At 71.4% G+C, this 112616-nt stretch carries 106 protein-coding genes; 69 read left to right on the top strand and 37 right to left on the bottom strand.

What is annotated here, in order from left to right:
• The first annotated feature begins 617 nt into the window (after positions 1 to 617).
• From ACZ4VF_RS08870 to ACZ4VF_RS08850, 5 genes are all read left to right on the top strand, one after another.
• Positions 618 to 1373 carry a nucleotidyltransferase domain-containing protein gene (locus tag ACZ4VF_RS08870; protein WP_467925578.1) on the top strand — a complete coding sequence of 252 codons (756 nt, stop codon included), beginning with the start codon at positions 618 to 620 and terminating at the stop codon, positions 1371 to 1373.
• A gap of 127 nt (positions 1374 to 1500) precedes the next feature.
• Positions 1501 to 3390, top strand: coding sequence for an FUSC family protein (locus ACZ4VF_RS08865; RefSeq protein ID WP_467924129.1), 1890 nt, complete (start codon positions 1501 to 1503; stop codon positions 3388 to 3390).
• 96 nt (positions 3391 to 3486) lie between these two features.
• Positions 3487 to 5013 (top strand): amidohydrolase, encoded by a 1527-nt coding sequence (locus tag ACZ4VF_RS08860; RefSeq protein WP_467924127.1) that lies wholly within the window; start codon positions 3487 to 3489, stop codon positions 5011 to 5013.
• A gap of 130 nt (positions 5014 to 5143) precedes the next feature.
• A complete protein-coding gene (locus tag ACZ4VF_RS08855; RefSeq protein WP_467924125.1) occupies positions 5144 to 5788 on the top strand; it encodes a DUF899 domain-containing protein in 645 nt (214 codons plus the stop codon).
• 174 nt (positions 5789 to 5962) lie between these two features.
• On the top strand, positions 5963 to 6139 hold the full coding sequence (locus ACZ4VF_RS08850) for a hypothetical protein (protein WP_467924123.1): 177 nt from the start codon (positions 5963 to 5965) through the stop codon (positions 6137 to 6139).
• Positions 6140 to 6205: 66 nt separating this feature from the next.
• On the opposite strand, the gene ACZ4VF_RS08845 is transcribed toward ACZ4VF_RS08850, so the two are convergent.
• From ACZ4VF_RS08845 to ACZ4VF_RS08835, 3 genes are all read right to left on the bottom strand, one after another.
• Positions 6206 to 8368, bottom strand: coding sequence for an ABC transporter ATP-binding protein (locus ACZ4VF_RS08845; protein WP_467924121.1), 2163 nt, complete (start codon positions 8366 to 8368; stop codon positions 6206 to 6208).
• Between the two features lie 280 nt (positions 8369 to 8648).
• Positions 8649 to 9080 (bottom strand): hypothetical protein, encoded by a 432-nt coding sequence (locus ACZ4VF_RS08840; protein ID WP_467925576.1) that lies wholly within the window; start codon positions 9078 to 9080, stop codon positions 8649 to 8651.
• Positions 9081 to 9121: 41 nt separating this feature from the next.
• Entirely contained in the window at positions 9122 to 10018 is an 897-nt protein-coding gene (locus tag ACZ4VF_RS08835) for an ATP-binding protein (RefSeq protein ID WP_467924119.1), read from the bottom strand.
• Between the two features lie 338 nt (positions 10019 to 10356).
• Here ACZ4VF_RS08835 and ACZ4VF_RS08830 point away from each other — a divergent pair, with 338 nt between their 5' ends.
• Positions 10357 to 11217, top strand: a complete 861-nt coding sequence (locus ACZ4VF_RS08830) for a helix-turn-helix domain-containing protein (protein WP_467924117.1) — start codon at positions 10357 to 10359, stop codon at positions 11215 to 11217.
• Positions 11218 to 11472, top strand: a complete 255-nt coding sequence (locus tag ACZ4VF_RS08825) for a DUF397 domain-containing protein (RefSeq protein WP_222996518.1) — start codon at positions 11218 to 11220, stop codon at positions 11470 to 11472.
• Between the two features lie 101 nt (positions 11473 to 11573).
• Here ACZ4VF_RS08825 and pdxR read toward each other — a convergent pair whose 3' ends face one another.
• A complete protein-coding gene (gene pdxR, locus ACZ4VF_RS08820) occupies positions 11574 to 13013 on the bottom strand; it encodes a MocR-like pyridoxine biosynthesis transcription factor PdxR (RefSeq protein ID WP_467924114.1) in 1440 nt (479 codons plus the stop codon).
• Between the two features lie 47 nt (positions 13014 to 13060).
• Between pdxR and ACZ4VF_RS08815 the strand changes: the two genes are divergently transcribed.
• On the top strand, positions 13061 to 13624 hold the full coding sequence (locus ACZ4VF_RS08815; RefSeq protein WP_467924112.1) for a carboxymuconolactone decarboxylase family protein: 564 nt from the start codon (positions 13061 to 13063) through the stop codon (positions 13622 to 13624).
• A gap of 66 nt (positions 13625 to 13690) precedes the next feature.
• Here the strand turns inward: ACZ4VF_RS08815 and ACZ4VF_RS08810 are convergent, their stop codons facing one another.
• Both ACZ4VF_RS08810 and ACZ4VF_RS08805 read right to left on the bottom strand, forming a co-directional pair.
• Positions 13691 to 15178, bottom strand: a complete 1488-nt coding sequence (locus ACZ4VF_RS08810) for a glutamate synthase subunit beta (protein WP_467924110.1) — start codon at positions 15176 to 15178, stop codon at positions 13691 to 13693.
• Positions 15179 to 15776: 598 nt separating this feature from the next.
• The gene (locus ACZ4VF_RS08805) at positions 15777 to 16472 is read right to left on the bottom strand and encodes a DUF2293 domain-containing protein (RefSeq protein WP_467924108.1); all 696 of its coding nucleotides are present in this window, start codon (positions 16470 to 16472) and stop codon (positions 15777 to 15779) included.
• A gap of 499 nt (positions 16473 to 16971) precedes the next feature.
• On the opposite strand from ACZ4VF_RS08805, the gene ACZ4VF_RS08800 reads away from it, so the two are divergent.
• A complete protein-coding gene (locus tag ACZ4VF_RS08800) occupies positions 16972 to 17604 on the top strand; it encodes a nucleoside/nucleotide kinase family protein (RefSeq protein ID WP_467924106.1) in 633 nt (210 codons plus the stop codon).
• An 81-nt stretch (positions 17605 to 17685) separates the two neighbouring features.
• Positions 17686 to 18099: a PPOX class F420-dependent oxidoreductase gene (locus tag ACZ4VF_RS08795; protein WP_467924104.1), complete on the top strand. Its 414-nt coding sequence runs from the start codon at positions 17686 to 17688 to the stop codon at positions 18097 to 18099.
• Between the two features lie 81 nt (positions 18100 to 18180).
• On the opposite strand, the gene corA is transcribed toward ACZ4VF_RS08795, so the two are convergent.
• Positions 18181 to 19308: a magnesium/cobalt transporter CorA gene (gene corA / locus ACZ4VF_RS08790; RefSeq protein ID WP_467924102.1), complete on the bottom strand. Its 1128-nt coding sequence runs from the start codon at positions 19306 to 19308 to the stop codon at positions 18181 to 18183.
• A 175-nt stretch (positions 19309 to 19483) separates the two neighbouring features.
• On the opposite strand from corA, the gene ACZ4VF_RS08785 reads away from it, so the two are divergent.
• Positions 19484 to 20278, top strand: a complete 795-nt coding sequence (locus ACZ4VF_RS08785) for a methyltransferase (RefSeq protein WP_467924100.1) — start codon at positions 19484 to 19486, stop codon at positions 20276 to 20278.
• A gap of 287 nt (positions 20279 to 20565) precedes the next feature.
• Here the strand turns inward: ACZ4VF_RS08785 and ACZ4VF_RS08780 are convergent, their stop codons facing one another.
• Both ACZ4VF_RS08780 and ACZ4VF_RS08775 read right to left on the bottom strand, forming a co-directional pair.
• Positions 20566 to 21501, bottom strand: coding sequence for a carbohydrate kinase family protein (locus ACZ4VF_RS08780; RefSeq protein ID WP_467924098.1), 936 nt, complete (start codon positions 21499 to 21501; stop codon positions 20566 to 20568).
• Entirely contained in the window at positions 21486 to 22394 is a 909-nt protein-coding gene (locus tag ACZ4VF_RS08775; RefSeq protein ID WP_467924096.1) for a pseudouridine-5'-phosphate glycosidase, read from the bottom strand. Before ACZ4VF_RS08775 ends, ACZ4VF_RS08780 begins: the two co-directional genes overlap by 16 nt.
• A gap of 99 nt (positions 22395 to 22493) precedes the next feature.
• Here ACZ4VF_RS08775 and ACZ4VF_RS08770 point away from each other — a divergent pair, with 99 nt between their 5' ends.
• The gene (locus ACZ4VF_RS08770; RefSeq protein WP_467924094.1) at positions 22494 to 22937 is read left to right on the top strand and encodes a VOC family protein; all 444 of its coding nucleotides are present in this window, start codon (positions 22494 to 22496) and stop codon (positions 22935 to 22937) included.
• 4 nt (positions 22938 to 22941) lie between these two features.
• Here the strand turns inward: ACZ4VF_RS08770 and ACZ4VF_RS08765 are convergent, their stop codons facing one another.
• Both ACZ4VF_RS08765 and ACZ4VF_RS08760 read right to left on the bottom strand, forming a co-directional pair.
• Positions 22942 to 23496 (bottom strand): methylated-DNA--[protein]-cysteine S-methyltransferase, encoded by a 555-nt coding sequence (locus ACZ4VF_RS08765; protein ID WP_467924092.1) that lies wholly within the window; start codon positions 23494 to 23496, stop codon positions 22942 to 22944.
• Positions 23497 to 23537: 41 nt separating this feature from the next.
• On the bottom strand, positions 23538 to 24410 hold the full coding sequence (locus tag ACZ4VF_RS08760; protein ID WP_467924090.1) for a glycerophosphodiester phosphodiesterase: 873 nt from the start codon (positions 24408 to 24410) through the stop codon (positions 23538 to 23540).
• A 278-nt stretch (positions 24411 to 24688) separates the two neighbouring features.
• On the opposite strand from ACZ4VF_RS08760, the gene ACZ4VF_RS08755 reads away from it, so the two are divergent.
• The 6 genes from ACZ4VF_RS08755 to ACZ4VF_RS08730 all read left to right on the top strand — a co-directional run bounded on the left by ACZ4VF_RS08755 (position 24689) and on the right by ACZ4VF_RS08730 (position 33052).
• Complete coding sequence (locus ACZ4VF_RS08755) at positions 24689 to 25567, top strand: MHYT domain-containing protein (protein WP_467924088.1); 879 nt, start codon at positions 24689 to 24691, stop codon at positions 25565 to 25567.
• A gap of 40 nt (positions 25568 to 25607) precedes the next feature.
• On the top strand, positions 25608 to 27746 hold the full coding sequence (gene uvrB, locus ACZ4VF_RS08750; protein ID WP_467924086.1) for an excinuclease ABC subunit UvrB: 2139 nt from the start codon (positions 25608 to 25610) through the stop codon (positions 27744 to 27746).
• 172 nt (positions 27747 to 27918) lie between these two features.
• The gene (locus ACZ4VF_RS08745) at positions 27919 to 28497 is read left to right on the top strand and encodes a TerD family protein (RefSeq protein ID WP_467924084.1); all 579 of its coding nucleotides are present in this window, start codon (positions 27919 to 27921) and stop codon (positions 28495 to 28497) included.
• Between the two features lie 117 nt (positions 28498 to 28614).
• Positions 28615 to 30564 (top strand): TerD family protein, encoded by a 1950-nt coding sequence (locus ACZ4VF_RS08740; protein WP_467924082.1) that lies wholly within the window; start codon positions 28615 to 28617, stop codon positions 30562 to 30564.
• Positions 30565 to 30787: 223 nt separating this feature from the next.
• Positions 30788 to 31789: a TerC family protein gene (locus tag ACZ4VF_RS08735; protein ID WP_467924080.1), complete on the top strand. Its 1002-nt coding sequence runs from the start codon at positions 30788 to 30790 to the stop codon at positions 31787 to 31789.
• A gap of 162 nt (positions 31790 to 31951) precedes the next feature.
• Positions 31952 to 33052, top strand: a complete 1101-nt coding sequence (locus ACZ4VF_RS08730; protein ID WP_467924078.1) for a calcium:cation antiporter — start codon at positions 31952 to 31954, stop codon at positions 33050 to 33052.
• Between the two features lie 28 nt (positions 33053 to 33080).
• Here ACZ4VF_RS08730 and ACZ4VF_RS08725 read toward each other — a convergent pair whose 3' ends face one another.
• On the bottom strand, positions 33081 to 34352 hold the full coding sequence (locus ACZ4VF_RS08725; RefSeq protein ID WP_467925574.1) for an MFS transporter: 1272 nt from the start codon (positions 34350 to 34352) through the stop codon (positions 33081 to 33083).
• A gap of 210 nt (positions 34353 to 34562) precedes the next feature.
• Between ACZ4VF_RS08725 and aroQ the strand changes: the two genes are divergently transcribed.
• Positions 34563 to 35036: a type II 3-dehydroquinate dehydratase gene (gene aroQ, locus ACZ4VF_RS08720; RefSeq protein ID WP_467924076.1), complete on the top strand. Its 474-nt coding sequence runs from the start codon at positions 34563 to 34565 to the stop codon at positions 35034 to 35036.
• 14 nt (positions 35037 to 35050) lie between these two features.
• Here aroQ and ACZ4VF_RS08715 read toward each other — a convergent pair whose 3' ends face one another.
• From ACZ4VF_RS08715 to ACZ4VF_RS08695, 5 genes are all read right to left on the bottom strand, one after another.
• Positions 35051 to 35779: an amino acid ABC transporter ATP-binding protein gene (locus ACZ4VF_RS08715; protein WP_467925572.1), complete on the bottom strand. Its 729-nt coding sequence runs from the start codon at positions 35777 to 35779 to the stop codon at positions 35051 to 35053.
• A 68-nt stretch (positions 35780 to 35847) separates the two neighbouring features.
• Positions 35848 to 36777 carry an amino acid ABC transporter permease gene (locus tag ACZ4VF_RS08710; protein WP_467924074.1) on the bottom strand — a complete coding sequence of 310 codons (930 nt, stop codon included), beginning with the start codon at positions 36775 to 36777 and terminating at the stop codon, positions 35848 to 35850.
• The gene (locus ACZ4VF_RS08705) at positions 36774 to 37652 is read right to left on the bottom strand and encodes an ABC transporter substrate-binding protein (RefSeq protein ID WP_467924072.1); all 879 of its coding nucleotides are present in this window, start codon (positions 37650 to 37652) and stop codon (positions 36774 to 36776) included. Before ACZ4VF_RS08705 ends, ACZ4VF_RS08710 begins: the two co-directional genes overlap by 4 nt.
• Before the next feature lie 403 nt (positions 37653 to 38055).
• The gene (locus ACZ4VF_RS08700) at positions 38056 to 38712 is read right to left on the bottom strand and encodes an MBL fold metallo-hydrolase (RefSeq protein WP_467924070.1); all 657 of its coding nucleotides are present in this window, start codon (positions 38710 to 38712) and stop codon (positions 38056 to 38058) included.
• A gap of 68 nt (positions 38713 to 38780) precedes the next feature.
• The gene (locus ACZ4VF_RS08695; RefSeq protein ID WP_467924068.1) at positions 38781 to 39476 is read right to left on the bottom strand and encodes a maleylpyruvate isomerase family mycothiol-dependent enzyme; all 696 of its coding nucleotides are present in this window, start codon (positions 39474 to 39476) and stop codon (positions 38781 to 38783) included.
• A gap of 224 nt (positions 39477 to 39700) precedes the next feature.
• On the opposite strand from ACZ4VF_RS08695, the gene uvrA reads away from it, so the two are divergent.
• Entirely contained in the window at positions 39701 to 42727 is a 3027-nt protein-coding gene (uvrA, locus tag ACZ4VF_RS08690; RefSeq protein ID WP_467924066.1) for an excinuclease ABC subunit UvrA, read from the top strand.
• 148 nt (positions 42728 to 42875) lie between these two features.
• Here uvrA and ACZ4VF_RS08685 read toward each other — a convergent pair whose 3' ends face one another.
• Both ACZ4VF_RS08685 and ACZ4VF_RS08680 read right to left on the bottom strand, forming a co-directional pair.
• Entirely contained in the window at positions 42876 to 43796 is a 921-nt protein-coding gene (locus ACZ4VF_RS08685; RefSeq protein WP_467924064.1) for a carbohydrate kinase family protein, read from the bottom strand.
• Positions 43793 to 44929, bottom strand: coding sequence for a LacI family DNA-binding transcriptional regulator (locus ACZ4VF_RS08680; protein WP_467924062.1), 1137 nt, complete (start codon positions 44927 to 44929; stop codon positions 43793 to 43795). The genes ACZ4VF_RS08685 and ACZ4VF_RS08680 overlap by 4 nt, the downstream gene beginning before the upstream one ends.
• Positions 44930 to 45283: 354 nt before the next feature.
• On the opposite strand from ACZ4VF_RS08680, the gene ACZ4VF_RS08675 reads away from it, so the two are divergent.
• Positions 45284 to 45712 (top strand): Rieske (2Fe-2S) protein, encoded by a 429-nt coding sequence (locus ACZ4VF_RS08675; RefSeq protein WP_467924060.1) that lies wholly within the window; start codon positions 45284 to 45286, stop codon positions 45710 to 45712.
• 93 nt (positions 45713 to 45805) lie between these two features.
• Here ACZ4VF_RS08675 and ACZ4VF_RS08670 read toward each other — a convergent pair whose 3' ends face one another.
• Entirely contained in the window at positions 45806 to 46756 is a 951-nt protein-coding gene (locus ACZ4VF_RS08670) for a hypothetical protein (RefSeq protein ID WP_467924058.1), read from the bottom strand.
• Between the two features lie 666 nt (positions 46757 to 47422).
• On the opposite strand from ACZ4VF_RS08670, the gene uvrC reads away from it, so the two are divergent.
• The 12 genes from uvrC to pgi all read left to right on the top strand — a co-directional run bounded on the left by uvrC (position 47423) and on the right by pgi (position 63792).
• On the top strand, positions 47423 to 49669 hold the full coding sequence (gene uvrC, locus ACZ4VF_RS08665) for an excinuclease ABC subunit UvrC (RefSeq protein ID WP_467924056.1): 2247 nt from the start codon (positions 47423 to 47425) through the stop codon (positions 49667 to 49669).
• Positions 49666 to 50736 carry an RNase adapter RapZ gene (gene rapZ / locus ACZ4VF_RS08660; protein WP_467924054.1) on the top strand — a complete coding sequence of 357 codons (1071 nt, stop codon included), beginning with the start codon at positions 49666 to 49668 and terminating at the stop codon, positions 50734 to 50736. Before uvrC ends, rapZ begins: the two co-directional genes overlap by 4 nt.
• The gene (locus ACZ4VF_RS08655) at positions 50733 to 51800 is read left to right on the top strand and encodes a gluconeogenesis factor YvcK family protein (protein ID WP_467924052.1); all 1068 of its coding nucleotides are present in this window, start codon (positions 50733 to 50735) and stop codon (positions 51798 to 51800) included. The genes rapZ and ACZ4VF_RS08655 overlap by 4 nt, the downstream gene beginning before the upstream one ends.
• Entirely contained in the window at positions 51791 to 52780 is a 990-nt protein-coding gene (gene whiA / locus ACZ4VF_RS08650) for a DNA-binding protein WhiA (RefSeq protein WP_467924050.1), read from the top strand. Before ACZ4VF_RS08655 ends, whiA begins: the two co-directional genes overlap by 10 nt.
• A gap of 640 nt (positions 52781 to 53420) precedes the next feature.
• Positions 53421 to 56375, top strand: a complete 2955-nt coding sequence (locus ACZ4VF_RS08645) for a M14 family metallopeptidase (protein ID WP_467924048.1) — start codon at positions 53421 to 53423, stop codon at positions 56373 to 56375.
• 298 nt (positions 56376 to 56673) lie between these two features.
• Positions 56674 to 57681 (top strand): type I glyceraldehyde-3-phosphate dehydrogenase, encoded by a 1008-nt coding sequence (gene gap, locus ACZ4VF_RS08640; protein ID WP_467924046.1) that lies wholly within the window; start codon positions 56674 to 56676, stop codon positions 57679 to 57681.
• Positions 57682 to 57818: 137 nt separating this feature from the next.
• Positions 57819 to 59030 carry a phosphoglycerate kinase gene (locus ACZ4VF_RS08635; RefSeq protein WP_467924044.1) on the top strand — a complete coding sequence of 404 codons (1212 nt, stop codon included), beginning with the start codon at positions 57819 to 57821 and terminating at the stop codon, positions 59028 to 59030.
• A gap of 5 nt (positions 59031 to 59035) precedes the next feature.
• Positions 59036 to 59812: a triose-phosphate isomerase gene (gene tpiA / locus ACZ4VF_RS08630; protein ID WP_467924042.1), complete on the top strand. Its 777-nt coding sequence runs from the start codon at positions 59036 to 59038 to the stop codon at positions 59810 to 59812.
• Between the two features lie 113 nt (positions 59813 to 59925).
• The gene (gene secG / locus ACZ4VF_RS08625; RefSeq protein ID WP_351217841.1) at positions 59926 to 60156 is read left to right on the top strand and encodes a preprotein translocase subunit SecG; all 231 of its coding nucleotides are present in this window, start codon (positions 59926 to 59928) and stop codon (positions 60154 to 60156) included.
• Between the two features lie 203 nt (positions 60157 to 60359).
• Positions 60360 to 60695 (top strand): RNA polymerase-binding protein RbpA, encoded by a 336-nt coding sequence (locus ACZ4VF_RS08620; protein WP_003957010.1) that lies wholly within the window; start codon positions 60360 to 60362, stop codon positions 60693 to 60695.
• Between the two features lie 198 nt (positions 60696 to 60893).
• Positions 60894 to 62087 carry an MFS transporter gene (locus tag ACZ4VF_RS08615; protein WP_467924040.1) on the top strand — a complete coding sequence of 398 codons (1194 nt, stop codon included), beginning with the start codon at positions 60894 to 60896 and terminating at the stop codon, positions 62085 to 62087.
• A 52-nt stretch (positions 62088 to 62139) separates the two neighbouring features.
• Positions 62140 to 63792, top strand: coding sequence for a glucose-6-phosphate isomerase (pgi, locus tag ACZ4VF_RS08610; RefSeq protein ID WP_467924038.1), 1653 nt, complete (start codon positions 62140 to 62142; stop codon positions 63790 to 63792).
• Positions 63793 to 63857: 65 nt separating this feature from the next.
• Here the strand turns inward: pgi and ACZ4VF_RS08605 are convergent, their stop codons facing one another.
• From ACZ4VF_RS08605 to ACZ4VF_RS08595, 3 genes are read right to left on the bottom strand one after another with little or no spacing between them, the layout of a single operon-like run.
• The gene (locus tag ACZ4VF_RS08605) at positions 63858 to 66140 is read right to left on the bottom strand and encodes an ABC transporter permease (protein ID WP_467925570.1); all 2283 of its coding nucleotides are present in this window, start codon (positions 66138 to 66140) and stop codon (positions 63858 to 63860) included.
• A gap of 20 nt (positions 66141 to 66160) precedes the next feature.
• Positions 66161 to 66910 (bottom strand): ABC transporter ATP-binding protein, encoded by a 750-nt coding sequence (locus ACZ4VF_RS08600; protein ID WP_467924036.1) that lies wholly within the window; start codon positions 66908 to 66910, stop codon positions 66161 to 66163.
• Positions 66907 to 67413: a PadR family transcriptional regulator gene (locus ACZ4VF_RS08595; RefSeq protein ID WP_467924034.1), complete on the bottom strand. Its 507-nt coding sequence runs from the start codon at positions 67411 to 67413 to the stop codon at positions 66907 to 66909. The genes ACZ4VF_RS08600 and ACZ4VF_RS08595 overlap by 4 nt, the downstream gene beginning before the upstream one ends.
• Positions 67414 to 67536: 123 nt before the next feature.
• Between ACZ4VF_RS08595 and ACZ4VF_RS08590 the strand changes: the two genes are divergently transcribed.
• The 5 genes from ACZ4VF_RS08590 to ACZ4VF_RS08570 all read left to right on the top strand — a co-directional run bounded on the left by ACZ4VF_RS08590 (position 67537) and on the right by ACZ4VF_RS08570 (position 74157).
• On the top strand, positions 67537 to 68808 hold the full coding sequence (locus ACZ4VF_RS08590) for an ABC transporter substrate-binding protein (protein WP_467924032.1): 1272 nt from the start codon (positions 67537 to 67539) through the stop codon (positions 68806 to 68808).
• Between the two features lie 146 nt (positions 68809 to 68954).
• Positions 68955 to 70565 carry a glycoside hydrolase family 13 protein gene (locus ACZ4VF_RS08585; protein ID WP_467924030.1) on the top strand — a complete coding sequence of 537 codons (1611 nt, stop codon included), beginning with the start codon at positions 68955 to 68957 and terminating at the stop codon, positions 70563 to 70565.
• A gap of 50 nt (positions 70566 to 70615) precedes the next feature.
• A complete protein-coding gene (locus ACZ4VF_RS08580; protein WP_467924027.1) occupies positions 70616 to 71941 on the top strand; it encodes an ABC transporter substrate-binding protein in 1326 nt (441 codons plus the stop codon).
• Between the two features lie 13 nt (positions 71942 to 71954).
• Positions 71955 to 73307, top strand: a complete 1353-nt coding sequence (locus ACZ4VF_RS08575; RefSeq protein WP_467924025.1) for an ABC transporter permease — start codon at positions 71955 to 71957, stop codon at positions 73305 to 73307.
• 10 nt (positions 73308 to 73317) lie between these two features.
• On the top strand, positions 73318 to 74157 hold the full coding sequence (locus tag ACZ4VF_RS08570) for a carbohydrate ABC transporter permease (protein ID WP_467924023.1): 840 nt from the start codon (positions 73318 to 73320) through the stop codon (positions 74155 to 74157).
• 47 nt (positions 74158 to 74204) lie between these two features.
• On the opposite strand, the gene pgl is transcribed toward ACZ4VF_RS08570, so the two are convergent.
• The 5 genes from pgl to tkt are packed head-to-tail and all read right to left on the bottom strand — an operon-like array spanning position 74205 to position 80842.
• Positions 74205 to 74987 (bottom strand): 6-phosphogluconolactonase, encoded by a 783-nt coding sequence (pgl, locus tag ACZ4VF_RS08565; protein WP_467924021.1) that lies wholly within the window; start codon positions 74985 to 74987, stop codon positions 74205 to 74207.
• Complete coding sequence (opcA, locus tag ACZ4VF_RS08560; RefSeq protein ID WP_467924019.1) at positions 74984 to 76066, bottom strand: glucose-6-phosphate dehydrogenase assembly protein OpcA; 1083 nt, start codon at positions 76064 to 76066, stop codon at positions 74984 to 74986. Before opcA ends, pgl begins: the two co-directional genes overlap by 4 nt.
• Positions 76063 to 77601: a glucose-6-phosphate dehydrogenase gene (gene zwf / locus ACZ4VF_RS08555; protein WP_467924017.1), complete on the bottom strand. Its 1539-nt coding sequence runs from the start codon at positions 77599 to 77601 to the stop codon at positions 76063 to 76065. The genes opcA and zwf overlap by 4 nt, the downstream gene beginning before the upstream one ends.
• Before the next feature lies 1 nt (position 77602).
• The gene (gene tal, locus ACZ4VF_RS08550) at positions 77603 to 78721 is read right to left on the bottom strand and encodes a transaldolase (protein ID WP_467924015.1); all 1119 of its coding nucleotides are present in this window, start codon (positions 78719 to 78721) and stop codon (positions 77603 to 77605) included.
• A gap of 33 nt (positions 78722 to 78754) precedes the next feature.
• Positions 78755 to 80842: a transketolase gene (gene tkt / locus ACZ4VF_RS08545; RefSeq protein ID WP_467924013.1), complete on the bottom strand. Its 2088-nt coding sequence runs from the start codon at positions 80840 to 80842 to the stop codon at positions 78755 to 78757.
• A 375-nt stretch (positions 80843 to 81217) separates the two neighbouring features.
• Between tkt and ACZ4VF_RS08540 the strand changes: the two genes are divergently transcribed.
• The 4 genes from ACZ4VF_RS08540 (at position 81218) to ACZ4VF_RS08525 (ending at position 84598) form a co-directional block, all read left to right on the top strand.
• Positions 81218 to 82189 carry a heme o synthase gene (locus ACZ4VF_RS08540; protein WP_467924011.1) on the top strand — a complete coding sequence of 324 codons (972 nt, stop codon included), beginning with the start codon at positions 81218 to 81220 and terminating at the stop codon, positions 82187 to 82189.
• Positions 82190 to 82247: 58 nt separating this feature from the next.
• The gene (locus tag ACZ4VF_RS08535) at positions 82248 to 82568 is read left to right on the top strand and encodes a hypothetical protein (RefSeq protein ID WP_467924009.1); all 321 of its coding nucleotides are present in this window, start codon (positions 82248 to 82250) and stop codon (positions 82566 to 82568) included.
• A 167-nt stretch (positions 82569 to 82735) separates the two neighbouring features.
• Entirely contained in the window at positions 82736 to 83842 is a 1107-nt protein-coding gene (locus ACZ4VF_RS08530; protein WP_467924007.1) for an amidohydrolase family protein, read from the top strand.
• Positions 83843 to 83860: 18 nt separating this feature from the next.
• On the top strand, positions 83861 to 84598 hold the full coding sequence (locus tag ACZ4VF_RS08525) for a nucleotidyltransferase (protein ID WP_467924005.1): 738 nt from the start codon (positions 83861 to 83863) through the stop codon (positions 84596 to 84598).
• 1 nt (position 84599) lies between these two features.
• On the opposite strand, the gene ACZ4VF_RS08520 is transcribed toward ACZ4VF_RS08525, so the two are convergent.
• The 4 genes from ACZ4VF_RS08520 to ACZ4VF_RS08505 all read right to left on the bottom strand — a co-directional run bounded on the left by ACZ4VF_RS08520 (position 84600) and on the right by ACZ4VF_RS08505 (position 88283).
• Positions 84600 to 85610 carry a COX15/CtaA family protein gene (locus ACZ4VF_RS08520; RefSeq protein ID WP_467924003.1) on the bottom strand — a complete coding sequence of 337 codons (1011 nt, stop codon included), beginning with the start codon at positions 85608 to 85610 and terminating at the stop codon, positions 84600 to 84602.
• Positions 85611 to 85691: 81 nt separating this feature from the next.
• On the bottom strand, positions 85692 to 86408 hold the full coding sequence (locus tag ACZ4VF_RS08515; RefSeq protein ID WP_467925568.1) for an ABC transporter permease: 717 nt from the start codon (positions 86406 to 86408) through the stop codon (positions 85692 to 85694).
• Positions 86409 to 86458: 50 nt separating this feature from the next.
• Positions 86459 to 87436, bottom strand: coding sequence for an ABC transporter ATP-binding protein (locus tag ACZ4VF_RS08510; RefSeq protein WP_467924001.1), 978 nt, complete (start codon positions 87434 to 87436; stop codon positions 86459 to 86461).
• Between the two features lie 31 nt (positions 87437 to 87467).
• Positions 87468 to 88283 carry an AAC(3) family N-acetyltransferase gene (locus ACZ4VF_RS08505; RefSeq protein ID WP_467923999.1) on the bottom strand — a complete coding sequence of 272 codons (816 nt, stop codon included), beginning with the start codon at positions 88281 to 88283 and terminating at the stop codon, positions 87468 to 87470.
• Positions 88284 to 88466: 183 nt separating this feature from the next.
• On the opposite strand from ACZ4VF_RS08505, the gene ACZ4VF_RS08500 reads away from it, so the two are divergent.
• From ACZ4VF_RS08500 to ACZ4VF_RS08465, 8 genes are read left to right on the top strand one after another with little or no spacing between them, the layout of a single operon-like run.
• The gene (locus ACZ4VF_RS08500; RefSeq protein ID WP_467923997.1) at positions 88467 to 89201 is read left to right on the top strand and encodes a helix-turn-helix transcriptional regulator; all 735 of its coding nucleotides are present in this window, start codon (positions 88467 to 88469) and stop codon (positions 89199 to 89201) included.
• On the top strand, positions 89198 to 90619 hold the full coding sequence (gene sufB, locus ACZ4VF_RS08495) for a Fe-S cluster assembly protein SufB (RefSeq protein WP_467923995.1): 1422 nt from the start codon (positions 89198 to 89200) through the stop codon (positions 90617 to 90619). Before ACZ4VF_RS08500 ends, sufB begins: the two co-directional genes overlap by 4 nt.
• Positions 90620 to 90674: 55 nt before the next feature.
• Entirely contained in the window at positions 90675 to 91895 is a 1221-nt protein-coding gene (gene sufD, locus ACZ4VF_RS08490; RefSeq protein ID WP_467923993.1) for a Fe-S cluster assembly protein SufD, read from the top strand.
• Complete coding sequence (locus tag ACZ4VF_RS08485) at positions 91892 to 92224, top strand: non-heme iron oxygenase ferredoxin subunit (protein WP_467923991.1); 333 nt, start codon at positions 91892 to 91894, stop codon at positions 92222 to 92224. The genes sufD and ACZ4VF_RS08485 overlap by 4 nt, the downstream gene beginning before the upstream one ends.
• Before the next feature lie 7 nt (positions 92225 to 92231).
• Positions 92232 to 92996, top strand: a complete 765-nt coding sequence (gene sufC / locus ACZ4VF_RS08480; protein ID WP_467923989.1) for a Fe-S cluster assembly ATPase SufC — start codon at positions 92232 to 92234, stop codon at positions 92994 to 92996.
• On the top strand, positions 92993 to 94249 hold the full coding sequence (locus tag ACZ4VF_RS08475) for a cysteine desulfurase (RefSeq protein WP_467923987.1): 1257 nt from the start codon (positions 92993 to 92995) through the stop codon (positions 94247 to 94249). Before sufC ends, ACZ4VF_RS08475 begins: the two co-directional genes overlap by 4 nt.
• Before the next feature lie 16 nt (positions 94250 to 94265).
• Entirely contained in the window at positions 94266 to 94733 is a 468-nt protein-coding gene (gene sufU, locus ACZ4VF_RS08470; protein ID WP_467923985.1) for a Fe-S cluster assembly sulfur transfer protein SufU, read from the top strand.
• On the top strand, positions 94730 to 95062 hold the full coding sequence (locus ACZ4VF_RS08465; RefSeq protein ID WP_069781552.1) for a metal-sulfur cluster assembly factor: 333 nt from the start codon (positions 94730 to 94732) through the stop codon (positions 95060 to 95062). Before sufU ends, ACZ4VF_RS08465 begins: the two co-directional genes overlap by 4 nt.
• A 68-nt stretch (positions 95063 to 95130) precedes the next feature.
• Here the strand turns inward: ACZ4VF_RS08465 and ACZ4VF_RS08460 are convergent, their stop codons facing one another.
• Complete coding sequence (locus ACZ4VF_RS08460) at positions 95131 to 95874, bottom strand: AbfB domain-containing protein (RefSeq protein WP_467923982.1); 744 nt, start codon at positions 95872 to 95874, stop codon at positions 95131 to 95133.
• 106 nt (positions 95875 to 95980) lie between these two features.
• Between ACZ4VF_RS08460 and ACZ4VF_RS08455 the strand changes: the two genes are divergently transcribed.
• From ACZ4VF_RS08455 to ACZ4VF_RS08435, 5 genes are all read left to right on the top strand, one after another.
• On the top strand, positions 95981 to 96304 hold the full coding sequence (locus ACZ4VF_RS08455) for a DMT family transporter (protein ID WP_467923980.1): 324 nt from the start codon (positions 95981 to 95983) through the stop codon (positions 96302 to 96304).
• The gene (locus tag ACZ4VF_RS08450) at positions 96304 to 96840 is read left to right on the top strand and encodes a TetR/AcrR family transcriptional regulator (protein ID WP_467923978.1); all 537 of its coding nucleotides are present in this window, start codon (positions 96304 to 96306) and stop codon (positions 96838 to 96840) included. Before ACZ4VF_RS08455 ends, ACZ4VF_RS08450 begins: the two co-directional genes overlap by 1 nt.
• Positions 96841 to 96903: 63 nt before the next feature.
• Entirely contained in the window at positions 96904 to 97890 is a 987-nt protein-coding gene (dapD, locus tag ACZ4VF_RS08445) for a 2,3,4,5-tetrahydropyridine-2,6-dicarboxylate N-succinyltransferase (protein WP_467923976.1), read from the top strand.
• A 350-nt stretch (positions 97891 to 98240) separates the two neighbouring features.
• A complete protein-coding gene (locus tag ACZ4VF_RS08440) occupies positions 98241 to 99428 on the top strand; it encodes an AAA family ATPase (protein WP_467923974.1) in 1188 nt (395 codons plus the stop codon).
• A 1003-nt stretch (positions 99429 to 100431) separates the two neighbouring features.
• Entirely contained in the window at positions 100432 to 101361 is a 930-nt protein-coding gene (locus ACZ4VF_RS08435) for an ankyrin repeat domain-containing protein (RefSeq protein ID WP_467923972.1), read from the top strand.
• Here ACZ4VF_RS08435 and ACZ4VF_RS08430 read toward each other — a convergent pair.
• Complete coding sequence (locus ACZ4VF_RS08430; protein ID WP_467923970.1) at positions 101349 to 101819, bottom strand: NUDIX hydrolase; 471 nt, start codon at positions 101817 to 101819, stop codon at positions 101349 to 101351. The two genes, ACZ4VF_RS08435 and ACZ4VF_RS08430, sit on opposite strands and share 13 nt — an antisense overlap.
• Before the next feature lie 28 nt (positions 101820 to 101847).
• Positions 101848 to 102579, bottom strand: coding sequence for an XRE family transcriptional regulator (locus ACZ4VF_RS08425; RefSeq protein ID WP_467923968.1), 732 nt, complete (start codon positions 102577 to 102579; stop codon positions 101848 to 101850).
• A 157-nt stretch (positions 102580 to 102736) separates the two neighbouring features.
• Here ACZ4VF_RS08425 and ACZ4VF_RS08420 point away from each other — a divergent pair, with 157 nt between their 5' ends.
• The 13 genes from ACZ4VF_RS08420 to ACZ4VF_RS08360 all read left to right on the top strand — a co-directional run bounded on the left by ACZ4VF_RS08420 (position 102737) and on the right by ACZ4VF_RS08360 (position 110032).
• On the top strand, positions 102737 to 103093 hold the full coding sequence (locus ACZ4VF_RS08420; protein WP_030346257.1) for an SCO3933 family regulatory protein: 357 nt from the start codon (positions 102737 to 102739) through the stop codon (positions 103091 to 103093).
• A 2-nt stretch (positions 103094 to 103095) separates the two neighbouring features.
• On the top strand, positions 103096 to 104451 hold the full coding sequence (locus ACZ4VF_RS08415; RefSeq protein WP_467923966.1) for an FtsK/SpoIIIE domain-containing protein: 1356 nt from the start codon (positions 103096 to 103098) through the stop codon (positions 104449 to 104451).
• Between the two features lie 82 nt (positions 104452 to 104533).
• The gene (locus tag ACZ4VF_RS08410) at positions 104534 to 104692 is read left to right on the top strand and encodes a hypothetical protein (RefSeq protein WP_467923964.1); all 159 of its coding nucleotides are present in this window, start codon (positions 104534 to 104536) and stop codon (positions 104690 to 104692) included.
• Positions 104692 to 105378, top strand: a complete 687-nt coding sequence (locus ACZ4VF_RS08405) for a DUF2637 domain-containing protein (RefSeq protein WP_467923962.1) — start codon at positions 104692 to 104694, stop codon at positions 105376 to 105378. Before ACZ4VF_RS08410 ends, ACZ4VF_RS08405 begins: the two co-directional genes overlap by 1 nt.
• A gap of 22 nt (positions 105379 to 105400) precedes the next feature.
• A complete protein-coding gene (locus ACZ4VF_RS08400) occupies positions 105401 to 105592 on the top strand; it encodes a mobile element transfer protein (RefSeq protein WP_353755690.1) in 192 nt (63 codons plus the stop codon).
• A 13-nt stretch (positions 105593 to 105605) separates the two neighbouring features.
• Positions 105606 to 105764, top strand: a complete 159-nt coding sequence (locus ACZ4VF_RS08395; RefSeq protein WP_107051289.1) for a hypothetical protein — start codon at positions 105606 to 105608, stop codon at positions 105762 to 105764.
• A 16-nt stretch (positions 105765 to 105780) separates the two neighbouring features.
• On the top strand, positions 105781 to 106095 hold the full coding sequence (locus ACZ4VF_RS08390) for a SpdD-like protein (protein ID WP_467923960.1): 315 nt from the start codon (positions 105781 to 105783) through the stop codon (positions 106093 to 106095).
• 94 nt (positions 106096 to 106189) lie between these two features.
• Complete coding sequence (locus ACZ4VF_RS08385) at positions 106190 to 106741, top strand: GGDEF domain-containing protein (RefSeq protein WP_467923958.1); 552 nt, start codon at positions 106190 to 106192, stop codon at positions 106739 to 106741.
• A gap of 85 nt (positions 106742 to 106826) precedes the next feature.
• Complete coding sequence (locus ACZ4VF_RS08380; protein ID WP_467923956.1) at positions 106827 to 107009, top strand: hypothetical protein; 183 nt, start codon at positions 106827 to 106829, stop codon at positions 107007 to 107009.
• On the top strand, positions 107009 to 107212 hold the full coding sequence (locus ACZ4VF_RS08375) for a hypothetical protein (protein WP_467923954.1): 204 nt from the start codon (positions 107009 to 107011) through the stop codon (positions 107210 to 107212). The genes ACZ4VF_RS08380 and ACZ4VF_RS08375 overlap by 1 nt, the downstream gene beginning before the upstream one ends.
• The gene (gene repSA / locus ACZ4VF_RS08370) at positions 107209 to 108585 is read left to right on the top strand and encodes a replication initiator protein RepSA (RefSeq protein ID WP_467923952.1); all 1377 of its coding nucleotides are present in this window, start codon (positions 107209 to 107211) and stop codon (positions 108583 to 108585) included. The genes ACZ4VF_RS08375 and repSA overlap by 4 nt, the downstream gene beginning before the upstream one ends.
• A 2-nt stretch (positions 108586 to 108587) precedes the next feature.
• Complete coding sequence (locus ACZ4VF_RS08365) at positions 108588 to 108791, top strand: helix-turn-helix transcriptional regulator (RefSeq protein WP_401046150.1); 204 nt, start codon at positions 108588 to 108590, stop codon at positions 108789 to 108791.
• Positions 108791 to 110032 (top strand): tyrosine-type recombinase/integrase, encoded by a 1242-nt coding sequence (locus tag ACZ4VF_RS08360; protein WP_467923949.1) that lies wholly within the window; start codon positions 108791 to 108793, stop codon positions 110030 to 110032. The genes ACZ4VF_RS08365 and ACZ4VF_RS08360 overlap by 1 nt, the downstream gene beginning before the upstream one ends.
• Before the next feature lie 136 nt (positions 110033 to 110168).
• On the opposite strand, the gene ACZ4VF_RS08355 is transcribed toward ACZ4VF_RS08360, so the two are convergent.
• Entirely contained in the window at positions 110169 to 110789 is a 621-nt protein-coding gene (locus ACZ4VF_RS08355) for a TetR/AcrR family transcriptional regulator (RefSeq protein ID WP_467923947.1), read from the bottom strand.
• A gap of 68 nt (positions 110790 to 110857) precedes the next feature.
• Positions 110858 to 111757 carry a 4-hydroxy-tetrahydrodipicolinate synthase gene (gene dapA, locus ACZ4VF_RS08350; protein ID WP_467923945.1) on the bottom strand — a complete coding sequence of 300 codons (900 nt, stop codon included), beginning with the start codon at positions 111755 to 111757 and terminating at the stop codon, positions 110858 to 110860.
• 131 nt (positions 111758 to 111888) lie between these two features.
• Here dapA and ACZ4VF_RS08345 point away from each other — a divergent pair, with 131 nt between their 5' ends.
• Positions 111889 to 112422, top strand: a complete 534-nt coding sequence (locus tag ACZ4VF_RS08345; RefSeq protein ID WP_467923943.1) for a DUF3618 domain-containing protein — start codon at positions 111889 to 111891, stop codon at positions 112420 to 112422.
• Positions 112423 to 112616: the final 194 nt, after the last annotated feature.

Below are 112616 nucleotides of genomic sequence, written 5' to 3'. Positions count from 1 at the left end.
CGCCGGCCGACGCCCCGCCCCTCGACGACCCCCTCGACGACGAGCTGGCCTGGCTGCCCGGACGCCGGTGACCGGGAGCCGGTGGCTGGAAGCCGGTGACCCGGGGCCGGTGGCTGGTGACCCGGGGGCCGGGGGCGGGGGCGGGTGGCCGGTGACCCGGGGGTCGGGGATCGGGGCCCGGTGCGCGGGTGGCGGGTGGCCGAGGTGACGCGACGCGGACTCACCGCCCGGCGCGAGCCGTTGGCGCGGATCGCGAGGTGCTCGCCGTTATTTCGGGCGCGGACTTCGGGCCGGTCCGCCACGCTGGGCGTATGCAGCATCCGTCCCCCGGTGATCGGCCCTCAGGCGGCCAGTCTCCTGGCAGCTCGTCTCCCGGCGCCCAGCCCTCCGGCGGCCAGTCTCCTGGCACCCAGCCCTCAGGCGGCCAGTCTCCTGGCAGCCCGTCTCCTGACACCCAGCCCTCCGGCGGCCAGCCTCCTGGCAGCCCGTCTCCCGGCACCCAGCCCTCCGGCGGCCAGTCTCCTGGCACCCAGCCCTCAGGCCGGCAGTCCCCTGGCAGCCCCTCTTTCGGCCTCCACTCTTCCGACGCCGACTTCCTCGACGCCACCGCCGACCGACTGGCCGCCCTGCCCACCGTCCGGGCCGTGGCCCTCGGCGGTTCCCGTGCCGAGGGCACCCACCGGTCGGACAGCGACTGGGACCTGGCCGTCTACTACCGCGGCCCCTTCGACCCCGACGACCTGCGCGCCGTCGGCTGGCCGGGCGAGGTCTCCGGCATAGGCGGCTGGGGCGGTGGTGTCTTCAACGGCGGAGCCTGGCTGACGATCGACGGGCGCCGGGTCGACGTGCACTACCGGGACCTGGACGTCGTCGAGCACGAGCTGGCCGAGGCGGAGGAGGGCCGTTTCCGGGTGGAGCCGCTGCTGTTCCACCTGGCCGGCATCCCCACCTACCTGATCGTGGCCGAACTGGCCCTGAACCAGGTGCTGCGCGGCGACCTCCCGCGCCCGGCCGCCTATCCGCCCGCGCTCCGCCGCACCGCCTTCGACCGCTGGTCCGGCACCGCCCACGCCACCCTCGCCTACGCCAAGGCCCACCACGCCCCGCGCGCCCGCCTCACCGAAACCGCCGGAGCCCTCGCCACAGCCGCCACCCAGTCCGCCCACGCCGTCCTCGCGGCCCGCGGCGCATGGGTGACGAACGAGAAGCGACTGCTGGAGCGGGCCGGGCTGCGCGGGATCGACGCGGTCGTGGGTGCCCTGAGTCCCGAGCCCGGCGCCCTCACCGCCGCCGTCGCCGAAGCGGAGGAGATCATCGACAGGGCGTTGCGTCCACGAGGTGGTGCGCCGGGGAACCGGGCATTGCGTTCATAAAGAAAGCGCCCCGAGCGACAGCTTTCACACCGGTGAAACGTGAGCGTCCCGTTTGCGCAGGGAACGCGTTCTACCGTGGGAGCACATCCACCGGCCACCGTCGTCCGAAGGCCCACCCCGCCCTCGTATGAACAGGAGCCCTGTGTCCCGGCCCGCCGTACCCCTCTGGCTCGCCCATGCCTTCCGTGCCCAGCGCGGACCCGTTCCCTGGAGCGCGGTCTGCCGGGGTGCGCTGGCCGCCGGGCCGTTGCTGCTGGCCGGGATGCTCGGTGGCCGCCCGGCCACCGGCATGCTCGCCGCCATCGGCGCAATGCTCGCTGGGATCAACGACCGGCCCGGCAGCCGACGGGCCTCCGTGAAGCGGCTCGGGGTGCCCGCGGCGGCGGGGACGCTGGGGCTGCTCCTGGGGACGTACGCAGGGCAGGGACTGGCCGCCGTACCGCTGACCCTGGCGCTCACCGCGCTGGGACTGGTCGCCGGTGGCGTCAGCGCCGTCGGACCCGTCGCCTCCGCCGCGGGCACCCAGCTGCTCGTCGCCGCGGCCGTCGGTGCCGGGATGCCGGCCGCCGAGAGCGGCTGGCAGCGGGCCCTGGCCTTCCTGGCCGGCGCCGGCTGGCTGCTGGTGCTGCGGCTGGTCCTGCCCACCCCGGGCTCGATCGCCGGTGATTTCCGCTTCGACGGGGAGCGGCAGGCGGTCGCCGACGTGTACGAGGCGATCGCCGCGCTCGTCTCCGCCGTCGGTGGTGAGCACGCCACCGCCCGGCGGGCCGCGCTCACCGCCGCGCTCGACCACGCCCAGGACGCCCTCGCCGGGCCCCGGCTGCGCCGCCACGCCGGCTCGGCCGCGGAACGACGGCTGCACGCCCGGTTCGCGGCGGCTCTGCCCCTCGCCGAGGCCGCCACCGCCCTGTACTGGGCCGGGGAGCCCGTGCCCGCGCGGGCGGCCGAGGGGCCCCGGCGGCTCGCCGCCGCCGTGCGCGGCGACACCGGCACCGGTCCGCTGCCCGCCCCGCACCTCCCGCACGCCCGGCTGCGCTCACGCGGCGGTACACCGATGGTGCCCGCCCTGCGTGCGCTGGACGACGCCCTGCTGCGCGCCGCCGGGGCCTTCGACGGCGGCGAGGGCGCCCACCAAGGGCTCCTCGGCCGGCGCCGGGACGTCCGGCACGCGCTGCGGGCCGCGCTCGGCCCGGGCGGCCGCGAGTACGGGCTGCGCGTCGCCCTCTGCTTCGGCGCCAGTGCCGCCATCGCCCAGGCCCTGCACCAGACCCGCTGGTACGGGCCGCACACCCACTGGTACTGGCTGCCCGCCACCACCGTCTTCCTCGTCAAGCCCGACCTCGGCCCGCTCGCCTCGCGCGTGCTGTGCCGCGCCGCCGGGACCGTGCTCGGCGCGCTGGTCTTCGCCGGCCTCACCGCGCTGCTGCCCCACCCGGCGGGCCTGATCGCACTGGTCGGGGTGTGCGGCGCGCTCGTACCGGTCGCCACCCGGCACTTCGCCGCGCTCACCGCCGTCGTCACCGTCCTCGTCCTCGCCCTGGTCATGGCCGGCGGCGAGCCGCAGGCCTCGGTCAGCCGGATCGGCGAGACCCTGCTGGCCTGCGCGCTCGTCCTGGTCGTGGGGCACCTGCCGATGCCGGGGGAGCGGGGCGGCGGGGTCCGGGCCCGGCTCACCGCGGCCGGCGGCGCCGCGCACGCCTACCTCCTGCACGTCCTCGGCGAGTCCGGCGACCGCGCCGAGCGGTGGGCACTGCGCCGCGAGGCCTACCGCGCCCTCGCCGAGGCCCGCACCGCCATCGCGGTCGCCTCCGCCGAACTGCCCGCCCTCGCCCGGCACACCGAGGGCACGGACGCCGTCGCCGAAGCGCTGGAACGCCTCGTGGACACCACCACGGCCTGCGCCGTGCACCTGGACGACACCGGCCGGCTCACCCCGCGTCACCTCGCCCGACTGCGCGAGGCGCTGGGGGAACTGGAGCAGCGGGGGATGCGGGTGCCGTTGCCGGCCGCCGCGTAGCCGTGCCGGCCGGTCCGCCCCGCCGTGCGACAGGGCCGTGACCGGATGGCCGGTCCGGTGCACAGCCACGGTACGAGGGGGCCGTACGGTGGGCTCATGAGTGCCGTCGGACCCCTCAGCGCCTCTCCCGCCGATCTGGTCATCACCGGTTGCACGGTCCTGGTGCACGAGGCACGGGGAGACCACGGACGCCGAGGAGACGGCGGAGATCGCGAGGAACGCGGCGACCCCGGCGACCACAGCGATCGCGGCGATCACGGAGATCACGGAGATCACGGAGATCACGGAGATCACGGAGACCGCGGGTACGGCGGAGGGAGGGCGGGGGAGGAGGAACGGATCGGTTTCCGCGAGGAGGCCGCGATCGTCGTCCGGGGCCGGGTGATCGACACGGTGACGACGGCCGCCGCCGCGCGGGACGTGCCGGCCCGGACGCGGATCGAGGCGCGCGGCCAGGTGGCGCTGCCCGGGCTGATCAACTGCCATACGCACGCGCCGATGACCGCGCTGCGCGGGCTGGCCGAGGACCTGCCGACCGAGGAGTGGTTCAACGACGTCGTCTGGCCCGTCGAGAGCAACCTCACCGAGCGGGACGTGGAGCTGGGGGCCCGGCTGGCCTGCGCCGAGATGATCCGGGGCGGGGTGACCTGCTTCGCCGACCACTACTTCCACATGGACACGGTCGCCGACGTCGTCGCCGAGTGCGGCCTGCGCGCCCACCTCGGCGAGACCTACTTCTCCAGCCAGGGGCCCCGAGCGCGGGAGGCGGCACTGGAGTTCGCGCTCCGGCGGCGCGGTGCCGCCGACGGCCGTATCACCACCGCCCTCGCCCCGCACGCCCCCTACACCGTCAGCGACGCCGACCTCACCGCCACCGCCGAGCTCGCCCGCGCGCACGGCCTCCCCGTCCACCTCCACGCCGCCGAGAACCGCGACCAGACCGACACCAGCCTCGCCCGGTACGGCCGTACCCCCATCGAGGTCCTCGACCGCACCGGACTCCTCGACACCGACCTGCTCATCGCCCACGGCACCGGCATCGTGGAACGGGACCTGCCGTTGCTGGCGCGCACGGGCGGCCGTACGGCCGTGGCCACCGCTCCCCGCGGCTACCTCAGGTTCGCCTGGCCGACCACCACCCCGGTGCGGGCCCTGCGCGCGGCCGGTGTCCCCGTGGGCCTCGCCACGGACGGCGCCGCCTCCAACAACTCCCTCGACGTGTGGGAGACGATGGCGCTGACCTCCCTGGTCCAGAAGTCCACCGAGGGAGACCCGCGCTGGCTGACGTCCCGCCAGGCCCTGCACCACGCCACCGTGCAGAGCGCCCGCGCGGTCGGCCTCGGGGACCGGATCGGCACCCTCGCGCCCGGCCGGCGCGCCGACATCGTCCTGGTCGATCTCACCGGCCCGCACACGCAGCCGGTCCACGACCTCGCCGCCACCCTCGTGCACAGCGCCCGCGCCGCCGACGTCCGCACCACCGTCGTCGACGGCCGTGTGCTGATGCGCGACCGCGAACTCCTCACTCTCGACGTGCCCGCGGTCGTACGGGAACTGACGGGCCGGCTGCCCACGCTGACCGCGCGCGCCCACGGTCGCCGGGTCCAGCGGTACGACACCTGAGCCCCCGCCGACCGGCCGGAAATCGTGCCTGCCGAGACCGGCCGAAAAAATCTCCCTGCCCTTCGATGAGTTCCGCGCCTGCCGGCGGTCACCACCCCGAACCGACCAGAACCACCGGGCAGGAGGGCACATGTCGCTTCCGGAGATCGTCTCGCGTGAGCAGTGGCGCGCCGCGCGCGAGGAGTTGCTGCGCAAGGAGGAGGCGGTCAGACGGGCGCGGGACATCCTGGGCGCCGAGCGCCGGCGGCTGCCCATGGTCGAGGTCGACCCGGAATACGTCTTCGAGGGCGGCGACGGCAAGGCCACCCTGCTCGACCTCTTCGAGGGGCGGACCCAGCTCGTCGTCCACCACTTCATGTTCGCCCCGGAGTGGGAGACCGGCTGCCCCTGCTGCGCCGCCTTCCTCGACCAGGTCGGCCACCTCGCCCACCTGCGCGCCCGGAACACGTCCTTCGCTGCCGTCTCCCGGGCGCCGTTCACCCGGATCCTGCCCTTCAAGGCGCGGATGGGCTGGGCGGTGCCCTGGTACTCCTCGGCGCACAGCGACTTCAACCGGGACTTCGAGGCCACTGTCGACACGGGCGGCGACCTGGTCGAACGCCCCGGTCTCAGCTGCTTCCTGCGCGACCACGACCGGGTCTTCCACACCTACTCGGTGTACGACGACGGGATGGACGGACTGGGCACCACCTCGGCCCTGCTCGACCTCACCGCCCTCGGTCCCCGCCCGACGGGCAGCGACCGGCTTCGGCTGCACGACGAGTACGACTCCTGACGTATTCGGTACCGGAGGTGATACGGAGGGTGCGGTTCGTGTCACAAGGTGAACGGATCCTCACGGTCCGCCCCGACCTCGTGTCGGCAATGTCTCAGTAGCGTCACTGAGCGAGGCGATTGCGGTCTCCAAGGCGTTAACTCCTACACGGACGACGCTCTCTGGAGGTGCGAGATGGTGAACGGGCGAACGGTGCTCGAACGCTTTCCCGCCGGTAGCCCGCGCGGCTCCTGGCCCGCGGAGGAGTTCGCGCACGCGCGGCGCCTGGAGGGCCTGCCCGCCGAGGTCGTCATGGACCTCGCGACGGACACCTTCCTGGTGATCGTCCGCGGCGGCGACTCCGCGGAATGATGCCGTCCGCGACGCTGAGGCCGGGCGCGGCGCCGGGGCCGGTCCGCTTCAGGCCGGTGTCGGGGTTCAGGCCGGTCTGGGGGCCGGTACCCGCGTCGTGAACTGCTGCGCCTGCAGCGTGTACAGGTCGGCGTAGACACCACCCCTGGCCAGCAGTTCCTCCGGCGTGCCGGACTCCACCAGCTTGCCGTGCTCCAGTACGTGCACCAGGTCGGCGTGCCGGACCGAGGCCAGCCGGTGGGTGATCAGGACGACCGTCTGACCGCCGCCCGCCAGTGCCCGGATCTTCTCGAACACCTCCAGCTCGGCCCGCGCGTCCAGTGCCGCCGTCGGCTCGTCCACGATCAGGATGCTGCCGCGCCGGTAGGCCGCCCGGGCGATGCCGAGCCGCTGCCACTGACCGCCGGACAGCTCGTGCCCGCCGCTGAAGTTCCTGGCCAGCAACGTGTCCAGGCCGCGCGGCAGCTCCGCGACGACCTCCTCCGCACCGGCCTCGGCGATCGACGCGGCCAGCCGCTCCTCGGTCATCGGTGCGGCGGAGCGGCCGACGGCCACGTTCACCCGGGCGGTGAACGGCCAGCGCTTGAAGTCCTGGGCCACCATCGCGATGCGCTCCGCGAGCAGCCGCCGGTCCGTGCGCGCGGCGTCGACCCCGTCCCACAGGATCCGGCCCCGGTCCGGCGTGTACAGCCCCGCGAGCAGCTTGACCAGCGTGGTCTTCCCCGAGCCGTTCTCACCGACGAGCGCGATGATCCGGCCGAGGGGGAGGGTGAGGCTGATGTTGTCGAGGGCGGGGCGGGGGGAGCTGCCGCCCTGGGGACGGTCGGCCGGCTGCTCGTACGCCGACTGCCCGTGCCTCGGCTGCGCGTGCGGCGGCTGCTCGTGGGTGGACCGTTCGTGCGTGGTCCGTTCTCTCGTGGGGGAGTGCTGGTCGGTCGGCTGTTCGCGGGCCGGCTGTTCGTGGGCCGACGGTTCGTGGTCGGGCTGCTCGCGGGGCGGTCGCCCATCGGCCGGGTGCTCGCCGTGCGGGTAACTGAAGGTGACGTTCTCGAAGCGGATCTCCTTCGGATGCTCCGGCAGCGGTTCCCCGCCCACAGGGATGGCCCGCTCGGCCGCCGCGGTGTACATCCGCTGCAGATCCCCCACGAACAGGGCTTCCTCGTGCAACTGGTTGATCTCCACCACCAGGGTGTCGAGGTTCGCCGCACCCGTACGGATCGCGATCACCGCCGTACCCGCCACCGACAGGGCCATCGCCCCGCCCAGCAGCAGCGCGCCCAGCGTCGCGTACGTCGCGAGGGTCGCCACGCCCGTCCAGGCCGCCGCGATCAGACCGGTCCGCGCGGCGAGCCGGGCCAGCCGGGCCTGCTCCGCCTCCGCGGTCTCCGACATGGACCGGTAATGGCGCAGGAGGAACGGCCCCACCCCGTGCACGCGGATCTCGGGCGCGGCGGCCGGCTCGGTGAGCAGGCCGCTGATCAGCTGGCCGGCCCGGGCGTGCTGCACCCAGGTGTGGAAGGACTCGTAGCGGCGCCGGGCGTTGGTCAGCGCGCTCCAGGCGCTGGGCAGGGTCATGGTGACCAGCAGGGGCAGCAGCGCCGGATGCAGCACGGTGAGCACGCTCGCCGCGGCCACCAGCGAGATCATCGCGTTGATCACCCGGGCGCCGTAGCTGATCATGTGCCGGGCGGACCGGGCGCCGTACTGGGCCGTGTCCAGCAGTTTGTGGAAGGCGTGGTCCTCGATCGCGGCCAGCTCGACGTTGGCCGCCCGCTCCAGGTACAGCTCGGTCGCCACCCGCTCCACCTTGGGTTCCAGCCGTCCGGTGGCGTAGGTGGAGGCGGCCCGCAGCAGGGCGGCGACCAGCATCACGACGGCCAGTGCGGCGAGGGCCGGAGCGGCCGCGCGCAGCCGCTGGGCGATGTCGGGGCCGGTGAGCAGCCTGCCGAGCGCCGTGTTCACGGCCAGCAGGCTCACCGCCTGGGCGGCGCCCCTGCCCACCTCGGCGGCCAGCAGCACCCGGGCGGCCCGCGCGTCGGCCTGCCGGGCCAGCCGCAGGCTGGACGCCAGCATCCCGGGCAACTGCGTCGTCATCGCCCGGAAGCTCAGCGCCAGGAAGGCGTCCGCGTGCTGGTTCCAGCCCATGTCGTACCGCAGCGGCCCGCCGAACAGCAGCCGCTCCGACGCCGACACCACGGGCTCGGCGACCTCCCGCCTCTTCCTCACCATGACCTCCCGCACCCCGATGGAACGGCCACTATCGCCGTCGGGGCCGCTGCCCGGCAGGGCGCGAGGGAACGTACGAGGGGCGCGGAAGAAGCGCGTCCCACAGCGGTCGGCCGCGGGGGCGCGACGGCCACGGGCGGGGGAGCGGCAGCCGCGGGCGGGACTCGGCGGCCCCGACGGGGAGCCCGTGGCGGCGAGCGGCGAGCGGCGGGGTGGGGTGGGGTGAGTGGTGGGACGGGGAGCGGTACGGCGGTGGGTGGTGGGTGGTGGGTGAGCGGTGCGGTTACGCCGAGGCGGCCCGCGACCAGTCCGGAGCCGTCCCCGTCACCCGGCACAGGGCCAGGTACAGCGGGATCGGCGGGGTGTACGGAACCGTGCCCTCCGGCCGGTGGATCAGCCGGGCGGTGCCGTTGACCAGGGCGCCGGCGGCGTAGCGGGCCGGGGACGGCCAGGGCAGGGCGTAATCGGAGTCCGACGGAACGATCCACCACCAGTGCGACCCGTCGGTGTACACGCAGCCCACGCGCGGCAGCTTGGGTACGACGAGCGGTCCGAGGCGGTCGGGCACGGCCACGGCGTCACAGCCGAGCGGCGCCGTCATGCCGTCCGGGAGCGACAGCCGGCGCCCCGGCTCCGGGTCCGCCCGGCGGCGTTGCAGCCGGACGAGCGTGTTGAGGCCGAGGGCGTGCTCCTGTCCGGCCCCGGCCCCGACGATCCCATGGGTTCCGTTCGCCCCACCGAGGCGACCGGAGCCGGTCACGGGCTCTCCCCGGGAAGGCGCTGCCCCGGGGCGCGGTAGGTGTGCCGGTCCGGCGGCGCGAAGGCCCGGTGCCGGTCGGGGTGTGCGAAGTTCTGGTGCTGACCGGCGTGGGTGATGTCCCGGTGCTGGTCCGGGTGCCTGGTGTGCCGGTGCTGCTCGGGCACCCGGCGTGGCGGCTGACCGGCGGGAACGTGCCGGTGGTACTCGCCCACCTCGCTCCCGCCCCGCCCCTGCTCTCCGCGCCCGTCCTGCCCGGGCTCCTCGCGCTCGTGGTGCCCCGGGGTCGCCTGCCCGTGCTGCCCCCGCTCCGCTTCCCCGAGCTGCCCCGGCTCCGCCCGCTGCCGTTCCCGCTCCTCCGGCGCCTCTCCGCCGGCCCCGGCCGGACGGTCCTCGTCGGTGTCGTCCGGGCGGCCGGACTTGGGGCGGGCGCCCCAGCCCAGGTCGCCCCGCGGCTCCGCGGTCTCCCCGGCCGTGTCGGTCCGCCGGGGCAGTTCGGCCCACACCAGTAGGCCGGGGCCGTGCTCCTGGGCACCCCAGGCCCGGCACAGCGCGTCCACGAGGAGCAACCCCCTCCCGTGCTCCTCGTCGGGCCGCTGTGGGGACGGGTGGGGTGCGTCAGGAGCACAGCCCTCGTCGTGTACGGCTATGCGCACCGTGTCGTCGTGGTCGTGCAGCTCGCACACGACCCGGTTGCTCATGGTGTGCACGACCGCGTTGGTGACCAGCTCGGATATGACCAGAGCCGCGTTGTCGCAGGTGTCCGCGCAGACCGCCCAGCCGGACAGCCGGGCGTGCGTCAGACGTCTCGCCTGCGCGATGGAACCCGGGTGTGCGGCCAGCTCGAAACGGAACCTGCGCTCGGCGGCAGCCCCCCGGGGGGTCGCTCCCGCCACGGCAGCGAGGCCGGAAGGGCCTGCGGCCGCGTCTGTTCCTAAGGGCGCGGACGGAATCACGCCTGCCACTATCTCCCCGCCGCGGACACTTGGCAAGAGTCACTCTGAAAATTGCAGAGTGCAGTGTGACTCGGTGGGAGGCCGTGGCACACTGCTCGCAACAGCACCTCGCGCGGCGCCAATTGGAGTGGTCGGAGACCGGGCCGGTCTTCGAATGCACCTTCGAATGGCGCCGCAGGGCTGTCGGGAAACATGCGGACAAGGGCTCCTGCCCAGGGGCTTCGGCGGCGGGCTTCGGCACAACGCCTCGATGAGCGGCATTCGGTGGAGGTGAGAGCGTGAGCGAACCGCGGTCCGCGCCGACGGTGGGCCAGGTGGTCCTCGGCCGGCGCCTGCTGGACCTGCGGGAACGCGCCGGACTGAAGCGCGAGGAGGCCGCCCGCGTCCTCCGGGTCGCACCCGCCACCGTCCGCCGCATGGAGATGGCCGAGGTAGCCCTCAAAATCCCGTACCTCCAACTGCTGCTGAAGGCCTACGGCGTCCCCGACGACGAGGCAGAGGTCTTCGTCCGGCTGGCCGAGGAGGCCAACAGGCCCGGCTGGTGGCAACGGTTCCACGACATCCTGCCGGGCTGGTTCTCGATGTACGTCAGCCTGGAGGGAGCGGCCGCCCTCATCCGCTCCTACGAACCGCACTTCGTGCCCGGCCTGCTGCAGACCGAGGACTACGCGCGCGCCGTGCTGAAGTCCGGCGCCGTCGGCCAGACGAGCCCGGACGACATCGAGCGGCACGTCGCGTTGCGCATGCAACGGCAGCAACTGCTCGCCCGTCCCGACGCCCCCCGTTTCTGGGCGGTGATGGACGAGACCGCCCTGCGCCGCCCGGTCGGCGGCCCGGAGGTGATGCGCGCCCAGATCGACAAGTTGCTTGAGGCCACGAAGCTGCCCCATGTGACGCTCCAGGTCGCCCCCTTCGCGAACGGGCCGCACCCGGGGACGTACGGGCCCTTCGTGCTGTTCCGATTCGCCATGTCAGAACTGCCGGACATGGTCTACAGCGAGTACCTGACCGGCGCCGTCTACCTGGACGCGCGCACCGAAGTGGCGACCCACCTGGAGGTCATGGACCGCATGGCGGCTCAGGCCGCTACGGCACAACGCACGAAGGAGATCCTCAGGGATCTCCGCAAGGAGCTGTGAATGGACCGCATAAGGCCGCGCGGACGCGTCTACAACGGCATGCCCGCGCGGGAGTTGGGCAGCGAGGGGTGGCACAAGCCCTGGAGCGGCGGGAACGGCGGCAACTGCCTGGAAGCGATGAAGCTGGCCGACGGCCGGATCGCCGTACGCCAGTCCACCGACCCGGACGGGCCGGCGCTGATCTACACCATGGACGAGATGACCGCCTTCATAGAGGGCGCCAAGGCGGGAGAGGCGGACTTCCTGCTGTCCTGACCTCCCGTCCGCTGACTCCGGATCACCTTCCCCTCCCCGCGCCACCGAACGGACCGCCCCCGCCGCCTCCGCCCGACCGTCCCCGCTCATCGCCCGGTCCGTCACTCCGGTGGCAGTACCTCGCACAGCGCCTCCAGCGCCGCCCCGTAGGCGTGTTCGGCGGGGGCCGCGTACCCCACCACCAGGCCGTCACCGGCCGCCGTCGGACTCTGCGGATGCCGGAACCCGGCGAGCCCGTCGAGGGCGATGCCCTGCCACGCGGCGGCCTTCACCGTCGACCGCTCCGTGCCCGGCGGCAGCCGCAGCACCGCGTGCAGCCCGGCCGCGATACCCGTCACCTCCACGTGCGGCGCGTGGGCCGCGAGCGCGGCGACGAGCCGGTCACGCCGGCGCCGGTACCGCTGCCGCATCCGCCGCACATGACGGTCGTACGACCCGCAGCCGACGAAGTCCGCGAGCGCCAGCTGGTCCAGCACACTCGCCCAGCCCTCCCGCTCGCCCTTCGCCGCCAGCACCGGCTCCACATACCGTTGCGGCAACACCATCCAGCCCAGCCGCAACGCCGGTGACAGGCTCTTGCTGACCGACCCGATGTGGATCACCCGCTCCGGATCGAGCCCCTGCAACGCGCCGACGGGCCGGCGGTCGTAGCGGAACTCGCCGTCGTAGTCGTCCTCCAGCACCACCGTTCCCTGCGCGCGTGCCCAGTCGATCACCGCGGCCCGGCGCTCCGGGTGCAGCGGCCCGCCGGTCGGGAACTGGTGCGCGGGCGTCAGCAGCACGGCCCGCTCGCCCCCGAGCGCCTCCACCCGCGCCCCGTGCTCGTCCAGCGGCAGCGGTACGGTGCTCACCCCGGCCGCGGCGAGCAGTTCCCGGTGGAAGCCGAGCCCGTACGCCTCCACGCCCAGCGGCCCCCGCAGCACCCCGCCCGCGGCCGGACCCTCCAGGGTGCCCCGGCCGAAGAGGAGCCGCAGCGCGTGGGCGAATCCCGAGCAGACCACGATCCGGTCCGGCTCGGTCCGCACCCCCCGCGCACGTGCCAGGTACTCCGTCAGCGTCTCCCGCAGCTCGCGGCGCCCGGCCGGGTCTCCCGGCCCGAACGCCTCGCTCGGCGCAGCCTGCAACGCCCGGCGGTAGGACGCCGCCCAGGCCGCGCGCGGGAAGACCGACGCGTCCGGCGTGCCCTGCCGCAGGTCGTGCCGCGGCCCGCCTGTGCGGATGGACGCCTTCACCGGCGTGCGCGGGGTGGGGCGCAGCGGTTCCGCCCGCTCGGCGACCCGGGTTCCGGAACCTTGCCGGGCGGTCAGCCAGCCTTCCGCGACCAGCTCCGCGTACGCGTCCGCCACCGTGTTGCGGGCCACGCCCAGATCCGCGGCGAGCGACCGGTACGGCGGCAGCCGGGTACCCGGCGCCAGCCGGCCACTGCGCACGGCCTCCCGGAGCGCGCTGGTCAGCGCCGCCCGCCGGCCTCCCGGCCCGGACAGCTCCAGATGCAGGTCCGCGCCGATCCGCTCCGCGGAATTGACCCACGATTCCGTCATGGAAATGCACCCTACAACCGGTCTTTCCGGCTCCTACGGTGGAGCACATGACGACGACGAACGCGCCCACGACGACGAACACCACCACCGCCACCACCGCCACCACCGACTCCGCCATCCCCGACCTCACCACCGGGATCGCCGCTGCCGAGGCCGCCCGCACCCGCCTGGACTTCGCGAAGGCCGCGCCCAAGGTCTTCCGCGCGATCGTCGGCTTCGACGCCGCCGCCCGCCAAGGCATCGACCCGGCCCTGGTCGAACTGATCCAGATCCGTGCCTCCCATCTCAACCACTGCGCCTACTGCCTGCACATGCACACCAACGACGCCCGCAAGGCCGGCGAGAACGAGGACCGGCTCCACATGGTCGCCGTCTGGCGCGAGGCGCGGCACTTCTTCACCCCGAAGGAACAGGCCGCCCTCGCCCTGACGGAGGCGGTGACCCTGGTCGCCGACGGCGGGGTCCCCGACGCCGTCTATGCCGAGGCCGCCGCCCGCTTCGACGACCAGGAACTGGCCCACGTCCTCGCGCTGATCCTCACGATCAACACGTGGAACCGCGTGGCCCTGGCCACGGGCAAGGTCGCCGGCACGGACGAGCGCACCGGCTGACCCGGCACCGGTCGCCGGGCGGGCACCCGCGGGACCCGGGGGACGGAGCCGGTGGTGTGACGCCGCTCAGACCACCATCGGCCGGTCCGTCGGCCCGATCGGAGCCGGGAGCCGGGAACTGCCCGTCAGATAGCGGTCGACCGCCGCCGCGACCGCCCGCCCCTCCGCTATCGCCCACACGATGAGCGACTGTCCGCGCGCCGCGTCCCCCGCGGCGAACACCCCGGGAACGTTGGTCGCGAAGCCGTCGTCCCGGGCGACCGTGCCACGCGGCTGCAGCGCCAGCCCCAACTGCTCGATCAGCCCGTCCCTCTGGTCCGGCCCGGAGAAGCCGAGGGCGAGCAGCACCAGGTCGGCGGGGAGCGACCGCCCGGTGTCCGGCACCGGAAGCCGCTGTTCGTCGACCTCCACCAGATGCAGTGAGCGCACATTCCCCCTCTCGTCCCCTGTGAAGCGGAGCGTGGACGCCGCGAACAGCCGCGCGTCCGCGTCCGCCGCGGGAGCCGTACGCAGCTCCCGCGCCTCCTCGTGAGCGGCCGACAGCCGGTAGATCTTCGGATACGTCGGCCACGGCTCGGTGTCCTCGTCACGCTCGGCATCCGGCTGTGCGTAGATGTCCAGCTGGGTCACGGACGCGGCCCCCTCGCGCACCGCGGTGCCCAGACAGTCCGCCCCGGTGTCCCCGCCGCCGACGATCACGACGTGCTTTCCGGCGGCCGACAGAGGCGAAACCTCCAGGTCCCCTTCACACACCCGGTTGGCGAGCGGCAGATACTCCATCGCCTGGTGTATCCCGTTCAACGAACGGCCCGGCACCGGAAGTTCCCGCCACGCCGTCGCTCCTGTGGCGATCACCACCGCGTCGTACCGGGTCCGCAGTTCGTCCGCCGGAACGTCCCGGCCGACCACCGTCGAGGTACGGAACTTCGTCCCCTCGGCGAGCATCTGCTCGATCCGCCGCTCCAGGTGCCGCTTCTCCATCTTGAACTCGGGGATGCCGTACCGCATCAGCCCGCCGATCCGGTCGTCCTTCTCGTACACCGCGACCGTGTGCCCGGCCCGGGTCAGCTGCTGCGCGGCGGCCAGCCCGGTGGGCCCGGAGCCGATGACGGCGACCGTCTTGCCGGTCAGCCGCTCGGGCGGCCGGGGCGGAGTGAAACCCTCCTCCCACGCCCGGTCGGCGATCGCGCACTCGACGTTCTTGATGGTGACGGCCGGCTGGTTGATCGCCAGCACACACCCCGCCTCGCACGGCGCCGGACACAGCCGCCCGGTGAACTCCGGGAAGTTGTTGGTCGCGTGCAGCCGGTCGCTCGCCGCTTCCCAGTCCTCCCGCGAGACCAGGTCGTTCCACTCGGGGATGAGGTTGCCCAGCGGGCAGGCCTGGTGGCAGAAGGGGATGCCGCAGTCCATGCAGCGGTCGGCCTGCTTGCTGATGATGGGCAGCAGCGCACCCGGGACGTACACCTCGTCCCAGTCCCGCACCCGCTGCTCGACGGGCCGCCGCGGCCACTCCTGGCGCGGCGTGGTCATGAACCCCTTGGGATCGGCCATGGGCGTCTTCCTCGCGTACGGGCACCGGAGGCACCGGGTGTACGAAGGGCCGTTCGTCATCGGGCGGCACTCTTTCGGCCACGATACGTCCCCACCGGCGGCCCCGCAGGCCTGCGGACAGCGCTTTCTCCCCGCGGCCTCGGAGCCCGGCCGGGGGCCGGAGGACTGAGGGCACTGAGGGCACCGGGGGCACTGAAGGCGTCGACGGGGGTGCCCAGGGCGGGTCACCCCCCTCGGACAGTCCCGGCGCTGGGCCAGGAGACGACCGCCCGCCGGGTTGCCGTCAGGAGCCAAGCCGGCGCCGGGGAGCAAACGGCCGACGCTGCAACAGGAGGCCCGGGTCAGACTGCGGCCTCTGTGCAGGCCGGGGCGGCCGCGGTCGAGGCGACGGCCCGCACATGGTTCCGGAACATCCACGAGCGCAGAAACGCGGCCGGTACGCGACGGCCTCCGGCGCTCGCGGGCCGAGCCCGGCCTGCGGTCGTCGCGAGACACGGGGGCGATCCACCCGGACCGCTGCCCGGCAACGGCGTCTCGTCACTCCTGGTGAGACCCCGGGCTCCCGGTCAGGCCCCGGCGCCGGGAACCCGTCATGATCTCAACCCGCCTCCTCTCCAGCCCCCTGCCACCCTCGCAGCACACCCTCCACCGCCGGTGCGATCCGGCGCCGCGCCTCATGCCACGGCACCCCTCTCATCAGCAGCTGGTCGTACGGCGTGTCCACGTGCCGTACGCCCGCCACGACCGCCGAGATCACCGCCCCCTCGGTCAGCGCCCGCCCGGCCGCGCTGCGCCCGACGCGACCGCTGCCCCGCACCGACGCATGGGCCGCGATCGCCCGCGCCCGGTCGGCCGGACAACCGGGGAACAGCCGGAGGATCTCGGCCGCGAACGCCTCAACGAACCGCTCGTCCTGCGCCGCTCTCCGCCGAGCGTCCCGTGCCCGCCGCCGGCGCCGAGCCTCCGCGTCCGCCAGGCAGCGGGTCTCGGCCCGGGCCAGCGCGGCCTCCTCCACGAGTACACCCTGGCGTTCGTAGCGGCTCCTGCGCCGATTGAACCGAACCACCACCACCGACAGGGTGCTCTCCTCCCTCGCCCTGCGCGTCAGCGCCGTGTCGCCACGCGGCAGGAACACAAGATGGCCGAGGTCGACGCAGTCCAGGCACCGCGGCGCCCCGTCTTCCAGGATCAACAGCGACAGCGGACCACGACGGCAGCGGGCGCACCGCTTGCGCTTGAGCGGCTGGACGACGACAAGCCGGCCGGAGGAGTGGGGAGTTGCGGGAAGCGCCATACGCGGTACTTTCCCCGCCACCGTCCGCCTCTCCCACGCCCGCCCTGCCGTTTCCTCTCCCCTCGGCCCGCCTTCGCACCCCCTCTCCCTCCTTTCCCTCCTCCACCCGGCCCTCGACCCTCCGGCCCCCGGTGTGCACCGCGCAGTTGCGCCTTGTTGCCGCATCCCGACCCGTCCGGGCGCCGCCGTCTCCCAGCCGTCCTGTCCCAGCTGTCGTGTTCAGAGGGTCCGCACCTTGACACCGCACCTCCCACGACCAGCGGACGGGAATCCCCCAGCCTCACTGTCGGCCCACGATGAACGGACGTGAGCACCCCCAGCCTCGCTGCCGGCCCTTCCGCATCACTCCCTTCAGCCGATACGGCCGAATCCCGCCGTCCCGACTGCGGCTCTCCACGCCACGCCCCCGCCTCCACCGCCGCTCATGCCCTCGGCCCCCGCCACCGTCTCCTCGGCAACGCCCCGCCCTTCGGCCCGGCCACCCGGCATCATGGGCACTGTGCGACTCGAAGCGATCACCTGGGACCGGCTGGCCGAGCAGCTCGCCGACCGACTGACCAGTGCGGCGCCGGCCGATGGAGGGGCTTGGCAGCGCGTCGGTTTCGACGGTGCACCGGCCGCCGATCCGGGAGCCCTCGCCGCCCGGGTCGGCGAGGCGCTGCGGGTGCGCGGCCGACCCTCACGTGTGATCGGCACCGAGGGTTTCCTGCGCCCCGCCTCGCTCCGTCTGGAGCACGGGCGGCGGGATGCGGAGTCGTACTACAGCGGATGGTTCGACACGGGCGCCCTGTGGCGCGAGGTCTTCGGCCCGCTCGACCCCGGGGGCAGCGGGCGGATCCTGCCCGACCTGTGGGATCCGGCCACGGACCGGGCCACCCGCAGCCCGTACGTCCACCTCCCGCCCGGTGGCATCCTGTTGCTCCACGGCCCCCTCCTGCTGCGCCACTGGTTCCCCTTCGACCTCACCGTGCACCTCCTTCTCTCCCCGGGCGCACTGCGACGCCGGACCCCCGAGGCAGACCACTGGACCCTGCCCGCCTTCGAGCGCTACGAGGCGGAGACCGACCCGGCCGGTACGGCGGACGTCCTGGTCCGGGCCGACGACCCGCGCCACCCCGCTTGGAGCGGCTGATCCGGTCGTTCCTCCGGGTTCCGGAACGACAGCCCAGCGAAAACCCTTTTATATGCGCGTGCATGTAACTAGAGTGATCTCATGACGTCCTCCCCGGTCACTCCCGTGTCTTTCGACGACTCCCTGCGCGCTCTGCTGGACGGCAGGAACTTCGCCAGCGTCGCCACCCTCGGCCCCGACGGCGCCCCGCAGAACTCCGTGGTCTGGATCAAGCGCGAGGGCGACAGCGTGCTGTTCTCGTCCGTCGACCGTCGCCAGAAGGTGCGCAACCTCCTCCGCGACCCGCGCATCAGCCTCTCCGTCTTCGACCTGGCCAACCCCTACCACTCGGCCGAGATCCGAGGCGTCGCCGAGATCCTGCCGGACGAGGGCAAGCGCCTCCCGTACGAGCTGTCGCACAAGTACCTCGGCATCGACCCGCCGGCCGAGAAGGACGACGAGGTCCGCGTGATCGTCAGGATCCTTCCGGAGAAGGTCGTCTCCTTCTCCCCCTGACCGGTCGTCTGCCCCTCGCTCCGACCGGCGCACCGCCGAGCCCGCGCGGCCGCCGGGCACGGAGCCCCGCGGCCCCGCCGCTCACAGCCAGCCGTTGCGCCGGAAGCCCCGGTACAACGCCAGACACGCCGTCGCCATCACCGCCATGACCAGCGGATAGCCGAACCGCCAGTGCAGCTCCGGCATGTGGTCGAAATTCATGCCGTACACCCCGCACACCATCGTCGGCACGGCGACCACGGCGGCCCAGGCCGTGATCTTCCGCATGTCCTCGTTCTGCGCGACGGTCACCTGCGCGAGATGCGCCTGCAGGATGGAGTTGAGCAGCTCGTCGAACGCGGCGATCTGTTCCTTGACCCGGGTCAGATGGTCGAACACGTCCCGGAAGTAGGCCTGTATCTCCGGGGCGACGACCCGTATGGGCCGGGTGGCGAGATCCTCCACCGGACGGCCCAGTGGCACCACCGCCCGCTTCAGCTCCAGCAGTTCACGTTTCATCTGGTAGATACGGCCCGGGTCGAGCCGCGCGCCGTTCTCCGAGAACACCTCCGTCTCGACCTGGTCGATGTCGGCCTGCACCGCGTCCGTGACGGTCAGATAGTCGTCGACGACTTGGTCGGCGATCGCGTGCAGCACCGCTGCCGGCCCCTTGGAGAGCTGATGCGGGTCCGCCTCCAACTCCTCGCGCAACGGGCCCAGCGACCCGTGCCGGCCGTGCCGCACCGTGATCACGAAGTCCTTGCCGACGAACGCCATGATCTCGCCGGTGTCCACCACCTCGCTGGTCGCCGTCAGCTGCTCGTGCTCCACGTAGCAGACCGTCTTGAACACCGCGAACAGCGTGTCCCCGTAGTGCTCCAGCTTCGGCCGCTGATGTGCCTCGACCGCGTCCTCCACAGCCAGCGGATGCAGGTCGAACAGCTCGGCGACACCCGCGAACTCCCGGTCCGTCGGCTCGTGCAGCCCGAGCCAGACGAAACCCTCACCGGCCTTCCGGACCAGCCGCACCGCGTCCACCAGGTCGGCACTCCCGGGCACACGCACCCCGTCCTGATACGTCACGCAGTTGACCACCGACGAGCCCAGCGGCGATCTGGCGGGATGGCTCAGGTCCACGCGCGGCCGGCGCCGGGCCAGCCGCGCCACCTTGCGCAGGCCGCCGACCCCGCCCAGCACCGTGACCTTCCGCAGATTCCCTGCCATCGACATCTGGATCTCCTCGCGTGGATCTCCTCGCACAACGCTTTCGCGCCTTGCCCGGCAAGTGTGCCAGCCCCCGGCACAACGCGGGTGAGCCTGTGGGAACAGGAAATTCCGCTTGGTTCCCGGCTGTGGACGAAGCAGTGACCGGGCAGGAGGACCGGGAGACTGCGACGATCGGGACATGACGCGAGCGGACGGGTACCTCCTGGACAACCGGCAAAAAGAAGCGGGCGAGCGCTTCGACGCCTTCACCGCCCTCTTCGACCCCACGACCTTCCGGCACCTCGAAGGACTCGGCATCCGGCCCGGCTGGCGCTGCTGGGAAGTCGGGGCCGGCGGGACCTCCGTCGTGTCCTGGCTCGCCGAGAAGGTGGGGCCGTCCGGGCAGGTCGTCGCCACGGACATCGACACCTCACGGCTCGCCCCCGCGGCCCGCCCACCGGTGGAGGTCCGCGTGCACGACGTGGGCGCCGAGGAGCCGCCGGGGGAGGACTTCGACCTCGTCCACGCCCGGCTCGTCCTCGTCCATGTGCCCGACCGGGAACGGGCGTTGCGATGCATGATCGAGGCCCTGCGCCCCGGCGGCCGACTGCTGGTCGAGGACGCCGACCCGGCCCTCCAACCCCTGACCTGCCCCGACGAGTACGGTCCTGAGCAGCGGCTCGCCAACCGCCTGCGCCGAGGCTTCCGCACGCTGCTCGCCGGCCGCGGCGCCGACCTGTCCTACGGCCGTAGACTCCCGCGGCTGCTACGGCAGGCCGGACTGCACGATGTGGAGGCCGACGCGTACTTCCCCGTGGCCTCCCCCGCCTGCACCGCCCTGGAGGCCGCGACGATCCGCCAGATCCGGGACCGGCTCGTCTCCGCCGGTCTGGCCACCGACGCGGAGATCGACCAGCACCTCGCCCACGTGGAGTCCGGCACCATGGACCTGACCACCGCCCCGATGATCTCCGCGTGGGGCCGCAAGGGATAGCCGGCCCGGAGACCACCAGCGGCGCCGGACACCTTCCGCGGACCTGGCCGTCTGCTGCGCCGGACCAATTGCGTGGGCGTGGCCTACTGCTGCGCCGAACGGTTGCTGTGGGCGTGGCCTGCGGCTGCGCCGGACCGATTCTGCGAGCAGTCGCTACTGCTGCTCCGAATCGTTTCCCCAGGCGCGTCCCACAGCTCCCCGGACCGTTCCCAGGCCTGGCCGACCGCTGAGCCCTGCTTCCCGTGCCCCTGCCGCCCGCCGACGAGACCGCCCACCGGCTCGCCCGCCTAACCCCCGTGCCCCGGATGCGGTGGCCTGCCGCCCACCCGTCGTACCGCCTCGGCCCCGGCACCACAGCCCCGTTCCGCCGCCTCCTGCGCGCTGGCGCCGGCCAGCAGCGCGGCAAGGAACGCGCCGGTGAAGGCGTCACCCGCGCCCGTGCTGTCCCGGGGCACCGCCGGCACAGCGGGAACCCGGGCCAGCACGGTCCCGGAGCGGGCCACCAGTGCTCCGTCCGCACCGGCCTTGGCCACCACCAGCGGTACCAGCCGGCTCAGCTTGGCCGCCGCGTCCGCCGGATCCGTCAGCCCGGTCAGCAGGCACGCCTCGTCGCGGCTGGGCAGCAGCAGATCCAGTCCCTCCGCGAACGCCAGGAAACGGTCCACGCCCAGTTCCACCAGGAAGCCGGACGACGCCGGGTCCAGGCTCACCGGCACCCCGCGCGCGCGTGCCGCCGCGAGCGCCTTCTCGGCGAGCGCCCGGCTCGGCTCCGTGAACAGCAGATAGCCCGACAGGTGCAGCCGGGCCACCCCGTCGAGCAGCCCCTCCGACCAGTCGGCCGGGTCCAGCCGCAGGGACGCCCCGCTGTCCGTCAGAAACGTCCGCTCGGCCGCCGCACCCGTGTCGACGAGGCAGATCACGGTCCCCGTCGCCGCCTCGGCGTCCACCACGAGCCGGGGCCGCACCCCGGCCACGACCAGCTCACGCTCGTGCCACGCGGCGGCGTCCGCACCCACCCGCCCGAGCAGCCGTACGTCCGCGCAGCCCGCGTGAGCGGCCCAGCAGGCCACGTTGGCGCCCGCGCCGCCCGGCAGCCTACGGATCACAGCGGCCGTATCGGTGCCGGCCGCGAGCGGGCCCCGGTGCCGGGCCACCACATCGGTGACCACGTCCCCGACGACCAGCAGCGCTCCGTTCCGGCCCGCGGTCACCCCCTGGTCCACGCCGTGGCGATCCGCGCCGCCAGCCGTACGTTGCCGCGCACCGCCGCCAGGTTGGCGCTCAGGGAGGCCCCGTCGGTGTGCCGGACCAGGTAGTCCAGCAGGAACGGTGTCACCGCCTGCCCGGTGACACCCCGCTCGGCGCAGGCCTGCAGCGCGCCGGCGAGCACGCGTGCGTGCAGCTCGGGATCGAGTTGTTCCGCCTCCGGCACCGGATGGGCGACGATCAGCGCCGATCCCGGTGCGTCCAGTGCGTCCTGGGCGCGCATGACGGCGGCGACCTGGTCCACGGTGTCCAGCCGCCAGTCGACCGGATGCCCCGAATCCGACAGGTAGAAGCCGGGGAACCGGTCCGTTCCGTACCCGGCGACGGCCACGCCCAGCGTCTCCAGCCGCTGCAGCGTCGCCGGCACGTCCAGGATCGACTTCACGCCCGCGCACACCACCGTGATCCGGGTACGCGCCAGCAGCCCCAGGTCGGCCGACTCGTCCTGGGTGACCGTCCACTCCCGGTGCACGCCGCCCAGCCCGCCGGTGGCGAACACCCGGACGCCCGCCAGCGCGGCCAGCTGCGCCGTCGCCGACACGGTGGTCGCGCCGCTCGCCCCCGCCGCCACCGCGAGCGGCAGATCCCGGTGGCCCAGCTTGCGTATCCCCTCCTCGTTCGCGACCCGCTCCACCTGCTCCTTGTCCAGGCCGACCCGGGGCCGCCCGTCGAGCACGGCGACGGTCGCCGGCACGGCACCCTCCCGCCGCACCGCCTCCTCCAGCTCCAGCGCCACCTGCAGGTTGCGCGGGCGGGGCAGGCCGTGCGCGATGATCGTGGACTCAAGGGCCACCACCGGCCGCCCCGCGTCGATCGCTTCCCGGACTTCCTCCGACACCACCAGCACCACGTGCCCGCCTCCTGTCCGTCGGTCCTTCCTCATCTCTGGCGGGCACCGGCCGCGGCTAAACGCTTGTGGCCCGTGCGGGAGGCCACCAGCCTGGGACCCATGACGAACAACACCACGCGCCTCGACCACGTCGTCCTGTGGGTGACCGACCCGGTCGCCGCGGCCGTCTTCTACGACACGGCCGTCGGCCTGGAACCGATCAACGTCGCCGAGTTCGTGCAGGGGACGGTGTCCTTCCCCTCCGCCCGCGTCAACGAGGAGACCATCCTCGATCTCGCCCCGAAGACCCTCGCCGAACGGATGCGGATGCTGCCCGGCTCCGTCGCGAGCGCGGGCCACCCGGTCAACCACCTCTGCCTGTCCCTGCCGGCCGACGCCTTCGACGCCCTGCGCTCCCGTCTGGAGGACCACGACGTCCCCGTCTCCGACATCGACCACGGCCTGTCCGGCGCCCGCGGCAACGCCACGCGCAGCTTCTACTTCCGCGACCCCGACGGCAACGTCTTCGAGGCCCGGCACTACGACGAGCAGCCGCGTCCCTGACCGGTCAGAACAGCGGCTCCGGCAGCACACCCTCCAGGGCGAGCAGCTTCCGTTTGGTCTCCAGCCCGCCCCCGAAACCGCCGATGCCGCCGTCGCTCTCCACCACCCGATGGCACGGCACCACGACCGGCAGCGGATTCGCTCCCATCGCCGCACCGACCGCCTGCGCCCCTCCGGGCTGCCCGACCCGGCCCGCCAGATCGCCGTACCCCACCACGGTGCCGTACGGCACACCGGATGCGAGCTCGCGCAGGACCTGCCGGTTGAACCCGGAGATCAGCGACCAGTCCAGGGGCAGGTCGAAGTCGTGCCGCTCGCCCGCGAAGTACGCCCGTAGCTGCCGTATCGCCTCGGCCAGCAACGGCGATCCCGGATCCTCCACGGGCTCGCCGCCCAGCCGCGCGGCCAGCCGCTCCAGTGCCCGGTCGCGCGCCGTGTCCGAGGCGTGGAACACGACGTTGACCAGACCGTCGCGGGTCGCCGCCAGCATCAGCGGGCCGATGTCCGTGCCCACGACGGCCCACACGACCCGGTGCTCATCCTGCCCATGGCTGTCCATGCGCCCACGGTACGACCCGCCACTGACAACGCCCGCCCGGCTCAGTTCCCGTCCAGTGCCGCCCGCACCACGTCGGGCTTGTTGGAGATGATCCCGTCACCCCCGTACCCGGCGACCCTGCGGGCGGTGGCCGCGTCGTCCACCGTCCAGGCGAACAACCCGAGGGGCCTGCCGTGCGGCCCGTCGAAGGCGTGCACGGTCGCGACGTACTCCGGGGAGAGCGACCCGTACGAGGGGTTGACCATGTCGGTGAATCGAGCGAACCCGTGCAGCTGTGCGGCGGTGGGCGTACCGAGGTAGCCGGTGATCACCGCGGGCCTCAGCTCGTGCACCGTCCGCACGCTGTCGGCGCTGAAGCTCTGCACGATCAGCCGTTCCAGGTGCCGGCGGTCCAGCCAGCCCTCGTTGTCGAGGAGCTCCAGCGTCTGACGCTCGATGCCCGGGTACAGCTCGGGACTCTTGATCTCCAGGAGCAGCTTCTCGTGGTTGTGCTCGACCCGGCGCATGTACTGCCTCAGGGTCGGCACGCGCGCGCCCGCGTAGCCGGGGGAGAACCAGCTGCCCGCGTCCAGCCGGGCGATCTCGGCCGCGGTGAAGTCCCCCACCTTCCAGGGCGCACGGCCGGGGAAGACGTCCTCGACGTTCGTGGTCCGCTCCAGACTCTCGTCGTGCAGGACCACCAGCTCGCCGTCCCTGGTGCGCTGGACGTCGTTCTCCACCCACGAAAAGCCCAGCTGGGCGGCCTTGTCGATGGCGGCCAGCGTGTTCTCGGGGGCGTAGGCGGAGGCGCCCCGGTGGGCGATCACCGTGGGCACGTGCACCTCGCGTGCGCGTGCGGCCGAAGTCGGGCTGAGCAGGGCCACGGCCGTTCCCAGGGCCGCGGCGACGGCGGCGGCGACCACGCGTGCGTACATGCGTCATCCTCACGTCGAGCGAATACCGACAGCACCAGACTGACAGCACCGGGTCAACGGCACCCGGGCGCACCATGGCCACAGATTGAATGGTGATGTCCAGGTCCGCTCACCGGTGCCGCACATCTGCGGCAAGGACGTGTTTCTTTGCCGGAAAGTCGTTCGACCATTCCGGTGGGGGTCATACTCTCTGCGACAACCCTGACCGCCCGAGCGGTCCTGGGACGGGGGCATATTCAGGTATTCCGGGACGCAAGAAGGCGGAAGGGCAGCCGCGGATGCAAGGCACGGTCGACGGATTCAGCTACGGGGCCGTCACCCCGTTGGTGGCCTATCTGATGGCGTGCCTCGGCGGCGCCCTCGGCCTGCGCTGCACCACACGCTCCCTGCTGGTCACCCACGCGCGGCGCCCCGCCTGGCTGGCCCTGGGGTCGGCGGCGATCGGCTCCGGTATCTGGACCATGCACTTCGTCGCCATGATGGGCTTCACCATCAAGGAGGCGCCGATCCACTACGACAAGGCGCTCACCTACGCGAGCCTCGGGCTCGCCGTCGTCATGGTCGGCGTCGGGATCTTCATCGTCGGCTACCGGGGCGCCACCGGTACGCCTCTCTTCACCGGCGGCACGATCACCGGGCTGGGCGTCGCCTCCATGCACTATCTCGGCATGGCGGGCGTCCGCTTCCACGGGCGGTTCACCTACAACACGCTCACCGTCGCCGCCTCCGTCGTCATAGCGGTCGTGGCCGCCACCGCCGCCCTGTGGGCCGCCGGACAGGTGCGGGGCTTCCTGTGGAGCGTCGGAGCGAGTCTCGTCATGGGACTCGCGGTCAGCGGCATGCACTACACCGGGATGGCCGCCCTCGGCGTCCATCTCGACGGGCCCTCCCACACCGTCGGCGGCACACCCGAGGCGTCCGTGCTCGCGCCCATGCTGATCGGCCCGCTGGCCTTCCTGCTCCTCGCGGGCGTCGTCGTGGTCTTCGACCCGCTCATGATCATGGGCCGGCCCGGCGGGGGGCCCGTCGAGCACAAACCGGGTGTCCCGGCCGCCGCCGTCGCCACGCACACGGAGCGCCGCCCCGCCCTGCACGAGGGCCGCCGGCCGGCCCCCCGGCCGGAGCACCACGGCTCCCGGGCCCCGCAGAACCGCTGACCGGAGCCCGTTGTCAGTGGGGGGTCGTACGGTTGATGTCATGCGGCCCGTTTCCCACATCGAACGCACGGTGGCGCCCTTCGAGGTCGTCAGCCCCTACCAGCCCAGCGGCGACCAGCCGGCGGCCATCGCCGAGCTGGCCAAGCGCATCGAGGCCGGTGAGAAGGACGTCGTCCTCCTGGGCGCGACCGGCACCGGCAAGTCCGCCACCACCGCCTGGATGATCGAGAAGCTCCAGCGCCCCACCCTGGTGATGGCGCCGAACAAGACGCTGGCCGCCCAGCTGGCGAACGAGTTCCGCGAGCTGCTGCCGAACAACGCGGTCGAGTACTTCGTCTCGTACTACGACTACTACCAGCCCGAGGCCTACGTCCCCCAGTCGGACACCTACATCGAGAAGGACTCCTCGATCAACGAGGAGGTCGAGCGCCTGCGTCACTCGGCCACCAACTCGCTGCTCACCCGCCGCGACGTCGTCGTGGTCGCCTCGGTGTCGTGCATCTACGGCCTCGGTACGCCGCAGGAGTACGTGGACCGCATGGTCCCCCTCCGGGTCGGCGACGAGATCGACCGGGACGACCTGCTGCGCCGCTTCGTCGACATCCAGTACACGCGCAACGACATGGCGTTCAGCCGCGGCACCTTCCGGGTCCGCGGCGACACCATCGAGATCTTCCCGGTCTACGAGGAGCTGGCCGTCCGCATCGAGATGTTCGGTGACGAGATCGAGGCGCTCTCCACGCTGCACCCGATCACCGGGGAGATCATCAGCGACGACCAGCAGCTCTATGTCTTCCCCGCCTCCCACTACGTCGCAGGTCCCGAGCGCATGGAGCGGGCCGTCAACGACATCGAGAAGGAGCTGGGGGAGCGCCTCGCCGAGCTGGAGAAGCAGGGCAAGCTCCTGGAGGCCCAGCGGCTTCGCATGCGCACCACGTACGACATCGAGATGCTCCGCCAGATCGGCACCTGCTCCGGCGTGGAGAACTACTCGATGCACTTCGACGGCCGCCTGCCCGGCTCCCCGCCCAACACCCTGCTGGACTACTTCCCGGACGACTTCCTGCTCGTCATCGACGAATCGCACGTGACCGTGCCGCAGATCGGCGCGATGTACGAGGGCGACGCCTCCCGCAAGCGCACCCTCGTGGATCACGGCTTCCGCCTCCCCTCCGCCCTGGACAACCGTCCCTTGAAGTGGGAGGAGTTCCAGGAGCGCATCGGACAGACCGTCTACCTGTCGGCCACCCCGGGCACCTACGAGATGTCGCGTTCGGACGGTGTGGTCGAGCAGATCATCCGGCCGACCGGCCTGGTCGACCCGGAGGTCGTGGTCAAGCCCACCGAGGGCCAGATCGACGACCTGGTGCACGAGATCCGCAAGCGCACCGAGAAGGACGAGCGGGTCCTCGTCACCACGCTGACCAAGAAGATGGCCGAGGACCTCACCGACTACTTCCTGGAACTCGGCATCCAGGTCCGCTACCTGCACAGCGACGTCGACACCCTGCGCCGCATCGAGCTGCTGCGTGAGCTGCGTTCCGGTGAGTACGACGTCCTGGTCGGCATCAACCTGCTCCGTGAGGGCCTCGACCTGCCCGAGGTGTCCCTGGTGGCGATCCTGGACGCCGACAAGGAGGGCTTCCTCCGCTCGGGCACCTCGCTGATCCAGACCATCGGCCGCGCGGCACGCAACGTCTCCGGCCAGGTCCACATGTACGCCGACAAGATCACCCCGGCGATGGAGAAGGCCATCGAGGAGACCAACCGCCGCCGGGAGAAGCAGGTCGCCTACAACAAGGCGAACGGCATCGACCCCCAGCCCCTGCGCAAGAAGATCAACGACATCGTCGCGCAGATCGCCCGGGAGGAGGTCGACACCGAGCAACTCCTCGGCTCCGGTTACCGCAGGACGGCGGACGGCAAGGGCACGAAGGCCCCCGTCCCGTCGCTCGGCGACAAGGCGGCCAAGGGCGCGAAGGCCGGCAAGACCGCCAAGGGCAAGACGGTGCCCACGGACCGTCCGGCGGCCGAACTGGCCGAGCAGATCGAGGAGATGACCGAGCGCATGCGCGCCGCCGCCGCGGAGCTGCAGTTCGAGGTCGCGGCCCGGCTGCGCGACGAGGTCGCCGAGATGAAGAAGGAACTGCGCCAGATGCGGGAGGCCGGCCTCGCCTGAACCCGCAGGGCAGCGCCGGTCCTCGGCAGGAGCGCCGAGTGTTGCAACACCGACACAAAGCGCGAGCCGGGGGTCGGCACTGTCAGCGGCCCTGCGTAGGGTTTTGACAACCGCGCCGGTGGCAGCAACAGCTCGGCGTGGCAACAGGGGACCGTCGAAAGGGGATCCAGCCGTGTCCGTCAACTTGTCCAAGGGTCAGGCCATCAGCCTGGAGAAGAAGGACGGAGGCACCCTGACCGCGGTCCGCATGGGGCTCGGCTGGCAGGCGGCGAAGCGGCGCGGACTCTTCGGCTCCCGCACCCGCGAGATCGACCTGGACGCCTCGGCGGTGCTCTTCGCCGGCGCGGAACCCAAGGACGTCGTCTTCTTCCGCCACCTGGTGAGCGACGACGGCTCCGTGCGCCACACCGGTGACAACCTCGTCGGCGGCGCCGGTCAGGGCGGCGACGACGAGGCGATCCTGGTGGACCTCCAGCGCGTCCCGGTCCACATCGACCAGATCGTCTTCACGGTGAACTCCTTCACCGGCCAGACGTTCCAGGAGGTGCAGAACGCCTTCTGCCGGCTCGTGGACGAGACCAACGGCCAGGAACTCGCCCGCTACACCCTGGCCGGCGGCGGCGAGTACACCGCCCAGATCATGGCCAAGGTCCACCGGGCGGGCACCGGGTGGACGATGACCGCCATCGGCGCCCCGGCCAACGGACGCACCTTCCAGGACCTGATGCCGACGATCGTGCCGCACCTCTAGGACGCACCGCCCGCTCTCGACCGGATCGTGGTGCTTCCGCGGCGGCGGCACGGTCGCGAGCCCGGCGCGTCGATCAGGGCGATACGCACGACGGTACGACCCAGGGGGGCGACGGCGATGGCGGCTGAGCTGGTGCGGGGGCAGAACCACCCGCTGCCCCAGGTCCGGCTGGAGATCCGGATCTCGGCAGGGGCGCCGGTGCTGGCCGGAGTCACACTCGGCGACGAGCACGGCACGGTGCACGGCCGGGAAGGGGTCGCCGGCCCCGGCGCCCCGGCACCGCCCGCCGTCGAGACGCCCCGCCTGGCCGCCGCCGAGCACTGCCTGACCGTCGACCTGGCCGCCCTGCCCAAGGCCGTGCACAGGGTCGACGTGTTCCTCGCCCTGCCCGCCGGTACCGCGGGCCCGCGCCGCTTCGGCGCCGTTCCGGCCCCGCACACCACGGTGAGCAGCCCGGACGGCACCGAACTCGCCTCCTACACCCTCACCGGCCTGGACACCGAGACGGCCGTGAGCGCCCTGGAGCTGTACCGCAGGCAGGGGGCCTGGAAGGTGCGCGCGACGGGCCAGGGCTATGCGGGCGGCCTCCCCGCGCTCCTCGCCGACAGGGGCCTGAGCGACGCCAGGGATCTCGCGAGGGCCCTCCAGGAGGCGGCAGCCCAGTGTCTGCCCGGTCCGGCACCCGTACCGGTGACCCGCCGCGACCCGGACCCGAGAACCGCCGGGTCCGCTTCCCGGACCGGCTCCCCCTCCCAGGCCGCGTCCGCTGCCGGTCTCCCACAGCCGCCGCGACCGGAGGACCCGCGGAGCCTCGACGACGGCGGTGGTGCTCCCGCTCCCCGGCATCCCGGCGGTCCGGTCGACTACACACACCCTCGCCGCACCCACGGCATTGCGTCCCCGCCCCCGGCGCCCCCACCGGCCGACGGGCAGCCCGCTCGGCCCGTGGCCGGAGACGCCGTGGGCTGGTCGATGGAGGAGAGGCTGTACAACCAGGTCTGGGGCATGTTCGAGGACCTGGCCCGCACCGTCGCCGCCTACCGCGGTGCCGTGGAGTTCGCCGACTCCCGCCTGGAGAAGGAGCTGGACCAGGCTCTCGCCGACCCCCGCCAGCGGCTCGGCACCGCGGGCGACGCCGCCCGCGAGGCGGCCCACACGCGCCGGACCCAGCTGGCCGACCAGGCACGCGCGGCCATCGACCGCGATCTGGCCCAGCTCACCGCCGAGGCCGAGGTCGTCGAATCCGCGCTCCCACCGGCCTTCGCCCGCTGGGACAACCCCGTCTGGCACGCCTACCGGGCTCCCGCCGAGCCGCCGATGGCCCTGCGGCTCGGCGATCTCCACCTGCCCGAGAGCGTGCCCCTGCGCATCCCGCTGCTGGTCAGGATGCCGCTGGAGCGTGGTCTGTGGATCGACAGCGGTCCGACGCAGGCCACCGAGGACGGTGGGCCCGACTCAGCCGAGCTACGGCACCTGGCCATGACGGCGGCGGTCGCCCTCGCGGTGCGTCTGCTCGCCGTGCACCCGCCCAGGGCGTTCGCGGTCCAGGTCATCGACCCGGCCGGTGCCGGGTCACAGGCGTTGTCTCCGCTGACGCGGTCCGGAGTCCTGGCCGCACCGCCCGCGGCCGGGGCGGTGGGGGTAGCGCAGGCGTTGGAACGGCTCACCCGGCGAGTCGACCTGGTGCAGATGGCGGTGCGTGGCGGCGCGGCCGAGTCGCTGCCGGCCGATGTGGACACCGCTCAGCACCTGCTGATCGTCAACGACTTCCCGCACGGGTTCGACGATCGTTCGCTGACGCGGCTGCGTTATCTCGCCGACGAAGGTCCGGCCGTCGGCGTGCACCTCCTGCTGGTGGCCGACCGTGAGGACGCCGCCGCGTACGGCCCCTTGCTCGACCCGTTGTGGCGTTCGCTGTTGCGACTCACTCCGCTGCCCGACGACCACCTGGCGGATCCGTGGGTCGGTCACGCCTGGACGTACGAGCCCTCGCTCGTCCCGGCCGGCAGCGGCATCCTCCAAGAGGTGCTCGCCGAGGTGACCAAGGCTCGCACCAAGCAGTGGTAAAGATCCCCTGACCTGGGTATTTGGTGATTTCTTTACTGTACTCTTTACCTTTCCTTGGCGATTGGGGTACTCTCGTCCGTACGGAGGGGAGTACTCCCTGACTGCGGCGCACCCGTCAGTACGGACCGTTCCAGGTCCCGGGGCGTCGGCCCATCGCGGGTGGAAGAGACCTCCGGCAGCGACAACGCTGTTGTGTTTGCCGTCACGTAATGCCGGAGGTGCAGTGGAAGTCTCCATGGGCCTGTGGGTCCTCACCATCATCGGTCTCGCCGCCCTGATCGCGGTCGACTTCTTCATCGGCCGCAAGCCGCACGAGGTGTCGATCAAGGAAGCGGGAATCTGGACGGTCGTCTGGATCGCGCTGGCCGGCCTCTTCGGTCTCGGTCTGCTCGTCTTCGGCGGCGGACAACCGGCCGGCGAGTTCTTCGCGGGCTTCATTACCGAGAAGTCGCTGAGCGTCGACAACCTCTTCGTCTTCGTCCTGATCATGGCGAAGTTCGCGGTACCCACCCAGTACCAGCAGCGCGTCCTGCTCGTCGGCGTCCTCATAGCCCTGGTCCTGCGGGCCGTCTTCATCGCCGCCGGAGCCGCGATCCTCGCCAGCTTCTCCTGGGTGTTCTACCTCTTCGGTGCCTTCCTGATATGGACCGCCTGGAAGCTCGTCCAGGAGGCCCGTGCGGACGAGCAGGACGAGGAGTACGAGGAGAACAAGCTGCTGAAGGCCGCGGAGCGCAGGTTCGGCGTGGCCGACCGGTACCACGGCACCAAGCTGTGGATCCAGCAGAACGGCAAGCGCGTCATGACCCCGATGCTGGTCGTGATGCTCGCCATCGGTACCACCGACGTGCTGTTCGCCCTGGACTCCATCCCCGCGATCTTCGGACTGACCCAGGACCCGTACATCGTCTTCACCGCCAACGCCTTCGCCCTGATGGGTCTGCGACAGCTGTACTTCCTCATCGGCGGCCTGCTCAAGAAGCTGGTCCACCTCTCGTACGGCCTGTCGATCATCCTCGGCTTCATCGGCGTGAAGCTGGTGCTGCACGCCCTGCACGAGTCCGGTGTCCATGTGCCCGAGATCAGCATCCCGGTCTCGCTCGGCGTGATCTGCGCGGTCCTCGCCGTCACCACGATCACCAGCCTGCTGGCCACCAGGAAGCAGGAGGCCGTCGGTGCCGCGCAGGCCGGCGGCGAGGGTGCGCGGAAGGACAGCGTCGACGTCTGACGGCGACGACGCGGAAGCCCGCGCCCCCACAGAGCTCCCCAGCGGGGTCTCGTCGGGACGCGGGGCCCGGTCCCGCCGGGACCGGGCCCCGCACCGGAAAGGATGAGAGGTATCCGAAAAGAACGGAATGCGAACTCTGTAGGCCTCTGCGAACATCGCCGCATGATCACTCGGCTCCGGTCGCTCACTCGGTCATGGACGATCCTCGTGCCGGTGCTCGCGGTCGTCCTGCTGGTCTTCACCTGGGGCAGGGATCTGCCCGGCGCGGTCGTCGGCCTGGTCACCGTCGTCCTCGCCGGGTCCGTTCTCGCGGCGGTGCACCACGCCGAGGTGATCGCCCACCGGGTCGGTGAGCCCTTCGGTTCCCTGGTGCTCGCCATCGCCGTCACGATCATCGAGGTGGCTCTGATCGTCACACTGATGGCGGACGGCGGGGACAAGAGTTCCACCCTGGCCCGGGACACGGTCTTCGCCGCCGTGATGATCACCTGCAACGGCGTCGTCGGACTGAGCCTGCTGGCCGCCTCCCTGCGGCACGGCACGGCCGTCTTCAACCCCGAGGGCACGGGCGCGGCTCTGGCCACGGTGGCGACGCTGGCCACGCTCAGCCTGGTGCTGCCGACCTTCACCACCAGCAAGCCCGGACCCGAGTTCTCCAGCGTCCAGCTGACCTTCGCCGCGATGTCCTCCCTGATTCTGTACGGGCTGTTCGTGGCCACCCAGACCGTGCGCCACCGCGACTACTTCCTGCCCATCACCCGACAGGGCGAGGTCATCACCGTCGAAGACCACGCCCGGCCCCCGTCCGCGCGCACCGCGTGGACCAGCCTCGGCCTGCTCGCGCTGGCCCTGGTCGGCGTGGTCGGCCTGGCCAAGGGCGTGTCACCCACGATCGAGGCGGGCGTGGCGGCGGCGGGCCTGCACCACGCCGTGGTCGGCGTGATCATCGCCCTGCTCGTCCTGCTGCCCGAGACGATCGCCGCGCTGCGCTCCGCCCGCCGTGACCGGGTGCAGACCAGCCTCAACCTCGCACTCGGCTCCGCGATGGCCAGCATCGGTCTGACCATCCCGGCCGTGGCGCTCGCCTCCGTCTGGCTGTCCGGGCCGCTCGTCCTCGGCCTCGGCCCGACCCACATGCTGCTGCTCGCGCTGACCGTGGTGGTCAGTTCCCTGACCGTGGTGCCGGGCCGGGCCACCCCCCTGCAGGGCGGCGTCCACCTCGTGTTGCTCGCGGCCTACCTGGAACTGGCGATCAACCCGTAGCGGACGGCCGACCCGGCGGTGGCACCGGTCAGCTGCCGACCGGCTCCACCGCCGGCGCCGGCACCGGCCGGGTCTCCGGCAGCAGCGCGAAGCACACCAGGCTGACCAGCGCGACGCCCATCAGATACACACCCACACCCCACGGCACCCGCCCGCCCCGCTCCGCGAGCGTCGTGGCCACGATCGGGGTGAGGGCCCCGCCGAAGACCCCGCCCAGGTTGTAGCCCACGGCGGCGCCCGTGCAGCGCACCCGGGGCTCGAACAGCTCGGAGAGGTAGGCGGCGATCACCGCGGACATGACACCGAAGGCGAGCAGGGCACCGAGGATCGCGAGAAACATCAGCAGGGGCTCGCCGGTCGCCAGCAGCGCGACCATCGGGAGCATCCACAGGACGCAGGCCGCACACCCCGTCAGGCACATCGGCCGCCGCCCGTACTGGTCTCCGAGCAGCGCCATGAGCGGTGTGAGGGCGCCCTGCACGACCACCGCGCCCATGACGCACAGCAGCACGACCGTCCGGCTCACCCCCAGCCGTTCCGTCGCATAGGCCAGCGACCAGGTCGTCACCGCGTAGAACACCGCATAGCCGACCGCCAGCGCCCCGGCCGTCAGCAGCACCAGCCGCCCGTGGTGCCGCACGACCTCGACGAGCGGCAGGCGGGCGTGGTCGTCGATCTCCAGGAAGCGCGGGCTCTCGGTGAGGGAGGAGCGCAGCCACAGACCGGCCAGCGCCAGCGCGCCGGCCGCCCAGAACGGCACGCGCCAGCCCCAGCGCGCGAACTCCGCGTCGGACAGCGCCGCGGACAGCGCGAGCATCACCCCGTTGGCCAGGAGGAAGCCGAACGCCGGCCCCACCTGGGGGAAGCTCGACCAGAGGGCACGCCGCCGGGCGGGAGCGTGCTCGGCGGTCAGCAGTACCGCCCCGCCCCACTCCCCGCCGAGCCCCAGCCCCTGCAGGAAGCGCAGCACGAGCAGCAGTACGGGAGCGGCGACACCGATCGTGCCGTAGGACGGCACACAGCCGACCGCCACCGTCGAGGCGCCGGTGAGCAGCAGCGAGAGGACGAGCACCGGCCGCCGCCCGCGCCGGTCCCCGAGGTGCCCGAAGACCACCGAGCCCAGCGGCCGGGCCACGAACCCGACCCCGAACGTCCCGAACGCCGCCAGCGTCCCCGCGACCGGCGAGAAGGTCGGGAAGAACAGCGGCCCGAGAACCAGAGCGGCCGCTGTGCCGTAGACGAAGAAGTCGTAGAACTCGATCGCCGTTCCGGCGAGGGAGGCGGCGGCGAGCCGCGGCATGGACGGGGTGTTTACGGCACGTACACGGTGCATGTCGCGTCAACTACCCAGTGTGATCAAGGGTTACGGGGGCGTGCGGAGGTGATCACGTAGCTGGAGCGCACGCCGCGGGCTACCGGGGCGCGGGGCCCGGTGTCCGGCCTGACCGGCGTGATAGACCGGGGCGAGCAGCGGTCGTCGACGCACCGCCCCGAACGGACCGGAGGAACCGTGCCCCGCACCCTGGCCAACGCCCCGATCATGATCCTCAACGGGCCCAACCTGAACCTGCTCGGCCAGCGCCAGCCCGAGATCTACGGCCGGGACACGCTGGCCGACGTGGAGGCGCTGTGCGCCGAGGCGGCGGCCGCGCACGGGGGCACGGTGGACTTCCGGCAGTCCAACCACGAGGGCGAACTGGTCGACTGGATCCACGAGGCGCGGCTGAACCACTGCGGCATCGTCATCAACCCCGGCGCCTACTCGCACACGTCGGTCGCCCTCCTGGACGCGCTCAACACCTGCGACGGCATGCCCGTGCTGGAGGTGCACATCTCCAATATCCACCAGCGGGAATCGTTCCGGCACCACTCCTACGTCTCGCTGCGCGCCGACGGCGTGATCGCCGGATGCGGAGTGCAGGGCTACGTGTTCGGCGTGGAGCGGGTCGCCGCGCTGGCCGGGGCGGCGCCGACGCGGACGTGAACCCGTGCGCGGGTCTACAGCCGGCCCGCCTCCACGATCCGCCGCAGGAAGCGCCGGGTGCGTTCCTGCCGCGGGTCACCGAAGACCTGCTCGGCGGAACCGCGCTCCAGCACGACCCCGCCGTCCAGGAAGCACACCTGGTCGGCGACGTCCCGCGCGAAACCCATCTCGTGCGTCGCGAGCACCATCGTCATGCCCTTGTCCTTCAGACCGCGGACCACGTCCAGCACCTCGCCCACGAGTTCCGGGTCGAGCGCGGCCGTGATCTCGTCCAGCAGGAGCAGCCGGGGCCGCACCGCGAGGGCCCGCACGATCGCCACACGCTGCTGCTGACCGCCGCTCAGCCGGTCCGGGTAGGCGCCCGCCCTGCCGCCCAGTCCAAGGCGCTCCAGCAGCTCCCTGGCCCGTTCCTCGGCCTCCGCCCGGGAGACGCCGTGCACCCGGCGTGGTGCGAGCGTGATGTTGTCGAGCACGGTCATGTGCGGGAAGAGGTTGTACGCCTGGAAGACGACGCCGATCCGGCGCCGCACCGCGTCCTGGTCCGCGCGCGGGTCGGTGATCTCCTCGCCGTCCAGCCAGATGGCGCCGTCGTCAATCTCCTCCAGGAGGTTGGCGCAGCGCAGCAGCGTCGACTTGCCCGATCCGGAGGCGCCGATCAGCGCGGTCACCGTGTGCGGGGGCACCTCGAGATCGACGTCCCGCAGGACGACGGAGCCGCCGAAGGTCTTGCGGACCGACTCCATCCGCAGGACGGGCGCGTTGCTCGCGGGCGTGCTCTCAGGCGTGCTCACAGGGGCTCCTCCCCGGGTGCTCACAGGGGCCCTCCCTGGGCCCGCCGCCGGTCCATCCGTGCCGTCACCCAGTCGGTGAACCGGGTCATCGGGATGGTCAGCGCCACGAACACCAGCCCCGCGACGATGTACGGCGTGTAGTTCAGACTGCGGCCCACGATGATGTCGGCCGCCCGTACGGCGTCCACCGCACCTCCGATGGACACCAGACCGGTGTCCTTCTGCAGTGACACCAGGTCGTTGAGGAGCGGCGGTACCTGCCGGCGGACGGCCTGCGGCAGGACGACGTAGCGCAGGGCCTGCCGGTTGGTCAGGCCCAGCGAGCGGGCCGCGGCACGCTGCGAGGGGTGGACGGACTCGATGCCGGCCCGGAACACCTCCGCCACGTAAGCCGAGTACGTCAACGTCAGCGCCGTACCGCCGAGCAGCACGGGGTCGACCGTGACGCCTTGCAGCCGCAGGGCCGGCACCCCCAGGACCACGATCATCAGGTTGATGATCAGCGGCAGACCGCGGAAGAAGTCGGTGTAGGCCGCCGCGAGCACCCGGAGCGGGAAGAAGACCGGGCCCCGCAGTGTGCGCGCGATGGCGATCAGCATGCCCAGGACCAGCACGGCGGCGCCGCAGACCAGCAGCAGGCGGACGTTCAGCCACAGCCCGTCGAGGACCTTCGGGAACGCCTCGCGCGCGTAGTGCGCGCTGAAGAAGGTCTCCCTGGTGCGCGGCCAGCCCGGCGCGTCGACGACGACCAGGTAGAGCACCGCGGCCGTGACCAGCGTCGACAGGGACGCGATCGCCGTGGCGCGGCGGGCACGCGCGCGTGTGTAGCGCTCACGTGCCAGCCGTCGCTCGGAGGGGGTGTAGCCGTCACCGGACCCGCCGGTGCCCTCGGTCATGTCACCCTTGTCGTCCGCCCCTCCCCGGGCCGACTCGTCCTTCGTGACCGTCACTTGAGCACCGGGGCGTCGACGGCGTCCGAGAGCCACTGCTTCTCGATGGCGGCCAGCGTGCCGTCCTTGCGCAGCGCGTCGACGGCGGCGGTCACGCACGGCGTCAGAGCGCTGCCCTTGTCCAGTACCAGCCCGAACTGCTCGGGCGTGCCGCCCTGGTTCTCGAACTGGCCGACGATCTTCGCGTTCGTCACCTCGGCCGCGGTGATGTAGAAGGCGGTCGGCAGATCGGTGACGACGGCGTCCACCTGACCGTTCTTCAGCGCGGACTTGGCCTGGTCGTTCTTGGCGTAGACGGCCGCCTCCTGCTCCGGCTTCACGACGTCGCCGATGTAGTCGAGGCTCGTGGTACCCACCTGGGCACCCAGCTTGAGCTTCTTGAGATCCGCGATGCTCCTCGCCCCGGCGGCCTTGCTGCCCTTCAGCGCGATGACGGCCTGACGCACGTCGTAGTAACCGGAGGAGAAGTCCACGGCCTTCTTGCGCTCGTCGCTGATCGACACCTGGTTGATGTCGAAGTCGAAGGTCTTCGCGCCCGGCGCGAACGCCTTGTTGAACGGCACGCTCTGCCAGGCGACCGCGCTCTTGCCGTACCCCAGCCGCTTCGCCACGGCATAGGCGACCGCGGACTCGAAGCCCTTGCCGTTGGCGGGCTTGTCGTCCTTGAACCAGGGCTCGTACGCCGGTTCGTCCGTGGCGATCGTCAGTTTCCCGGACGTCTTGGTGGCGAGCCCGCCCTTGGCGCAGCCGGCGCTACCCGACGGGGCGGCCGACGTCTTCTCCTCGGGCTGCGGAGCACAGCCGACAGCGGTGGCGAGCAGGGCTACGGTGACGGCGGCGAGGGCGCGGCGCACGGCGCGAGGGGCAGGGTGCATGGCGGGAGAGTGGCAGCGAACGCCGTGTCTGTCCAGGTCACAGGGGTAGTTGTCCGCATGGTGGGAACGGGTGTTGCGGCCGTGTGAACGGGTGCGGACGCAGCTCACGCGCGCGTGCCCGGGTTCTGGCCCGGGCCGCCGGCCGAGGGCGGGGTTGGAGACCGGCGGCCCTACCGCTCAGGAGCCGTCGATCCTGTGCGGGGCTGCTACCAGTTGACTGCGGCCGGCGGCTGTCCGCGAGTGCGCACGGGGGCTCGTTGCGTGCGAAAGGTTCACACGGGGCGCACGCAGGGGTGGTGCACGCCGGGAGTGCATACGAGTGCGCGCCCGGCGCATGCTCAACTGCGGTATGGGCGGCGCGCGTACGGCTCACGCGCCGGAGCGTGCAAGCGGCAGGCCGCGCTCACCACCCGCGCGCGTGCCACTCCGGCAGGTGCGGCCGTTCCGCGCCCAGCGTGGTGTCGTTGCCATGGCCCGGATAGACCCAGGTCTCGTCCGGCAGCACGTCGAAGATCTTCGTCTCCACGTCGTGGATCAGGCTGGCGAACGCCTTGGGGTCCTTGCGGGTGTTGCCGACACCACCGGGGAAGAGGCAGTCGCCGGTGAAGACGTGCGGGTGGCCGTGCGGGTCGTCGTAGACCAGCGCGATCGAACCGGGCGTGTGCCCGACCAGGTGGCGTGCGGTGAGCTTTACCCGGCCCACCCTGATGACGTCGCCGTCGTCGACGAGGACATCGGTGGGCACCGGGATGCCAGCGGCGTCCTCCCGGCCGGCGTACGTCCGCGCGCCCGTGGCCGCGACCACGTCGGCGAGCGCCTGCCAGTGGTCGCCGTGCTGATGCGTGGTGACGACGGACGCGATGCCGTCGTCACCGATCATGCCGAGGAGTGTCTGCGCCTCGTTGGCGGCGTCGATCAGAAGCTGCTCGTCGGTGGCCCGGCAGCGCAGCAGATAGGCGTTGTTGTCCATCGGGCCGACCGCGATCTTGGTGATCATCAGGTCTTTCAGCTCGTGCACATCCGCCGGTCCGCCGACCTTGACCTCTCCGGAGTACGTCATGACGGCAGCCTATAGCGAGGAGCCCTTGGCGGACGGCCGCCCGCACGGGCCCGCCGACAGGCGTCGTCCTACAGGGCAGGCAGCTTCGGCAGCGCCCCGCCCCGCACCTCCAGCGCGGAACCGTCGCGGCGCCCGGCCAGCCAGCCCACCAGGACCGCCGGCCCGCCGGCGACCGTGATCTCGGGGATCCCCGGATCCTCCGCCGCCCGCCCGGTGGTCCACGCGCGCGTGCCGTCCGTGAGGCGGGTCGCGGGGACGTCCGGGTGCCCGGAGAAGCGGTCCGTGAGGAAGTCGGTCTCCCGTTCCAGGAACTCGGCCGGAAGATCCTCCAGCTCGTACCCGATCCCCAGGTCGACGTGGTGCAGCTCCACCTCCGCCCACCGGCGGAACGGCACCCGGGCCGCGGAGTCGAGGACTCCGTTGCGCAGCTCCACCGTCCGCGTCCAGTCCGCGGGCTCGTCCCCGGCCGCCTGGAAGCGGGCCGCGCTCTCCCGGACGTCGGCGACCTGCGCCTCCAGCGGCCGCGGCGCGTCCCGCTCGATGTCGGCTTCCCGGGCCTGCGCACTCGCGTACATGGGACGGCCCCGGAGGACGTTCAGAAGCGCGTCCGCGTTCCGGGCGAGGTGGGCGAGGACATGCCCACGGCTCCAGCCCGGCAGCCGTGACGGCTGGGCGAGCGCGGCGTTGTCCAGTTCGGCGACCGCGCTGAGCAGCCGATCGGTCGCTTCACGTACACGGGCCAGGTCATGAGCGTGATCATTCATGGTGCTGACCCTAGTCCGGCCACACCTTCGAGTGAAGGTGGTGAACCTCGCCCGCAAATCGAAAGCACGTGCTATATCGTCGGTGGCGGCGTCGGGCATGCTGGAAGGCCGGGGGTTGTTATGCAACCGGGCAATCCGACCGGCGTTGTCAGTGGCTCCCCCTAGTCTGAAGAAGCACGGGGGCCCCGCCCCTGTCACTTCTCTCAAGAAAGGTGCGGACCGGCGTGGCCGACCGTCTCATCGTCCGTGGCGCGCGCGAGCACAACCTGAAGAATGTCTCGCTCGACCTGCCTCGTGACTCGCTCATCGTCTTCACGGGCCTGTCCGGGTCGGGCAAGTCCTCCCTGGCCTTCGACACGATCTTCGCGGAGGGCCAGCGCCGCTACGTGGAGTCGCTCTCCTCGTACGCACGGCAGTTCCTCGGCCAGATGGACAAGCCCGACGTCGACTTCATCGAGGGCCTCTCCCCGGCTGTCTCGATCGACCAGAAGTCGACCTCGCGCAACCCGCGCTCCACGGTCGGCACGATCACCGAGGTCTACGACTACCTCCGTCTGCTCTTCGCCCGCATCGGCAAGCCGCACTGCCCCCAGTGCGGCCGTCCGATCTCGCGCCAGTCGCCGCAGGCCATCGTGGACAGGGTCCTGGAGCTGCCCGAGGGGAGCCGCTTCCAGGTGCTGTCCCCGCTGGTGCGCGAGCGCAAGGGCGAGTTCGTCGACCTCTTCGCCGACCTCCAGACCAAGGGCTACTCCCGTGCGCGCGTGGACGGCCAGACCGCCCAGCTGTCCGAACCGCCGGTCCTGAAGAAGCAGGAGAAGCACACCATCGAGGTGGTCGTGGACCGCCTCACGGTGAAGGAGTCCGCCAAGCGCCGCCTCACCGACTCCGTGGAGACCGCCCTCGGTCTGTCCGGCGGCATGGTCGTGCTCGACTTCGTGGACCTCCCCGAGGACGACCCCGAGCGCGAGCGCATGTACTCGGAGCACCTCTACTGCCCGTACGACGACCTGTCCTTCGAGGAGCTGGAGCCCCGCTCCTTCTCCTTCAACTCGCCCTTCGGCGCCTGCCCCGAGTGCACCGGCATCGGCACGCGCATGGAGGTCGACCCGGAGCTGATCGTCCCGGACGAGGACAAGTCCCTGGACGAGGGAGCCATACACCCCTGGTCGCACGGGCACACCAAGGACTACTTCGGCCGTCTGATCGGCGCCCTCGCGGACGCCCTCGGCTTCCGCACGGACATCCCCTTCGCGGGTCTGCCGCAGCGTGCCAAGAAGGCCCTGCTCTACGGCCACAAGACCCAGATCGAGGTGCGCTACCGCAACCGGTACGGCCGGGAGCGTGTCTACACCACTCCCTTCGAGGGTGCGGTGCACTTCGTCAAGCGCCGGCACAGCGAGGCCGAGAGCGACGCCAGCCGCGAGCGCTTCGAGGGCTACATGCGCGAGGTGCCCTGCCCCTCCTGCGAGGGCACCCGTCTGAAGCCGATCGTCCTCGCCGTCACGATCATGGAGAAGTCGATCGCCGAGGTCTCGGCGATGTCGATCAGCGACTGCGCGGACTTCCTGGGCAAACTGAAGCTGAACGCCCGCGACAAGAAGATCGCCGAGCGCGTCCTGAAGGAGGTCAACGAGCGGCTGCGCTTCCTGGTCGACGTCGGCCTGGACTACCTCTCGCTCAACCGCGCGGCCGGCACCCTCTCCGGCGGCGAGGCCCAGCGCATCCGCCTGGCCACCCAGATCGGCTCCGGCCTCGTCGGCGTCCTGTACGTCCTGGACGAGCCGTCCATCGGTCTGCACCAGCGGGACAACCACCGTCTGATCGAGACCCTGGTCCGGCTGCGCGACATGGGCAACACGCTCATCGTCGTGGAGCACGACGAGGACACCATCAAGGTCGCCGACTGGATCGTGGACATCGGCCCCGGCGCCGGCGAGCACGGCGGCAAGGTCGTGCACAGCGGCTCCGTGAAGGAACTGCTCGCCAACGCCGAGTCGCAGACCGGCGCCTACCTCTCGGGCCGCAAGTCGATTCCGCTCCCGGACGTACGGCGCCCCCGTGACCCGTCCCGGCAGCTCACCGTGCACGGCGCCCGTGAGAACAACCTGCAGGACATCGACGTCTCCTTCCCGCTCGGTGTGTTCACGGCCGTCACCGGTGTCTCCGGCTCCGGCAAGTCGACGCTGGTCAACGACATCCTGTACACGCACCTGGCCCGCGAGCTGAACGGCGCCCGGACCGTCCCCGGACGGCACACGCGCGTGGACGGCGACGACCTGGTCGACAAGGTCGTGCACGTCGACCAGTCGCCGATCGGCCGCACCCCGCGGTCCAACCCGGCGACCTACACGGGTGTCTTCGACCACATCCGCAAGCTGTTCGCCGAGACCACCGAGGCGAAGGTCCGGGGCTACCTGCCGGGCCGCTTCTCCTTCAACGTCAAGGGCGGTCGCTGCGAGAACTGCGCCGGCGACGGCACGATCAAGATCGAGATGAACTTCCTCCCGGACGTGTACGTCCCGTGCGAGGTCTGCCACGGCGCCCGGTACAACCGGGAGACCCTGGAGGTCCACTACAAGGGCAAGTCCATCGCCGAGGTCCTGAACATGCCGATCGAGGAGGCCATGCACTTCTTCGAGGCGGTCCCGGCGATCTCCCGCCATCTGAGGACGCTGAACGACGTGGGTCTCGGTTACGTCCGCCTCGGCCAGTCCGCCACCACCCTCTCCGGTGGTGAGGCGCAGCGCGTGAAGCTCGCCAGCGAACTGCAGAAGCGGTCCACCGGACGCACGGTCTACGTCCTGGACGAGCCGACCACCGGCCTGCACTTCGAGGACATCAGCAAGCTGCTCAAGGTCCTCGGCGGGCTGGTCGACAAGGGCAACACCGTCATCGTCATCGAGCACAACCTCGATGTGATCAAGACCGCCGACTGGATCGTGGACATGGGCCCGGAGGGCGGCGCCGGCGGTGGTCTGGTGGTCGCCGAGGGCACGCCGGAGGAGGTCGCCGGGGTCCCGACGAGCCACACGGGCAAGTTCCTGCGCGAGATCCTCGGTGCCGACCGCATCAGCGATGCCGAACCGGTCAAGGCACAGCGCGGCGGCGCGGCCCGGAAGACGGCCGCGGCCAAGTCGACGGCGAAGAAGACGGTGACCGCCAAGGCCAACAACACCCCGGTCAAGAAGGCCGCCACCGCCACGAAGAAGGCGACGCCCGCCAAGAAGACCACGCGGGCCCGCAAGGCCTGACACTTCATCACGAATTCGGCGCCCCGCGGGAACTCTCCGCGGGGCGCCGTTCGTTCCACCATCAGCCAGCCCGGTCCAGCGGTCCGACAGGTCCCCGCTCACCGCAGGCCCGGTCGCACCTTGTCAACAGCACAGGGAGATCAGCCGCTCACAGCGCGGTCGGCTCACCCAGCTCCGCCGCGTACGGCGGCTCGGCCCCCGCCCGCGAACAGGTGATCGCAGCCGCCCGTGCCGCGAAGCGCAACAGCCGCGTCCAGCCCTCCGTCCCGAGGGCGGCGAGCGCCTCCGCGGACAGCGCGTCCCGGACGGCCAGCCCGTGGAGCAGGGCCGCGTTCACCGTGTCACCGGCGCCGATGGTGTCCACGACATCGACCTTCTCGCCCGGCACGGAGTGTTCCCCGCCGTCCCGGGTGAACACGGTCAGACCGTCACCGCCCCGGGTGACCACCACGGCCGCCGGTCCTGCGGCCAGCCACTCGCGTGGGCTGCCGCCGAGCCACTCCGCGTCCTCCGCGGACAGCTTCAGCAAGGTCACCGAGGGCAGCCAGCTCCTGAAACGCGCCCGGTAGGCGTCCGCGTCCGGAATCAGTCCCGCCCGGATGTTGGGGTCGAGCGCGGTGAACAACCCCTGCCCGGCAGCCGCGCGCATCAGCTCCTCGTAAGCGCTCGCTCCCGGCTCCAGGACGAGCGAGCAGGTGCCGAAGGACACCGCGCGCGTCCCCGCGGGGAGCGCGGCGGGAGCCGCGAACAGGCGGTCGGCGGTGCCGTCGACATAGAAGGAGTAGGCGGCCGATCCCGCCGTGTCGATCGTGGCCACGGCGAGGGTGGTCGGCTCCTGGCCCCGCTGCACCCCGGACACGTCGACCCCGGCCCGCCGCAGCCCGTCGAGCAGGGCCTCACCGAAGGCGTCGACCGAGGTCCGGGAGCAGAACGCGGTGCGGGAGCCGAGCCGGCCCAGCGCCACGGCGGTGTTGTACGGACCGCCGCCTGGCGCCGGCTTCAGGTCCGCGAGGGCACCGGGGCCCTGCGGTACCAGGTCGATCAGTGCCTCACCGGCAACGACGATCACGTGGCGGTTCCCTTCTCGGACGTTGTGGATGGTGCGGTGTGTCCGTCTCCTTGGGCGGGGCCCGGCTCCTCCGGGCAGCCGCAGGACGTGCGGTGGACGAACGTGCACGGCAGCCGGACCGTCCGGGCCGGCCGCCCCGGCTCGGTCAGCCGGTCCAGCAGCAGCCGGACGGCTTGGGCGCCCAGCTCCCGGCTGGGCTGGGCGATGGCGGTCAGCCGGGGCGAGAAGAGGTCGGCCCAGGCGAAGTCGTCGAAGCAGCACAGGGCGATGTCGTCCGGCACGGACCGGCCGTGCCGGCGCAGTGCGCGCAGGGCGCCGATGGTCATCGCGTTGTTGGCGGTGACGAGCGCCGTGGGCGGATCGGGCAGACCGAGCAGGGCGGCCGTGGCCCGTTCCGCACTGTCGGACTCGGAGTTGCCGGAGACGAGGAGACGGTCCTCGTGGGCCAGACCGGCCTCGGCGAGGCCCTCCCGGTAGCCGGAGACGCGCTCGCTGGTGGTGCTGAGGCCGGGCAAGCCGGCGACCAGGGCGATCCGGCGGTGCCCCAGCCCGGCGAGGTGGGTGACGAGCAGGGCCGTCGGCGCGGCGCTGTCGGCGCAGACCTGGTCGAAGCACGGTGCGTCCGGGCGGGCGGCGGCACCCGCGCCGTGGCCCGCCCCGACGTCCTCGGTCAGGCGCGTGTCCGTGTCGACGAGCCGGTCCAGGAACACCGTCGGTACCGCGTGGCGGCGCAGATAGCCGACGAGGTCGGCCGGGTCGGCGGACGGAGCCACGATCATGCCGTCCACCCGGCGCTCGTGCAGGAGCTGTACGACCTTGCGCTCGTGCCGGGGGTCGTCGTGCGGATCGGCGATGAGCAGGCTGTAGCCCGCCTCCAGGGCAGCCGCCTCGACGCCCTGCAGGATCTCGGTGAAGTACGGGTTGCTGATGGCCGAGACCGCGAGGCCGATGGAGCGGGTGCGCGAGGTCACCAGGGAACGGGCCAGGGTGTTGGGGGTGTAGCCCAGCGAGTCGACGGCGTCGAGCACGGCCTGACGGGTGTGGGGGAGCACCGGGCGCGTGCCGTTGAGGACGTGGGAGACGGTGGCCACGGAAACCCCGGCGAGCCGGGCGACATCCGCCATGGTGGCCATCTCGTTCCCTCCCTTCAGCCGACCCGGTCCTGCCTGGGGAGCCCGCCCCCCAGGCCTTCCGTGCCTGCCGTCTCCGGGCCACCCGGGTTCCCGGGCTCTTGCTCCCGCGGTCTCCCGACATCCAGGTCCGGCAGTCTCCGGACTACCGGGCTCCGGGCCCGCACCGTCCTTTCGGCGGGACGCTATCCCATGGGCCCACCTCGCGTAAACGCTTACGTAAGCGTTTACGACCGTCGGCCGTCTCACCTGGGACCATCGCCCGCCCTCCGGCCCGAGCTCCCGGCCCCGCCCCGAGACCGGTCCCTCTGTCCGGGTATCGTCGCCCTGCACACCCCTTGACCACTGGAGTTCCAGATGCCCGCCCGCTCCTCCGCGAGCCGCCGTACCGTCCTTCGAGGGGCCGCCGCGGCCCCGGTCGCCGGGCTCGGCCTCGCCGCGTGCTCCGCGCCCGACGGCAGCGGCTCGGCCTCGTCCGCTCCCACCGCGCCGGTCGAACTCGGCGCCGAGAGCGAGGTCGCCAAGGGTGCGGCCAAGCTGTACCGGGACCACAACGTCGTGGTCAGCCGTGGCAAGGACGGCGAGCTGAAGGCGTACAGCACGATCTGCACGCACGCGGGGTGCCCCATCAACAAGCTGCAGGGGACGACGCTGATCTGCCCCTGCCACGGGAGCGAGTTCGACGCGGTGACGGGGAAGGTCGTCCAGGCTCCGGCCACTGCGCCGCTGACGGAGCTGTCGGTGAAGACCGCGAACGGCAGGATCGTGGCCGGTCCGGCGGACTGACCCGGGAGCCGGGAGCCGGGACCCGAGAGCCGGGAGCCGGGGAGCCGGGGGTTCAGGGACCCGCGGCTCGGCGGGTGGGCCGGAAGGGACCGCTCATTCCCAGTCCCAGGCGATCCCCAGGATGCCCGGCCGGATCCGCGGCTCGACCACGTGGGTGCAGTGGTGGGGGCCGGTCACCTCAAGGTCCTGCCGGCCGCTGCGCGGGGCCGCCGCCGAGGGCTGGGAGAAGCGGTGGCAGCGCACCGGCAGGGCGGCCGCGTCGAAGCGCACCTGGAGCGCGTACTGGCCGCCGGAGAAGCCGAACCGGTGGAGGTACTCGCGGGACGCCCCGGCCGTGCCGTCCTCGATGCGGTACCGGAAGAGGAACGTGTCGCCCGAGCGCAGCCGGGTGCCGAAGAGCAGCTCGGCCACCAGGACGCCGGTGTCCTGGTCCCAGCGGAGGCGGCCGGTGCGGCAGTTCTCCAGGGCGTCCACGGTGATGCGGCGCGGGTCGCAGCCGGGGTCACCGTGGTGGACGGCGACGAAGCGGTCCACGCCGTCGCGGTGGGCCCGCACGATGTGGTGGGCCTCGCGGCTCGCCAGCTCGCGCCGGGCGCCGATCCGGACGCACTCGTGGTGGCCCAGGGTGTGCAGTCCGCCGTCCAGGGACCAGCCGAGGTCGGTGGTGAGCCGGTCCAGCACGCCGGAGGCCTCGACCAGGGAGCGGTACGAGCGACCCGCCGCTCGGCCCGCGCCCCCGCCTGACTCGCCGGACTCGGCGAGCAGCCGGATCAGGGACTCGTCCGGCAGCTGGAGGATCTCCTCCAGTGCCCGGACGGCGCGCAGCGACTCGGGGCGCTGCGGGCGGCGGGCGCCCTGCTGCCAGTAACTCAGGCTGGTGACGCCCACTTTGACCCCGTGGCGCGACAGATGGTGCTGTACGCGCTGGAGCGGCAGTCCGCGGGCGGCGATCGCGGCGCGCAGCGCCACGTGGAAGGGGCCGCCGCGCAGGGCCGTGTCCAGTTCCGCGGTGGGGACGTCCGCGTGCTCTGTGGCATGCCGCATGCCGAGGGGCCTTTCTGTGAGGTGTCACTACGGCTGGTCAGACCGCCTGTGCCGGTGCGCGGGGCCACCCCCGTGGGCGCCGGTGGACGCCCGTCGCCGGGCATGTGGCGCCCGGATGCATGTGTGCACGGCCCCGAGTTCCCCCGCATTGAAGCGTGTTGACCAGAACCCGACAACACCTCGGACCCGGCTGTTGCGGACCCTGGCCGGACGTTGTCGTTCCGTGGACGGCGGACGGGGCTCGACGCGGGCGGCAGCGGCCCTGGTCCAGGGCCTGGCCGGAGGAAGGGGGGCACGCGGCGCGTCTTGGGCCTGGCCGGAACACGTTCGCCGGACGTGCCGAGGATCACGGGAGGGCGCCTGGGAAGGGACACGCGCCCCGGAGGCCCGAGAGTCCAGCGAGCGCCGGAGCGCCACCGGAGGACCCGAGCTGCGACAATCCCGGCAGGCCACAAAGCCGCGAAGCCCGGTAGCCGGGGAACCCGGGTGCCCCAAGGCCGGGGGCCGGGCACGCGCGGAAGAGCCCGCCGGCCGTCCGTCTCGGCGCGGACGGTGCGGCCGGTGGGCCGGGAACGACGGAGGGGGTTCCCGGTGGCGCCCCCGACGGGCGGGGGCGTTGTCCACAGGCCCGACGCGGTGTCGGTGCTCGCCAGTAGGGTGTGAAGCATGGCCGACCCCTCCAGCTACCGCCCCAGGCCGGGAGACATCCCGGACTCTCCCGGGGTGTACAGGTTCCGTGACGAGCACCGCCGGGTGATCTACGTCGGAAAGGCGAAGAGCCTGCGCCAGCGCCTGGCGAACTACTTCCAGGACCTGACGAACCTGCACCCCCGCACCCGGACCATGGTGACCACCGCCGCGTCCGTGGAATGGACCGTGGTGTCCACCGAGGTGGAGGCGCTGCAGCTGGAGTACTCCTGGATCAAGGAGTACGACCCCCGGTTCAACGTCAAGTACCGCGACGACAAGAGCTACCCGTACCTCGCGGTCACGATGAACGAGCAGTTCCCTCGCGTGCAGGTGATGCGCGGTCACAAGAAGAAGGGCGTCCGCTATTTCGGGCCGTACGCGCACGCGTGGGCCATCCGGGACACCGTCGACCTGCTGCTGCGGGTCTTCCCCGTGCGGACCTGCTCGGCCGGCGTGTTCAAGAACGCCGCCCGCACCGGACGCCCCTGCCTGCTCGGCTACATCGGCAAGTGCTCGGCCCCCTGCGTCGGCCGGATCGCCCCCGAGGACCACCAGGAGCTGGCCGAGGAGTTCTGCGACTTCATGGCCGGCCGCACCGGCACCTACCTCCGCCGTCTGGAGAAGCAGATGATGGAGGCGGCGGAGGAGATGGAGTACGAGCGGGCGGCCCGTCTGCGCGACGACATCGAGGCCCTGAAGAAGGCCATGGAGAAGAACGCGGTCGTGCTCGCCGACGCGACCGACGCCGACCTCATCGCCGTCGCCGAGGACGAGCTGGAGGCGGCGGTGCAGATCTTCCATGTGCGCGGCGGCCGGGTCCGTGGTCAGCGCGGCTGGGTGACCGACAAGGTCGAGGAGGTCACCACCGGTGCCCTGGTCGAGCACGCGCTGCAGCAGCTGTACGGCGAGGAGAGCGGGGACTCGGTCCCCAAGGAGGTGCTGGTCCCCGCCCTGCCCGAGCCGGTCGAACCGGTCCAGGAGTGGCTCACCGCCCGGCGCGGCTCGAACGTGTCGCTGCGCATCCCGCAGCGCGGCGACAAGAAGGCGCTCATGGAGACCGTGCAGCGCAACGCCCAGCAGGCCCTCGCGCTGCACAAGACCAAGCGCGCCTCCGACCTGACCACGCGTTCGCGTGCGCTGGAGGAGATCGCCGAGGCCCTCGACCTGGACAGTGCCCCGCTGCGCATCGAGTGCTACGACATCTCGCATCTTCAGGGCGATGACGTGGTGGCCTCCATGGTCGTCTTCGAGGACGGTCTGCAGCGCAAGAGCGAGTACCGCCGCTTCCAGATCAAGGGCTTCGCCGGCCAGGACGACGTCCGCTCCATGCACGAGGTGATCACCCGTCGCTTCAGGCGGTACCTCGCGGAGAAGGAGCGCACGGGGGAGTGGGCCGACGGGTCCGCCCCGGACGGTTCCGCCCTCGACAGCCTCGGCGCCGACAGCCCGGGCACCGACAGCCTCGGCGCCGACATCCCGGGCGCGGACCGCTCCGGAGCCGGCGGCTCCCGAGTCGACGGCACCGGCACGGACGGCACCGGCACGGGCGGCTCCCCCGGTGAGGGCGCCCTCGCCGCGGTCGACGGCGCGCTCACCGGCACCGAGGCGGTCACCGACTCCCTCAAGGACGACGACGGCCGTCCCAGGAAGTTCGCCTACCCGCCCCAGCTGGTGGTGGTCGACGGTGGTCAGCCGCAGGTCGCGGCGGCCCGGCGGGCGCTGGACGAGCTGGGCATCGACGACATCGCCGTCTGCGGCCTCGCCAAGCGCCTGGAAGAGGTCTGGGTGCCCGGGGAGGACGACCCCGTGGTCCTGCCCCGGACCAGCGAGGGCCTCTACCTGCTCCAGCGCGTCCGCGACGAGGCCCACCGGTTCGCGATCACCTACCAGCGCACCAAGCGCGCCAAGCGCTTCCGCGCGGGCCCGCTGGACGACGTCCCGGGTCTCGGTGAGACGCGCAAACAGGCGCTCATCAAGCATTTCGGCTCGGTGAAGAAGCTGCGGTCGGCGACAATCGAGCAGATCCAGGAAGTGCCCGGGATAGGCCGGAAGACGGCCGAGACCATCGCCGTGGCCCTCGCCCAGGCGGCCCCGGCCGCACCCGCCGTGAACACGGCTACCGGAGAGATCATTGAGGACGAGGAACCCGACACGACGGGAGGTTCCTCGGGGGAACCCGTGACCGCGGGCGCCCCGGACGAACGACGGGGGCAGGAGACATGACCGAGCACGACGCACAGCCCACAGCACAGCGAGATCAGGCACACGGCCCCACGGGCGACGATGCCGTCCGGCGGGACGTAGGCCAAGATGCCGATCGGCAGGGCACGGGCCAGGACGCCGATCGGCAGGACGCCGGCCAGGACACGGGTCAGGACAACGGAGCACAGGTGAGTACGGGCAGCGAGACAGCCGGGGCCCCCGAGGCGGCCATCCCCGAGCTGGTGATCATCTCCGGCATGTCCGGGGCCGGTCGGTCCACGGCCGCGAAGTGTCTGGAGGACCTCGGCTGGTTCGTCGTGGACAACCTCCCGCCCGCCCTCATCCCCACCATGGTGGAGCTGGGCGCCCGCTCCCAGGGCAACGTGGCGCGGATCGCGGTCGTCGTCGACGTGCGCGGCCGGCGTTTCTTCGACAACCTGCGCGAGTCCCTCGCCGACCTGGACACCCGGGGCGTCACCCGGCGGATCGTCTTCCTGGAGTCCTCCGACGAGGCACTGGTCCGCCGCTTCGAGTCGGTGCGCCGCCCGCACCCGCTGCAGGGCGACGGCCGCATCGTGGACGGCATCGCCGCCGAGCGGGAGCTGCTGCGCGAGCTGCGCGGCGACGCCGACCTGGTGATCGACACCTCCAGCCTCAACGTCCACGAGCTGCGCGCCAAGATGGACGCCCAGTTCGCCGGCGAGGAGGAGCCCGAGCTGCGGGCCACCGTGATGTCCTTCGGCTTCAAGTACGGCCTCCCGGTCGACGCCGACCTGGTCGCGGACATGCGGTTCCTGCCCAACCCGCACTGGGTTCCGGAGCTGCGCCCCTACACCGGCCTCAACGAGGAGGTCGCCGCCTACGTCTTCAACCAGCCCGGCGCGAAGGAGTTCCTCGACCGGTACGCCGAGCTGCTGCGGCTCATCGCCGCCGGGTACCGGCGCGAGGGCAAGCGGTACGTGACCATCGCCATCGGCTGTACCGGCGGCAAGCACCGGTCGGTCGCGATGTCGGAGAAGCTCGCCGCGCGCCTCGCGGCCGAGGGCGTGGAGACGGTGGTCGTGCACCGGGACATGGGACGGGAATGACGGAACGTACACCGCGGCTGAGCCGGCTGCGCCGGATGGTGCCCGACGCGCGCGCCGGCCGCCCGGCCGAGGTCCGCGGCGGCCGGCCCCGGCGACGCGGCGCCCAGCCCAAGGTGGTCGCACTCGGCGGCGGCATGGGTCTGTCCGCGTCGCTCGCCGCGCTGCGCCGGATCACCGGTGACCTCACCGCCGTCGTCACCGTGGCCGACGACGGCGGCTCCAGCGGCCGGCTCCGGGACGAGCTGGGCGTGCTGCCTCCCGGCGACCTGCGCAAGGCGCTGGCCGCGCTGTGCGGTGACGACGACTGGGGCCAGACCTGGTCCCGGGTCATCCAGCACCGCTTCCAGTCCCAGGGCGACCTGCACGACCACGCGGTCGGCAACCTGCTGATCGTCGCCCTGTGGGAGCAGCTCGGCGACCACGTACAGGCGCTGGACCTGGTCGGCAAGCTGCTCGGCGCGCACGGGCGCGTGCTGCCCATGTCCGCGGTGCCGCTGGAGCTGCAGGCCCTGGTCAAGGGGCACGATCCGGAGCGGCCGGACGACGTGGACACGGTACGCGGGCAGGCGACCGTCGCCCTGACGCCCGGCGAGGTGCAGTCGGTGCACCTCGTGCCCAACGACCCGCCGGCCGTCCCCGAGGCGGTGGCGGCGGTCCTGGACGCGGACTGGGTGGTGCTGGGTCCCGGCTCCTGGTTCTCCTCCGTCATCCCGCACCTGCTCGTCCCCGAGCTGCTGGACGCCCTCACGGAGACCAAGGCGCGCCGGGTGCTCTCGCTGAACCTGGCGCCGCAGCCGGGAGAAACCGAGGGCTTCTCCCCGCAGCGTCATTTGGAGGTTTTGGGGCGACACGCCCCTAAACTCGCCCTGGACGTGGTGCTGGCCGACGAGGCCGCCGTGCCCGACCGCGACTCGCTCACCGAGGCCGCCAAGCGGCTGGGAGCCGCGGTCGAGCTGGCCCCGGTGGCCCGGACCGACGGATCACCCCGGCACGATCCGGAGCTGTTGGCCGCCGCGTACGACCGTATTTTTCGGATGCATGGAAGGATCGGCCCATGGCGATGACGGCAGCGGTGAAGGACGAGATCTCCCGGCTCCCCGTCACCCGGACCTGCTGCAGGAAGGCGGAGGTCTCCGCCATTCTGCGGTTCGCCGGCGGCCTCCACCTGGTGAGCGGGCGCATCGTGATCGAGGCGGAGCTGGACACCGCGATGGCGGCGCGCCGGCTCAAGCGGGACATCCTGGAGATCTTCGGGCACAGCTCCGAGCTGATCGTGATGGCGCCCGGTGGGCTGCGTCGCGGCTCCCGGTATGTCGTACGGGTCGTCGCGGGCGGTGACCAGCTGGCCCGGCAGACCGGTCTGGTGGACGGCCGGGGCCGGCCGATCCGCGGGCTGCCCCCGCAGGTGGTCTCCGGGGCCACCTGTGACGCGGAGGCGGCCTGGCGCGGGGCCTTCCTGGCGCACGGCTCGCTCACCGAGCCGGGCCGTTCCTCCTCGCTGGAGGTGACCTGCCCGGGTCCGGAGGCGGCGCTCGCGCTGGTCGGTGCCGCCCGCAGACTGTCGATCGCCGCGAAGGCCCGTGAGGTGCGCGGGGTGGACCGGGTCGTCGTCCGGGACGGTGACGCGATCGGTGCCCTGCTCACCCGGCTGGGTGCCCATGAGTCGGTGCTGGCCTGGGAGGAGCGCCGGATGCGCCGCGAGGTGCGGGCCACGGCCAACCGGCTCGCCAACTTCGACGACGCCAACCTGCGCCGTTCGGCCCGTGCCGCCGTGGCCGCCGGGGCCCGGGTCCAGCGTGCCCTGGAGATCCTCGGCGAGGAGGTGCCCGAGCACCTGGCCGCCGCCGGCCGGCTGCGCATGGAGCACAAGCAGGCCTCCCTGGAGGAGCTGGGCGCGCTCGCCGACCCGCCGCTGACGAAGGACGCGGTCGCGGGCCGTATCCGCCGGCTGCTGGCGATGGCCGACAAGCGCGCCGCCGACCTCGGCATCCCGGGCACGGAGGCCAACCTCTCCGAGGAGCTGGCCGAGAACCTGGCCGGCTGACCGGGACGCGCGCCCCCTCGCTGCTGTTGCGGTCCGGAGGCGCGTCCCTTCGCTGCTGTCGCGGTGCGGTGCCGCGTCCCGTCGTTGCTGCCGAGGGCGGGAGGCGCGTCCCGTCGTTGCTGTCGCGGTGCGGTGCCGCGTCTCGTCGTTGCTGCCGAGGCCGGGAGGCGCGTCCCGTCGTTGCTGCCGAGGTCCGGTCCCGCGTCCCGTCGTTGCTGCCGAGGTCCGGACGCGCGCCCCCTCGCTGCTGCCGAGGTCCGGTCCCGCACCCCGCTGCCGCCGGGATCCGGGCCGGTGTTCCCTCGCCGCCGTGGTCCGGACGCGTGTCCAGCGGGCCGCCGCCGCAGCCCGGACCCACGTCGAACGGGCGGCGACCGCAGTCGGGGCCCGCGCCGGACGTGCCATAGTCCGGACGGGCCCTAATCCGGATCGGCCGTAGTCCGGACGGGCCGTAGTCCGGACGGGCCGTAGTCCGGACGGGCCGTAGTCCGGACGGGCCGTCAACTCGCCGGTGCCGTACTCCCATCGGGTGGTCGGCGCCGGCGTTCGCGTGTCCGTGAGGCGCTCTTGACTCGATCATGGAGTGACATGAGCCTGGCAACCTGTTCGTCGCTGTGGCGGACCACCGCTAGGGGGGTTCATGAGACACAGAGCGAGATCGATCCTCGCTGTCGGCGCGCTTCTGATCGGCGGAGCGAGCCTCGCACCCATCGCCCAGGCACAGAACGGAAGTCCGGCGCCGACCGGGCCGGACGAGGTCAAGGTCTTCCACGCCGAGGTCACCAAGAAGCAGGTACCCCTGCTGCTCGAGGCAGGCCAGGACGGTCACGAACTCGGTGAGCAGACGGCCGGGGGAGGCAGGACCCGGGTCGAGGTCTACCTCACCGACAAGCAGGCCGCGCAACTGCGCAAGCAGGGCGTCACCCTCACCGAGCACTCCCTGTCGGCCAAGGCGGAGGCGAGGGTCGAGGACGCCGCCCAGGGCGTGTTCCGCCCCTACAGCGGGAGCGGCGGACTCAGGGAGGAGATTCTCCGCACCGCCCGCACCCACCCCGGCCTCACCAAGGTCGAGTCCATCGGCAGGACCGTCAAGGGCCAGGACATCCTCGCGCTCAAACTGACCAGGAACGCGAAGAAGTCCAAGGACGGCTCCAAGCCCGCCGTGCTGTATATGTCGAACCAGCACGCGCGCGAGTGGATCACGCCGGAGATGACCCGGCGTCTGATGCACTACTACCTGGACCGGTACACGAGCGACAAGCGGATCAGGAAGATCGTCGACTCCACGGAGCTGTGGTTCGTCCTCTCGGCCAACCCGGACGGCTACGACTACACCTTCAAGGACTCCGGCACCCGCCTGTGGCGCAAGAACCTGCGGGACGTCAACGGCGACGGCGTCATCGGCACGGGCGACGGGGTCGACCTCAACCGCAACTTCGCCTACAAGTGGGGCTACGACGACGAGGGTTCGTCCCCCAACCCCACCAGCCAGACCTACCGCGGCGCGAGCCCCGGCTCCGAGCCCGAGACCAGGGCCCTGGACGCCTTCGAGAAGCGCATCGGCTTCACGTACGCCATCAACTACCACTCCGCCGCCGAACTCCTCCTCTACGGCGTCGGCTGGCAGGTGGCCACCCCGACCCCCGACGACGTCCTCTACAAGGCGCTGGCCGGCACCCCCGGCAACTCCGCCGTCCCGGGTTACCACCCGCAGGTGTCCTCTGAGCTGTACACCACCAACGGCGAGGCGGACGGCCACGCGTCGAACGTCAACGGGACGGCGATGTTCACCCCGGAGATGTCGACCTGCCAGACCGCGTCGGACCTGGTCCCGGACGACGCCTGGAAGAGCCAGGACTGCCAGTCGGTCTTCAACTTCCCCGACGACGAGAAGCTGATCCAGCAGGAGTTCGCCAAGAACGTCCCGTTCGCGCTGTCCGTCGCCGAGACCGCCGTACACCCCGACAAGCCGGCCTCCTCGGTCGGCCTGAGCGCCGCCGACTTCACCCCGGCCGCGTTCTCCACGTCGTACGCGCGCGGCGCGGACCAGGAGGTCTCGGTCGTCGTCCGCAAGGCGGTCCGGGACAAGGAGCTCAAGTACCGCGTCAACGGCGGCCGTACGTTCGCGCGGGCGCTCAGGCCGTGGAAGGGCGGAGAGACCTACGGCGGTGACGACAACCTCTTCTTCGACGAGTACCGCGCCAAGGTGCGGCACGGCGAGCCCGGCGACAAGGTCGAGGTGTGGTTCACCGGCCTGACCCGGAGCGGGAGGAAGGCCTCCAGCGAGCACTTCACCTACACCGTCGCCGAGCGCCCGAAGGCGGACACCCTCGTGGTCGCCGAGGAGGGCGCGGCCGCCGCGCAGGCACGCGCGTACGTGGACGCGTTGAAAGCCGCCGGACACCGCGCACTCGTGTGGGACGTGGCCACGCGGGGCGCCCCGGACGCGCTCGGCGTGCTGAAGCACTTCCGGACGGTCGTGCACTACTCCGGGGCGAACGGCCCCGGCAACGCCACCCAGCTCCAGCTGCGTGCCCACCTCAACGAGGGCGGCAGGCTGATCGAGGCCGGCGAGCTGGCCGGGGGCAGCGTCGACCTCGGTGACGGCACCCTGTCGGACGACTTCAGCCAGTACTACCTGGGCGCCTACAGCCGTACGTCGACGAAGGGCGCCACCGGCTTCACCGGTTCCGGTGCGCTCGGCGGCTTCTCCGGTGCCCTCGCCGACGCGCCCGGCAACCCCCTGGACAAGGCCGGTACCTACGGCGTCACCTCCGACGAGCTGCCGGCCGCCTCGTACCCGCAGTTCAAGAGCGCGGGCGCGGGCACCTTCGCCGGGACCGTCAACCCGTACGGACCGTACGCGGGCTCCGCCATGGCCGCCGCCGTGCACACCGACGACGCCTACAAGCGCCTCACCCGCACCATCGACCTCACCGGCATCAGCGCGGCCGACAAGCCGGCCCTGAGCGCAGGCCTGCAGTGGGACACCGAGCCCGGCTACGACCACGCGGTGGTCGAGGCGCACACCGTGGGCGCCGACGACTGGACGACCCTGCCGGAGACCGGCGGCGCCACCCAGTCGGCCGTGCCGGAGGACTGCGGGGCCGGTTACCTGATCGGCGAGCACCCGTGGCTGAAGCACTATCTGACCCTCTCGGGCAACGCCTGCACCGCGACCGGCACGACCGGTTCCTGGCACAGCCTCACCGGCGGCTCCGGCGGCTGGCAGAAGGTGGGCTTCGACCTGAGCGCGTACGCCGGGAGGTCCGTCGAGGTCTCGATCAGCTACATCACCGACCCCGGTACCGGCGGGCACGGTGTCCTCCTCGACGACGCCTCGCTGACCGTGGGCGGCGTGGCGAGGGAGACCGAGGGCTTCGAGTCGTCCCTGGGTGCCTGGAGGGTGGCCGGACCGCCCGCCGGCAGCCCCGCGGTGCTGAAGGACTGGACGCGCACCGGAACCCTGTTCCAGACCTATGGAGCGGTCACCACGGACGACACCGTGCTGCTCGGTTTCGGCCTGGAACAGGTGCCGTCGGCCGCCGACAGGGCGGCCCTGTTGAGGAAGGCGTTCCGCTCGCTCGACAGGTGAGCGCGGCCCCCTCTCAACGGTGCACGGACACGGCGGTCGACAGGTGAGCCGACCCGCTCACGAACGAGTGAAAAGGGCGTCAACGCCGGGCGGCATTCCATAACAAATGCGGGTGAAGCCATTGTCGATCCTTGGTGGTCCGTACCCCTACTGGCGGGTACGGACCGCCTGCCCGTGTATGCGGCATCTCGATGTCACTGCGGGGCCCTCAGAGAGGTAGGGTCGGTGGTGGTCGGGGACATCCCAAACAGAGCTCGCCGGCACCGCATGGCCGGCGTACCAACGAGGAGATCGGTTCGTGACGATCCGCGTAGGCATCAACGGCTTCGGCCGCATCGGGCGTAACTACTTCCGCGCACTGCTGGAGCAGGGGGCGGACATCGAGGTTGTGGCTGTCAACGACCTGGGTGACACCGCGACCACCGCTCACCTGCTCAAGTACGACACGATCCTGGGCCGCCTCAAGCAGGAGGTCACCCACACCGCCGACACCATCACGGTCGACGGTCACACCATCAAGGTGCTGTCCGAGCGCAACCCGGCGGACATCCCCTGGGGTGAGCTGGGTGTCGACATCGTCATCGAGTCCACCGGCATCTTCACCAAGAAGGAAGACGCCGCGAAGCACATCGCCGGCGGCGCCAAGAAGGTCCTCATCTCGGCTCCGGCCAAGGACGAGGACATCACCATCGTGATGGGCGTCAACCAGGACAAGTACGACGCGGCCAACCACCACGTCATCTCCAACGCCTCCTGCACCACCAACTGTGTGGCGCCGATGGCGAAGGTCCTGGACGAGAACTTCGGCATCGTCAAGGGTCTGATGACCACGGTGCACGCGTACACGAACGACCAGCGGATCCTGGACTTCCCGCACAAGGACCTGCGCCGCGCCCGTGCCGCCGCCGAGAACATCATCCCGACCACCACCGGTGCCGCCAAGGCCACCGCCCTGGTCCTGCCCCAGCTCAAGGGCAAGCTGGACGGCATCGCCATGCGCGTCCCGGTCCCGACCGGCTCCGTCACCGACCTGGTCGTCGAGCTGGGCCGCGAGGTCACCAAGGAAGAGGTCAACGCCGCCTTCCAGAAGGCCGCCGAGGGCGAGCTGAAGGGCCTCCTCGACTACACCGAGGACCCGATCGTCTCCTCCGACATCGTCAACGCCCCGGCGTCCTGCACCTTCGACTCCTCCCTGACCATGGTCCAGGAGGGCAAGAACGTGAAGGTCATCGGCTGGTACGACAACGAGTGGGGCTACTCCAACCGCCTCGTCGACCTCACGGTCTTCGTCGGCAACCAGCTCTGATCGCTGAAGCAGGACCTTTGAAGTGAGAGCAGGGCCCGTGCAGCGCACCGCCGCGCTGTCCGGGCCCTGCTCTCGCGTACGGATCACGTCCTTTTACGATCAGGTGCACCACGAGCCCTCCTGTAGGAGTCCACTCAATGAAGACGATCGACGAACTTCTCGCCGACGGCGTCAGCGGCAAGCGGGTCTTCGTCCGCGCCGACCTGAATGTGCCGCTGTCGGACGGGACGATCACCGACGACGGCCGCATCCGCGCCGTCCTGCCCACCGTCAAGGCCCTCACGGACGCGGGCGCCAAGGTGGTCGTCGCCTCGCACCTGGGCCGCCCCAAGGGCGCCCCGGACCCCGCCTTCTCCCTCGCTCCGGCCGCCTCCCGCCTGGGTGAACTCCTCGGCTCCGCGGTGGCCTTCGCGACCGACACCGTCGGGCAGTCCGCGCAGGACACCGTCGCCGGCCTCGACGAGGGGCAGGTCGCCGTCCTGGAGAACCTGCGCTTCAACCCCGGCGAGACGTCCAAGGACGACGCCGAGCGCGGCGCCTTCGCCGACCAGCTCGCCGCCCTCGCCGACGTCTACGTCGGTGACGGCTTCGGTGCCGTGCACCGCAAGCACGCCTCCGTCTACGACCTGGCGAAGAAGCTGCCGCACTACGCCGGCCACCTCATCGCCACCGAGGTCGGCGTCCTGAAGAAGCTCACCGAGGACGTCCGGCGCCCGTACGTCGTCGCGCTCGGCGGCGCCAAGGTCTCCGACAAGCTCGCCGTCATCGACCAGCTGCTCGACAAGGCCGACCGCCTGCTCATCGGCGGCGGCATGGCCTACACCTTCCTCAAGGCCAAGGGCTACGAGGTCGGCATCTCCCTCCTCCAGGAGGACCAGGTGCCGGTCGTCACCGAGTACATGCGGCGGGCCGAGAAGCAGGGCGTGGAGCTGGTGCTCCCCGTCGACGTCGTGGTCTCCCGGACCTTCCCGGACCTGAAGACCAAGGCGCCTACCGAGAACACCGTGGTCGACGCCGACAAGATCCCCGCCGACCAGGAGGGCCTGGACATCGGCCCCAAGACCCGAGAGCTGTACGCCTCGAAGCTCGCCGACGCCGAGACCGTCTTCTGGAACGGTCCCATGGGCGTCTTCGAGCACCCCGACTACGCCGAGGGCACCAAGGCGGTCGCCCAGGCACTCGTCGACTCGAACGGGTTCACCGTCGTCGGCGGCGGTGACTCCGCCGCCGCCGTGCGTACGCTCGGCTTCGACGAGAACGCATTCGGCCACATCTCGACCGGTGGCGGCGCCTCCCTCGAATACCTCGAGGGCAAGACGCTCCCCGGCCTCGCCGCACTGGAGGACTGACCTCGATGAGCACGCGCACGCCGATCATGGCGGGCAACTGGAAGATGAACCTCAACCACCTGGAGGCCATCGCCCACGTCCAGAAGCTCGCCTTCGCCCTGGCCGACAAGGACTACGAGGCCGTCGAGGTCGCCGTCCTGCCCCCGTTCACCGACCTGCGCTCGGTGCAGACCCTGGTCGACGGCGACAAGCTGAAGATCAAGTACGGCGCCCAGGACATCTCCCAGCACGACTCCGGCGCCTACACCGGCGAGATCTCCGGCCCGATGCTGGCCAAGCTGAAGTGCACGTTCGTGGTCATCGGCCACTCCGAGCGCCGCCAGTACCACAACGAGACCGACGAGCTGGTCAACGCCAAGGTCAAGGCCGCCTTCAAGCACGGCCTCACCCCGATCCTGTGCGTCGGCGAGGAGCTGGACGTCCGCGAGGCGGGCAACCACGTCACCCACACCCTCAGCCAGGTCGAGGGCGGTCTGAAGGACATCCCGGCCGAGCAGGCCGAGACCGTCGTGATCGCCTACGAGCCCGTGTGGGCCATCGGCACCGGCAAGGTCTGCGGCGCCGAGGACGCGCAGGAGGTCTGCGCCGCCGTCCGCGCCAAGGTCGCCGAGCTGTACTCGCAGGACGTGGCCGACAAGGTCCGCATCCAGTACGGCGGCTCCGTGAAGTCGGGCAACGTCGCCGAGATCATGGACCAGGCCGACATCGACGGCGCCCTGGTCGGCGGTGCCTCGCTGGACGCCGACGAGTTCGTCAAGATCGTGCGTTTCCGCGACCAGTGACGCTGCCGTGAGTAGGCGGTAGCGGCGATACGTCGTACTCTTGCGGGGGCACAGCCGAGGCGCTGTGCCCCCGTCGTCCATCCGAATCCGAGGAAGTTGGTCCAGCCGTGGTTTTGGGGTTCTCGATCGCCCTGATCGTCTTCAGCCTGCTGCTGATGCTGCTGGTGCTGATGCACAAGGGAAAGGGCGGCGGCCTCTCCGACATGTTCGGTGGTGGCATGGCGTCGTCCGTCGGCGGCTCCTCGGTCGCCGAGCGCAACCTCGACCGGATCACGATCGTGGTCGGCCTGCTGTGGTTCGCGTGCATCATCGTCCTCGGCATGCTGATGAAGACGAACAGCTGACAGCCGAATCGCACATTCCGCTCGTAAAGCCCCATGTTGGGTACGCGCTGCCGAGCGCGGCCTATCATGGGGCTTGCGTCTGGATATGGGGGCCGGTAACTCCAATCACTGGACGCGCGTTGGGCCTTACGTAGACTGAGGCGCTCGCAGCGAAGCGAAACGCCGACTCGCTTCGCGGCACCATCACGCAGGGAGTTACGACCGTGGCAAGTGGCAACGCGATCCGAGGAAGCCGGGTCGGGGCGGGGCCGATGGGCGAGGCCGAGCGCGGCGAGTCCGCGCCGCGTCTGCGCATCTCCTTCTGGTGCTCCAACGGGCACGAGACGCAGCCGAGCTTCGCCAGCGACGCGCAGGTTCCCGACACCTGGGACTGCCCCCGCTGCGGATTCCCGGCCGGCCAGGACCGGGACAACCCGCCGGACCCGCCGCGCACCGAGCCGTACAAGACGCACCTCGCGTACGTCCGGGAGCGGCGCAGCGACGCGGACGGCGAGGCCATCCTCGCCGAGGCGCTCGCCAAACTGAGGGGCGAGATCTAGGAGTTCACACCGGCCGGGTGCCCGCGGGCGCCTGGCCGGAGGCGTATCCGCCGCTCGCCGCCGGCCGATTGTCAGTGGTGCCCCCTACGGTTGTCGTGAAGGCGAGAACCGCGAGGGGGAGTTGTGACGGCGATCGGGGCGGGGGACGGGTGTGCGCCCGCGTGGCGCGGGGGCTTCGGGCGGCTGTGGAGCGCTGCCGTGCTCTCCAGCTTCGGTGACGCACTGCGGACGGCCGCGCTGCCGCTGCTCGCTGCCTCGCTGACCGACCGGCCGCTGCTCATCGCCGCCGTGACCGCGTGCAGCCATCTGCCCTGGATCGTCTTCGGGCTGGTCGGCGGGGCGGTCGCCGACCGCGTGGACCAACGGCGGGCGATGTGGACGGTGGACGCCGTACGCGGGCTGCTCGTCGCCTCCTTCGCGGCGGCCGTCGCCCTGGGGCACGCCTCGATCGGCCTCCTCGTCGCGCTCGCCTTCACGCTGACCACCCTCCAGACGCTGTTCGACAACGCCGCCACGGCCCTGTTGCCGTCGCTGGTCGACCGGGACGCCCTCAGCAGCGCCAACGCCCGGCTGATGACCGGGCAGAAGGTCACCGGGGGCCTGCTGGGGGCGCCTGCCGTGCCGGTCCTGACCGCCGTGGGAGCCGCCGTGCCCTTCGCGGCCGACGCGGCCACCTTCCTCGTGGCCGCCGCGCTGGTCGCCTCCCTGCGGACCGCCGCACCCGGGCGCACGCCGAGACCCGCGGGCAGCACCCTGCGCCGGGACATCGCCGACGGGCTGCGCACCCTGTCGCGGGACCGGGCCCTGCGCGGCCTGTGCGCGTCCACCGCCCTGTGCAACACCGGCATGGGTGCCCTGATCGCCACCCTGGTGGTCCTCGTGACCGGCTGGCTCGACGCGGGCAGCGGCGGATACGCGGCGGCGGTCGTCGCGTACACCCTCGGCGGCCTGGCCGGGGGAGTGGCGAACCGCTGGATCACGCCCGCGCTCGGCACGCTGCGGACCGTGCTGTTCGCCGGCGCCGTGCAGACCGGCGCGCTCGTCGTCATGGGCACCGTGCGCAGCCTGGCCGCGCTGGTGGCGGCCCTCGCGGTCTTCGGGTTCATGGGCATGCTGTGGAACGTCAACAGCACCACCCTGATGCAGCAACGCGCCCCCGCCGACATGCTCGGCCGCGTCGGCGCCGCCTTCCGCACCCTGTCCGTCGCCGGGGCCCCGCTGGGCGCGCTCCTCGGCGGCGCCGCAGCCACGGCCTGGGGCCTCAACACGCCGGCCCTGCTCACGGCCGCGTTCTTCGTCCTGTCCGTCCTGGCACTGATACCGGTCCGCGAGGAGGACGTACCTGTTGTCGCGCCGCACGACGGCGTCACGACGGCTCACGCCGCGCGGTGATCAATTAGGTTGGAACAGCTGGGACAGGCACGAAAGAAGGCTGAAGTCGGAAATGAACGCAGACGGCCGTACCAGGCTCAACCAGACGCCCGAATGGACCGCTCTCGCCAAGCACCGCGAGGAGCTGGCCGACACTCATCTGAGGGAGCTGTTCGCCGCCGACCCCGCGCGCGGCACCGGATACGCGCTCCGGGTCGGCGACCTGTACATCGACTACTCCAAGCACCTGGTCACCGACGAGACGCTGCGGCTGCTGCGCGAGCTGGCCGCGGCCACGGACGTCTTCGGCCTCAGGGACGCCATGTTCCGCGGCGAGAAGATCAACGTCACCGAGAACCGGGCGGTGCTGCACACCGCGCTGCGCGCCCCGCGCGACGCGGTGATCGAGGTCGACGGCGAGAACGTGGTCCCGGCCGTGCACGCCGTGCTCGACAAGATGGGCGACTTCGCCGAGCGGGTCCGCTCCGGCGCCTGGACCGGCCACACCGGCAAGCGCATCCGGAACGTGGTCAACGTGGGCATCGGCGGATCCGATCTCGGCCCCGCGATGGCGTACGAGGTGCTGCGCAGCTTCACCGACCGAGACCTGACCGTCCGTTTCGTCTCCAACGTGGACGGTGCGGACCTGCACGAGGCCACCCGGGACCTGGACCCGGCGGAGACGCTCTTCATCATCGCCTCCAAGACCTTCACCACCATCGAGACCATCACCAACGCGACATCCGCGCGGCAGTGGCTGCTGGCCGCGCTCGGCGACGAGTCCGCGGTGGCCAAGCACTTCGTGGCGCTGTCCACGAACGCGGAGAAGGTCGCCGCGTTCGGCATCGACACGGCCAACATGTTCGAGTTCTGGGACTGGGTCGGCGGGCGGTACTCGTACGACTCCGCGATCGGCCTGTCGCTGATGATCGCCATCGGCCCGGACCGCTTCCGCGAGATGCTCGACGGTTTCCGGATCGTCGACGACCACTTCCGCACCGCGCCCGCCGAGGCCAACGTGCCGCTTCTGCTCGGACTCCTGGGCATCTGGTACGACAATTTCCACGACGCCCAGTCGCACGCCGTACTGCCGTACAGCCACTACCTCTCCAAGTTCACGGCCTATCTCCAGCAGCTGGACATGGAGTCCAACGGCAAGTACGTCGCCCGGGACGGCAAGCGGGTCGACTGGCAGACCGGACCGGTGGTGTGGGGCACGCCCGGCACCAACGGGCAGCACGCGTACTACCAGTTGATCCACCAGGGCACCAAGCTGATCCCGGCGGACTTCATCGGCTTCGCCGAGCCGGTGGCCGAGCTGAGCGGTGAACTCAAGGCCCAGCACGACCTGTTGATGGCCAACTTCTTCGCCCAGACCCAGGCGCTCGCCTTCGGCAAGACCGCCGAGGAGGTCCGCGCGGAGGGCGTGGCCGAGGAACTGGTCCCGCACAAGACCTTCCAGGGCAACCGGCCGACGACCACGATCCTCGCCCGGGAGCTGACCCCGTCGGTGCTCGGCCAGCTGGTCGCCCTCTACGAGCACAAGGTGTTCGTCCAGGGCGCGGTGTGGAACATCGACTCCTTCGACCAGTGGGGCGTGGAGCTGGGCAAGGTCCTCGCCAAGCGTGTCGAGCCCGCGCTCACCGAGGGCGCCGACGTCCCCGGCCTGGACGCGTCGACCAAGGCGCTGGTCGCCACGTACCGGGAGCTGCGCGGCCGGAGCTGAGCGGAGGCGGGAGCCGGCCCGGGCCGGGTGCCGTGGGGAGGCTCCCGCGCGCCCCCCGGCGCGGCTCAGGCCACCGCGCTCAGTGTGTCCGCGAGGCGCCGGCGGGCCGCGCGGGACGCGGGCAGGGTGGCCAGCGCCGCCGCTCCCAGCACGGCGGCCGTGCCCAGCAGGAGCAGCGGACCGGAGGAGGGGGACTGGGCGATGCCGGCGCCGACGCCGCTGGAACCGCCCTGGGCGTCGATCAGCCGGCGGGCCAGCGGCAGCCCCAGCGCCGTGGCGGCGACGACCGCGGCCAGGGCCGTACAGCTCGTCGCCGTCACGGTGATCGCGGTGATCTGCCGCGGGGACATGCCGATGGCCCGGAGGGCGAGCACGTCCCGCTCGCCCTCGCGGACGCTGCCGCCGATCGCGGTGAGCAGCTCGACCAGCCCGATGAGCGCCAGGACGGCGATCAGTCCGGCGACGACACCGCGCAGCGGGGACAGCCCGTCGGCGGGGTTGGTGACCGGATGCACCTCCAGGTGGCCGCGGCCGGCCGAGGCGAGCGCGGCGGCCACGCGCCGCGGGTCGGCGCCCGGGCGCAGCCGCAGCTCGTAGAAGGCCGGGGCCAGCCGCGGGTCGTTCTCGCGGAGGGTGTCCAGGGAGGTGGTCACGACCCGGCCGGCGTTGCGCGGTTCGAGGGCGCGGCCGACGATGTGCAGGATCTGCGGCCGGTCGCCCACCGTCATCCGCACCCAGTCGCCGACCCGCGCGTGCAGCAGGTCGAGCAGGCCCTGGCCGGCCACCGCCTCGTCCGGCCCCTGGGCGGCGCGGCCCTCGGCGAGGGCGTAGGGGTAGGGCTCGGCGCGGGTGCCGATGCCGCGCAGGGCGATGGTGCCCGTCTGGCCGGGGACCAGCGCGGCCACCTCGACGCCCGGGTAGGCGGCGCTCACCCGGGGATCACCGGTCAGCACGGCCCGTACGCCGGAGGGAGCCAGGGCGTCGTCCGAGCGGACGGTGAGGGCCGTGGGCAGACCGACCCGTTCGGGACTGCTGTGCAGACGGTCGAGGGTGGTCCAGGCGCTCAGCGCCACGACGATCAGCACCAGCGGCAGGGTCAGCCGGGCCACGGTGGCCAGTGACCGGCCACGCCCCGCGAACGCCTTGTGGCAGCCGAGGACCAGTGCGGCCGGCAGCCGCAGGCCGAGGGCGAGGCGGGCCGGCCCGGTCAGCCGGCCGCCCCCGGGCGCGGCCGGCCGCGGTACCGGAACCGGCGGCACCCGGCCCGCCCGCCAGGCCGCGAGCCCCGTGGTCAGAGCGATGAACAGCACCGCGCCCGCCGGCACGGCGCACAGCGCCAGGGTGTGTCCGGGCAGCCCCTGCCACACCCCCACCGCGTCCCCGAGCCGCCCCGGCACCCGGCTGCCCAGCCCCTCGGTGAGGGCCGCCGCGGCCACGGCACCGAGCAGGGCGTACGCCAGGTGCTGGAGCAGGAAGATCCGGACCACCTGGCCGGGCGTGAAGCCGATCGCCTTCAGCACCGACAGGTCCCGCAGGTGCCCGCGGATGCGGGTGGCGATCGCGCCGTGCACCGCGAACCCGGCGGCGATCAGGGCGCCCAGGCCGAACAGTCCGAGCACCTGGCCCAGCAGCCGGCCCGCACCCTGTGCCTCGGCCCGGGCCTGCTGCCAGGTGGAGACCTCGCCGACCGCGCCGGCGCCCAGCACGGTGACGGCGCGCTGAACGGCGTAGTCCGTGTCGGCCGGATCACCGAGGCGCAGCCCGATGACCTGGCCGGCCGGGGCGCGCACCGCCGACGGCAGCGCCCACACCAGTCCCGGCTGCTCACCGGGGTGGTACGGGGGTTCGGCGCTGTCCGCGACGCCCTCGACGGTGAGGGTGCGGGCGGTACCGGGCAGGCTCAGGGTGTCGCCGGGCTCGGCCAGCAGGGCGCGGGCCAGGCTGCTCTCCAGGACCACGCCGTCCGGTGCGGCCGGATCCAGCCAGCGCCCGGCGGTGAGCAGGGGCCGGCCGACGGAGGGCAGGCCCGGGGTGCCGCGCAGTTCCACGGCGGCGCGGGTGCCGCGGGCGGCGACGGTGGCGGACTCGGTGCGGTAGGGCCCGGCGACGGAGTCGACGCCGTCGAGCCGGGCCAGCTTCCCGGCGTCGGCGGACCGGGCGGTGTGCAGCCACACATGCGCCCCGCGCGCCTCGGCGAAGGTCCGCTCCCAGGGGTTCGTGGCGTAGCCGAACAGGGCGGTGGCCAGCAGCAGCGAGGCGACGATGCCGGCGGTCGCCAGCACCAGGAACAGCGCCTCGCCGCGGTGGGTGCGCAGGTCGGAGTGGGCCCAGCGCAGGGTGGCTCGCACGTCCCTCAGGTCCAGCACGGTCAGTCCCTCAGCTCCAGCACCCCGGAGATCCCGCCACGGCGGGGCGGCGGGGTGCCGTCCAGGGTCGCGTCGTCGGCTATGCGGCCGTCGAAGAAGCTGATCACCCGGTCCGCGGCGCTGGCCAGCCGGGCGTCGTGGGTGACCAGGACGATGCTCTGGCCGCGTCCGTGGAAGCGGGTCAGCAGCCGCGTCACCTCGCGGGTGCCCTTGCTGTCCAGGCTGCCGGCCGGCTCGTCCGCGAGCAGCAGCGGCGGATGGTTGACCAGCGCCCGGGCGAGCGCGACCCGCTGCTGTTCGCCGCCGGACAGCTCGCCCGGCATGCTGCGTTCCTTGCCCTCCAGGCCCAGCTCCGCCAGGAGCGCCTCCCGCTCGGCGCGGGCCTTCTTCGGCGCGACGCCGGCGAGCAGGGCGGGCAGTTCGACGTTGTCGGCGACGGACAGGTTCGACACCAGGTTGAAGAACTGGAAGACGAACCCGATGGCCTTCCTGCGCTCCACCGCCCAGCGGGCCTCGCTGAAGGAGTCGGTGCACCGGCCGTCGAGCCACACGCTGCCCCGGTCCGGCCGTTGCAGCCCGCCCAGCAGGTGCAGCAGCGTGGACTTGCCCGCTCCGGACGGCCCGGTGATCGCCACGAACTCGCCCCGGGCCACGCTCAGGTCCACCCCGCGCACGGCGTGCGCGGGCGCGCCCTCGCCATGGTGGGTCTTGACCAGGCCCTCGGCCCGCAGAACCGGAGTGCCCTCGCTCATTCCAGTTCCTCCTGGCACCGCTCCAGCCAGTCGAGGTCGGCCTGCAGGTGCAGCATCGCGCCCTCGATCAGCAGGTGGGCGATTCGGTTGTCCCGGCTCTCGGCCGCGGCCAGCTTCGACAGGTTGCGCATGGTGGTGAGGTACTGGCGCCGTTGTCTGTTGATGAGGGCGATCTGGTCGGCGAGACCGGTCTGCGGGGCGAGGGCGAGCTTCATGAAGAACTCGTCCCGTACCCGAGGCTCGTCCTCGGTCTCCTCGAACCAGGCGTGCAGCGCCTCACGCCCGGCGTCGGTGAGCTGGTAGACCTTCTTGTTGGGCCGGCTGGACTGCTCGACGTCCTCGCCCTCGATCAGCCCGGACTTCTCCAGGCGGCCGAGGGTGACGTAGATCTGGCCGACGTTCGGCTGAGGGTACGCGGCGCCCAGCAGTTGCTCAAGGTCCTGCTTCAGCTCGTAGCCGTGGGCCGGGCCACGGGCGAGGAGTGCCAGGAGGTGCAGACGCACTCGTGCTGTCCTCCTGTCTGCTCCATGTGCTCCACGCCCTAGTATCGCGCATACCTAACAGGTATACATGGCCTCTGTCCGCGGGCGAGGGTGCCCGGGGTGCCGGTGTACAGGGAGGAACCTATGCGGTGGATACGCACCGCCGGTAGGGGCCTCCTCGTTCTCGTCGTGATCCTGGCCGGGTACGTCGCCTCCGGCGCCCGTGCCGACGAGGCCGGCCGAGGGGGCCGCGGCCCGCTCACCCTGGCCACGGCCGGCGACCTGACCGGGTACCTCGGCCCGCTGCTCCGGGGCTGGAACCGCACCCATCCCGGCGAGCGGGTCACCCTGGTCGAGCTGCCGGACTCCGCCGACGAGACGCACGCGCAGATGACGACCGACCTGCGCGGCGGCGACCGCGGCCGGTTCGACGTGCTGAACATCGACGTCGACTGGACCTCCGAGTTCGCGGCGGCCGGCTGGATCCGCCCGCTGCCCCGCGAGCGCTTCCCGCTGGGCAGCTTCCTGCCGCCGGTCGTGGACACGGCGACGTACGACGGACGGTTGTACGCGGTGCCGTATGTCACGAATGCCGGACTTCTCCTGTATCGCAAGGACATTCTCGACAAGGAAGGCGTGTCTCCGCCGCACACCTGGACCGAGCTGGAACGGGACGCGAAGACCCTCGCGCCGAAGTACGGAATCGACGGGTACGCGGGTCAGTTCCTGCCGTACGAGGGGCTCACCGTGAACGCGGCCGAGGCGGTGTACTCGGCGGGCGGCACCATCCTCGGCGGCGAGGGCACCCGTGTCACCGTGGACTCGGCCGCGGCCCGCGAGGGCATCGGCTTCCTCGCCCGGGGCATCCGCGAGGGCTGGATCCCGCGGCGGGCGCTGACGTACAAGGAGGAGGAGTCCAAACAGGCCTTCCAGGACGGCAGGCTGCTCTTCCTGCGCAACTGGCCCTACGCCTACGCCGTCGCCTCGGAGGCGGGTTCGAAGGTCGCCGGGAAGATCGGCGCCGTGCCGCTGCCGGGCCCCCACGGGCCGGGGACCAGTGTGCTCGGCGGTTCCAATCTCGCGGTCAACACCCACGCCCGGCACCCGGACTCCGCCGCGCGCCTGATCGCCTATCTCACCAGCGCGCCCGTGCAGCGCCAGGTGCTCACCCGGGGCGCGCTGCCGCCCGTGCGCGCCGCGCTGTACGAAGACCCCGCGCTGACCAGGCGGTTCCCGTACCTGGCGACCCTGCGCACGGCCGTCCTCACCGCCCGGCCGCGCCCCAAGAGCCCGCACTACGACCAGGTCAGCCTGGCCGTGCAGGCGGTCGTGCAGGACGCGCTCACCGGGCGCCAGACGCCCGGGCAGGCCGTGCGCCGGCTGGCGCGCGAACTCGACGCCATCGCCCGTCGATAGACCGCCGCTAGTTACTTGTTAGGTAACGCGGACATCTCAACTGGCATCCGGCTGTCCCATTAGCACCCTGTTTGTCCCTCCAACTCCCCGGTAGCCTCTGTTCTTTTCGTTGACACGGTCGCGACACCCCTACCTAACATGCATGCATGTTGAGTACGTACCACTGGTGGCGAGACGCCGTGATCTACCAGGTCTACGTCCGTAGCTTCCTGGACAGCACCGGCGACGGCATCGGTGATCTCGCGGGCGTCCGGGCCGGACTGCCGTACCTGAAGAAGCTCGGCGTCGACGGGATCTGGCTGAGCCCGTTCTACCCCTCGCCCCAGCACGACCACGGCTACGACGTGGCCGACTACCGCGACGTCGACCCGGTCTTCGGCGACCTCGCCGAGTTCGACCTGCTGATGGCGGCGGCCCGGCGGCTGGGCATCAAGGTGCTGCTCGACATCGTCCCCAACCACTGCTCCAGCGAGCACCCGTGGTTCCGCGAGGCGCTGGAGAGCGAGCCCGGCAGCCCGGCCCGCGCCCGCTTCCACTTCGCCGACGGCCGCGGCCCCGACGGGAGCGAGCCGCCCAACAACTGGCACGCCATGTTCGGCGGCCCGGCCTGGACCAGAGTCGCCGACGGCCAGTGGTACCTGCACATGTTCACGCCCGAACAGCCCGACTGGAACTGGCGCAACCCGGAGATCCCCGCCGAGTTCGACCGCACCCTGCGGTTCTGGCTCGACCGGGGCGTGGACGGCTTCCGCATCGACGTCGCCGCCGGCCTGTTCAAGCACCCGGACCTGCCCGACTCCGACGACCCGGAGGCCGACGCCCGCACCCGCGACTCGGTCAACCCGCTCGCCTGGAACCAGCCGGAGGTGCACGAGGTGTGGCGCCGCTGGCGCGCCATCTGCGAGGAGTACGGCACCGGGGACGGCCGCGAGCGCCTGCTCGTCGGCGAGGTCTCCGTCCCCACCGCCCGCGAACACGCCCTGTACGTCCGCCCCGACGAACTCCACCAGGCCTTCTTCTTCGACCTGCTCGGCGCCCCCTGGGACGCCGACGCCTTCCGCAAGGTCATCTCCGAGGCCATGCAGGACATCGCCGGCACCGGCTCCACGGTCACCTGGGTCCTCAACAACCACGACCAGGTCCGCACCGTCACCCGCTACGGCGAACCGGCCCCCGGAGGCAGCGGCCTCGGCGCCGCCCGCGCCCGCGCCGCCGCGCTGCTGATGCTGGCGCTGCCCGGAGCCGCGTACATCTACCAGGGCGAGGAGCTGGGCCTGCCGGAAGTCGTCGACCTGCCCGACGACGTGCTCACCGATCCGATCTTCCGGCGCACCGGAAGCCGCGCCCGGATCCGCGACGGCTGCCGGGTGCCGCTGCCCTGGTCCGGGCAGGCCTCCCCGTTCGGCTTCACCTCCGGAGCGGAGGGCGCCAAGCCCTGGCTGCCGCAGCCCGACTACTTCGCCGAGTACGCCACCGACCGCGCCCTCGCCGACACCCGCTCCTTCTGGCACCTGTACCGGGACGGTCTCCAACTGCGCAAGTCCCTGCCGCAGTTGGGTGAGGGCCCGCTGCAGTGGCTGGACAGCCCGCCGGGCGTCCTCGCCTTCACCCGCGGCGACGGCCTGGTCTGCGCCGTCAACTTCGGTACGGCGGGCGCACCCGCGCCCGTCTCCGGCACCCCGCTGCTCTCCAGCGGCCCCTGCCCGCCCGGCGTCCTGCCCGGCGCCACCGCGGCCTGGTGGCTGAACGACCTCTGATCACCCATCCCGCCTCTGATCACCCATCCCGACTGAAAGGTCCGTCAACGATGATGCGACGACGTACGACCCTGCTCACCGGCTGCACCGCCCTCGTCCTCGCCCTCGGCGCCACCGCCTGCGGCGGGGGAGAGGTCTCCGCGGGCGGCGGCGACAAGGCGCTCAGCGGCCAGACCGTCACCGTGGCCGGCGTCTGGTCCGGCAGCGAGCAGAAGAACTTCCAGAAGGTGCTGGACGCCTTCACCGAGAAGACCGGCGCCAAGACCCAGTTCGTGTCCACCGGCGACAACGTCTCCACGGTCGTCGGCAGCAAGATCGAGGGCGGCAACGCGCCCGACGTCGTGATGGTCCCGCAGGTCGGCGTCCTGCAGCAGTTCGCGAAGAAGGGCTGGCTCAAGCCGCTCTCCCCGACCGCCCGGCAGACCGTCGACGCCGACTACGCGCCCGTCTGGAAGAAGTACGGCAGCGTCGACGGCGCCCTCTACGGCCTCTACTTCAAGGCCGCCCACAAGTCCACCGTCTGGTACAGCCCCGACGCCCTCACCCAGGCCGGGGTCAAGCCACCGAAGACGTACGACGAGCTGCTCAAGGCCGGGCACACCGTCTCCGACTCCGGCCTCGCCGCCTTCGCGGTCGCCGGGCAGGACGGCTGGACCCTGACCGACTGGTTCGAGAACGTCTACCTCTCCCAGGCCGGACCCGAGAAGTACGACGCCCTCGCCGCCCACAAGCTCAAGTGGACCGACCCCACGGTGGTGAAGGCGCTCACCACCCTCGGCAAGCTCTTCAAGGACAGGCAGCTCGTCGCCGGCGGGCAGAAGGAGGCCCTGAACACCGACTTCCCCGGCTCCGTGGAGAAGGTCTTCGGGCCCAAGCCCGAGGCCGGCATGGTCTACGAGGGCGACTTCGTCGCCGGCGTCGCGCACGACCAGTTCGGGAAGGCCGTCGGCAAGGACGCGGACTTCTTCCCCTTCCCCGCGGTCGACGGCGGCACCGCCCCCGTGGTCAGCGGCGGTGACGCGGCCGTCGTCCTCAAGGACGGCAAGAACGCCAAGGCCGGCATGAAGCTCCTGGAGTACCTGGCCACCCCCGAGGCCGCGGCCGTCTGGGCGAAGGCCGGCGGCTTCCTGTCCCCGAACAAGAAGCTCGACCTCGCCTCCTACGGCGACGACGTCACCCGCGCCACCGCCAAGTCCCTCGTCGGCGCCAGCGACTCGGTCCGCTTCGACATGTCCGACCAGGCCCCGGCGGCCTTCGGCGGCACCAAGGGCACCGGCGAGTGGAAGCTGCTCCAGGACTTCCTGCGCGACCCGTCGGACCCGAAGGGCACCGCGGCGAAGCTCGAAGCCGCGGCGGCCAAGGCCTACCAGGACTGAGCGGCAGCACACGATGACCGCCACCACTGTCTCGAAGCAGCAGGCGGGCCCGCGGGCCGCCGCCGGCCCGGCGCCCACGCGCCGCGGCCGGCGGCGCGGCCGGCTGATCGCCCTGCTCTTCGTCTTCCCCGCGCTGCTCCTGCTCGGCGCTCTCGTCGTCTACCCGGTGCTGTTCTCCGTCGGCCGCAGCTTCTTCGACGCCTCCGGCACCCGGTTCGTCGGCGGCGACAACTACACCGAGATGTTCCGCGACCCGGCCACCCTGAAGGCCATCCGCAACACCACCATCTGGGTCGTCGTCGCCCCCGCCCTGCTCACCGGCCTCGGCCTGATCCTGGCCGTCCTGGTGGAGAAGGTCCGCTGGGCGACCGCCTTCAAACTGCTCCTCTTCATGCCCATGGCGGTGTCCTTCCTCGCCGCCGGCATCATCTTCCGGCTCGCCTACGACGAGGACCCCGACAAGGGCGTGCTGAACGCGGCCGTCGTCTCCGTCCACGACGCCTTCCAGGGCACGTCGACCTACCCGACGGCCCGGGGCCGCACCGGGCTGCTCACCCAGGACCCGGACGGCTCCTACCGTACGACCGCCCACACGGGCGGACCGGTCACGCTCCCCATGGTCGGCGTTCTGCCCAAGGACCTGCCCGCCCGGGCCCGGCCCGCCGCACCGGCCCCGCACAAGGCCGGACCCGGCGAACTGCGCGGTGTCGTCTACCTGGACTTCACCCCGGGCGGGGGAGGCGAGCAGGGCAGGGTCGACCCCAAGGAGAGCGGCCTGCCCGGCATGGAGGTCGAGGCGGTGCGCGACGGGAAGACGGTCGCGAGCACGACGACCGCCGCCGACGGCTCCTTCCGCTTCACCGCACTGCACGACGGCTCGTACACGGTGAAGCTCCCGAAGTCGAACTTCGCCCCGCCCTACCAGGGCGTCTCCTGGCTCGGCCCGACCCTCGTCACCCCGGCGATCATCGGCGCCTACCTGTGGATCTGGACGGGCTTCGCGATGGTCCTGATCGGCGCGGGCCTCTCCACGCTCCCGCGTGACGCCCTGGAGGCCGCCCGGATGGACGGCGCCAACGAGTGGCAGATCTTCCGCCGGATCACCGTTCCGCTGCTCGCGCCCGTCCTCACCGTGGTCTTCGTGACCCTCGTGATCAACGTGATGAAGGTCTTCGACCTCGTCTACATCATCGCGCCGGGACCGGTGCAGGAGGACGCCACCGTCCTCGCCACCCAGATGTGGCTGGTCTCCTTCGGCGGCGGCAACGACCAGGGCCTCGGCAGCGCCCTCGGCGTGCTCCTGCTGCTGCTGGTGATCCCCGCGATGGTCTTCAACGTCCGCCGCTTCCGCAACAGCCAACGATGAGGAGTCAGCGATGAACGCGATCAGGAGAGGCCTGGGCAGCGCCCTGGTGCAGGCGTTCCTGGTGGTGATCGGCCTGGTCTGGCTGACCCCGCTGGCGGGCCTGTTCGTGTCCTCCCTCCGCTCGGCCCAGGACACCGCCAAGGGCGGCTGGTGGACGGCGCTGGCCGGCCCCGGTCAGCTGTCCTTCTACAACTACACGGCGCTGCTGAAGAACGCCGGCATCACCCAGGCCTTCTGGAACACCGTGCTGATCTCGGTGCCGGCCACCACCCTGGTCGTCGTCATCGCGGCCCTGGCCGGATACGCCTTCGCCTGGCTGGACTTCCCGCTCCGGGAACCCCTGTTCCTGCTGGTGGTGGCCCTGTTGGTGGTGCCGGTGCAGATCGGTCTGCTGCCCGTCGCCAAACTCTTCGGCGCGCTGGGCCTGTTCGGCACGATCCCCGGCGTCGTCCTCTTCCACGTCGCCTACGGGCTGCCCTTCGCCGTCTTCCTGCTCCGCAACTACTTCGCGGACATCCCGAAGGAGATGCTGGAGGCGGCCCGGATGGACGGCGGCAGCGAGTGGCGCATCTTCACCCGCCTCGTCCTGCCGGTGGGCCGCCCGGCGATCGCCTCGCTCGCCATCTTCCAGTTCCTGTGGGTCTGGAACGACATGCTGGTCGCCCTGCTCTTCGCGGACAGCTCCTCCCAGCCGCTGACCGTGCAACTGCAGTCCCAGATCCGCCAGTTCGGCAGCAACATCGACGTCCTGGCCCCGGGCGCGTTCCTGTCCCTGATCGTGCCCGTGGTGGTGTTCTTCGCCTTCCAGCGGCACTTCGTGCAGGGCGTGATGGCCGGGTCGGTCAAATAGGAGCGGCGGGGGCCGAAACCCCCGCCGCGACTACCCGGCTCACGGCGTCACGCGGACGCCGGCGGATACAGCGACCTCGGCAGCTGGGAAGCCGCCGCCGAGTCCAGCAGCCACAGGGTGCGGGAGCGGCCGTACGCGCCCGCCGCCGGGGCCTGGATCTCGCCCGCGCCCGACAGGGCGATGGCCGCGGCCTCCGCCTTGTCCTCGCCGGCCGCGAGGAGCCAGACCTCGCGGGCCGCGCGGATCGCCGGCAGGGTGAGGGAGATCCGGGTCGGCGGGGGCTTGGGGGCGCCGTGGACGCCGACCACCGTGCGCTCCGTCTCCCGGACCGCGGGCAGCTCGGGGAAGAGCGAGGCCACGTGGGTGTCCGGGCCGACGCCCAGCATCAGGACGTCGAAGGCCGGAACCGAACCGTGGTTCTCGGGGCCGGCCGCCTTCGCCAGCTCCGCCGCGTACGCCTCCGCCGCCGCCTCGACGTCCGCGCCGTACGGACCGTCGGAGGCGGGCATGGCGTGCACGCGCTCCGGGTCCAGCGGCACGGAGTCCAGCAGCGCCTCGCGGGCCTGCGTGACATTGCGCTCGGGGTCGCCGTCGGGGAGGAAGCGCTCGTCGCCCCACCACAGGTCGAGGCGGCCCCAGTCGACGGCGTCCCGGGCGGGGGCCGCCGCCAGCGCGGCCAGCAGGCCGTTGCCGTTGCGGCCGCCCGTGAGGACCACGGACGCGGTGCCCCGGGAGGCCTGCGCGTCCACGATCTTCGTGATCAGGCGGGCCGCGGCGGCCTGCGCCATCAGCTCCTTGTCGCGGTGGACGACCAGCTGCGGAGTGCTCACTTCGCCGCCGCCTTCCTCGCCGGTGCCTTCTTCGCGGTCTTGGCCGCCGCCTTCTTGGCGGGGGCCTTGGCCGCTTCCTCGACCGGTTCCGGTTCCGCGACCGGCTCCGCTTCCCCGACCGGTCCGGCCGGGGTCTCGGACGTCTGCTGCGGAACCGTGTCCAGCCGCTCCACGCCGAAGCGCAGCGCCGACGCGTAGGTGTCGTCCGGGTCCAGCCGGCGCAGCTCCTCCGCGATCAGCTCGGCGGTGTCCCGCCGCTTCAGCGCCACCGCGCGGGCCGGCTGGCCCTCGATGGACAGCGTGGCCAGCGAGCCGTCGGCCCGGTCCAGCGTGATCGGGCCCTGACTGGTGTCCATGCGGACCGCCGTCAGACCGGGGCCCGCCGACAGCGACCGCTTCACCGGCACGTCCAGCCGGTCCGCGAGCCACATCGCCAGCAGCTCGCAGCTCGGGTTGAACTCCTCGCCCTCCACCTCGACGGCCTTCACCTCACAGGTGACCTGGTCGAGTGCCGCCGCGAGCATGGAGCGCCACGGCGTGATCCTCGTCCAGGACAGGTCGGTGTCGCCGGGCGTGTAGGCGGAGGCACGGGCGGACAGCTCCCGCACCGGCTGCTCGGAGGCGTAGCTGTCGGTGACCCGGCGCTGGGCGAGCGCGCCCAGCGGGTCCTTCGCCGGGTCGAGCGGGGCGTTCACCGGCCACCACACGACCACCGGGGCGTCCGGCAGCAGCAGCGGCAGCACCACCGAGTCGGCGTGGTCGACCGCCTCGCCGTACAGCCGCAGGACGACCGTCTCGCCGGTGCCCGCGTCCGCGCCCACCCGCACCTCGGCGTCCAGACGCGAGGTCGTGCGGTCGCGCGGGGAGCGCGAGACCCGCTTGATCACCACGAGCGTGCGCGAGGGGTGCTCGCGCGACGCGTCGTTGGCGGCCTTCAGGGCGTCGTAGGCGTTCTCCTCGTCGGTGACGATGACGAGGGTCAGGACCATGCCGACGGCGGGTGTGCCGATGGCGCGGCGGCCCTTCACGAGCGCCTTGTTGATCTCTCCGGCGGTGGTGTCGGTCAGGTCTATCTTCATGGCCGGCGCCAGCTCCGTCCGTCTCGTGCGAGCATCTCGTCCGCCTCCACGGGACCCCAGGTGCCCGACTTGTACTGCGCGGGCCTGCCGTGCTTGTCCCAGTACTCCTCGATCGGGTCGAGGATCTTCCAGGAGAGCTCGACCTCCTCCGTGCGCGGGAAGAGGTTGGCGTCGCCGAGCAGCACGTCGAGGATGAGCCGTTCGTACGCCTCCGGGCTGGACTCCGTGAACGACTCGCCGTAGGCGAAGTCCATGGAGACGTCCCGGATCTCCATCGAGGTGCCCGGCACCTTGGAACCGAAGCGGACCGTGACGCCCTCGTCCGGCTGGACCCGGATGACGATCGCGTTCTGGCCCAGTTCCTCGGTGGCCGTGGTGTCGAACGGGGAGTGCGGGGCCCGCTGGAAGACGACCGCGATCTCGGTGACGCGGCGGCCGAGGCGCTTGCCGGTGCGCAGGTAGAAGGGGACGCCCGCCCAGCGGCGGTTGTCGATCTCCAGCTTGACCGCGGCGTAGGTGTCGGTCTTCGACTTCGCGTCGATGCCGTCCTCTTCGAGGTAGCCGATGACCTTCTCGCCGCCCTGCCAGCCCGCCGCGTACTGCCCGCGCACGGTGTTGGCGCCCAGGTCCTTCGGCAGCCGGACGGCGCCGAGCACCTTCTCCTTCTCCGCGGCCAGCGCGTCCGCGTCGAAGGAGGCGGGCTCCTCCATGGCGGTGAGCGCCATCAGCTGCAGCAGGTGGTTCTGGATGACGTCCCGGGCGGCGCCGATACCGTCGTAGTAGCCGGCCCGGCCGCCGATGCCGATGTCCTCGGCCATCGTGATCTGCACGTGGTCCACGAAGGACCGGTTCCAGATCGGCTCGAACATCGTGTTGGCGAAGCGCAGCGCCAGGATGTTCTGGACGGTCTCCTTGCCGAGGTAGTGGTCGATCCGGAACACCTGGTCCGGCTCGAACACCTCGTGCACGACCTTGTTCAGCTCCTCGGCCGACTTCAGGTCGTGTCCGAACGGCTTCTCGATGACCGCGCGCCGCCAGGAACCGCTGCTCTGGTCGGCGAGGCCGTGCTTCTTCAGCTGCTGGATCACCACCGGGAAGGAGCGCGGCGGCACCGACAGGTAGAAGGCGAAGTTGCCGCCCGTGCCCTGTGCCTTGTCCAGCTCCTCGATGGTGGCGCGCAGCCGCTCGAACGCCTCGTCGTCGTCGAAGGTGCCCTGGACGAAGCGCATGCCCTGGATGAGCTGCTGCCAGACCTCCTCACGGAACGGGGTGCGCGAGTGCTCCTTCACCGCGTCGTGCACGACCTGGGCGAAGTCCTCGTGCTCCCAGTCGCGGCGGGCGAAGCCCACCAGCGAGAACCCCGGCGGCAGCAGACCCCGGTTGGCGAGGTCGTACACGGCCGGCATCAGCTTCTTGCGCGACAGGTCGCCCGTGACGCCGAAGATGACCAGGCCCGACGGCCCCGCGATCCGCGGGAGCCGCCGGTCGGCCGGGTCACGAAGCGGGTTCGCTCCGGAACCGGAAACGGGTGACAACTCAGCCCTCCGAAGGGGCGAGGCGTTCGAGCTCCGCCTGAGTGGACTTGAGCAGGTCGTTCCAGGACGCCTCGAACTTGTCGACGCCCTCGTCCTCCAGCACCTGCACGACGTCGTCGTAGGAGATGCCGAGCCGCTCCAGCGCGTCCAGATCGGCACGCGCCTGCTCGTAGGTGCCGGTGACGGTGTCGCCGGTGATCTCACCGTGGTCGTCGGTGGCCTCCAGCGTGGCCTCCGGCATGGTGTTGACCGTGTTCGGGGCGACCAGCTCGGTGACGTACAGGGTGTCCGGGTACGCCGGGTCCTTCACGCCGGTCGACGCCCACAGCGGACGCTGCTTGTTCGCGCCCGCCTTCTCCAGCGCGCTCCAGCGGTCGGAGGAGAAGACCTCCTCGTACGCCTGGTAGGCGAGCCGGGCGTTGGCGAGGGCGGCCTTGCCGCGCAGCGCCTTGGCCTCGTCGGTGCCGATCGAGTCCAGGCGCTTGTCGATCTCGGTGTCCACGCGGGACACGAAGAAGGACGCCACGGAGTGGATCTCGGACAGGTCCAGGCCGCGCTCCTTGGCCTTCTCCAGGCCGGTCAGGTAGGCGTCCATGACCGCGCGGTAGCGCTCCAGCGAGAAGATCAGCGTGACGTTGACGCTGATGCCACGGCCGATGACCTCGCTGATCGCCGGGACGCCCGCCATGGTGGCCGGGATCTTGATGAGGGTGTTCGGGCGGTCCACCAGCCAGGCCAGCTGCTTGGCCTCGGCGACGGTGGCGTGCTCGTTGTGCGCCAGACGGGGGTCGACCTCGATGGAGACCCGGCCGTCCTGGCCGTTCGTGGCGTCGAAGACCGGGCGCAGGATGTCGGCGGCGTCGCGGACGTCCGCCGTGGTGATCATGCGGATGGCCTCTTCGACCGTGACCTTGCGGGCGGCGAGGTCCGACAGCTGCTGGTCGTAGCCGTCGCCCTGCGAGATCGCCTTCTGGAAGATCGTCGGGTTGGTGGTGACGCCCACGACGTGCTGCTGGTCGATCAGCTCGGCGAGGTTGCCGGACGTGATCCGCTTGCGCGACAGGTCGTCCAGCCAGATCGCGACGCCTTCCTCGGAGAGGCGCTTGAGTGCGTCTGTCATGGAATTACATCTCCTACGTGTCGTATGTGAGCGTCAGCGCTGGGCGTCGGCGAGGGATTCCCGCGCCTTCGCGGCCACGTTCTCCGCGGTGAAGCCGAACTCCTTGAAGAGCACCTTGGCATCGGCGGAAGCACCGAAGTGCTCCAGGGAAACGATGCGGCCGGCGTCTCCCACGTACTTGTGCCACGTCAGGCCGACGCCCGCTTCCACGGCGACGCGGGCCTTCACGGACCGGGGCAGCACGGAGTCCCGGTACCCCTGGTCCTGCTGCTCGAACCACTCCACGGACGGCATCGAGACGACGCGCGTGGGAACGCCCTCGGCCTGGAGCTGCTCGCGCGCCTCGACGGCGACGTGCACCTCGGAACCGGTGGCGATCAGGATCACCTGCGGCTCGCCGCCCTCCGCCTCGAACAGGACGTAGCCGCCCTTGGCCGCGTCCTCGTTCGGCTCGTACGTCGGCACACCCTGGCGGGTGAGCGCGAGGCCGTGCGGCTGGCCCTTGCCGAACTCCTTCGTCCAGCGCCTGAGGATCTCGCGCCAGGCGATCGCGGTCTCGTTGGCGTCCGCCGGGCGGACGATGTTCAGACCCGGGATCGCGCGCAGCGAGGCGAGGTGCTCGACCGGCTGGTGGGTGGGGCCGTCCTCGCCGAGGCCGATGGAGTCGTGCGTCCACACGTACGTCACCGGCAGGTGCATCAGGGCGGACAGGCGCACGGCGTTGCGCATGTAGTCGGAGAAGACGAGGAAGGTTCCGCCGTAGACGCGCGTGTTGCCGTGCAGGGTGATGCCGTTCAGCTCCGCGCCCATCGAGTGCTCGCGGATGCCGAAGTGGATCGTGCGGCCGTACGGGTCGGCCTCCGGCAGCGGGTTGCCCTTCGGCAGGAAGGAGCTGTCCTTGTCGATGGTCGTGTTGTTCGACCCGGCGAGGTCGGCGGAGCCGCCCCACAGCTCGGGGATCACCGCGCCGAGCGCCTGGAGTACCTTGCCGGACGCGGCACGCGTCGCGACGGCCTTGCCGGGCTCGAAGACCGGGAGCTTCTCCTCCCAGCCGGTGGGCAGCTCGCCCTTGCCGATCCGGTCGAACTCGGCGGCCCGCTCCGGGTTGGTCTCGCGCCACACCTGGAGGGACTTCTCCCACTCGGCCTTCGCCTCGGCACCCCGCTCCAGCGCCTTGCGGGTGTGCGCGATGACCTCGTCGGCCACCTCGAAGGACTTCTCCGGGTCGAAGCCGAGGACGCGCTTGGTGGCCGCGACCTCCTCGTCGCCCAGCGCCGACCCGTGGGCGGCCTCGGTGTTCTGCGCGTTCGGGGCCGGCCAGGCGATGATCGAGCGCATCGCGATGAAGGACGGCCGGTCCGTGACCCGCTTCGCCTCCTGGATCGCCGCGAAGATCGCCGCCGGGTCCAGGTCGCCGTCCTCCTTGGCCTCCACGCGCTGCACGTGCCAGCCGTAGGCCTCGTACCGCTTGACGGTGTCCTCGGAGACGGCCGTCTCGGTGTCGCCCTCGATCGAGATGTGGTTGTCGTCCCACAGCAGGACCAGGTTGCCGAGCTTCTGGTGGCCGGCCAGCGAGGAGGCCTCGGCGGAGATGCCCTCCTGGAGGCAGCCGTCACCGGCGATGCAGTAGACGAAGTGGTCGAAGGGGGACTCGCCGGCCGGGGCCTCCGGGTCGAACAGGCCGCGCTCGTAGCGGGCGGCCATCGCCATGCCCACCGCGTTGGCCACGCCCTGGCCCAGCGGGCCCGTGGTGGTCTCGACACCCTTGGTGTGCCCGTACTCCGGGTGGCCGGGGGTCTTCGAACCCCACGTCCGGAACGCCTTCAGATCGTCCAGCTCCAGGCCGAAGCCGGCCAGGTACAGCTGGGTGTAGAGGGTCAGGGACGAGTGACCGGCGGACAGCACGAAACGGTCGCGGCCGGTCCACTCGGGGTCGGCCGGGTCGTGCCGCATCACCTTCTGGAAGAGGGTGTAGGCGGCCGGGGCCAGGCTCATCGCCGTACCGGGATGGCCGTTGCCGACCTTCTGTACGGCGTCTGCGGCCAGGACACGGGCGGTGTCCACGGCCCGCTGGTCCAGCTCGGTCCACTCAAGGTCTGTGGTGGTCGGCTTGGTGCTCACCCTGGGTCAGGGCTCCTCTCCACATGTCGGTCGCCGGTCGTCGGGGCATGCGCCCCCCGGCCGCCGGCGTGCTGGGCGCCCACCGGCCGTTGTCGAGCCTACCCCCGTCAAGACGTGCGTTTTTTCGAGTGTTTCCAGACTGCCGGGACTCTGTGCGATCCGCCTCCCGACTGGCCGGAACGCGGTGTGGCACATGAATACGGAGCCGGTCATCTGAGCGCTCAATCGAGTGCCCTGTCCCCTCTTATGGGGCCCCTCTTCCCCGGGGCCGTCAACACGACCCCACCCCCGCGAAGGCCGGGGTATGGGCAACGTCTAAAGTGGCGTGGTACGCGCGAGCCTTTACCGCCACTTCACACGGGGAGGCTCGCTGGGATGTCTCTGTCAGGGGTGTGCGTGACGGCCGTCGAATCCCGTCCAGCGGGTGTGGTTCGTGGTGCGAACCAGGACCCGGTTCATCGGCCGTTCGGGGCCCGTGTCAAGGCGTTCGTGGCGCTGACCAAGCCGCGGATCATCGAACTGCTGCTCATCACCACCGTTCCGGTCATGTTCCTCGCCCAGCAGGGCGTGCCGGACCTGACGCTGGTCCTGCTGACCTGCGTCGGCGGCTACCTCTCCGCGGGCGGCGCCAACGCGCTGAACATGTACATCGACCGGGACATCGACGCCCTGATGGACCGCACCTCGCAGCGGCCCCTGGTGACCGGCATGGTCAGCCCGCGCGAGTGCCTGGTCTTCGGCATCTCCCTGGCCGTCGTCTCGACGCTGCTGTTCGGCCTCACCGTCAACTGGCTGAGCGCCTGGCTCTCCCTCGGCGCGCTCCTCTTCTACGTCGTCGTCTACACGATGATCCTCAAGCGGCGTACGTCGCAGAACATCGTGTGGGGCGGCATCGCGGGCTGCATGCCCGTGCTCATCGGCTGGTCGGCGGTGACGGACTCGCTCTCCTGGGCGCCGGTCGTCCTGTTCATGGTGATCTTCTTCTGGACCCCGCCGCACTACTGGCCGCTGTCCATGAAGGTGAAGGACGACTACGCGCGCGTGGGCGTGCCGATGCTGCCGGTCATCGCGTCCAACAAGGTCGTGGCCCGGCAGATCGTCCTCTACAGCTGGGTCATGGTCGCCGTCTCCCTGCTCCTCACCCCTCTCGGCTACACCGGCTGGTTCTACACGGCCGTCGCACTGGCCGCCGGCGGATGGTGGCTGTGGGAGGCGCACGCGCTCCAGAACCGGGCCAAGGCCGAGGTCACGGGCGTGAAGCTGAAGGAGATGCGGCTGTTCCACTGGTCGATCACCTATGTGTCGCTGCTGTTCGTGGCGATCGCGGTGGACCCCTTCCTGCGCTGACGCATGTCACAGACGCCCGCTCTCGCCAGTCGATCTACTCGTCGGTAGCATCCTGGCCATGGCAGACACGCAGCAGGTTGACGCGAGGGCCGAGCGCACGGTGGCCAGGCTCGCCCGGGAGATCAGCGCCTTCTCCAAGGCCCACGGCGGTGCCGAGGGCCAGGTGGCCCACATCGGCCGGCGCGGCGCCCGCATCGTCCTCGTCGGCGAGGACGGCGGCTGGGGCGACCTGGTGGCCCCCACGTACGAGATCGCCGAGCAGGCCGTCGGGAAGGCGGGCATCACGGTCCACGAGTCCTTCGACGGCGAGTTCGCGGCGAAGGTGACGACCGGGCCGTACGAGTGGAAGCGGATGGCCGGTATCCAGATCGGCGGCTGACGCGGGACCGGCGGCCGGCGCGGGATCCCGGTGGCCGCCGTGGCAGCGGCGGTCCGGCGCGGCCGGCGGCCGGGCGCGCGCCCCTTTCGGCCGGCTGCCGCCACCTGAACCCGGTTCACCCGTTAGGACGGGTAAGGCAGCACAGCGCGTCCTCACGGGGAGCCCGGATGATCGAAACGCCGTCCCTCGTGGACCAGTACTGCCACGGCGTACTGCGGACGGAACTGGGCCTCGGCACCTTCGAGGCCCAGCTGGCGCGCACCGAGGGCCCGCCCGCCGCCGGCACGACCCTCTTCGACACCCAGACCGGCTTCGCCGTACGGCGCTGGTGCCCGCCCCTGCTCGGCCTGGAACCCCACTGCCCGCCCGCCCGCTACCTGGCCCGCCGCCGGGAACTGGGCGTGCTGGAGTCGAGCCGCAGGCTGCTGCGCGGCAGCGGCATCACGACGTACCTGGTCGACACCGGCCTGCCCGGCGACCTCACCGGCCCCGCCGAGCTGGCCGGCGCGGGCGACGCCGAGGCCCGGGAGATCGTCCGGCTGGAGCTGCTCGCCGAGCAGGTCGCCGACACCTCCGGCACCGTCGAGTCCTTTCTGGCCAACCTCGCCGAGTCGGTGCACGGGGCCGCGGCGACCGCCGTCGCCTTCACCTCCGTCGCGGGCCTCCGGCACGGACTGGCGCTCGCCCCCGAGCCGCCGGGACCGGGGGAGGTGCGGGGGGCGGCGGGCCGCTGGCTGGCCGGGCGGCGGGTCGGCGGCCCGCTCACGGACCCCGTCCTGCTCAGACACCTGCTGTGGATCGCCGTCGCCTCGGGCCTGCCCCTGCAGCTGCACGCCGGCCTCGGCGAGCCCGGCTCCCGCATCGACCGCACGGACCCGGTGCTGCTGACGGGTCTCGTCCGGGCCACCGCCGGCCTCGGCACCGACCTGATCCTGCTGCACGGCTATCCGTACCACCGCCACGCCGCCCACCTGGCCGGCGTCTTCCCGCACGTCTACGCCGACGCGGGCGCCGCACTCGTACGCACCGGCGCCCGCGCGGCCACGGTCCTCGCGGAGATCCTGGAGCTGGCCCCCTTCGGCAAGATCCTCTTCTCCACCGGCGCACAGGGCCTGCCCGAACTGCACGTCGTCGGCGCCCGCCTCTTCCGCGAGGCCCTCGGCCGGGTCCTGGGCGGCTGGGTCGCCGAGGGCGCCTGGTCCCCGGAGGACGCCCAGCGGGTGGCCCGCCTGATCGCGGCGGACAACGCGCGCCGGGTGTACGGACTGGACTGAGCCGACCAGACTGGGCCGATGACGACCGCGCCCCTGCTCGACGCGTTCCTGCACGCCCTGCTGCCCCTGCGCCCGCGCGCCCTGTGGGCGCACGGCTCACTGGCCGGCGGCGACTACCAGGAGGGCCGCAGCGACCTCGACCTGATCGCCGTCCTGCCCGGCACCATGACCCTGGGGACCGTACGACGGCTGGCCGGGCTGCACCGGCGGCTGCGGAGCGAGCCGCTCGCGGCGAAGCTCCACTGCACCTACGTCACACCCGCCACCCTGGACGACGTGGACCGCTCGCACGTCACCTGGGCGCACGGACGGCTGATGCGCCGCCCGGTCACCCCCGTCACCCGCCGCGAGCTGCACGCCTTCGGACGCGTGCTGTACGGCGAGACCCCGGCCGCGCTGCTCCCGGCGGTACCGGACCGGCAGCTGGCCGACTTCGTCGTCCGCGACCAGCGGGACTTCTGGCGCCCGGCGGTGGACAAGGCCCGGCTGTGGCGGCAGGACGTCTGGGTGGACCTGGGCCTGCTGACCTTCGCCCGGGCCACCGTGACCCTCCGCGACGGCCGCCTGGTCTCCAAGCGGGAGGCCCTGACCGAGCTGACGGCACTGGGGGCCCCGGCGGAGGTCGTCGAGGACATCACCCGCCGCCGGTACGGCACCCCGGACCCGGCCTCCAGCGCCTGGCTCACCCGGCGCGCCGAGCTGACCCGCGCCTATCTGGGGCCGGCGATCGACACGCTCGTCGCGGCCTCGGGGTGAATCACACGCGCGTGCCGACCGGTACACCGGCCGACGGGTCCGGCAGGACCGGGCCGGTCTCCGGGCGCTCGCGCAGCGAGAGCAGGACGCGCAGGACCCAGATCCACATCACCGTGGAGCCGAGCATGTGCGCGGCCACCAGCGCCTCCGGGAGGTGGGTGAAGTACTGGACGTAGCCCACGGTCCCCTGGGCCAGCAGGACGACGAACAGCTCCCGCGTCCGGGCCAGGGGGGCCTTCGGCGCGTCGACCGCCTTCAGGACGAACCACAGGGCGAACGTCAGCGTCACCACGATCCAGGCGAGCACCGCGTGCAGCTTGGAGACCGTCTCCCAGTCGATCGGGATGCGCTCGACCTCGCTGGAGTCGCCGGCGTGCGGGCCGGCCCCGGTCACCACCGTGCCGACCGCGATGAGCAGCACGGACGCGGCCACCAGGAACCACACCAGCTGCTGCACCGCCTTGCCGACCAGCGGACGCGGCGCCCCGTCACCCTCCCGGGTGCGCTGCCACATCACCGTGGCGATGGCGATCAGGGCGGTGGAGAGCAGGAAGTGCGCGGCGACCGTGTACGGGTTCAGGCCGACCAGCACGACGATGCCGCCGAGCACCGCGTTGCCCATGACGACCCAGAACTGGGCCCAGCCCAGCCGGGTCAGGCCGCGCCGCCAGGGTTTCTGGGAGCGGGCCGCGACGATCGCCCAGCCGACGGCCGCGCACAGCACGTACGTCAGCATGCGGTTGCCGAACTCGACGACCCCGTGAAAGCCCATGGCCCGGGTGGTGGTCAGCGAGTCGTCGGTGCAGGTGGGCCAGGTCGGACAGCCGAGGCCCGAGCCGGTGAGGCGGACGGCGCCGCCGGTGACGACGATGACGACCGACATCACGAGCGCGGCGAGGGCCGCCCGGCGGACGGTCCGTGGATCCGGGGTCCAGCGGTCGGCGATGAAGGCGAGCGGGTTGCGCAGGGCCGCTTCGGCGTCGGCGCGGGTCAGCTTTGGCACGCACACCATCGTAGGCCGCCGCTTGTGCATGCGTTCACGAGGGTCCCTCGGACGGCGCTCCCCGCGTCGCTCCCGCCCTCCCGGCCCGCATCACTCCCAGCGGAAGAACCGCCCGGCCGCCGCCAGGCCCACGACCGCCCACGCGCCCAGGATCCCCAGGTCGCCCCAGGGCACGCCCGCGCCGTGCTGGAGGACGTCCCGCAGGCCGTCCGAGAGGGCGGAGACGGGCAGCAGACCGAGCACGTGCTGCCCGGCGGAGCCGAACTTCTCCAGCGGCACGACGACCCCGCCGCCCACGAGGAGCAGCAGGAAGACCAGGTTGGCGGCGGCCAGCGTCGCCTCCGCCTTCAGCGTGCCCGCCATCAGCAGGCCGAGCCCGGAGAAGGCGGCGGTACCGGCGACGAGCAGCAGGAACACGGTGGCGGGGTTGCCGTGCGGCGACCAGCCCAGCGCGAAGGCGATGACGGTCAGCAAAGCGACCTGGAGGACCTCCGTGACCAGGACGGACACCGTCTTCGCGGTCATCAGGCCCCAGCGCGGCAGCGGGGAGGAGGCGAGCCGCTTCAGGACGCCGTAGCGGCGCTCGAAGCCGGTGGCGATGGCCTGCCCCGTGAACGCCGTCGACATCACGGCCAGCGCCAGGACGCCGGGGGCGAGGAAGTCGACGGCCTTGCCCTTCCCGGTGTCCACGATGTCGACCGAACTGAACAGCACGAGCAGCAGGGTCGGGATGACGACCGTGAGCAGCAGCTGCTCGCCGTTGCGCAGCAGCATCTTCGTCTCCAGCGCCGCCTGCGCCGCGATCATGCGGGGGAGCGGGGCGGCTCCGGGCTTCGGGGTGTACGTACCCGCCGTGGTCACGAGCGCAGCTCCTTGCCGGTCAGCTCCAGGAAGACGTCCTCCAGCGTGTGCCGCTCCACCGAGATCCGGTCGGGCATCACCCCGTGCTGGGCGCACCAGGAGGTGACCGTGGCCAGCAGCTGGGGGTCGACCTTGCCGGCGACCCGGTAGGCGCCCGGGGTCAGCTCGGCGGCCGTGCAGTCGGCCGGGAGCGCCTTGAGCAGGGAGCCGACGTCGAGGCCGGGGCGGCCGGTGAAGCGCAGGGTGTTCTCGGCGCCGCCCCTGCACAGCTCCTCCGGGGAGCCCTGGGCGATGACCCGGCCGCCGTCGATGATCGCGACGTCGTCGGCGAGCTGCTCGGCCTCGTCCATGTGGTGCGTGGTGAGGATCACCGACACGCCGTCGGCGCGCAGGTCCCGCACCAGGTCCCAGGTGGCCCGGCGGGCCTGCGGGTCGAGTCCGGCGGTCGGCTCGTCCAGGAACACCAGCTCCGGGCGGCCCACGACGGCCATGGCGAGCGCGAGCCGCTGCTGCTGGCCGCCGGAGAGCCGGCGGTAGGAGGTGCGGCCGCAGGAGCCGAGGCCGAGGCGTTCGACGAGGGCGTCGACGTCCAGCGGGTGCGCGTGCAGCCTGGCGACGTGCCGGAGCATCTCGTCGGCGCGGGCGCCCGAGTACACGCCCCCGGACTGCAGCATCACGCCGATGCGGGGCCGCAGCTCGGCGGAGTCCCGTACCGGGTCGAGGCCCAGGACGCGCACCGTGCCGGAATCCGGCTTCCGGTACCCCTCGCAGGTCTCGACCGTGGTCGTCTTCCCCGCCCCGTTGGGGCCGAGGACGGCGGTCACACCCGGCCGGGCCACCAGGTCGAGGCCGTTCACCGCGGTCTTCGTGCCGTACCGCTTCACCAGGCCCCGGACCTCGATGAGCGGCTGTGACGCGACGCGTCCCCCTGAGGTGTGGTCGTCGGGAGACGGGTCGGCGGGCTCACTTCGCATGGCTCCAGAGTCTAGGGAGCGCGCGCGCCGGTCAGGCGGCCGGGTGGGGGAACTCCGTCTCGCGGGGGCGGTGCAGCGGCAGCCACCGCTCGGCGTAGGCCACGGCGTCCGCGACCGGGAACAGCCGCGCCCGTGCCGCGCCGACCGTGCCGCGGACGACGGGCCGGTCCCGCTCGTAGTCGTGCCCCAGCTCGTCGAACCGGTCGGAGGTGATCGACACCTCGGTCACGGTCTCCCAGCCGCCGCCGGGAGCGGGCCGCCCGACCCGTACGAGCGGGGCCGGTACGCGGTACTCGGCGAGGTGGAAGGCGGTGCAGGAGTCGTAGCCCGCGCCGAGCAGCAGCACCCGGGCGCCCCGTTCCTCCAGCCGGGCCAGGGGGCTGCGCTCGCCGAGCCGGCAGTCGGGGGCGTGGCCCTCGGTGATCTCCCACGCGCGTGGGCCGAGCGCGGCGAAGGAGGTCTGGGGGTGCGCGCTGCGCAGGGCGCCCGGCCAGGTCCGGACGGTCTCGGGGATCACACCGACCCCGAGCGCGGGGGTGATCAGGGGGTCGTACGGGGGCATGGTGGCGCGGATCCGGTCCCACCACTCCCTCGGCACCGGCGGGTTCGCCCATACGGCGGGGTCGGACTGGTCGCCGGTCTGGGTGGGGACGACGAGCGTGCCGGACGGGCCGAGTGCGTCGAGGAGCCCCTGGACGACCGCGACCGCCCCTCCGTTCACCCAGCCGAGGGAGCTGAGCGAGGAATGTACGAGGAGGGTCTCGCCGGTCTTCACACCCAGCAGGCGCAGGCCGGTGGCGAGGGTGTCCCGGGTGACAAGAGGGCCGGTGGGAGGGGGTGCGGGCATGGTTCGGGAGTCTTCCCGACGGGGCTCTGAGCCGCCACCGAATTGGCCGCGCGACGGACCGGCGATGATCGATCAAAGATCGTTTCCGCAGGTCAGATTAGGTATGCCTAAGTGACGCAGGGCACCAGCCGGTGATCCGGACGGCGCTTGTCAGGCTCCGCGGAATTACGCAACAATGGCGTTGTGAAAAACGTCGGCGAGGCTCGGGAGACCCCCACGGGTGCCCCCCAGGAGGAGCTAGCGACCGGTGAGCGCTCCACGCGCAACCGGGTCGCGCGGTCCATCCTGGACCACGGTCCGTCGACCGTCGCCGAACTCGCCGGCCGGCTGGGACTGACCCAGGCGGCCGTCCGGCGTCACCTGGACGCGCTGGTCGCGGACGACGTGGTGGAGGCCCGCGAGCAGCGGGTGTACGGCACGCGCACGCGTGGCCGCCCCGCCAAGGTCTTCGCGCTCACGGACTGCGGCCGGGACGCCTTCGACCAGTCCTACGACAAGCTCGCCGCGGACGCGCTCCGCTGGATCGCCGAGCAGGGGGGCGGCCCCGAGGCGGTCGCCGCCTTCGCCCGGGCCCGGATCGCCGCCCAGGCGAGCGCGTACCGCAGGGCGATCGAGGCCGTGACGCCCGACAAACGCGCCGAAGCGCTGGCCAAGGCCTTGAGCGCCGACGGGTACGCTGCTACGGCGCGCAGCGCACCGGTCGGCGAGCAGCTCTGCCAGCACCACTGCCCGGTCGCTCACGTCGCGGAACAGTTCCCGCAGCTGTGCGAGGCGGAGACGGAGATCTTCGCAGAGCTGCTGGGTACCCACGTCCAGCGACTGGCGACCATCGCGCACGGCGACGGCGTCTGCACGACGTTCATCCCCAAGACATCCACTGACGCACCTGCAAGCACGGCCGGGAGGAACCCCGCATGACTCTCCCCACGGAGACTGCCCACCCTGAGCTCGAGGGCCTGGGCAAGTACGAATACGGCTGGGCCGACTCCGACGTGGCCGGTGCCTCCGCCAGGCGCGGCCTCAACGAGGACGTCGTCCGCGACATCTCGAACAAGAAGTCCGAGCCGGAGTGGATGACCAAGCTGCGCCTGAAGGGCCTGAAGCTCTTCGAGAAGAAGCCGATGCCGAACTGGGGCTCCGACCTCTCGGGCATCGACTTCGACAACATCAAGTACTTCGTGCGCTCCACGGAGAAGCAGGCGGAGTCCTGGGAGGACCTGCCCGAGGACATCAAGAACACCTACGACAAGCTGGGCATCCCGGAGGCCGAGAAGCAGCGCCTCGTCGCCGGTGTCGCCGCCCAGTACGAGTCGGAGGTCGTCTACCACCAGATCCGCGAGGACCTGGAGGAGCAGGGCGTCATCTTCCTCGACACCGACACCGCCCTGAAGGAGCACCCGGAGCTCTTCAAGGAGTACTTCGGCACCGTCATCCCGGCCGGTGACAACAAGTTCGCCGCGCTGAACACCGCGGTGTGGTCCGGCGGCTCCTTCATCTACGTCCCCAAGGGCGTCCACGTCGAGATCCCGCTCCAGGCCTACTTCCGGATCAACACCGAGAACATGGGCCAGTTCGAGCGGACCCTGATCATCGTCGACGAGGGTGCCTACGTGCACTACGTCGAGGGCTGCACCGCGCCGATCTACAAGTCGGACTCGCTGCACTCCGCCGTGGTCGAGATCATCGTCAAGAAGAACGCCCGCTGCCGTTACACGACCATCCAGAACTGGTCGAACAACGTCTACAACCTGGTCACCAAGCGCGCCGTGGCCTACGAGGGCGCGACCATGGAGTGGATCGACGGCAACATCGGCTCCAAGGTGACGATGAAGTACCCGGCCGTCTACCTGATGGGCGAGCACGCCAAGGGCGAGACCCTCTCCATCGCCTTCGCGGGCGAGGGGCAGCACCAGGACGCGGGCGCCAAGATGGTCCACATGGCCCCGAACACCTCGTCCAACATCGTGTCGAAGTCGGTCGCGCGCGGTGGCGGCCGTACGTCCTACCGCGGTCTGATCGAGATCGGCGAGGGCGCCCCGGGCTCCAAGTCCAACGTGCTCTGCGACGCGCTGCTGGTCGACACGATCTCCCGCTCGGACACGTACCCGTACGTCGACGTCCGCGAGGACGACGTGTCCATGGGCCACGAGGCCACCGTCTCCAAGGTCTCCGAGGACCAGCTCTTCTACCTGATGAGCCGCGGCCTCTCCGAGGACGAGGCCATGGCGATGATCGTGCGCGGCTTCGTCGAGCCGATCGCCAAGGAGCTGCCGATGGAGTACGCGCTGGAGCTCAACCGGCTGATCGAGCTGCAGATGGAAGGCGCGGTCGGCTAGGGCCGCCCCATCGCCAGCAGACGTCTTACTCAGGAAAGAGAGCACTACGACAGCCATGGCTGAGGCCCAGAACTCTCCCACGCTCGGCTCCGCTCGCGCGGGGGGACCCCCACCCGTGGGTTCCACCACCGCCGGCTCGATCGCGGTCGCCGCGGAGTCGACCGTCGTCTCGCGCATGAGCGCGCCCCCGTCCTTCGACGTGGCGGACTTCCCGGTCCCGCACGGCCGCGAGGAGGAGTGGCGCTTCACCCCGCTGGAGCGGCTGCGCGGGCTGCACGACGGCACCGCCGTCGCGAACGGCGACGGGGTGAAGGTCGACGTCCAGGCCCCCGAGGGCGTCACCGTCGAGACCGTCGGCCGCGACGACGCGCGCCTCGGCAGGGCGGGCACCCCCGTGGACCGCGTCGCCGCCCAGGCGTACTCCGCGTTCGAGAAGGCCTCGGTCGTGACGGTCGCCAAGGAGACCGTCCTCACCGAGCCGATCCGCATCGCCGTGCACGGCCAGGGCGGCACCGCCTTCGGCCACCAGGTGATCGAGCTGGGCGCCTTCGCCGAGGCCGTCGTGGTCATCGACCACACCGGTGACGCGGTGCTCGCCGCCAACGTCGACTACGTCCTCGGCGACGGCGCCAAGCTGACCGTCGTCTCCGTCCAGGACTGGGACGACAAGGCCGTCCACGTCGCCCAGCACAACGCGCTGGTCGGCCGGGACGCCTCCTTCAAGTCCGTGGTCGTCACCTTCGGCGGTGACGTGGTCCGCCTGCACCCGCGCGTGGAGTACGCCGGCCCCGGCGGCGAGGCCGAGCTGTTCGGCCTGTACTTCACCGACGCCGGCCAGCACCAGGAGCACCGCCTCCTGGTCACCCACAACACCCCGCACTGCAAGTCGAACGTCGTCTACAAGGGCGCGCTCCAGGGCGACGACGCGCACGCGGTCTGGATCGGCGACGTGCTCATCGAGGCCAGCGCCGAGGGCACGGACACCTACGAGATGAACCGCAACCTGGTCCTCACGGACGGCGCGCGTGTCGACTCGGTGCCGAACCTGGAGATCGAGACCGGCGAGATCGTCGGCGCCGGCCACGCCTCCGCCACCGGCCGCTTCGACGACGAGCAGCTCTTCTACCTGATGGCCCGCGGCATCCCGGAGCACGAGGCCCGCCGCCTGGTGGTCCGCGGCTTCTTCGCCGAGCTGGTCCAGCAGATCGGCGTCGCCGACATCGAGGAGCGCCTGCTCGCCAAGATCGAGGGAGAGCTGGAGGCTTCGGTCGCATGACGTCGTTCGTACGCGCCTGCGGGCTGAGCGAGCTGGAGGAGGACACCCCGAAGCGGGTGGAACTCGACGGCACGCCGATCTCGGTCGTCAGGACCGAGGGCGAGGTGTTCGCCATCCACGACATCTGCTCCCACGCGAACGTCTCCCTCTCCGAGGGCGAGGTGGAGGACTGCCAGATCGAGTGCTGGCTGCACGGCTCCGCCTTCGACCTGCGCACCGGCAAGCCGTCCGGCCTCCCCGCGACGCGCCCCGTCCCCGTATACCCCGTAAAGATCGAAGGGGGCAGCGTCTTCGTTGACGTCCGCGCCTCCCTCACCCAGGAGTCCTGAGGCACCCATGGCAACGCTTGAAATCCGAGACCTGCACGTCACCGTCGAGGCCGACAACGCCACGAAGGAGATCCTCAAGGGCGTCGACCTCACCGTGAAGCAGGGCGAGACGCACGCCATCATGGGCCCCAACGGCTCCGGCAAGTCGACCCTCGCCTACTCCCTCGCGGGTCACCCGAAGTACACGATCACCGGCGGCACCGTGCTGCTCGACGGCGAGGACGTCCTGGAGATGTCCGTCGACGAGCGCGCCCGCGCGGGCCTGTTCCTGGCGATGCAGTACCCGGTCGAGGTCCCCGGCGTCTCGGTCTCCAACTTCCTGCGCACCTCCGCCACCGCGATCCGCGGCGAGGCCCCCAAGCTGCGCACCTGGGTGAAGGAGGTCAAGGAGGCCATGGAGCGCCTCAACATGGACCCGTCCTTCGCCGAGCGCAACGTCAACGAGGGCTTCTCCGGCGGTGAGAAGAAGCGCCACGAGATCCTCCAGCTGGAGCTGCTCAAGCCGAAGGTCGCGATCCTCGACGAGACCGACTCCGGCCTCGACGTCGACGCGCTCCGCATCGTCTCCGAGGGCGTCAACCGCGTCCGTGAGACCGGCGAGGTCGGCACCCTGCTGATCACGCACTACACGCGCATCCTGCGCTACATCAAGCCCGACCACGTCCACGTGTTCGCCGGCGGCCGCATCGTCGAGTCCGGCGGTCCCGAGCTGGCGGACAAGCTGGAGAACGAGGGCTACGAGTCGTACGTGAAGGGTGGCGCATCCGCGTGACACAGCTGCCGGGCCTCCTCGACACCGAGGCGATCCGCAAGGACTTCCCCGTACTGGACCGCGTCGTCCACGACGGCAGGAAGCTCGTGTACCTGGACAACGCGGCGACCTCGCAGAAGCCGCGCCAGGTGCTGGACGCCCTGAGCGAGTACTACGAGCGCTACAACGCCAACGTCCACCGCGGTGTGCATGTGCTCGCCGAGGAGGCCACGGCGCTGTACGAGGGCGCGCGCGACAAGGTCGCCGAGTTCGTCAACGCGCCGAGCCGCGACGAGGTGATCTTCACCAAGAACGCCTCCGAGTCGCTGAACCTCGTGGCGAACATGCTGGGCTGGGCCGACGAGCCCTACCGGGTGGACCACGAGACCGAGATCGTCATCACGGAGATGGAGCACCACTCCAACATCGTGCCGTGGCAGCTGCTGGCGCAGCGCACGGGCGCGAAGCTGAAGTGGTTCGGTCTCACCGACGACGGCCGGCTCGACCTGTCCAACATCGAGGAGATCATCACCGAGAAGACGAAGATCGTCTCCTTCGTGCTGGTGTCCAACATCCTGGGCACGGTCAACCCGGTCGAGACGATAATCCGCCGCGCCCAGGAGGTCGGCGCCCTCGTCTGCATCGACGCCTCCCAGGCCGCGCCGCACATGCCGCTGGACGTGCAGGCGCTGCAGGCCGACTTCGTGGCCTTCACCGGCCACAAGATGTGCGGCCCGACCGGCATCGGCGTTCTTTGGGGCCGCCAGGAGCTGCTGGAGGACCTTCCCCCCTTCCTCGGCGGCGGCGAGATGATCGAGACGGTCTCGATGCACTCGTCCACCTACGCCCCGGCCCCGCACAAGTTCGAGGCGGGCACGCCCCCGATCGCGCAGGCGGTCGGCCTCGGCGCGGCCATCGACTATCTGCAGTCGATCGGCATGGACAAGATCCTCGCCCATGAGCACGCGCTGACGGAGTACGCGGTGCGGCGCCTGGCCGAGGTCCCCGACCTCCGCATCGTCGGGCCGACCACGGCCGAGGACCGCGGCGCGGCGATCTCCTTCACGCTGGGGGACATCCACCCGCACGACGTGGGTCAGGTCCTGGACGAGCAGGGCATCGCGGTCCGGGTCGGCCACCACTGCGCCCGTCCGGTCTGCCTCCGCTACGGAATTCCCGCGACCACGCGAGCGTCGTTCTATCTGTACTCCACGCCGGCCGAGATCGACGCTCTGGTCGAGGGGCTGGAGCACGTTCGGAACTTCTTCGGCTGAGAGGCGTGTCGACACCGTGAAGCTGGATTCGATGTACCAGGACGTCATCCTGGACCACTACAAGAACCCGCACGGGCGTGGTCTGAGGGACGGCGACGCCGAGGTGCACCACGTGAACCCGACCTGCGGCGACGAGATCACCCTGCGCGTGAAGTACGACGGCACGACCATCGAGGACGTCTCGTACGAGGGCCAGGGCTGTTCGATCAGCCAGGCCTCGGCCTCCGTGCTGAACGAGCTGCTGGTCGGCAAGGACCTGGCGGACGCGCAGAAGATCCAGGAGACCTTCCTGGAGCTGATGCAGTCCAAGGGAAGGATCGAGCCCGACGACGCGATGGAGGAGGTCCTGGAGGACGCGGTCGCGTTCGCCGGTGTCTCCAAGTACCCCGCGCGGGTCAAGTGCGCCCTCCTGAGCTGGATGGCGTGGAAGGACGCGACGGCCCAGGCGCTGGGTGGCGCCGACGCCGAAAGGAAGACGGCATGACCGACACCGCTGAGATGAAGCCGGCCTCCGAGGAGGAGCTGCGCGAGGCTCTGATGGACGTGGTCGACCCCGAGCTGGGCATCGACGTCGTCAACCTCGGCCTGATCTACGGCATCCACGTCGACGACTCGAACGTCGCGACCGTGGACATGACCCTGACCTCGGCGGCCTGCCCGCTGACGGACGTCATCGAGGACCAGGCCAAGTCCGCCACGGACGGCCTCGTCAACGAACTCCGCATCAACTGGGTGTGGATGCCGCCGTGGGGCCCGGACAAGATCACGGACGACGGCCGTGAGCAGCTTCGGGCGCTGGGCTTCAACGTCTGATCAACGTCTGATCCCACCGCGTGCGTGAAGCGGCGGCACCCTGCCGGGGTGCCGCCGCTTCCGTGTGTTCAGGCCAGCCCGTCCACCAGCAGGAACGCCGAGTCGGACCGGAAGAGGCCGGTGTTCTGGTACGGGTCCAGCCGAAGCCGGAAGTTCTGGTGGCGCAGGAAGCGGCCGGGGTAGTTGACCGACTCCAGCCTGACGGCACCGGGGGAGCCGGAGGCGCGGGGGCAGAACGTGGCGTCCCGGGCGAACAGGGGGGAGCCGTCGGCGGGTTCCGCGCGCAGCAGGAAATCGCGGTGGCGCAGGTAGCCGCCGTCCGCCGTGGCGAAGGAGTAACAGCGGGCGTCGGCGAGGCCCTCGACGCGGGTGAAGGTGGCGGCGCGGCGGTCCGCGGCCGAGCCGACGGGGTCGAGCTTCACCAGGCCGCCGCTGACGTGCCAGTAGCGGTCGGGGTAGTTGAGGGAGCGGACCGACGTTCCGTGTTCCGCCGGCCGGGGTGAACCGGACGCGGGTGCCGGGGACTTCGCGGGCGTGCGCTTCGGGTGGGAGGGGGAGCCGGGGGCGGAGGGCGAGGGCGCCGGCGGCGCCGTGCGGTTCCTCGCGGGGGCCGGTGCGGGCGCCGGCGTGGTGGACGGGGAGGCGAAGGAGAGCAGGCCGGGGCCGTTGTCCGGCGGTGTCGCCGGTGCGGTGGCCTTCGTCTGCGGGGGCTGGTCGTTCAGGGCGGTGACGGCCGCGCAGGCGGCGGCGACCGCCAGCGCCAGCGCGGCGGCCAGCCCGAATCTTCGGGCGCGGGGGGTGTTGTCGGGCACGGGCCCGCACAGTAGTGGACACCGGGCCGGCTGCGAGCGGTTTCTATGAAAGTGAAACTTTCTCGTTGTGTACGGCCGTACACAGCCGTTGTGTACGCTCGTACACATGGGATACCTGCTGCTCGCCGGCGCCATCGCCGCCGAGGTCGCCGCCACCACGGCGATGAAGTACAGCGAGGGGTTCAGCCGGCTCTGGCCCTCGCTCGTGACCGCGCTGGGCTACCTCGTCTCGTTCGCCCTGCTCGCCCAGACCCTCAAGAGCGTGCAGATCGGCACGGCGTACGCCATCTGGTCCGGCGTGGGCACCGCGGCCGTCGCCGTCCTCGGCCTGCTGCTGTTCGGGGAGGGGCTGAGCCTCGCCAAGGTCGCGGGGATCGTGCTGATCATCGGCGGAGTGGTGGTCCTGAACCTCGGCGGGGCGGCGCACTGATGCCCCGCCGGCACGACCCCGGGCGACGGCAGCGGATCATCGACGCGGCGATCCGTGTGGCCGGCCGGGACGGCATCGCCGGGCTGAGCCACCGTACGGTCGCGGCCGAGGCCGACGTCCCGCTCGGCTCCACGACGTACCACTTCGCCACCCTGGAAGAGCTGCTGGTGGCCGCGTTGCGGCAGTCGAACGAGGGCTTCGGCCGGGTGCTGGCCGAACTGCTGCCGGAGGGCACCGGCCGGGGCGACCTCGCCGCGGACCTCGCCCGGGCGCTCGGGCAGTGGCTGGCGGGCGGGCGGACCGGCGTGGAGCTGGAGTACGAGCTGTACCTCGCGGCGCTGCGCCGCCCCGCGCTGCGTCCCGTCGCCGCCGAGTGGACCGAGGGCGCCGCCGCGCTGCTGGCCCGCCGCACCGACCCGGTCACCGCCCGCGCCCTGCTCGCGCTCATGGACGGCATCTGCCTCCAGGTGCTGCTGACGGGCGGTTCGTACGACGAGGAGTACGCGCGCGCCGCGCTGGCTCGGCTGATCCCCTGAACCCGCGCCCGGCACGTGGACGCGGTTCGCCCTCACCACCCCACCCACGTTAGGTTTTGTCCCATGACCGAGTCTGCAACCCGTACCACCGGCGCCGTCGCCGCCGGCCTCGCCACGATCGCCTCCGACGGCACCGTTCTCGACACCTGGTTCCCGGCCCCCGAGCTGGTCGAGGCGCCGGGCCCGGCCGGCACCGAGCGGCTGTCCGCCGAGCAGGCGGCGGAGCTGCTGGGCGGCGGCGCGACCGCGGCGACCGGCCCGGACGCCCGCCGGGGTGTCGAGGTGGTCGCGGTCCGCACGGTCATCGCCTCGCTGGACGAGAAGCCGATCGACGCGCACGACGTCTACCTGCGCCTGCACCTGCTCTCGCACCGCCTGGTCAAGCCGCACGGCCAGAACCTGGACGGCATCTTCGGCCACCTCGCCAACGTCGCCTGGACCTCGCTCGGTCCGGTCGCCGTGGACGACCTGGAGAAGGTGCGCCTCAACGCCCGCGCCGAGGGCCTGCACCTCCAGGTGACCTCGGTCGACAAGTTCCCCCGCATGACGGACTACGTCGCCCCCAAGGGCGTGCGCATCGCCGACGCCGACCGGGTCCGCCTCGGCGCGCACCTCGCGGCCGGCACCACGGTCATGCACGAAGGCTTCGTCAACTTCAACGCCGGCACGCTCGGCACCTCCATGGTCGAGGGCCGGATCTCCGCGGGCGTCGTGGTCGGCGACGGCTCGGACATCGGCGGCGGCGCCTCCACCATGGGCACCCTGTCCGGCGGCGGCAACGTGATCATCTCCATCGGCGAGCGCTGCCTGGTCGGTGCCGAGGCGGGCGTCGGCATCGCGCTCGGCGACGAGTGCGTGGTCGAGGCGGGCCTGTACATCACGGCCGGCACCCGGGTCACCATGCCCGACGGCCAGATCGTCAAGGCCCGCGAGCTGAACGGCGCCTCGAACATCCTCTTCCGCCGCAACTCGGTCACCGGCACGGTCGAGGCCCGCCCGAACAACGCGGTCTGGGGCGGCCTGAACGACATCCTGCACAGCCACAACTGACCACCGGCGGCCGTGACCTGCGGCCGCCTTATCGAACAACGCCGTGACCTGCTGCTGAGCTGTCGGTAGCTGTCGACGGTGGTCACCATTGAGCGCCCTTCCACGGCCCTAGGACGGCCCGGGAGGGCGCTTGTGGTTGAGACGCATGCCATGCGCCGACACCTGTTTCGACAGCCCAGCACTGAGGTTGTGAGCTGTCGACGGATGATGCGAAGAGCACTGACTGCTGAGAGACCGGTCTCAGGAGCGCTTACCTGCACCGCGTCTGAGGAATGTATCTAGCGACCTGTCACATGTAGTCGGAGATAGAATCGTTCTGACGCTTGCGACCCACGACTGGGATGGCCTTGATGAGTGAGACCAACGAAGAACAAGCCCCGGAAGCTATTGAGCGCAAGAATCTCCGGTTCACAAGCCTGCAGGTAACCAACTGGCGTAATTTCGCACGATTCTCTGTGGATTTGCGACCTAGGATGTTCTTGGTTGGACCAAACGCGGCAGGTAAGTCCAATTTTCTAGACTGCTTTCGATTTCTTTCCGACATTGTCTCCGTGGGTGGAGGATTCGAGGCCGCCGTTGCGCGACGTGGGGGCGTCAGTATGATCCGATCACTTGCGGCCCGTCGATATCCTTCGATTTCTATTCGCGCCACGCTTGGGAATGACACCATCTTCGATGAGTGGACCTATGAGTTGAAGTTCAAGCAGGATAACAATAGGCGCCCGATCGTCGAATCGGAAACGGTCAAGTATCGAGACACCACCGTCCTTGCCCGGCCGGACGAGTCGGACTCGAAGGATTCGGAGCGTTTGCGGCAGACCAATCTAGAGCAGGTCAACGCCAACCGGGACTTTCGCACGGTCTCTGATTTCTTCGCAAGCTTGAGCTACTTGCATATCGTCCCCCAACTCGTCCGCGAACCTGACCGATCTGTCGGGAAAAAAGACGACCCCTTCGGTGGAGATTTCCTCGAACAGATTGCTCGAACCCCTAAAAAGACGCGAGACGCGCGACTTCGGAGGATCGTTGACGCGTTGCGGGTGGCGGTTCCGCAGCTTCAAGGATTGGAGTTGCAGCCTGACGTTCGCGGCGTTCCGCACCTTCGAGGCAAGTACCAACACTGGCGTCCTCAGGGAGCGTGGCAAACAGAGGATCATTTCTCCGACGGTACACTTCGCCTACTCGGACTGCTGTGGGCCGTAGCCGAGACGAGGGGTCCGCTACTTCTAGAGGAGCCCGAACTTTCACTGCACCCAGAAGTGGTGCGGTATATCCCGCAGATGTTTGCGCGCGTGCAGCGGAAGTCTGGGCGTCAGATTCTTGTGAGCTCGCACTCTCCAGAAATCCTGAATGACCCCGGAATTGGCACTAATGAAGTATTGGCGCTTATTCCAGAATCAGAAGGAACGGCCGTAACTCTCCTCTCGGAGAGAGAAGATCTGCAGACTATGCGGGATGCCGGGGTGCCACTCGGCGATATCTTGCAGGGGCTAACAGCCCCGCGTGACGCCGGGCAACTCAGCTTCTTCGTGGGGTAGGCGCGTGATTTCAATTACGGCCGCAGTTGAAGGGCCGTCTGACGAGGGTGCCGTTACCGCAATCCTCAGAGAATGTGGTTTTACGGTTGGCATGTTCTTGGGTGGCGGTGGGCGAACCGGCATCCTCAAGAAACTTGGTGCCTACAACTTGGCAGCCAAGCATTCGCCCTGGTTTGTCCTGGTTGATCTTGATTCTCCCGACTCTTGTGTGGTCGAGAAGCTCGGTAGTTGGCTCCCTGCTCCCTCCGAGATGATGGTATTCCGTGTTGCAGTCGCGGAGTTGGAGTCCTGGCTACTGGCAGATCGTGAGGCCATAGCTAATTTTTTGGGAGTTTCTCAGGACAAGGTGCCCAGAAACCCGGATTCACTTCTCGACCCTAAGCAGACGATCGTCAATCTCGCTCGAGCCTCCCGTAAAAGAGACATTCGCGAGGGGGTCGCCCCTAAGGCGAAGAGTGGTGCCACTGTGGGGCCTACTTACGTTTCAGACCTTCGAGAGTTCGGTCTAAATCAATGGCGGCCAAGGATTGCGGCCTCCGAATCACCTAGTCTTAACCGGTGTATCAGGAGGTTGGACGAGCTAGCCGCGCGGCTCCGAAACTGAGGTCGGCGGAGCGGCTTTGGGCTGGAGCTGCTTTGGGGCGAGTGATCATGGCCCCGTAAGCTTCCGGCGCGTCGGGCAGTCTGTGGACCTGCCCGTTAAAGCCCGACGTTGGGGCCATGATCTTAGAGGCTCGCCCCAAAGTGGCTGCCTAAAGCCGTGGAGCCGACCGCCCCAGCCATAGAGGGTGTCTCCCCACTTCATGCCCGCAGCCGCCGAGCGCGCCGCCGGGCGCGGCCAGCCGGGGCGCAGACAGGAGGCAGGCCGCGCCGCAGAGGCGGCGCGCGCCCGCGCCGTGCGCGGGCTCTTGATGAAGTAGGGAAAGTTGTACCGCACCCATGATCAGCATCGCTCGATCGTGGCCCTGTCGGCTCACCACGCGTCTCGACTACCGTTCCCGGTATGCCTTCTGCACTGGACACGCCTCAGGGAGCGTCTGCACTCGCTGAGTCTCTGCTTCCTCAGCTCGGGAACCGCTGGCTGCACACTCAGGCGGTGGCTGCTCGTGCTCAAGAGGCTGCCGCGGCTGTGCGTGAGGCTGATCGGGACCTCCTCGTCGCCGCAGCCTGGCTGCATGACATCGGTTACGCTCCCGAACTCCGTCACACCGGGTTCCATCCCCTCGACGGCGCCCGTCACCTGGAAACGCTGGGTGCGCCGGCGCGCCTCGTACGGCTGGTCGCCCATCACTCCGGGGCTGTGTACGAGGCAGACCAGCGAGGGCTGTCGGCAGAGCTGGCCGTGTACGAGCGGGAGGACTCCCCGGTCCTCGACGCGCTGATCTTTGCTGACATGACGACCGGGCCCGCCGGGCAGTCCTTCGACTTCGACACCCGCATTGACGAGATCCTGGTCCGCTACGAACCGGGTAGTGAAGTGCACAACGCGATCAGCGGAGCGCGTCCCTACCTCGGCGCCGCGGTGGAGCGCACCCAGCGACGGATCGCGGCGTTCACGGCACTGCCGCCGAGCCAACGGGCGATCATCGACGGAAGCGGTTGGTGGCCCCCGACGCTCTTCGCAGTGGAACATCAGGACGTGGAACTACTGGCTCGACTGCTCGACGCCGGCGCAGACCCCGACGAAGGCGACGGTGCGACTCCGCTGACGCACGCGATTGGGACGGAAGGCGATGTCGCGCTGCAGAGCGGTGATCCGCTCACCGTGGCAACGACGGCAGTACTCCTCGCATACGGCGCAGACCCGGAACTGCCCGATGCGACTGGCGAGACGCCGCTCCAGGTAGCCGAGTACTACGACCACGCCCCTGCTATCCGGTTGCTGCGCCGGCATCTGCCGGGCGGTAGCTCCGGGAAGCCTCAGCCGATGTAAGGCTCGGTCCGGCTGGCCAAACCGTGCTCGATCCGCATGCGCATCGACGGGTGGATGTTCAGCTCGTCCAGCCTGCTCGGATCAACGAACGCCACCTCCTTGCTCTCGCTGCTCGTCCGCAGCTGGCCGCCGAGGATGCGGGCGTGGAAGCAGATGGAGAACTGTTGGCGGACCTCGCCGTCGTCGTACGCCATGACGTGTCCCGGGTTCGTGTAGATCCCGACCAGGCCGGTCACCTCCACGTCGAACCCGGTCTCTTCCTTGGTCTCGCGTACCGCCGCGTCGGGGGCTGACTCGCCCAGGTCGATACCGCCTCCGGGCAGGGCCCACAGGTCGTTGTCGGTCTTGTGAATCAGCAGGACTTCTCCGGCCTCGTTGCGGGCCACGGCGGTCACGGAGGGGACGAGGCTGTTCGCCTTCGGAGCGTTCGGATCGTTGAAGTAGTCGACTCGTGCCATGTAATCAGCGTTGCACGTCCGGGGCCTGCTATGCCGTCCGGCCCTGCTCCCACGCGTAGTCGAAGCTCCGCATGTAGTGCCGGAACGTCCGTGCCCCCGGCAGGTACTTGAAGTGCATCACCGGGTTCTGCCCGGCGGGAGCTCCGAGCACATGAGGGTTCACCAACACGTCGTCATCGAACCGGTAGATCGAGTTGTAGAGGATCGTGTCGTGCAGGCGGACTTCGACGCCGGGCGTCGACATGGCGGGTTGCAAGTAACGGCGAGTGATCCGGGCCCTGGCCGCGAGGTCGTCGCCGATGCCCTCCTCTTCGCCACGCTGGCGGACGGCATCGGACTCCGGATCGCCCAGCAGGATGCGAACCTGAGCGCCGGCCTTCGCCTTGTCGGCCAACTGGTCCGGCAGGTCGGGGTGGCTGTCGAAGAGGAACAGTCCCGCGTACACCAGAATGTCGATCTGATCCGTCGCCTTCTCGATCAGGGACGACCACAGCGGGGCAGGGACCGCACCACGGTGCGGGTAGTAAGTGATCAGCTCGGAGGCGCTCGCCTTTTCGGCCTGCTTCTCGGCTGAGGGCCAGAGATACACCTCGTCGGTCCCGAGGAAGCTCGCGGCCTTCCAGCGGTGCCCGCGGTGGGGAGTCCGGTTGGTGGTGATCCAGCGCTCGACGCTCTTGGGGTCCACTCCGACGTGCTCGGCAACGGACTGGATCGTCTCGCCCTTCGCTGAAATCGCCGCGCGGAGACGCTCGTTCGCCATGACGTGTCCTCCCTCAGGACCCGTAGGGACGTTTTGACGGTACCTCAGACGTCCCTGAACGTCCATACGGACCGTGATGCGTCCAACCCTCCTCGCGGTCTCCTGGTCTCACCGACGGGATGTCGGCCAAAGCCTCAATGCGTCAGGAGACAAGACGATGCGTCAGATTCCCGTGGACACCTCCGCCGCGACCGTGATGGTCGCCAAGACCCCGCAGCCCAAGGTCAAGGACCGCCGTACGGGCGAGATCGCCACCGACGTCGAGACCGGCGCGAAGCTGATGACCGTCGACGTGATGTTCGCGGCGAACGACGAGGTGGAGATCCTGTCCATTACCGTCCCCGAGCCGGGCATCTCCGGTGAGCTGACCATGGGTACCCCGGTCGCGCTCACGGGCCTGATCGCCCGGCCGTGGGAGAACGACTTCAACGGCCAGAAGCGGCACGGCATCGCCTTCCGCGCGGTCGCCGTCACGTCCTTGGTCGCCGCTGCCGCGAACTCGAAGGCGGCCTGATCATGACCGGCTTCACGGTCGCGCTGGTGCTGGTCGTCGCCGCTGCGGGTCTCCTGCGGTGGCGGCGCCCCGCCTGGTACTGGCTGACCTTCGGCGTCTCCCTCGCGAGCCTGCGGGTCCTGGTCCGCTACGCCTCCGTCATGGACGCCTGCGGGCTGACCGTCCCGCCCTCCCGCTGGCGCCTGGCCCTGGCCCGGGTCACCAACCGTCCGATCCCGGAGTCCCGCCCACCGCGCATCCTGCGCTTCCGCCCAACCCGGACTGGCCTGGTCCTGCGGCTGGGCCTGCGGCCCGGACAGGACGCCTTCGACGTCGCCGCCGCCTCCGACCGGCTGCGGCACTCCTTCTCGATGTACGGAGTCACCTCGCGTGAGGTGCGCTCGGGGGTCGTGGAAGTGCGGATGACCGGCTACGACGTCCTCAAGCGGGTGCAGATGCCCGCCAAGGTCGACACCCGCCCGATGCGGGTCCCCGTCGCCCTGCGCGAAGACGGCTCGGTGCACTACCGCGACTACCGCGCCGTCCCGCACGCCCTCACCCTCGGGGCCACGGAGTCCGGGAAGTCCGTCTATCAGCGCAATCTGGTTGCCGGGCTGGCCCCGATGGACGTCGCCCTGGTCGGCATCGACTGCAAGCAGGGGGTTGAGCTGTTCCCGCTGGCCCGCCGGTTCTCAGCCCTCGCCGACAACCCCGACACCGCCGCCGAGCTGCTGGACGCGCTCGTGTCCCGCATGGAAGGGATCTACCAGCTCATCCGGGCCGAACAGCGCATCACCGCCGCGGTGCCGGACGCGGAGATAGCCGCCGACATCTGGGACCTGCCCGACCACCTGCGACCGGTGCCGGTCGTGGTCCTGGTCGATGAGGTCGCCGAACTCGCCCTGTTCGCCAGCAAGGAGGAGGAGAAGCGGCGCGACCGCATCATCACCGCGCTGGTCCGCCTCGCCCAGCTCGGCCGCGCGGCCAGCATCTACCTCGAAATCTGCGGGCAGCGCTTCGGCTCCGAACTCGGCAAGGGCATCACCATGCTCCGCGCCCAGCTCACCGGCCGCACCGCGCACCGCGTCAACGACGAGACCAGCGCGAACATGGCCTTCGGCGACATCTCCCCGGACGCCGTCCTCGCTGCCGTCCAGATCCCCGCAGAACGGCGCGGCCTCGCCATCGCCGGGGATGTCACTGGGGGCTGGCACCGCATCCGTGCCCGGCACACGTCGCTCCGGCAGGCCGTCAACACCTGCAACCGGCATGCCGCCCGCACCCCGGACCTGCCCGAGCTGGCCCCCTTCCGGCCGGAGTTGACCGCTCCCGCTGCAACAGCAGTGCCGCTGTCCAAGACGGCTCCTGCCACGGCCTGACCACCCCGCTCCCCGGTTGGCGCGACCGCTTTCGCGCCAGGTCCCTACCCCTGCCATGCCTGATGAAGGGAGAACCCCCGTCATGTGCCCCGACTGCGAGGACTTCGCCCGCACCGTCCTGCTCCTGGGCCAGCTCGGCCTCTACGCCGACACCACCGGCGCCGACCTCGACTTCGTGGACGCCGTCAGCCCGTCTCTGGCCGCCTCGCTCCCGCAGGCGCCGACCGGTGAGGAGTCCTGATGGCCGGCCGTCGCGGTCTGCGCGTGGACGCCGTCCTGGTCCAAGCCGTCATCGCCGGAGCCTTGTCCTTCGCCCACCTGCACGACCTGGCCGCCGCTGCCGGGCAGGACGGCTGGAAGGCCTGGGCCTACCCCGTCTCCGTCGACCTCCTCCTGGTCGCCGCCTGGCGACGGCTCCGCAGCGAGGGCCCGTCCCGCTTGGCCTGGTGCTGGTTCCTCATCGCCCTCTTCGCCTCACTGGGCGCCAACGTCGCCACCGCAGGATTCCTCGATCTGACGGACCCGCCCGCCCTGCTCCGCCTCGGCATCGCCGGATGGCCCGCGCTGGCCTTCCTCGGCGGCACCCTTCTCGCCCACTCCGCCAAGCAACCGACGACCGAGCCGCCGGCACCCGACCCGGCCACGGCAACCGACATCGCGGACGACCGCGAACCGGCCCCCGAACCCGCCCCGGACCCGGAGCCCGCTACGGCCACCGAGCCCGTCCCGGCCCCGGTGGACGAACCGGCGGCGCTTCCGCCCGCCGATCCGGTGCCCGCGGTTCCCGCCGTCCTGGTCGACCACGCCCGCAAGGTCGCCGCCGACTACCGCGACCGCACCGGCGCACCCATCGACACCGACACCCTGCGCGCCCGCCTCGGCGTCCCGCCCCACCTCGCCGACGCCATCGCCGCCCAGCTCGCCTGACCCGGAAGGAGAAGCAGCCGCCATGCCCGCCCGCGACAACTTCCACTCCCTGATGCGGATCGGCCCCGTCCAGATCGGCACCCACCGCGACCGCAACGGCCGGACCAAGTACGCCGCCGTGTGCACCGCCGACCGCTGCGGCTGGTCCGCCGACTACTCCAGCCAGACCGCCGCCCAGCTCGCCGCCCGCACCCACCGCTGCCGCGTCCGCTAGGAGACCCACCGCCATGCAGGTCCCGCTCTGGTTCGCCCTCGCCGTCGTCGGCTACCTCGGCGTCAAGCTCATCCGCCCGCCCGCCTGGCTCATCGCCGTCCTCCTCCTCGGCGGCTACCTCCTCGCCGACAGCGTCCTCGCCCCCGCCATCGACACCGCCCTCACCAAATAGCGAAGGGAGAACCGCCATGCTCCGCCCGAAGATCCCCACCATGCCCACCCCGACCGCACTCGTCTCCCCGCCCACCGTCATCGAGCCGACCACCGTGGTCCAGCACCACCCGGCGCCCGCCCCCGCCCCGGCCGCCCAGGCCCCCTCCCGGCCCACCGTCCAGCTCACCCCCGGCGCCGTCCTCGCCCTCGTCGGCGGCGGCACGGCCGTGGTCCTGGTCGTCGGCGCCGTCCTGGTCTCCATGCTCCTGGCCGTCGCCGTCACCGGCGCGTCCGTCGCCGTCTGCGCCCTGGTGATCCGCTCGCTCATCTCCTCGCAGCACCGCCGCTGAACGGTCCCAGGGGCGACGCACAAGCCGCCAAGCACGCCGCCGCTCCTGGGACCGGGTCCCGCCAAACCAACCGCCATCGCCAAAGGACAACGTCATGGACCTGCACATAGCCGCGAGCATCGTGCCGTTACTCGGCTGGGCCGTGCACGGCGGCATCCTCACCCGCCGCCTCGTCTCCGCCCGCCGCGACCCGCTCACCGGCCTCCTGACCCGCGCCGGATGGACCACCCGCGCCGAACACCGCATCCGCCGGCACCCGACCGCCGCCGTCCTCCTGGTCGACCTCGACCACTTCAAGACCCTCAACGACACCCACGGCCACGCCGCCGGGGACGCCGCCCTCGCGGAGATCGCCGCCCGGCTGCGCGCCTGGTGCGGACGCAACGGCACCGCCGGCCGCCTGGGCGGGGACGAGTTCGTCGCCGTGATCCGGGACCTGGCCGCCGTCGACCTCGACGCACTGACCGCCGCACTTCACCAGCCGCTGCCCTACGCCGGGACGTCGCTCCCGCTGGCCGCTTCGGTCGGCGTCTGCCCCGTCGCAGAGCTGGCGATGCCGCTCCTCACGGACGCGCTCGCCGCCGCCGACGCGGCCATGTACGCGACCAAGGGCCGTACCCGCCGGGGCTCCCGCACCACTCGCTGAAAGGCCACCGGGTGGCGCACAAGCCGCCAAGCACGCCGCCACCCGGGGCCGTTCCTTCCAACCGCAATCGAAAGGAACCACCATCATGGCCCACCACACCCCGCCCCCGCCGAGGATCTGCCCGGCCTGCGACGGCTTCGCCTCCGCCGCCGTCACCCTCGGCGGCCGCGACCACCAGGGCCACCTGCGCACCATCACCGCCCACTGCCCGGCCTGCCAGGGCACCGGCACCACCCGCCCCGCCCGCCGGCAGGGGGTGAGCGTCTGATGCCCCGCCGCTGGAGCCTCGGAGTCGACCACATCCTGTCCGACGGACTGGACGGCGACTACGACCGCCTGAAGAAGACCGCCAAAGCCCACCAGCTGCACGACACCGACCGGGCCACCAAGCCCGGCCGCCACGGCCGCTCCTCCAACGCCGCCGCGAGCGAGGACGCCAACACCCCGCAGAAGCGAGGTTGGCGCCGTTGACCCCGAAAGCCCTGCTCGACCCGACCACCCTCGGCGACCTGCTGAGGGTGGCTTCGGCCTCTGACTACCACCGCTGGCAGGAACAGATCCGCCGCACCGGCGGCTGCGCCGACCCCATCCACCTGACCGGCTGGGTCCTGCACAAGGACAAGACGACCGGCGAGACCCTGCACCACTACTCCACCGAGGGCGAACCCGGCGGACGGCTCCGCCTCGCCTGCGGCAACCGCCGCGCCACCCGCTGCCCGTCCTGCGCCTGGACCTACGCGGGCGACACCTACCACCTCATCCGCGCCGGCCTCGCCGGGGACGACCGCCGCGACATCCCCGCCACCGTCCGCGACCATCCCCGCGTCTTCGCCACCTTCACCGCCCCCTCGTTCGGCCGCGTCCACAACCGGCCTGATCGGGGCGTCTGCCGCTGCGGCACCCGCCACGCCGCCGACGACCCCACACTCGGCACGGCCCTCGACCCGGAGACGTACGACTACGCGGGCGCGGTGCTCTTCAACAACCACGCCGGACAGCTCTGGCAGCGCTTCACTAACCGGCTCCGCCGGGAGGTCGCCGCCCGCGCCGGCCTCTCACAGCGGGAGCTGAAGGAATGCGCCCGGCTGTCGTACGGCAAGGTCGCAGAGTTCCAGAAACGCGGCGCCCTGCACTTCCACGCCGTGATCCGCCTCGACGGACCGGAAGGCCCCGACACCCCGCCGCCCACCTGGGCCACGGTTGACGTCCTCTCCGACGCGATCCGTGCCGCCGCCGCGCACTCCTACACCTCGGTCTCGGTCCCAGCCGCCGCCGACCAACCCTCCCGGACCTTCCGCTGGGGCCGACAGCTCGACGTCCGGCCGGTCAAGGCCTTCGGGGACGGCTCCGACATCACCGAACAGGCCGTCGCCTCCTACGTCGCCAAATACGCCACCAAAGCCGCCGAGAACACCGGAAGCCTCGACCGCCGCATCGGCGAACTCTCCGAACTCGACCGCCACGGCGTCCCCGACCACACCCGCCGCCTGATCGAAGCCTGCAAGCTGCTCGACCCGCTGTATCCCGACCGACGCCTGTGGGCCTGGGCACACATGCTCGGCTTCCGCGGCCACTTCTCCACCAAGTCCCGCCGCTACTCGACCACCCTCGGCGCTCTGCGCCAGGCCCGCGCCGACTACCGCGCCGCGCAGGAGCAAGCAGCCCTCGGCCTCGACGACCAGGAGCCGGACACCGTCCTCGTCCTGGCCGACTGGCAGTACGCCGGCCACGGCCACACCCCCGGCGAATCGGTCCTCGCCGCCACCATCGCCCGCGATCTCCAACTCAACCGCGAAACCGCCCGCGAAGCACTTGCCGCACTGTCACAGGAAGGGGAGTGGTGACCGTGGCGACACGTCTGCCCGACCGGTACCTGACGCCTGAGGACCTAGTCGAGCTGTTCGAGCTGCCCAGCGTCGAGACGGTCTACCAATGGCGCCGCAAGCGCATCGGCCCCCGCGGGTTCCGTGTCGGCCGGCATCTCCGCTACGACCCCGAAGACGTCCGTGCCTGGGTGAAGTCCCGTATCGAAGAAGGAGTCGCCGCGTAATGGCCGGACACGTCCAAGACCGCTGGTACAAGAGCGTCCCCGGCCCCGACGGCAAGACCGTCCGGGTCAAGACCGACCGATACGGCGTCGGCCACCGCTACCGCGCCCGGTACATCGCGCCGGACGGCTCCGAGAAGTCCAAGAGCTTCCCGGACAAGCAGAAGCGCAAGGCGGACCAGTGGCTCGCCAACATCGAAGCGGACATGTCGCAGGGGCGATACATCGACCCCGCTGCGGGCTCCGTGACCTTCGGCGAGTACGCCAAGAAGTGGATGGCGGCGCTCACCATCGACCCGGTGACCCGAGAGAGTGTCGAGATCCGTCTCAGGGTCCACGCCCTTCCGTACCTCGGTGATCGACCGATGGCGGCTTTCCGTCCCTCCCACCTGCGTATATGGATGCGGGAGCTGGAAGCCACGGGACGCGCGGCGTCCTACCGGCGATCGATCTTCGCCAACGTGTCCGCCGTGTTCACGGCCGCTGTGGAAGACCGGATCATCGCCGAAAACCCCTGCCGCGCTCGTTCGGTCCGGGCACCGTCCCTCGATGGGCGCAAGGTCAAGCCCTGGTCCATCGAGCGCGTGATGGCGGTGCACGACGCTCTACCGGACGCCTACCAGGAGATGGTGTCCCTGGGGGCGGGGTGCGGTCTTCGCCAAGGCGAGATCTTCGGCCTGGCCCTCGAAGACGTCGACTTCCTCGGGGGCACGGTCCACGTAGTCCGGCAGGTCAAGCTGCTCCGAGGCACACAGGCGGTCTTTGGCCCGCCCAAGGGCGGCAAGGAACGACATGTGCCGTTGCCCGAGACGGTCTCCTTCGCGCTGGCCGCGCACATCACCAAACATCAACCGGTCGAGATCACCTTGCCGTGGAAGACGCTCGACGGTCCGCCCGTGACAGCCTCGCTGCTCTTCGTCAAAGATCAGTGCCGAGCGCTGAACCGGCTGCGCTTCAACCAGTCGGTGTGGCGTCCGGCGCTGACTTCCGCCGGCATCCCCTTCGGACGCGAGAACGGCATGCACGCCCTCCGCCACTTCTACGCCTCCGTGCTCCTGGACGCGGGGGAGAGCATCAAGGCCCTGAGCGAGTACCTCGGTCACCACGACCCGAGCTTCACGCTCCGCACGTACACGCATCTGATGCCGAACAGCGAGGCCCGGACCCGGGCTGCCGTGGACCGGGTGTTCCGGGATCCGGGTGACACCGAGGACGGCCCCGGAACGGCCCTGGAGGCAACATGACCCCGTGACCTGCACCGACCTCAGAACAGCCACAACTGACACCCCCCGCACCGCCGGAGCGCCCCGCACCACGAACGAGGTGCGGGGCGCTCCGGCAGGGGAGCCGGGTGCTTCCCGTGTGGCCGTGGGGGAGTCGCTAGGCGGAGCCGGTGAGGGCCTCCGGGATCAGCGCGAGGGTCTCCTCGACCAGCTTCTTCAGGGTGTCGCGGTTTCCCTCGGCGCCCTCGGCCGTCCACTCCAGGGACGCCGTGTGCCAGACGGCCACGAAGATCTCCACGGTCAGCCGCACGCGCATCCGGTCCACGTCGGCGCCGGCCCGTCCGGTCACCGTCTCCACGATGGCCCGCGTGGTCTCCTGGCAGTACCCCAGGCTGTGCGCCCGGAGCGCGGGGACGCCCTCCGCCAGCTCACGGGTGGCCAGGAAGCGGCGGTCCCAGTCCGGGTCCATGGCGCCCAGCGTGGTGTCCAGGGCGAGGCGCAGCGTCTCCAGGAGCGGGCCGGCCGGCTCCACGGTGGCGACGTGGTCCAGGTACGCCGACCACAGGTCGCCGTCGGCGGCGAGCGCGACGTCCTCCTTCGATCGGTAGTTCCGGAAGAAGGTGCGCTTGGACACCTCCACCGCGTCGCACAGGTCGTCGAGCGTGGTGGCGTCGTATCCGCGTTCGGTGAAGAGGCGGAGCGCGGTCCCGGCCAGGGCTCGGCGCGTACGCAGCTTCTTCCGTTCCCGCAGGGGCAGGTCGCGCAGGTCGTCGCTCACACCGGGGACTGTACGGGCACACCCGGGCCGCCGACAGCCGGACCCCGTGGTCCGCGGGCGCGCGCCGCTCAGAGCGCGGGCAGCGCCTCGTACCGCGCCAGCAGCCCGTCGGCCGTCTCCGGGCCGGCGGGCAGCAACGGCGCGCGGACCGGGCCGCCGGGCAGACCGAGGCGGGCCAGCAGGGCCTTCGCCGTGACCGTGCCGGGCAGCCCTGAGTCCATCATCGCCTCGGTCAACGGGGTGAGGGCCAGCTGGAGTTCGGTGGCCCGGGCGGTGTCACCGGCGTCGAAGGCGGCCAGGATCGCGGCGATGTGGGCCGGTGCGGCGTTGGCGACCGTGCTCACACAGCCCGCCGCGCCGACCGCGTACAGCGCCAGCACGTGCTCGTCGCAGCCCGCGTAGTACGCCAGGTCCGTCCCGGCCAGCACCTTCAGGGTGCCGAGGATGTCGTAGGAGCAGTCCTTGACGGCCACGATCCGGGGATGCGCGGCCAGTCGCATCATCGTCTCCGGTTCGATGCGGGTGCCGGTGCGGCCCGGGATGTCGTAGAGCATCACCGGTACCTCGCTCGCGTCGGCGACCTGGCGGAAGTGGGCGGCCACGGCCTCCTGCGGGGGCCGGCTGTAGTACGGCGTCACCACCAGAACGCCGTCGGCGCCCGCCTTGCCGGCCGCCAGCGCCAGCTCCACCGTGTGCCGGGTGTCGGAGGTGCCGACGCCCGAGACCACCGCGATCCGGTCGCCGACCGCCTCCCGTACGGCCGTCACCAGCCGCGCCTTCTCCTCGTCGGTGATGGTGGGCGACTCGCCCGTGGTGCCGTTCAGGACCAGGCCGTCACAGCCCCGCGCGACCAGGTGCGCGGCCAGCCGCTGTGCGCCGTCCAGGTCGAGGACGCCGGACCCGGTGAACGGCGTGACCATGGCGCACAGGACGCGGCCGAAGGGCGAGGGGGTGCGTGAACTCGTCATGGGAGTAGTCTCGGCACCTCGTTGGTGAAGCTCTACTTAATTTTTCTACGAGATATTGATAAAGATTGCTGAACATTCCCGGGCGCGCCCCCGGGTACCCGGGGGCTGTACAGGGAGGAGGCGGCATACCGATGAGGCACAGGAACGCGCACCACGCGGGCGCCAAGGGCCCCGACGAGCTGCGGCAGCAGATCGAGCAGGCACGGCACCGGCTCGGTGACACGGTCGCCCGGGTGACGGGCCGGGCCGAGGTCAAGGAAAGGGCCCGGGTGCGGGCCGTCGACCTGATGGACAAGGCCGGCGCCATGACCGTCCAGCTGCGCGCCGGCGCCGCGCAGGCGGGGCACGGCGTGCAGGACCGGGCGGTCAGGGCGGGACACCTGGTGCAGGAACGGGCCGCCCAGGTGGGGCACACCGCGCAGGAAGGCATGGCGAAGGCCGGTCATCTGGTGCAGGAGCGGGCCGGACACGGCTCGCACGGCGTGCGGGACCGGGTGCTGCGGGCCGGGCGTACCGCGCGGCACGACGTACGGGCACCGCGCTCGGTGCGGTCCGTCATGGGCACCGCCGCACGGAATCCGCGCCCGGCACTGATCCTGGGCGCGGCGGGCGCCGCGGTCGTCGGCGCCGCCGTGATCTGGCGCCGCATCGACCGCCGCCGGTGACCGCGGCGCCGGTCACGGCGCCGACCACGGCACGGCACCGGTCACGGCGCCGACCACGGCACGGCGCCGGTCACCGCGCTGACCACGGCACCGGCCGTGGCGCGGGGGGGGGGGGGGGGGGGGGGGGGGGGGGGGGGGGGGGTGGGGGGGGGGGGGGGGGGGGGGAGGAGGGGGAGGGGGGGGGGGAAGCGGGC

The organism is Streptomyces sp. NPDC029151, from assembly GCF_055564315.1.
This window is presented reverse-complemented; position numbering and strand designations above follow the sequence as displayed.

What these genes read in the sequence shown, in the direction of transcription:
- ACZ4VF_RS08865 (WP_467924129.1), top strand. Translation starts at nt 1,501, where the DNA reads ATGAACAGGAGCCCTGTGTCCCGGCCCGCCGTACCCCTCTGGCTCGCC.
- ACZ4VF_RS08860 (WP_467924127.1), top strand. Translation starts at nt 3,487, where the DNA reads ATGAGTGCCGTCGGACCCCTCAGCGCCTCTCCCGCCGATCTGGTCATC.
- ACZ4VF_RS08855 (WP_467924125.1), top strand. Translation starts at nt 5,144, where the DNA reads ATGTCGCTTCCGGAGATCGTCTCGCGTGAGCAGTGGCGCGCCGCGCGC.
- ACZ4VF_RS08850 (WP_467924123.1), top strand. Translation starts at nt 5,963, where the DNA reads ATGGTGAACGGGCGAACGGTGCTCGAACGCTTTCCCGCCGGTAGCCCG.
- ACZ4VF_RS08845 (WP_467924121.1), bottom strand. Translation starts at nt 8,368, where the DNA reads ATGGTGAGGAAGAGGCGGGAGGTCGCCGAGCCCGTGGTGTCGGCGTCG.
- ACZ4VF_RS08825 (WP_222996518.1), top strand. Translation starts at nt 11,218, where the DNA reads ATGGACCGCATAAGGCCGCGCGGACGCGTCTACAACGGCATGCCCGCG.
- pdxR (WP_467924114.1), bottom strand. Translation starts at nt 13,013, where the DNA reads ATGACGGAATCGTGGGTCAATTCCGCGGAGCGGATCGGCGCGGACCTG.
- ACZ4VF_RS08815 (WP_467924112.1), top strand. Translation starts at nt 13,061, where the DNA reads ATGACGACGACGAACGCGCCCACGACGACGAACACCACCACCGCCACC.
- ACZ4VF_RS08810 (WP_467924110.1), bottom strand. Translation starts at nt 15,178, where the DNA reads ATGGCCGATCCCAAGGGGTTCATGACCACGCCGCGCCAGGAGTGGCCG.
- ACZ4VF_RS08805 (WP_467924108.1), bottom strand. Translation starts at nt 16,472, where the DNA reads ATGGCGCTTCCCGCAACTCCCCACTCCTCCGGCCGGCTTGTCGTCGTC.
- ACZ4VF_RS08795 (WP_467924104.1), top strand. Translation starts at nt 17,686, where the DNA reads ATGACGTCCTCCCCGGTCACTCCCGTGTCTTTCGACGACTCCCTGCGC.
- corA (WP_467924102.1), bottom strand. Translation starts at nt 19,308, where the DNA reads ATGTCGATGGCAGGGAATCTGCGGAAGGTCACGGTGCTGGGCGGGGTC.
- ACZ4VF_RS08785 (WP_467924100.1), top strand. Translation starts at nt 19,484, where the DNA reads ATGACGCGAGCGGACGGGTACCTCCTGGACAACCGGCAAAAAGAAGCG.
- ACZ4VF_RS08770 (WP_467924094.1), top strand. Translation starts at nt 22,494, where the DNA reads ATGACGAACAACACCACGCGCCTCGACCACGTCGTCCTGTGGGTGACC.
- ACZ4VF_RS08765 (WP_467924092.1), bottom strand. Translation starts at nt 23,496, where the DNA reads ATGGACAGCCATGGGCAGGATGAGCACCGGGTCGTGTGGGCCGTCGTG.
- ACZ4VF_RS08760 (WP_467924090.1), bottom strand. Translation starts at nt 24,410, where the DNA reads ATGTACGCACGCGTGGTCGCCGCCGCCGTCGCCGCGGCCCTGGGAACG.
- ACZ4VF_RS08755 (WP_467924088.1), top strand. Translation starts at nt 24,689, where the DNA reads ATGCAAGGCACGGTCGACGGATTCAGCTACGGGGCCGTCACCCCGTTG.
- uvrB (WP_467924086.1), top strand. Translation starts at nt 25,608, where the DNA reads ATGCGGCCCGTTTCCCACATCGAACGCACGGTGGCGCCCTTCGAGGTC.
- ACZ4VF_RS08740 (WP_467924082.1), top strand. Translation starts at nt 28,615, where the DNA reads ATGGCGGCTGAGCTGGTGCGGGGGCAGAACCACCCGCTGCCCCAGGTC.
- ACZ4VF_RS08730 (WP_467924078.1), top strand. Translation starts at nt 31,952, where the DNA reads ATGATCACTCGGCTCCGGTCGCTCACTCGGTCATGGACGATCCTCGTG.
- ACZ4VF_RS08725 (WP_467925574.1), bottom strand. Translation starts at nt 34,352, where the DNA reads ATGCCGCGGCTCGCCGCCGCCTCCCTCGCCGGAACGGCGATCGAGTTC.
- ACZ4VF_RS08715 (WP_467925572.1), bottom strand. Translation starts at nt 35,779, where the DNA reads ATGGAGTCGGTCCGCAAGACCTTCGGCGGCTCCGTCGTCCTGCGGGAC.
- ACZ4VF_RS08705 (WP_467924072.1), bottom strand. Translation starts at nt 37,652, where the DNA reads ATGCACCCTGCCCCTCGCGCCGTGCGCCGCGCCCTCGCCGCCGTCACC.
- ACZ4VF_RS08700 (WP_467924070.1), bottom strand. Translation starts at nt 38,712, where the DNA reads ATGACGTACTCCGGAGAGGTCAAGGTCGGCGGACCGGCGGATGTGCAC.
- ACZ4VF_RS08695 (WP_467924068.1), bottom strand. Translation starts at nt 39,476, where the DNA reads ATGAATGATCACGCTCATGACCTGGCCCGTGTACGTGAAGCGACCGAT.
- ACZ4VF_RS08680 (WP_467924062.1), bottom strand. Translation starts at nt 44,929, where the DNA reads ATGGCCACCATGGCGGATGTCGCCCGGCTCGCCGGGGTTTCCGTGGCC.
- ACZ4VF_RS08675 (WP_467924060.1), top strand. Translation starts at nt 45,284, where the DNA reads ATGCCCGCCCGCTCCTCCGCGAGCCGCCGTACCGTCCTTCGAGGGGCC.
- ACZ4VF_RS08670 (WP_467924058.1), bottom strand. Translation starts at nt 46,756, where the DNA reads ATGCGGCATGCCACAGAGCACGCGGACGTCCCCACCGCGGAACTGGAC.
- uvrC (WP_467924056.1), top strand. Translation starts at nt 47,423, where the DNA reads ATGGCCGACCCCTCCAGCTACCGCCCCAGGCCGGGAGACATCCCGGAC.
- rapZ (WP_467924054.1), top strand. Translation starts at nt 49,666, where the DNA reads ATGACCGAGCACGACGCACAGCCCACAGCACAGCGAGATCAGGCACAC.
- ACZ4VF_RS08655 (WP_467924052.1), top strand. Translation starts at nt 50,733, where the DNA reads ATGACGGAACGTACACCGCGGCTGAGCCGGCTGCGCCGGATGGTGCCC.
- whiA (WP_467924050.1), top strand. Translation starts at nt 51,791, where the DNA reads ATGGCGATGACGGCAGCGGTGAAGGACGAGATCTCCCGGCTCCCCGTC.
- ACZ4VF_RS08645 (WP_467924048.1), top strand. Translation starts at nt 53,421, where the DNA reads ATGAGACACAGAGCGAGATCGATCCTCGCTGTCGGCGCGCTTCTGATC.
- ACZ4VF_RS08635 (WP_467924044.1), top strand. Translation starts at nt 57,819, where the DNA reads ATGAAGACGATCGACGAACTTCTCGCCGACGGCGTCAGCGGCAAGCGG.
- tpiA (WP_467924042.1), top strand. Translation starts at nt 59,036, where the DNA reads ATGAGCACGCGCACGCCGATCATGGCGGGCAACTGGAAGATGAACCTC.
- pgi (WP_467924038.1), top strand. Translation starts at nt 62,140, where the DNA reads ATGAACGCAGACGGCCGTACCAGGCTCAACCAGACGCCCGAATGGACC.
- ACZ4VF_RS08600 (WP_467924036.1), bottom strand. Translation starts at nt 66,910, where the DNA reads ATGAGCGAGGGCACTCCGGTTCTGCGGGCCGAGGGCCTGGTCAAGACC.
- ACZ4VF_RS08590 (WP_467924032.1), top strand. Translation starts at nt 67,537, where the DNA reads ATGCGGTGGATACGCACCGCCGGTAGGGGCCTCCTCGTTCTCGTCGTG.
- ACZ4VF_RS08585 (WP_467924030.1), top strand. Translation starts at nt 68,955, where the DNA reads ATGTTGAGTACGTACCACTGGTGGCGAGACGCCGTGATCTACCAGGTC.
- ACZ4VF_RS08580 (WP_467924027.1), top strand. Translation starts at nt 70,616, where the DNA reads ATGATGCGACGACGTACGACCCTGCTCACCGGCTGCACCGCCCTCGTC.
- ACZ4VF_RS08575 (WP_467924025.1), top strand. Translation starts at nt 71,955, where the DNA reads ATGACCGCCACCACTGTCTCGAAGCAGCAGGCGGGCCCGCGGGCCGCC.
- ACZ4VF_RS08570 (WP_467924023.1), top strand. Translation starts at nt 73,318, where the DNA reads ATGAACGCGATCAGGAGAGGCCTGGGCAGCGCCCTGGTGCAGGCGTTC.
- opcA (WP_467924019.1), bottom strand. Translation starts at nt 76,066, where the DNA reads ATGAAGATAGACCTGACCGACACCACCGCCGGAGAGATCAACAAGGCG.
- tal (WP_467924015.1), bottom strand. Translation starts at nt 78,721, where the DNA reads ATGACAGACGCACTCAAGCGCCTCTCCGAGGAAGGCGTCGCGATCTGG.
- ACZ4VF_RS08540 (WP_467924011.1), top strand. Translation starts at nt 81,218, where the DNA reads ATGTCTCTGTCAGGGGTGTGCGTGACGGCCGTCGAATCCCGTCCAGCG.
- ACZ4VF_RS08535 (WP_467924009.1), top strand. Translation starts at nt 82,248, where the DNA reads ATGGCAGACACGCAGCAGGTTGACGCGAGGGCCGAGCGCACGGTGGCC.
- ACZ4VF_RS08530 (WP_467924007.1), top strand. Translation starts at nt 82,736, where the DNA reads ATGATCGAAACGCCGTCCCTCGTGGACCAGTACTGCCACGGCGTACTG.
- ACZ4VF_RS08525 (WP_467924005.1), top strand. Translation starts at nt 83,861, where the DNA reads ATGACGACCGCGCCCCTGCTCGACGCGTTCCTGCACGCCCTGCTGCCC.
- ACZ4VF_RS08520 (WP_467924003.1), bottom strand. Translation starts at nt 85,610, where the DNA reads ATGGTGTGCGTGCCAAAGCTGACCCGCGCCGACGCCGAAGCGGCCCTG.
- ACZ4VF_RS08515 (WP_467925568.1), bottom strand. Translation starts at nt 86,408, where the DNA reads ATGATCGCGGCGCAGGCGGCGCTGGAGACGAAGATGCTGCTGCGCAAC.
- ACZ4VF_RS08510 (WP_467924001.1), bottom strand. Translation starts at nt 87,436, where the DNA reads ATGCGAAGTGAGCCCGCCGACCCGTCTCCCGACGACCACACCTCAGGG.
- ACZ4VF_RS08505 (WP_467923999.1), bottom strand. Translation starts at nt 88,283, where the DNA reads ATGCCCGCACCCCCTCCCACCGGCCCTCTTGTCACCCGGGACACCCTC.
- sufB (WP_467923995.1), top strand. Translation starts at nt 89,198, where the DNA reads ATGACTCTCCCCACGGAGACTGCCCACCCTGAGCTCGAGGGCCTGGGC.
- sufD (WP_467923993.1), top strand. Translation starts at nt 90,675, where the DNA reads ATGGCTGAGGCCCAGAACTCTCCCACGCTCGGCTCCGCTCGCGCGGGG.
- ACZ4VF_RS08485 (WP_467923991.1), top strand. Translation starts at nt 91,892, where the DNA reads ATGACGTCGTTCGTACGCGCCTGCGGGCTGAGCGAGCTGGAGGAGGAC.
- sufC (WP_467923989.1), top strand. Translation starts at nt 92,232, where the DNA reads ATGGCAACGCTTGAAATCCGAGACCTGCACGTCACCGTCGAGGCCGAC.
- ACZ4VF_RS08465 (WP_069781552.1), top strand. Translation starts at nt 94,730, where the DNA reads ATGACCGACACCGCTGAGATGAAGCCGGCCTCCGAGGAGGAGCTGCGC.
- ACZ4VF_RS08455 (WP_467923980.1), top strand. Translation starts at nt 95,981, where the DNA reads ATGGGATACCTGCTGCTCGCCGGCGCCATCGCCGCCGAGGTCGCCGCC.
- ACZ4VF_RS08450 (WP_467923978.1), top strand. Translation starts at nt 96,304, where the DNA reads ATGCCCCGCCGGCACGACCCCGGGCGACGGCAGCGGATCATCGACGCG.
- dapD (WP_467923976.1), top strand. Translation starts at nt 96,904, where the DNA reads ATGACCGAGTCTGCAACCCGTACCACCGGCGCCGTCGCCGCCGGCCTC.
- ACZ4VF_RS08440 (WP_467923974.1), top strand. Translation starts at nt 98,241, where the DNA reads ATGAGTGAGACCAACGAAGAACAAGCCCCGGAAGCTATTGAGCGCAAG.
- ACZ4VF_RS08435 (WP_467923972.1), top strand. Translation starts at nt 100,432, where the DNA reads ATGCCTTCTGCACTGGACACGCCTCAGGGAGCGTCTGCACTCGCTGAG.
- ACZ4VF_RS08430 (WP_467923970.1), bottom strand. Translation starts at nt 101,819, where the DNA reads ATGGCACGAGTCGACTACTTCAACGATCCGAACGCTCCGAAGGCGAAC.
- ACZ4VF_RS08425 (WP_467923968.1), bottom strand. Translation starts at nt 102,579, where the DNA reads ATGGCGAACGAGCGTCTCCGCGCGGCGATTTCAGCGAAGGGCGAGACG.
- ACZ4VF_RS08420 (WP_030346257.1), top strand. Translation starts at nt 102,737, where the DNA reads ATGCGTCAGATTCCCGTGGACACCTCCGCCGCGACCGTGATGGTCGCC.
- ACZ4VF_RS08415 (WP_467923966.1), top strand. Translation starts at nt 103,096, where the DNA reads ATGACCGGCTTCACGGTCGCGCTGGTGCTGGTCGTCGCCGCTGCGGGT.
- ACZ4VF_RS08410 (WP_467923964.1), top strand. Translation starts at nt 104,534, where the DNA reads ATGTGCCCCGACTGCGAGGACTTCGCCCGCACCGTCCTGCTCCTGGGC.
- ACZ4VF_RS08405 (WP_467923962.1), top strand. Translation starts at nt 104,692, where the DNA reads ATGGCCGGCCGTCGCGGTCTGCGCGTGGACGCCGTCCTGGTCCAAGCC.
- ACZ4VF_RS08400 (WP_353755690.1), top strand. Translation starts at nt 105,401, where the DNA reads ATGCCCGCCCGCGACAACTTCCACTCCCTGATGCGGATCGGCCCCGTC.
- ACZ4VF_RS08395 (WP_107051289.1), top strand. Translation starts at nt 105,606, where the DNA reads ATGCAGGTCCCGCTCTGGTTCGCCCTCGCCGTCGTCGGCTACCTCGGC.
- ACZ4VF_RS08390 (WP_467923960.1), top strand. Translation starts at nt 105,781, where the DNA reads ATGCTCCGCCCGAAGATCCCCACCATGCCCACCCCGACCGCACTCGTC.
- ACZ4VF_RS08385 (WP_467923958.1), top strand. Translation starts at nt 106,190, where the DNA reads ATGGACCTGCACATAGCCGCGAGCATCGTGCCGTTACTCGGCTGGGCC.
- ACZ4VF_RS08380 (WP_467923956.1), top strand. Translation starts at nt 106,827, where the DNA reads ATGGCCCACCACACCCCGCCCCCGCCGAGGATCTGCCCGGCCTGCGAC.
- ACZ4VF_RS08375 (WP_467923954.1), top strand. Translation starts at nt 107,009, where the DNA reads ATGCCCCGCCGCTGGAGCCTCGGAGTCGACCACATCCTGTCCGACGGA.
- ACZ4VF_RS08360 (WP_467923949.1), top strand. Translation starts at nt 108,791, where the DNA reads ATGGCCGGACACGTCCAAGACCGCTGGTACAAGAGCGTCCCCGGCCCC.
- dapA (WP_467923945.1), bottom strand. Translation starts at nt 111,757, where the DNA reads ATGACGAGTTCACGCACCCCCTCGCCCTTCGGCCGCGTCCTGTGCGCC.
- ACZ4VF_RS08345 (WP_467923943.1), top strand. Translation starts at nt 111,889, where the DNA reads ATGAGGCACAGGAACGCGCACCACGCGGGCGCCAAGGGCCCCGACGAG.